General features: G+C 36.2%; 92 protein-coding genes (2 of these 92 cut by a window edge). 38 read left to right on the top strand and 54 right to left on the bottom strand.

What is annotated here, in order from left to right; genetic code table 11:
* The 9 genes from ACJRPK_RS13115 to ACJRPK_RS13075 all read left to right on the top strand — a co-directional run.
* Positions 1-520: the 3' portion of a DUF6597 domain-containing transcriptional factor gene (locus ACJRPK_RS13115; RefSeq protein WP_407140545.1), read on the top strand. 296 nt of this gene lie to the left of the window's left edge; the window shows 520 of its 816 coding nt (coding positions 297-816); its start codon lies off the left edge, out of view; its stop codon occupies positions 518-520.
* A gap of 73 nt (positions 521-593) precedes the next feature.
* The gene (locus ACJRPK_RS13110; protein ID WP_407140544.1) at positions 594-962 is read left to right on the top strand and encodes a VOC family protein; all 369 of its coding nucleotides are present in this window, start codon (positions 594-596) and stop codon (positions 960-962) included.
* A 4-nt stretch (positions 963-966) separates the two neighbouring features.
* On the top strand, positions 967-1,446 hold the full coding sequence (locus ACJRPK_RS13105; protein ID WP_407140542.1) for a DUF6265 family protein: 480 nt from the start codon (positions 967-969) through the stop codon (positions 1,444-1,446).
* 390 nt (positions 1,447-1,836) lie between these two features.
* Positions 1,837-1,995: a VOC family protein gene (locus ACJRPK_RS13100; protein ID WP_407140540.1), complete on the top strand. Its 159-nt coding sequence runs from the start codon at positions 1,837-1,839 to the stop codon at positions 1,993-1,995.
* A 200-nt stretch (positions 1,996-2,195) separates the two neighbouring features.
* Complete coding sequence (locus ACJRPK_RS13095; RefSeq protein WP_407140538.1) at positions 2,196-2,804, top strand: Crp/Fnr family transcriptional regulator; 609 nt, start codon at positions 2,196-2,198, stop codon at positions 2,802-2,804.
* A 72-nt stretch (positions 2,805-2,876) separates the two neighbouring features.
* Complete coding sequence (locus tag ACJRPK_RS13090) at positions 2,877-3,671, top strand: alpha/beta hydrolase (RefSeq protein ID WP_407140537.1); 795 nt, start codon at positions 2,877-2,879, stop codon at positions 3,669-3,671.
* Positions 3,655-4,230, top strand: a complete 576-nt coding sequence (locus tag ACJRPK_RS13085; RefSeq protein WP_407140535.1) for a hypothetical protein — start codon at positions 3,655-3,657, stop codon at positions 4,228-4,230. Before ACJRPK_RS13090 ends, ACJRPK_RS13085 begins: the two co-directional genes overlap by 17 nt.
* Positions 4,231-4,600: 370 nt before the next feature.
* Positions 4,601-5,494, top strand: a complete 894-nt coding sequence (locus tag ACJRPK_RS13080; protein ID WP_407140533.1) for an alpha/beta hydrolase fold domain-containing protein — start codon at positions 4,601-4,603, stop codon at positions 5,492-5,494.
* Positions 5,495-6,299: 805 nt separating this feature from the next.
* On the top strand, positions 6,300-7,949 hold the full coding sequence (locus tag ACJRPK_RS13075) for an amidase family protein (protein ID WP_407140531.1): 1,650 nt from the start codon (positions 6,300-6,302) through the stop codon (positions 7,947-7,949).
* A gap of 210 nt (positions 7,950-8,159) precedes the next feature.
* Here ACJRPK_RS13075 and ACJRPK_RS13070 read toward each other — a convergent pair whose 3' ends face one another.
* The 3 genes from ACJRPK_RS13070 to ACJRPK_RS13060 all read right to left on the bottom strand — a co-directional run bounded on the left by ACJRPK_RS13070 (position 8,160) and on the right by ACJRPK_RS13060 (position 12,731).
* Positions 8,160-10,529: a M20/M25/M40 family metallo-hydrolase gene (locus ACJRPK_RS13070; RefSeq protein ID WP_407140529.1), complete on the bottom strand. Its 2,370-nt coding sequence runs from the start codon at positions 10,527-10,529 to the stop codon at positions 8,160-8,162.
* 255 nt (positions 10,530-10,784) lie between these two features.
* A complete protein-coding gene (locus ACJRPK_RS13065; RefSeq protein ID WP_407140528.1) occupies positions 10,785-11,729 on the bottom strand; it encodes a phosphoribosylaminoimidazolesuccinocarboxamide synthase in 945 nt (314 codons plus the stop codon).
* A 45-nt stretch (positions 11,730-11,774) separates the two neighbouring features.
* Complete coding sequence (locus ACJRPK_RS13060; protein WP_148783023.1) at positions 11,775-12,731, bottom strand: PhoH family protein; 957 nt, start codon at positions 12,729-12,731, stop codon at positions 11,775-11,777.
* A gap of 192 nt (positions 12,732-12,923) precedes the next feature.
* Between ACJRPK_RS13060 and ACJRPK_RS13055 the strand changes: the two genes are divergently transcribed.
* The 7 genes from ACJRPK_RS13055 (at position 12,924) to ACJRPK_RS13025 (ending at position 20,627) form a co-directional block, all read left to right on the top strand.
* The gene (locus tag ACJRPK_RS13055) at positions 12,924-13,766 is read left to right on the top strand and encodes an S-adenosyl-l-methionine hydroxide adenosyltransferase family protein (protein ID WP_148783024.1); all 843 of its coding nucleotides are present in this window, start codon (positions 12,924-12,926) and stop codon (positions 13,764-13,766) included.
* Positions 13,767-13,782: 16 nt separating this feature from the next.
* Positions 13,783-14,067 carry a putative quinol monooxygenase gene (locus ACJRPK_RS13050; RefSeq protein WP_407140527.1) on the top strand — a complete coding sequence of 95 codons (285 nt, stop codon included), beginning with the start codon at positions 13,783-13,785 and terminating at the stop codon, positions 14,065-14,067.
* A 37-nt stretch (positions 14,068-14,104) separates the two neighbouring features.
* Positions 14,105-16,495 carry a gliding motility-associated ABC transporter substrate-binding protein GldG gene (gene gldG / locus ACJRPK_RS13045; RefSeq protein ID WP_407140525.1) on the top strand — a complete coding sequence of 797 codons (2,391 nt, stop codon included), beginning with the start codon at positions 14,105-14,107 and terminating at the stop codon, positions 16,493-16,495.
* Between the two features lie 73 nt (positions 16,496-16,568).
* On the top strand, positions 16,569-17,132 hold the full coding sequence (locus ACJRPK_RS13040) for a DUF1572 family protein (protein WP_407140524.1): 564 nt from the start codon (positions 16,569-16,571) through the stop codon (positions 17,130-17,132).
* Between the two features lie 142 nt (positions 17,133-17,274).
* Positions 17,275-18,393 (top strand): DNA polymerase III subunit beta, encoded by a 1,119-nt coding sequence (gene dnaN, locus ACJRPK_RS13035; protein ID WP_148783027.1) that lies wholly within the window; start codon positions 17,275-17,277, stop codon positions 18,391-18,393.
* A gap of 166 nt (positions 18,394-18,559) precedes the next feature.
* Complete coding sequence (locus ACJRPK_RS13030; RefSeq protein ID WP_407140522.1) at positions 18,560-19,555, top strand: DUF1028 domain-containing protein; 996 nt, start codon at positions 18,560-18,562, stop codon at positions 19,553-19,555.
* Positions 19,556-19,685: 130 nt separating this feature from the next.
* Positions 19,686-20,627, top strand: a complete 942-nt coding sequence (locus tag ACJRPK_RS13025; protein ID WP_407140520.1) for a pyridoxal-phosphate dependent enzyme — start codon at positions 19,686-19,688, stop codon at positions 20,625-20,627.
* A gap of 17 nt (positions 20,628-20,644) precedes the next feature.
* Here the strand turns inward: ACJRPK_RS13025 and ACJRPK_RS13020 are convergent, their stop codons facing one another.
* Positions 20,645-21,097: a tRNA (cytidine(34)-2'-O)-methyltransferase gene (locus ACJRPK_RS13020; RefSeq protein ID WP_407140518.1), complete on the bottom strand. Its 453-nt coding sequence runs from the start codon at positions 21,095-21,097 to the stop codon at positions 20,645-20,647.
* A 165-nt stretch (positions 21,098-21,262) separates the two neighbouring features.
* Between ACJRPK_RS13020 and ACJRPK_RS13015 the strand changes: the two genes are divergently transcribed.
* Positions 21,263-21,802, top strand: coding sequence for a peroxiredoxin-like family protein (locus ACJRPK_RS13015; protein WP_407140517.1), 540 nt, complete (start codon positions 21,263-21,265; stop codon positions 21,800-21,802).
* 64 nt (positions 21,803-21,866) lie between these two features.
* Here the strand turns inward: ACJRPK_RS13015 and ACJRPK_RS13010 are convergent, their stop codons facing one another.
* Together ACJRPK_RS13010 and gltB are read right to left on the bottom strand one after the other, a co-directional pair.
* Complete coding sequence (locus tag ACJRPK_RS13010) at positions 21,867-23,330, bottom strand: glutamate synthase subunit beta (RefSeq protein ID WP_407140515.1); 1,464 nt, start codon at positions 23,328-23,330, stop codon at positions 21,867-21,869.
* Positions 23,331-23,339: 9 nt separating this feature from the next.
* Positions 23,340-27,842 (bottom strand): glutamate synthase large subunit, encoded by a 4,503-nt coding sequence (gltB, locus tag ACJRPK_RS13005; protein ID WP_407140513.1) that lies wholly within the window; start codon positions 27,840-27,842, stop codon positions 23,340-23,342.
* Between the two features lie 376 nt (positions 27,843-28,218).
* Here gltB and ACJRPK_RS13000 point away from each other — a divergent pair, with 376 nt between their 5' ends.
* The 3 genes from ACJRPK_RS13000 to mnmE all read left to right on the top strand — a co-directional run bounded on the left by ACJRPK_RS13000 (position 28,219) and on the right by mnmE (position 31,318).
* Positions 28,219-28,557 carry a P-II family nitrogen regulator gene (locus ACJRPK_RS13000; RefSeq protein WP_407140511.1) on the top strand — a complete coding sequence of 113 codons (339 nt, stop codon included), beginning with the start codon at positions 28,219-28,221 and terminating at the stop codon, positions 28,555-28,557.
* Positions 28,558-28,595: 38 nt separating this feature from the next.
* Positions 28,596-29,852 carry an ammonium transporter gene (locus ACJRPK_RS12995; protein ID WP_407140509.1) on the top strand — a complete coding sequence of 419 codons (1,257 nt, stop codon included), beginning with the start codon at positions 28,596-28,598 and terminating at the stop codon, positions 29,850-29,852.
* 74 nt (positions 29,853-29,926) lie between these two features.
* Positions 29,927-31,318 (top strand): tRNA uridine-5-carboxymethylaminomethyl(34) synthesis GTPase MnmE, encoded by a 1,392-nt coding sequence (mnmE, locus tag ACJRPK_RS12990; protein WP_407140508.1) that lies wholly within the window; start codon positions 29,927-29,929, stop codon positions 31,316-31,318.
* 131 nt (positions 31,319-31,449) lie between these two features.
* Here the strand turns inward: mnmE and ACJRPK_RS12985 are convergent, their stop codons facing one another.
* Complete coding sequence (locus ACJRPK_RS12985; protein WP_407140507.1) at positions 31,450-32,478, bottom strand: aldose epimerase family protein; 1,029 nt, start codon at positions 32,476-32,478, stop codon at positions 31,450-31,452.
* A gap of 186 nt (positions 32,479-32,664) precedes the next feature.
* On the opposite strand from ACJRPK_RS12985, the gene ACJRPK_RS12980 reads away from it, so the two are divergent.
* Complete coding sequence (locus ACJRPK_RS12980; protein ID WP_407140505.1) at positions 32,665-33,096, top strand: hypothetical protein; 432 nt, start codon at positions 32,665-32,667, stop codon at positions 33,094-33,096.
* Between the two features lie 17 nt (positions 33,097-33,113).
* Here ACJRPK_RS12980 and ACJRPK_RS12975 read toward each other — a convergent pair whose 3' ends face one another.
* On the bottom strand, positions 33,114-34,052 hold the full coding sequence (locus ACJRPK_RS12975; protein ID WP_407140504.1) for an EamA family transporter: 939 nt from the start codon (positions 34,050-34,052) through the stop codon (positions 33,114-33,116).
* 37 nt (positions 34,053-34,089) lie between these two features.
* On the bottom strand, positions 34,090-34,806 hold the full coding sequence (locus tag ACJRPK_RS12970) for a 3-ketoacyl-ACP reductase (protein WP_407140502.1): 717 nt from the start codon (positions 34,804-34,806) through the stop codon (positions 34,090-34,092).
* A 187-nt stretch (positions 34,807-34,993) separates the two neighbouring features.
* Here ACJRPK_RS12970 and rlmF point away from each other — a divergent pair, with 187 nt between their 5' ends.
* On the top strand, positions 34,994-35,848 hold the full coding sequence (gene rlmF, locus ACJRPK_RS12965; RefSeq protein ID WP_407140501.1) for a 23S rRNA (adenine(1618)-N(6))-methyltransferase RlmF: 855 nt from the start codon (positions 34,994-34,996) through the stop codon (positions 35,846-35,848).
* A gap of 83 nt (positions 35,849-35,931) precedes the next feature.
* On the opposite strand, the gene ACJRPK_RS12960 is transcribed toward rlmF, so the two are convergent.
* Both ACJRPK_RS12960 and ACJRPK_RS12955 read right to left on the bottom strand, forming a co-directional pair.
* Positions 35,932-39,129: a TonB-dependent receptor domain-containing protein gene (locus ACJRPK_RS12960; RefSeq protein ID WP_407140500.1), complete on the bottom strand. Its 3,198-nt coding sequence runs from the start codon at positions 39,127-39,129 to the stop codon at positions 35,932-35,934.
* A gap of 84 nt (positions 39,130-39,213) precedes the next feature.
* Entirely contained in the window at positions 39,214-40,383 is a 1,170-nt protein-coding gene (locus ACJRPK_RS12955; protein WP_407140499.1) for a FecR family protein, read from the bottom strand.
* An 89-nt stretch (positions 40,384-40,472) separates the two neighbouring features.
* Between ACJRPK_RS12955 and ACJRPK_RS12950 the strand changes: the two genes are divergently transcribed.
* Positions 40,473-41,033 (top strand): RNA polymerase sigma factor, encoded by a 561-nt coding sequence (locus ACJRPK_RS12950; RefSeq protein WP_407140497.1) that lies wholly within the window; start codon positions 40,473-40,475, stop codon positions 41,031-41,033.
* A gap of 63 nt (positions 41,034-41,096) precedes the next feature.
* Here the strand turns inward: ACJRPK_RS12950 and ACJRPK_RS12945 are convergent, their stop codons facing one another.
* The gene (locus ACJRPK_RS12945; protein WP_407140495.1) at positions 41,097-42,935 is read right to left on the bottom strand and encodes a serine hydrolase; all 1,839 of its coding nucleotides are present in this window, start codon (positions 42,933-42,935) and stop codon (positions 41,097-41,099) included.
* A gap of 164 nt (positions 42,936-43,099) precedes the next feature.
* Between ACJRPK_RS12945 and ACJRPK_RS12940 the strand changes: the two genes are divergently transcribed.
* Positions 43,100-44,785, top strand: coding sequence for a histidine kinase (locus tag ACJRPK_RS12940; RefSeq protein ID WP_407140494.1), 1,686 nt, complete (start codon positions 43,100-43,102; stop codon positions 44,783-44,785).
* Positions 44,786-44,788: 3 nt separating this feature from the next.
* On the top strand, positions 44,789-45,490 hold the full coding sequence (locus ACJRPK_RS12935; RefSeq protein ID WP_407140493.1) for a LytR/AlgR family response regulator transcription factor: 702 nt from the start codon (positions 44,789-44,791) through the stop codon (positions 45,488-45,490).
* Positions 45,491-45,543: 53 nt separating this feature from the next.
* On the opposite strand, the gene ACJRPK_RS12930 is transcribed toward ACJRPK_RS12935, so the two are convergent.
* From ACJRPK_RS12930 to proC (ACJRPK_RS12895), 8 genes are all read right to left on the bottom strand, one after another.
* A complete protein-coding gene (locus ACJRPK_RS12930; protein ID WP_407140491.1) occupies positions 45,544-46,452 on the bottom strand; it encodes a GIY-YIG nuclease family protein in 909 nt (302 codons plus the stop codon).
* Positions 46,453-46,632: 180 nt separating this feature from the next.
* Positions 46,633-47,307: a hypothetical protein gene (locus ACJRPK_RS12925; protein WP_407140490.1), complete on the bottom strand. Its 675-nt coding sequence runs from the start codon at positions 47,305-47,307 to the stop codon at positions 46,633-46,635.
* A gap of 973 nt (positions 47,308-48,280) precedes the next feature.
* On the bottom strand, positions 48,281-50,263 hold the full coding sequence (locus tag ACJRPK_RS12920; RefSeq protein WP_407140488.1) for a heavy metal translocating P-type ATPase: 1,983 nt from the start codon (positions 50,261-50,263) through the stop codon (positions 48,281-48,283).
* 46 nt (positions 50,264-50,309) lie between these two features.
* Positions 50,310-50,729, bottom strand: a complete 420-nt coding sequence (locus tag ACJRPK_RS12915; protein ID WP_407140486.1) for a Fur family transcriptional regulator — start codon at positions 50,727-50,729, stop codon at positions 50,310-50,312.
* Positions 50,730-50,733: 4 nt separating this feature from the next.
* Entirely contained in the window at positions 50,734-51,939 is a 1,206-nt protein-coding gene (locus ACJRPK_RS12910; RefSeq protein ID WP_407140484.1) for an efflux RND transporter periplasmic adaptor subunit, read from the bottom strand.
* 4 nt (positions 51,940-51,943) lie between these two features.
* Positions 51,944-56,284, bottom strand: coding sequence for a CusA/CzcA family heavy metal efflux RND transporter (locus tag ACJRPK_RS12905; RefSeq protein WP_407140482.1), 4,341 nt, complete (start codon positions 56,282-56,284; stop codon positions 51,944-51,946).
* 96 nt (positions 56,285-56,380) lie between these two features.
* The gene (locus tag ACJRPK_RS12900) at positions 56,381-56,692 is read right to left on the bottom strand and encodes a DUF6660 family protein (protein WP_407140481.1); all 312 of its coding nucleotides are present in this window, start codon (positions 56,690-56,692) and stop codon (positions 56,381-56,383) included.
* Positions 56,693-56,923: 231 nt separating this feature from the next.
* Positions 56,924-57,727: a pyrroline-5-carboxylate reductase gene (gene proC, locus ACJRPK_RS12895; RefSeq protein WP_407140480.1), complete on the bottom strand. Its 804-nt coding sequence runs from the start codon at positions 57,725-57,727 to the stop codon at positions 56,924-56,926.
* Positions 57,728-58,013: 286 nt separating this feature from the next.
* Here proC (ACJRPK_RS12895) and ACJRPK_RS12890 point away from each other — a divergent pair, with 286 nt between their 5' ends.
* From ACJRPK_RS12890 to ACJRPK_RS12870, 5 genes are all read left to right on the top strand, one after another.
* Positions 58,014-58,502, top strand: coding sequence for an acetyl-CoA carboxylase biotin carboxyl carrier protein subunit (locus ACJRPK_RS12890; protein ID WP_407140478.1), 489 nt, complete (start codon positions 58,014-58,016; stop codon positions 58,500-58,502).
* Between the two features lie 72 nt (positions 58,503-58,574).
* Positions 58,575-60,017: an acetyl-CoA carboxylase biotin carboxylase subunit gene (accC, locus tag ACJRPK_RS12885; RefSeq protein ID WP_407140634.1), complete on the top strand. Its 1,443-nt coding sequence runs from the start codon at positions 58,575-58,577 to the stop codon at positions 60,015-60,017.
* Between the two features lie 3 nt (positions 60,018-60,020).
* Positions 60,021-61,562 carry an acyl-CoA carboxylase subunit beta gene (locus ACJRPK_RS12880; RefSeq protein WP_407140477.1) on the top strand — a complete coding sequence of 514 codons (1,542 nt, stop codon included), beginning with the start codon at positions 60,021-60,023 and terminating at the stop codon, positions 61,560-61,562.
* A gap of 163 nt (positions 61,563-61,725) precedes the next feature.
* Positions 61,726-62,730 carry a metal-dependent hydrolase gene (locus ACJRPK_RS12875; RefSeq protein ID WP_407140476.1) on the top strand — a complete coding sequence of 335 codons (1,005 nt, stop codon included), beginning with the start codon at positions 61,726-61,728 and terminating at the stop codon, positions 62,728-62,730.
* 485 nt (positions 62,731-63,215) lie between these two features.
* The gene (locus ACJRPK_RS12870; protein ID WP_407140474.1) at positions 63,216-63,716 is read left to right on the top strand and encodes a hypothetical protein; all 501 of its coding nucleotides are present in this window, start codon (positions 63,216-63,218) and stop codon (positions 63,714-63,716) included.
* A gap of 114 nt (positions 63,717-63,830) precedes the next feature.
* Here ACJRPK_RS12870 and argH read toward each other — a convergent pair whose 3' ends face one another.
* From argH to ACJRPK_RS12820, 10 genes are all read right to left on the bottom strand, one after another.
* Positions 63,831-65,108, bottom strand: coding sequence for an argininosuccinate lyase (gene argH, locus ACJRPK_RS12865; RefSeq protein ID WP_407140472.1), 1,278 nt, complete (start codon positions 65,106-65,108; stop codon positions 63,831-63,833).
* Positions 65,109-65,123: 15 nt separating this feature from the next.
* Complete coding sequence (locus tag ACJRPK_RS12860; protein ID WP_407140471.1) at positions 65,124-66,221, bottom strand: M20 family metallo-hydrolase; 1,098 nt, start codon at positions 66,219-66,221, stop codon at positions 65,124-65,126.
* 9 nt (positions 66,222-66,230) lie between these two features.
* Positions 66,231-67,013: an acetylglutamate kinase gene (gene argB, locus ACJRPK_RS12855; protein ID WP_407140470.1), complete on the bottom strand. Its 783-nt coding sequence runs from the start codon at positions 67,011-67,013 to the stop codon at positions 66,231-66,233.
* Between the two features lie 7 nt (positions 67,014-67,020).
* The gene (locus ACJRPK_RS12850) at positions 67,021-67,974 is read right to left on the bottom strand and encodes an N-acetylornithine carbamoyltransferase (protein ID WP_407140469.1); all 954 of its coding nucleotides are present in this window, start codon (positions 67,972-67,974) and stop codon (positions 67,021-67,023) included.
* A 23-nt stretch (positions 67,975-67,997) separates the two neighbouring features.
* Positions 67,998-69,170 carry an aspartate aminotransferase family protein gene (locus tag ACJRPK_RS12845; protein ID WP_407140468.1) on the bottom strand — a complete coding sequence of 391 codons (1,173 nt, stop codon included), beginning with the start codon at positions 69,168-69,170 and terminating at the stop codon, positions 67,998-68,000.
* Between the two features lie 40 nt (positions 69,171-69,210).
* On the bottom strand, positions 69,211-70,005 hold the full coding sequence (gene proC / locus ACJRPK_RS12840; RefSeq protein ID WP_407140466.1) for a pyrroline-5-carboxylate reductase: 795 nt from the start codon (positions 70,003-70,005) through the stop codon (positions 69,211-69,213).
* Positions 70,006-70,023: 18 nt separating this feature from the next.
* A complete protein-coding gene (gene argC / locus ACJRPK_RS12835; RefSeq protein WP_407140465.1) occupies positions 70,024-71,001 on the bottom strand; it encodes an N-acetyl-gamma-glutamyl-phosphate reductase in 978 nt (325 codons plus the stop codon).
* Positions 70,998-72,191 carry an argininosuccinate synthase gene (locus tag ACJRPK_RS12830; protein ID WP_407140463.1) on the bottom strand — a complete coding sequence of 398 codons (1,194 nt, stop codon included), beginning with the start codon at positions 72,189-72,191 and terminating at the stop codon, positions 70,998-71,000. The genes argC and ACJRPK_RS12830 overlap by 4 nt, the downstream gene beginning before the upstream one ends.
* On the bottom strand, positions 72,179-72,811 hold the full coding sequence (locus ACJRPK_RS12825) for a GNAT family N-acetyltransferase (RefSeq protein WP_407140632.1): 633 nt from the start codon (positions 72,809-72,811) through the stop codon (positions 72,179-72,181). Before ACJRPK_RS12825 ends, ACJRPK_RS12830 begins: the two co-directional genes overlap by 13 nt.
* 494 nt (positions 72,812-73,305) lie before the next feature.
* On the bottom strand, positions 73,306-73,863 hold the full coding sequence (locus ACJRPK_RS12820) for an outer membrane beta-barrel protein (RefSeq protein WP_407140462.1): 558 nt from the start codon (positions 73,861-73,863) through the stop codon (positions 73,306-73,308).
* 451 nt (positions 73,864-74,314) lie between these two features.
* On the opposite strand from ACJRPK_RS12820, the gene ACJRPK_RS12815 reads away from it, so the two are divergent.
* Complete coding sequence (locus ACJRPK_RS12815) at positions 74,315-74,647, top strand: hypothetical protein (protein WP_407140460.1); 333 nt, start codon at positions 74,315-74,317, stop codon at positions 74,645-74,647.
* A 4-nt stretch (positions 74,648-74,651) separates the two neighbouring features.
* On the opposite strand, the gene ilvA is transcribed toward ACJRPK_RS12815, so the two are convergent.
* From ilvA to ACJRPK_RS12770, 9 genes are all read right to left on the bottom strand, one after another.
* A complete protein-coding gene (gene ilvA, locus ACJRPK_RS12810) occupies positions 74,652-75,917 on the bottom strand; it encodes a threonine ammonia-lyase IlvA (protein ID WP_407140458.1) in 1,266 nt (421 codons plus the stop codon).
* An 89-nt stretch (positions 75,918-76,006) separates the two neighbouring features.
* A complete protein-coding gene (gene ilvC, locus ACJRPK_RS12805; protein WP_407140456.1) occupies positions 76,007-77,482 on the bottom strand; it encodes a ketol-acid reductoisomerase in 1,476 nt (491 codons plus the stop codon).
* A gap of 72 nt (positions 77,483-77,554) precedes the next feature.
* Positions 77,555-78,088, bottom strand: a complete 534-nt coding sequence (gene ilvN, locus ACJRPK_RS12800) for an acetolactate synthase small subunit (protein ID WP_407140454.1) — start codon at positions 78,086-78,088, stop codon at positions 77,555-77,557.
* Positions 78,089-78,104: 16 nt separating this feature from the next.
* Positions 78,105-79,832, bottom strand: coding sequence for a biosynthetic-type acetolactate synthase large subunit (gene ilvB / locus ACJRPK_RS12795; protein ID WP_407140452.1), 1,728 nt, complete (start codon positions 79,830-79,832; stop codon positions 78,105-78,107).
* 53 nt (positions 79,833-79,885) lie between these two features.
* Positions 79,886-81,562 carry a dihydroxy-acid dehydratase gene (gene ilvD, locus ACJRPK_RS12790; protein ID WP_407140450.1) on the bottom strand — a complete coding sequence of 559 codons (1,677 nt, stop codon included), beginning with the start codon at positions 81,560-81,562 and terminating at the stop codon, positions 79,886-79,888.
* A 508-nt stretch (positions 81,563-82,070) separates the two neighbouring features.
* On the bottom strand, positions 82,071-82,724 hold the full coding sequence (locus tag ACJRPK_RS12785) for a response regulator (RefSeq protein WP_407140448.1): 654 nt from the start codon (positions 82,722-82,724) through the stop codon (positions 82,071-82,073).
* A gap of 12 nt (positions 82,725-82,736) precedes the next feature.
* Complete coding sequence (locus tag ACJRPK_RS12780; RefSeq protein WP_407140446.1) at positions 82,737-83,528, bottom strand: sensor histidine kinase; 792 nt, start codon at positions 83,526-83,528, stop codon at positions 82,737-82,739.
* Between the two features lie 161 nt (positions 83,529-83,689).
* Positions 83,690-84,406: a hypothetical protein gene (locus ACJRPK_RS12775; RefSeq protein WP_407140444.1), complete on the bottom strand. Its 717-nt coding sequence runs from the start codon at positions 84,404-84,406 to the stop codon at positions 83,690-83,692.
* Between the two features lie 3 nt (positions 84,407-84,409).
* The gene (locus tag ACJRPK_RS12770; protein WP_407140443.1) at positions 84,410-84,805 is read right to left on the bottom strand and encodes a hypothetical protein; all 396 of its coding nucleotides are present in this window, start codon (positions 84,803-84,805) and stop codon (positions 84,410-84,412) included.
* A 288-nt stretch (positions 84,806-85,093) separates the two neighbouring features.
* Between ACJRPK_RS12770 and ACJRPK_RS12765 the strand changes: the two genes are divergently transcribed.
* The gene (locus ACJRPK_RS12765) at positions 85,094-85,924 is read left to right on the top strand and encodes an N-acetylmuramidase domain-containing protein (RefSeq protein ID WP_407140442.1); all 831 of its coding nucleotides are present in this window, start codon (positions 85,094-85,096) and stop codon (positions 85,922-85,924) included.
* Between the two features lie 1,467 nt (positions 85,925-87,391).
* Here ACJRPK_RS12765 and ACJRPK_RS12760 read toward each other — a convergent pair.
* From ACJRPK_RS12760 to ACJRPK_RS12735, 6 genes are all read right to left on the bottom strand, one after another.
* Positions 87,392-88,930 (bottom strand): YifB family Mg chelatase-like AAA ATPase, encoded by a 1,539-nt coding sequence (locus ACJRPK_RS12760; protein WP_407140440.1) that lies wholly within the window; start codon positions 88,928-88,930, stop codon positions 87,392-87,394.
* 70 nt (positions 88,931-89,000) lie between these two features.
* Positions 89,001-90,782, bottom strand: a complete 1,782-nt coding sequence (locus tag ACJRPK_RS12755) for a hypothetical protein (protein WP_407140439.1) — start codon at positions 90,780-90,782, stop codon at positions 89,001-89,003.
* 10 nt (positions 90,783-90,792) lie between these two features.
* On the bottom strand, positions 90,793-91,992 hold the full coding sequence (locus ACJRPK_RS12750) for a DUF4249 domain-containing protein (RefSeq protein WP_407140438.1): 1,200 nt from the start codon (positions 91,990-91,992) through the stop codon (positions 90,793-90,795).
* Positions 91,993-91,995: 3 nt separating this feature from the next.
* The gene (locus ACJRPK_RS12745; protein WP_407140437.1) at positions 91,996-94,749 is read right to left on the bottom strand and encodes a carboxypeptidase-like regulatory domain-containing protein; all 2,754 of its coding nucleotides are present in this window, start codon (positions 94,747-94,749) and stop codon (positions 91,996-91,998) included.
* Positions 94,746-95,483 (bottom strand): hypothetical protein, encoded by a 738-nt coding sequence (locus ACJRPK_RS12740; RefSeq protein ID WP_407140435.1) that lies wholly within the window; start codon positions 95,481-95,483, stop codon positions 94,746-94,748. The genes ACJRPK_RS12745 and ACJRPK_RS12740 overlap by 4 nt, the downstream gene beginning before the upstream one ends.
* Positions 95,484-95,803: 320 nt before the next feature.
* Entirely contained in the window at positions 95,804-97,141 is a 1,338-nt protein-coding gene (locus tag ACJRPK_RS12735) for an aspartate kinase (RefSeq protein WP_407140433.1), read from the bottom strand.
* Positions 97,142-97,241: 100 nt separating this feature from the next.
* Between ACJRPK_RS12735 and ACJRPK_RS12730 the strand changes: the two genes are divergently transcribed.
* Positions 97,242-97,886: a hypothetical protein gene (locus ACJRPK_RS12730; protein ID WP_407140432.1), complete on the top strand. Its 645-nt coding sequence runs from the start codon at positions 97,242-97,244 to the stop codon at positions 97,884-97,886.
* Positions 97,887-97,959: 73 nt separating this feature from the next.
* On the opposite strand, the gene ACJRPK_RS12725 is transcribed toward ACJRPK_RS12730, so the two are convergent.
* The 4 genes from ACJRPK_RS12725 to ACJRPK_RS12710 form a co-directional block, all read right to left on the bottom strand.
* Positions 97,960-100,035, bottom strand: coding sequence for a M13 family metallopeptidase (locus ACJRPK_RS12725; protein WP_407140430.1), 2,076 nt, complete (start codon positions 100,033-100,035; stop codon positions 97,960-97,962).
* A 137-nt stretch (positions 100,036-100,172) separates the two neighbouring features.
* Positions 100,173-100,631, bottom strand: coding sequence for an RES family NAD+ phosphorylase (locus ACJRPK_RS12720; RefSeq protein WP_407140428.1), 459 nt, complete (start codon positions 100,629-100,631; stop codon positions 100,173-100,175).
* The gene (locus tag ACJRPK_RS12715) at positions 100,631-101,083 is read right to left on the bottom strand and encodes an antitoxin Xre/MbcA/ParS toxin-binding domain-containing protein (RefSeq protein ID WP_148783078.1); all 453 of its coding nucleotides are present in this window, start codon (positions 101,081-101,083) and stop codon (positions 100,631-100,633) included. Before ACJRPK_RS12715 ends, ACJRPK_RS12720 begins: the two co-directional genes overlap by 1 nt.
* A 37-nt stretch (positions 101,084-101,120) precedes the next feature.
* Complete coding sequence (locus tag ACJRPK_RS12710) at positions 101,121-103,451, bottom strand: hypothetical protein (RefSeq protein WP_407140426.1); 2,331 nt, start codon at positions 103,449-103,451, stop codon at positions 101,121-101,123.
* A 317-nt stretch (positions 103,452-103,768) separates the two neighbouring features.
* On the opposite strand from ACJRPK_RS12710, the gene ACJRPK_RS12705 reads away from it, so the two are divergent.
* The 5 genes from ACJRPK_RS12705 (at position 103,769) to ACJRPK_RS12685 (ending at position 109,728) form a co-directional block, all read left to right on the top strand.
* On the top strand, positions 103,769-104,302 hold the full coding sequence (locus ACJRPK_RS12705) for a hypothetical protein (RefSeq protein WP_407140425.1): 534 nt from the start codon (positions 103,769-103,771) through the stop codon (positions 104,300-104,302).
* 270 nt (positions 104,303-104,572) lie between these two features.
* On the top strand, positions 104,573-105,970 hold the full coding sequence (locus ACJRPK_RS12700) for a response regulator (RefSeq protein ID WP_407140423.1): 1,398 nt from the start codon (positions 104,573-104,575) through the stop codon (positions 105,968-105,970).
* Positions 105,971-106,139: 169 nt separating this feature from the next.
* Entirely contained in the window at positions 106,140-107,456 is a 1,317-nt protein-coding gene (locus tag ACJRPK_RS12695; protein WP_407140421.1) for a carboxypeptidase-like regulatory domain-containing protein, read from the top strand.
* A 152-nt stretch (positions 107,457-107,608) separates the two neighbouring features.
* Positions 107,609-109,063, top strand: coding sequence for a S41 family peptidase (locus tag ACJRPK_RS12690; protein WP_407140420.1), 1,455 nt, complete (start codon positions 107,609-107,611; stop codon positions 109,061-109,063).
* A gap of 74 nt (positions 109,064-109,137) precedes the next feature.
* On the top strand, positions 109,138-109,728 hold the full coding sequence (locus ACJRPK_RS12685; protein WP_407140418.1) for a DUF4202 domain-containing protein: 591 nt from the start codon (positions 109,138-109,140) through the stop codon (positions 109,726-109,728).
* A gap of 19 nt (positions 109,729-109,747) precedes the next feature.
* On the opposite strand, the gene ACJRPK_RS12680 is transcribed toward ACJRPK_RS12685, so the two are convergent.
* The 5 genes from ACJRPK_RS12680 to ACJRPK_RS12660 all read right to left on the bottom strand — a co-directional run.
* Positions 109,748-110,614 carry a BadF/BadG/BcrA/BcrD ATPase family protein gene (locus ACJRPK_RS12680; RefSeq protein WP_407140416.1) on the bottom strand — a complete coding sequence of 289 codons (867 nt, stop codon included), beginning with the start codon at positions 110,612-110,614 and terminating at the stop codon, positions 109,748-109,750.
* A 73-nt stretch (positions 110,615-110,687) separates the two neighbouring features.
* On the bottom strand, positions 110,688-111,689 hold the full coding sequence (gene gap / locus ACJRPK_RS12675) for a type I glyceraldehyde-3-phosphate dehydrogenase (protein ID WP_407140414.1): 1,002 nt from the start codon (positions 111,687-111,689) through the stop codon (positions 110,688-110,690).
* A gap of 50 nt (positions 111,690-111,739) precedes the next feature.
* Positions 111,740-112,726, bottom strand: a complete 987-nt coding sequence (gene pfkA / locus ACJRPK_RS12670) for a 6-phosphofructokinase (protein ID WP_407140412.1) — start codon at positions 112,724-112,726, stop codon at positions 111,740-111,742.
* Positions 112,727-112,965: 239 nt separating this feature from the next.
* Positions 112,966-114,348, bottom strand: a complete 1,383-nt coding sequence (locus ACJRPK_RS12665; RefSeq protein WP_407140411.1) for an alpha-amylase family glycosyl hydrolase — start codon at positions 114,346-114,348, stop codon at positions 112,966-112,968.
* 5 nt (positions 114,349-114,353) lie between these two features.
* Positions 114,354-115,343, bottom strand: partial view of a glycoside hydrolase family 13 protein gene (locus ACJRPK_RS12660; RefSeq protein WP_407140409.1) — the 3' portion only. It continues 867 nt past the right edge of the window; 990 of the gene's 1,857 nt are visible here — the last part of the coding sequence; its start codon lies beyond the right edge, outside the window — the gene reads right to left on this strand; it ends in the stop codon at positions 114,354-114,356.

Below are 115,343 nucleotides of genomic sequence, written 5' to 3'. Positions count from 1 at the left end.
CACAACCCTTCCCATAAAAGATTTAGAAAACACAGCAGTTTCATTGGAAAAACTGTTTGGCAAAATTGGACAAGAAATTGAACTTAAAATTTTAAATGCCGATTCAACTTCCGAAAGAATAAATCATATCGAAACATTTTTATTAAGTCGTTTGACTGATATACAAACTGTTGACCGCATCGTTAAATCAACAGTCGATACGATTTTGACGGCAAACGGACAATTTTCTGTAGATGAACTTTCCAAACAAATTAACATAAACCGAAGGCAATTAGAACGAAAATTTTCTACGATCATAGGTTTAAGCCCAAAACAACTTTCAAAAACCGTAAGACTTCAGGCCACACTTAAAATGTTGCTAAATAACAAGTATACAAGTCTTACAAGTCTTGCATATGAAGGCGACTACTACGACCAGGCTCATTTTATAAAAGATTTTAAAGAATTCACAAGTCTTACCCCAAAAGAATTCTATAGTAACAATTTAAAAATGTCTTCTCTTTTTTACGGAACAGATTAGGCTTGTCGCATTTTTACAATTTTACGTTCTCAAGACTTTGCACCTTTAACAGATAACTAAAAATATAGTAAAAATGGAAAACCTAATCAATTGGTTTGAGATACCAGCAACAGACTTTGAAAGAGCAGTATTCTTTTATAAATCTATTCTTGGTGTGAAAATCAAAGAAACTGAAATGTTTGGAACAAAAACAGGATTATTCCCAACAGACGGAAAAAATGTTTCGGGAGCAATCGTTAAAGGAGAAGATTACAAACCTTCATCTAATGGAATAATCGCTTATTTAAATGGCGGAAACAACTTGCAAACAGTATTAGAAAAAGTAGAAAACTACAACGGGAAAGTAATTGTTCCGAAAACCCGTATCAGCCCTGAAATGGGATATTTCGGAATCTTCATTGACACAGAAGGGAATAAAATGGCAGTACACTCAATCAACTAATATTATGAAAACAAGAACAAAAACTTTAATTATACTTGTCAGTTCGACTATTCTTTGCGCTTGGACAACAAAGCAGACAACAAACATAAAAAAAGCAGAATGGCTTAAAGGAACTTGGGAAAACAAAACCTCAAAAGGAAGTGTTTATGAAACGTGGAGTAAATCAAGGGAAAACGAATTTAATGGTAAAAGTTATATTGTAAAAGATAAAGACACCATCATTTTTGAAACCATAAAGTTAGTACAAGAACAAAACGGATTGTTTTATATTCCTCGTGTAAAAAACCAAAATGAAAACTTACCTGTTCGTTTTTTGGCTAAAACTATTTCAGAAACACAATTGGTTTTTGAAAACTTACAACACGACTTTCCTCAGACTATTTCTTATACAAAAATCACGTCAGATTCTTTAGTTGCCGAAATTTCGGGAACCAAGAACGGACAACAACGCAAACAAACGTTTCCAATGAAACTTGTGCAGTAAAGTCCCGACTGCTGAACGTGTTATTTCAAACTAACAATTTAACATGAATAGATTATTACTTAAAGTTTTAAGCTTAACACTTCCTACGAACTGTAATATGAAAACTAACAAAATGACTACTCTGCAAGACCAATCAGAAACATCGAAGAAACCTACTTCTCAATTTAATACTACCCCAAAAGTGACGGGCACTGGCTGAATTTTCTTTTATTTTGATAATCTAGTAGAAACAAAAGAGTGGTATGCCAAAAATTTAGGGATTGAAATCAATGAATGGGGCTCTTCGAGTTTTGATAGTAGAGATATTAACAATACTGAACAAATTAACGCTCTTCAATGGAGACCCTTTAAAAAGTGGAAGACTATTTTCCACCATCCAAAAAGGAGTTTATGATAACTTATCAAGTCCAGTGTATTGAAAGACTTGTTAAAAAATTAAAAGAAAATGGAGTTACCATACTCCATAGTCTTGAAACTTATGATTATGGAAAATTTATACATATCTTGGACGAAGAAGGTAATAAAATAGAACTGTGGGAGCCAATGTAAAATGAAAGATTGAAATTAGCACAGGGCTACTGATAAAAAGGCCGAACCCACAACGCCTTTAAAATTAATTGCTAGGACAAAGCCGCTACCTACATACGAAAATTCTCGCGGATTTTCTATTCGGTTTTTATTTGCTAAATTAGGTGCTTAAAACACGTAACAAACCATATACAAACCTATTAGCAAAAATTAAAACTCCTGTGAAAGAAAACTTTTCCGTTGAAGAAAACGTATTATTTGATTTTTTAAATCAAGTATACCCGATTACCGAAACAGACTTTACACCGCTATCAAAAGTTATAAAAAAGAAAAAGTTACGCAAGGGTGAAATCTTACTTAATATCGGACAAACAGAAACTAAAACAAGCTTAGTTTTAAAAGGATTTATACACCAGTATGTAATAATTGAAGAAAATTTGTTTACAATAGATTTTTCGCTTGCAGGCATGAGTTTTAATAATTTTACAAGTTATATGGAAAATTCACCTTCAAATCAAGTGCAAGAGGCGATAACCGATACTGAAATTCTTTATTTTGAAAAAAACGATATTGAGAAACTTTTATTAGAAAATCATCCATTTTCGTATATCTATACCAAACTATTTGAACAAGTGCATTTAGAACGGGAAAAAAGGTCTTTATTATTACAACATAAAAATGCTTGCAAAAAATATGAGCTCTTTTTAGATACAATTTCAAAATCCAAAGCTTTTTTAGAGCAAGTACCTCAAAAGTTAATTGCAAATTACTTAGGTATTACCCCAGAAACCTACAGCCGTGTAAAAAAAGAATTTTTAAAAAGAAAATGAGAAAATCATTTCTTGATTTAGAATAAGTTTTAAACTTAAAAGATTCAAGATTTTTGATACAAAATCTGAATCATGAAATTTATACAGCTATTATTTCTCTGTAACATACTATGTTGTTGTTCTAAAGATGATAATCTTGATGTCTTAGGAGCTACAGAAGAGTTTACAATAGAATCTACAATAATAAATGACCGATACCCTATTTACATTTTTATTCCTGAAAATTACGATAGCAATTCCCTTAACCAGCTGATAATAGCTTTAGACGGCAATACCAGGTTCAATACTATAGCCAATATGATTTCAGTTAAGGCTGAAAATGATGATATGCCTTCATCCATTTTTATAGCTATTGGCAATAATGAACAAAGAAATAGGGACTACACACCAACTGCTTACTCACATGGCGAAGGCGGTGCTGAGAACTTCTATCGATTTATAAAAGAGGAATTAATACCTGAACTTGAATCTAGATATAGCATAGACCCAATAAATAACAAAACATTAATCGGTCATTCTTTTGGAGGTTTATTTACTCAATATGTTATGGCTCAAAATAGAAGTTCGAACCCATTTAACAAGTTTATAGCAAGTGGAACATCCTATTGGTTTGACTCGGGGGTTATATTTGAGTATGAACAGAACTATGCAGACACGCATACTGACTTAGATGTGACGTTTTACAATGGAATGGGAACTTTAGAAGGTGGAGTAATGCTTGCTTCTTTTGAAGAAATGAACGAACGCTTAGACACTAGAGATTATCTGAATTTTAAACATAAAAACGAACTTATAGAAGGGAGTGGACATGGCGGTTCTGCTAATAAAATATTTAAAAAAGGATTAGATTATGTATTTAACAATTAGAAAAATCATCACCTTCAGTTTTTTCATGGCTGCCTTTACACTTCACTCTCAAAACAGAAACAATAGTTCCCTTGAATTGGGAATACTTGCTGCTGGTTATGAAGCGTTTTATTATGGAGGTTATGGTAAATATAATATCCCGATTTCTCAAAATAAACATCATTTCACGTTAGGATTTTCTGTGATCGCATATTTCGACTTCAAAGGAGAATCAGAACCAGAGGCTTATTTAAAAAATGATATTGACATGCGACTACTACCTTCTATAAATATTGGATATTCTCTTAATTTTAATAAGATACAGTTAAATTTTGAAGTTCCTGTAGGTTTAAACTTTGCTATTACTAAAGGAACTTTAGTAAATGAAAAAATAGGCTTTGAGAGAGATTTTTCAAATAATGAAACATTTTTTAATTACGGTTTGTCATTTTCTCCTAAGTATAAGCTTAATAGTTCTAATAGCATAGGTCTTTACAGCTTTTTACCACTAGTTATGGACAAGGCTCAATCCGGATATCAGATTGGAATAGGATGGACAAAAACTTTTGCAGATAATTAAATATTTATAAGGTTGGTATGATTCTGTATGAATACAGTGCTCATTAGATCAAGTCTATTCCTGTGAGTCTGGATATAGTAACATGTTTTTATAGAACCAAGGTGAAATTAAATACGTCCAAACTGAGTGGTTACCCACTCCTCAAAAGTATCCCGCCTTCGTGGTAAAGAATCAATGTGTTAAAACTACAGACTCAAAAAAAATTATAGTTGAGGAAGCAGAACACCCTTGTTTGATTGTAATAAAAACGCTGTCACTAAAAGGGTAAAAGAAATGAACTATGGCACTGCATATACTTTTCAAAAGGTTGAATAAATAATCTGTACCTTTAAGTCGTATTATGTTTGGCACCAAAAATGCTCAAAAGTAAATGAAACAAAGTCTATCGTATTATATTACGCTGTTGGTTATTAAGCTAAAAGGAATAAAGCATAATTTTAGCAAAGACCCTATAGATGTAAAAAAGATCAGAAAAGACGATGTTTATTCCCAAAAAAGCAAGTTTTTTAGAGAGAATACACTCTCCGTTTTCCAAATTTCTGACACTTTAATTACCGAAGTTGGTTTAAATAAAAATTCTCCAAACTTACTTATATTCATTCACGGAGGCGCCTTTATCTCCGGTCCGGCAAAACATCACTGGGATGCGGTAAAAGAAATTGCTAAACAAACCAATCACAAGATTTGGCTCTGCCAATATCCGAAAGCACCAGAAAATAAGATCACAGAAATATCAGCTAATATAAATCATGTGTATACCCAAGCTTTAGAAAACTATGCGCCCGATAAAATTTCGCTTCTTGGAGATTCTGTCGGCGGAACCTTAGTAACGAGTTTAGTGCAACGTTTGATCATAAAAAACATCTCGTTACCCAGTAAAATAATGCTTATCTCACCCGTCATGGATGCAACTATGTCCAATCCTGAGATAGAAAATATAGATGCTATCGACCCTATGTTATCCAAAAAAGGCGTGCTGAGTGCAAAAAAAATGTGCGCAGGGAAAATGGATTTGAAGAACGAAATGATTTCACCGCTTTATGGTAGTTTTGATAACTTACCCAAAACGATGCTGTTTCTGGCTGAGAATGACATTACCTATCCCGATCAAAAAATAGCAGCTCAAAAATTAATCGAAGCCAATACGAAGGTGGAGATAATTTTAGGAACAAATATGCCTCATATCTGGCCATTGCTACCAGTAATGAAAGAAGCAAAAAAATCTTTACAGCAACTAGTAAGGATTCTTAGGGACGATGCTTGATAAAAAATAGATTTTAAACATATGAGTGTTAAAAGTCTCCCTTTCAAAAATATCTTGCTGATTGATTATTTGTCACACGCCTTTAAGTTTTTAAATCAATCTTTGAACATTCGTACCAACTAGAAAAATTCCATAAAAATTATGTACTTTGGTCATTGTTAAAAACCAAAATCGCAACATTATTGATTAGCAATAATTCTTTAATGATGTTGATAGTAACTAACTAACAATTCACCTGATGGAAAAATTTGGATCCCACTAGTAACTCTTTTTATAAGTATCGCTTTTCTTTTCTGGAAATTTACCCACGGGCATTTCAAAAAAGAATATGGTAAAAAGCTTTGGAATCAATGGACTACCCGACTTTTTTATTGGCAAGGCGTGATATACACCAGTACCGGAATATCGATTTTACTATTATTTATTCTTAAATGGTCTAACATTTTGACTTTTTAGCTCTTTTTAGAAATAAAAGTAATGATGCACAACTACTGGCTGTTCTATAAAATATCAACTCAACGTTATATTCCCATTGTACAAGGTCTGCTCACTTCAGGCCATAGTATCTGTAGATTCTCCGCAATTCAAAGAAATTATGTAGTTTAGTAGTCATCAACTATATAATTTTAATCGAATTGATTTCCATTGCAAGTATTAAAGAATATATGTGGGATATGAAGAAAACATTTTCTTTGTTTAGCCCCCATGTACAATTAGATCTTCAGTAATTATACTTCACTACGAACTACAATTGAAAAACACCATCATCTATACAGTTATTTCAAATCCATAAACAATCCTATTTATGAAAAAACATTTCCTTTTCGTATCATTAGTAATACTTGCTTTTGCTTGCAAGGAAGAATCAAAACCAAGCGCTTTTGTATGGACACCATACGATGAATCAAAAGAATTGACTGAAAATGCGGACCATGAATCTGAGAGAATGCAATTTAAACGAATACAGTCACAATTACTCGACAAAAATAAACTATTCAAAACCATTTCCAGTCAGCTTGATACATTTGCTGAAGAAGACTACCAACAATTGAAACCGCTAATTTTTGAACAGGATATCCTTACTATACAGTCACACATTAAGTCCGGTAAACTTACGTATGAACTCCTGACAAAATGGTATTTGTACCGAATTGCTAAGCATGAGAGCGATAAAAATAAAATGCTTAATGCTGTCGTAGCGATCAATCCAAATGCGGTTAGCGAAGCACGCGAAAAAGATAGTAACAAAGCTGTCAATAATCATCCTATCTACGGAATGCCAATTTTATTGAAGGACAATATTAATACAGACCATATGCCCACCACGGCGGGAACGCATTTACTAAAAAACAATCGTCCAGCTGATGCCTTTATTGTTGAAAAAATTAAAGAAAATGGCGGAATCATTTTAGGTAAAACAAACCTAAGCGAATGGGCAAATTTTTTATTTATTGGTGGACCTAACGGATACAGTGCCGTAGGAGGCCAAACCTTGAATGCTTATGGTCGTCGAGTTTTTGATACGGGTGGTTCCAGTTCTGGTAGCGGAGCTGCGATGGCAGCCAATTATGCGGTTGCTGCTGTTGGTACCGAAACGTCAGGTTCCATCTTGTCACCGTCTAGCAGCAGTTCTCTTGTAGGGCTCAAGCCCACTGTAGGGTTGTTGAGTCGTAGCGGAATTGTACCTTTATCGAGTACCTTGGATACCCCGGGCCCAATGACCAGAAATGTCATTGATAATGCTATTTTGCTCTCAGCCATGAGTGGTGAAGATCCTAAAGATGTGGTGACTAAAAATAATCCAAAGAACAAACACTATTTGGACAATCTTAAGTCGGGAACATTAAAAGGATTGCGATTTGGTGTGCCTACCGCCTTACTTAACGATACAGTTTACAAACAAGCGATATCAAAACTGGAAGCACAGGGCGCTATTGCTGTCCAATTTGAGCCGATTGAAGTGAATTTTGATGGGTTTGGAGATTTACTAAGTGCTGATATGCGAAGAGATCTTCCGGCTTATTTAAACACCTACGCCTCTGATAGTATCACCTTGCGATCTATGAAAGAAATAGTTGCATACAACAAAACGGATTCTGTAAATAGAATTCCGTATGGTCAAGCCCGCTTTTTGCGTGCGACCACTGTAGATCTTACTGATGAGGAACTAGACCAGTTACGCACACGATTACACGAAGAAGGTAAACGTTTTTTTGACACGCCCATGAATGAGCATTCCCTGGATGCCATTTTATCAATTGATAACCAAAATGCGGGATATGCCGCTGCGGCCAAATATCCATGCCTTACTGTTCCTATGGGATATAGAGAAACCGGTAAACCAACAGGCCTTACTTTCATTGGAAAAAGATATGAAGAAGAGCAACTTTTAAAAATGGGTTATGCTTTTGAGCAAGCTACTAAAATGAGGAAAACCGCTGAAGCATATAAATAATATATGCCCAAAATACATTTTTTGCGTGCCATGCTTGACAAATCATATGAATTGCATGGTATTCGCTTAGCTTATATTCAGCACCTATAGAAATATATTTTACTTGTGTCTTTCACGCTGAATTAAACGGCAAAAACAAACCGAAAATTGAGTAACACTATTAAAAAACCCAAGCCTTCTCTTTGAATGGCTTGGGTAAATTGTTCACATTTAAGTTCTTAAATTTTCCAAGCTTATCGTATCCTTTTTCTTTTCACTATACTCCAATTTGATTGTTTTCTTAACTATTACAGCATCATTTAGTACAAAAGGCTTTGGGATCATTGCTGCATCGCGTTCGGGAATAGACAAATCTTCATTAGCAAGAAGGTCATATGAGGATTCATACATAACAAATGTGGGTGACCTGTCTTTTTGAAATTTCATGTTCAATTCAAGGGGTTCATTATCTCTCATATAATACGTAAGTAATCGATTACTCTGCCGACTGGTAAATGCATTATAAACCCGACTGTCTTTTCCATCTGTATAATCTAGTGGACGTACACCGTTAGCTTGTAAGTTATCGAATTTGAAAGAACTAGCAACAAACAGGTCAATACGATTGATCTTTCTTTGAGGCTTTATAAGAACCCTAAGATATCGTGTAGTTCCCTCAATACTATCAAAAACCGTTTCAACCTGAGAAGATTTCAATACTGTCAACGGAGCTTGATTGATATAGGTAAAAACATTATTATACATACTTGTCAGTGTATCTTGATGCCATCTTTTGATCTGGTTCGCATCGCTATCTATATAATTTTGGGTCCAAGGATCTAAAACATAATCATACGAAGCCCAATACCCTTTATTTTGATCCTCATTGAGAATATATACTAAACTATTCGGTTTTGGATTGTCAGTATCAAAATCAGCGTAAAAATGCGCGAAACCAATACAGCCTAAGGCTCCTAAAAACGCAATTGAACCTACCAATCCTTTTTTTATATAGTAACCTACCACCGGGAGGAGGAGCATACACAATAGAACCGTCAAAACTGAGGATATAAATAAAAATTTAAGCCCCAGCGCAACCGGGAAAGTTGCTATAAATGGCGTTAAGATGAAAATGGCCGGCAAGCAGAATATTAAGATTAAAATTGGAAACGGTTTTTTGACATGGATCATGACAAATAAAGAGAGTAAACCAAAATATACCAAAATAATAAAATAGCTGGCTCCTTCAAGAAAAAATGCTGCTGCGCCACAGATCAACATCCAAAAAAACAAAGGAACAATCATAATACTTGGAAGCTCTTGTGAGTCTTCAAAAATACTATATACCTTAAAAAAAGCTGCTATACCTATAAGTACTACAGCAACAATATAGTAGTAACCATTGAATGTAAATCCTTGAAGAATTTCGTTGTATCCTGGATATAAAATAGTCAAAACTTTAAACAAACCTACGCCTAATCCCCCCGCCAATCCGATGGAAATTACAGCTGCCAAAAACGCAGTTGGTAACTCTTGTAAGTTAATCCTGGATTTAGTTTTTCCGTAGATGATGAGTGCTACAAAAATTAAGATGGCTGCTCCCAACATTGGATAAATCCAAAAACTTGGATACTTTATGATGTTAAGTTCCGGAACATTAAAAAATACTACATCATCCTCTGATTTTAGCTTTGATAAATCAGCTGTAGCAAAATACGCTATTAATGGCATTAAATAACTTCCTTGATGTTCTAGTGTATTCAAATCAAGGTGCTCCCAGGTATCTCCGGCAGTATGGTAATTAAAATGATCCCCTATAAAAGCAAAGTTGAAACCATCAATATCCTTTTGCTTTCTCAAAATAGTGAGATCCGTGTCATTAGGTAAAAGTTTATAGACACTATAGACCAATGAATTGGTTACCGGGAATTCGGGATTTGCTTTCTCGAATTCCGCAATTAGTGAACCGGTGCCTCCGTTCGTTTCAACAAGCATAAACGAATCTCCGCAGCTCCCTCTGGCTTCAAAATTTAATGCAAGGCTAACATCCTTAGCCCATGGATGCTTAGACACGAACAGATTGGCTCCATTGAGTCCTAGTTCTTCGCCATCGGTAAAACAAATAATGATATCGTTTTTTAAGGTAATGCCTTGTGCCTGAAAAGCTCTCAAGCCTTCCAAAATAGTTGCGACCCCACTACCAGCATCACTTGCTCCATTGGCAGAATGCGGACTGCTGTCGTAATGAGAAAGTAAGAGCAATGCTTTATCTCCCGACGCGCCTTTGATTCGTGCAAGGATATTTTGAGGCTTACTCAGTTTTCCATCTTCATTAACAGCGAATCCCTCTTGTATCTCGGGTGACAATCCGAGCTTTTTTAGTTCCGTTAGTATGTAGCTTTTTACATCTTCATGGGCTAAACTACCTAAATAATGTGGCTCTTTAGAAATTTTTTTAACGTGTTCAAGGGCTCTATAAGTAGAGAACGCTTCTTCAGGACTATCAAAGTCTGAAATGTTTTGTGGTTTGCTAGAGTATAACGTATACCCCGCAAAAAGGAGAATTAATATGAACGAAAGTATATATAGAATTTTTTTCATCAATGTAAGATTTAGGGTTTCTTATTGTTGATGTTTTAAAATAAAACGATCCAAAAAACAGACCTTTCGACCAAGGTATGTATACTGTTAAACGTTTTATTTATAAAATTCTTGTGTTATACCTACTTTTACCTTCTATTTAATTCACTAAATTACAGATGTTTGCGTATGAATTAATTGAAATTGAAAGCGACTATTCAAAACTGATGAATAGTCGCATGTCTATATAGTTACTGTTAGTTTCAAACGAATTATTTAATTCAGATAGCTCAGCACATTGGTTTCTATCCGTTTTTCAATCGCATTCACATCTGCTTTCTTAAAAGTTTCTCCGGTAATTTTTTCATACAATTCAATGTACCGATCTGATACAGATTTAATATATTCCTCTGTCATTTCAGGAATCTGCTGACCTTCTTTTCCTTGAAAATCATTTGCGATTAACCATTGCCTTACAAATTCTTTGGATAACTGCTTCTGTGCTTCTCCTCTTTCCTGTCGCTCCTTGTAACCATCTGCATAAAAGTAGCGAGAAGAATCCGGTGTATGGATTTCGTCTATTAAAACTATTTCGCCGTCCTTTGTTTTTCCGAACTCATACTTTGTGTCTACCAGAATAAGTCCTCTTTCTTTTGCAATAGCAGTACCTCGCTCAAACAACTTACGTGTATAGTCTTCCAATACTAGATAATCAGCTTCACTTACAATCCCCTTGGCTAAAATAACTTCACGCGAAATATCCTCATCATGCGCTCCATTATCGGCTTTCGTAGAAGGAGTAATTATAGGTGAAGGAAAACGATCGTTTTCTTTCATCCCTTCGGGCATGGCCACACCACAAAGCTCACGCTTACCGGCTGAATATTCGCGCGCAGCATGACCTGAAAGATAGCCACGTATAACCATTTCTACTTTGAAAGGGGTACATGCTTTCCCAACGGCGACATTAGGATCCGGAGAGGCAAGCAACCAATTAGGAACGATGTCTTCGGTGGCTTTCATCATCTTAGTAGCAATCTGATTTAAAATCTGACCCTTAAACGGAATCCCTTTTGGCATCACTACATCAAAGGCTGACAAGCGATCAGTGGCAATCATCACCAGAAGGTCATTGTTCAAAGTGTATACTTCTCTAACCTTTCCTTTATACACGGATTGCTGTCCGGGAAACGTATAGTTTGTATCTGTAATTGTGTTCATGAATAGTAAAAATCTACGGTGTTGTGTTGTTGTTTGGTTATATCTTTATTCGTTACGGTGTTCAATTTCTTTATAGGCGGCAATTACCTTTTTCACCAATCGGTGACGTATCACATCTTTATCATCTAAATGAATGATACCAATGCCTTCTACATTTTTAAGTACTAATAACGCTTCTTTAAGTCCCGAAATGACACGACGTGGCAAATCAATCTGTCCCGGATCCCCCGTGATGATAAATTTTGCGTTTTTACCCATTCGCGTAAGGAACATTTTCATTTGAGCATGTGTGGTATTCTGCGCTTCATCTAAGATCACATATGCATTATCAAGTGTACGACCTCGCATAAAAGCCATCGGTGCTATTTGAATCACTCCTTTCTCAATAAAACTCTCTAACTTCTCGTGCGGAATCATATCCCGTAGCGCATCATACAAAGGTTGCATATACGGATCTAATTTTTCCTTAAGATCTCCCGGTAAAAAACCAAGATTTTCACCTGCTTCTACAGCGGGTCGAGTTAAGATAATACGCTTTACCTGTTTTTCTTTCAGTGCTTTTACCGCCAATGCGACACCCGTATAAGTTTTCCCGGTTCCTGCAGGACCAATGGCAAATACCATATCGTTCTTAAAAGTCGATTCAACTAGCTTGCGTTGATTAGCCGTCTGTGGTTTTATTAATTTTCCTCCGGTACCATGCACTAAAATCTCACCGCTGATGTCCGAAGTTTCATAATCCGCTTTGCTCTGACTGGTTAAAACCCGTTCGATTACGTTTTCGTCAATCTTGTTGTACTTAGCAAAATGCTCAGTTAGCATGGTAAAACGTGCGTCAAATTCTTCCAGTAAATCTTCGTCGCCGTAAACTTTGATCTTACTCCCGCGGGCTACAATTTTTAGCTTCGGATAATATTTTTTGAGAAGTTGTATGTTACTATTCTGATCTCCGAAAAGCTCTCTCGGATTTATCTCTGTCAGTTCTATAATAAGTTCATTCAAAAGCTATAGAAATTTTAGTATGAATTGTTTGTTGGATTAACTAAGTTTGCTGAAGTTATTTGATGTTTTTTTAACCGAAAAATGTACAGTAAACCTGTCGTTTATAACGATTTTGAAAGCATTTCATAACTTCATAACAAATTTACATTTTTTTAAGCGCTTATAACTAAAAGATATTAACAATTCTCGCACATGCCGATCATAACTTTAACTACAGATTTTGGACTCAAAGATCACTTTGTCTCTGCTGTTAAAGGGGCTATCCATTCAGAATTGGATCAAATCACTATTGTTGATATATCACATGACATTTCGCCGTTCCATATAACAGAAGCAGCATACATTCTTAAAAACGCCTACAAATCATTTCCCAAAGGTACCATTCATATCATCGGAATTGATAGTGAATTGAGTCCGGAAAATAAACATATTGCGGTATTACTAGACGATCACTATTTTATTTGCGCTAATAATGGCTTAATTAGTTTAATTGCGTCAGAATATCGACCTGAAAAGACTGTAGAAATTAATATTCATGATGCTATTGGCACTAATTTTCCGGTTCTTGACGTTTTTGTTACCGTAGCCTGTCATATTGCTCGCGGTGGTACGCTTGAGGTAATTGGTAAAACCATCACGGATTTAAAAATGATTAAAGGGATCACACCTATTGTTAATGTGGGGGATAAGCAAATTGTCGCGAGTATTTTATATATCGATAATTATGGCAACCTGATTACGAATGTAACTCGCAAGTTTTTTGAAGATGTGGGCAAAGGACGTAACTTTAAAATAATGGCACGTACAGCAGTATTTGAACATATCTATGAGCAATATAGTGATGCGATAAATTTTGATATCGAAAAAAGCAAACGTGAAGAAGATGGTAAAAAGTTAGCGATATTTAATTCATCGGGCTATCTTGAGTTAGCGATATACAAGAGTAATCCAAGAACCGTGGGAGGCGCTTCAAGCCTGTTTGGCCTGCATTATCAGGATACCGTAAGTATCATTTTTGAAGAAGAGGACGTTTAAATAAAAGAAAGAAAATATGATTATCCGAATTGTAAAAATGGGATTCAAAACCGAAGGTATTGAAGAGTTTTTGGCAATGTTTGACACTAAAAAGGACAAAATAAACAGTTTTGAGGGATGTACTCACCTTAAATTAATACGGGATATTCACAATACAGATCAATTTTTCACCTATAGTCATTGGGAATCAGAGGCTCATCTTAATGCGTATCGTGACTCCAAATTATTTAAGGATATTTGGGCGAACACCAAAAAACATTTTAATCAAAAACCTGAAGCCTGGAGTGTACAGGAATATTAATATACTTGCTCCATAACATTACAACGTTTCAAATCGTATGATCGCTATACTACAAAAAGAGTTTAATTCATTTTTTACCTCCACCATCGGTTATCTGATTATTGCAGTGTTCTTGACTATATCCGGACTTTTTCTCTGGGTATTTAAAGGACCCTACAATGTTTTTGATAGTGGATTTGCAGATTTGACTCCTTATTTTGAATTGGCACCCTGGGTACTATTGGTGTTGGTTCCTGCAATTACCATGCGTAGCTTTGCTGAAGAAAAAAAACAAGGTACGTTTGAATTGTTACTGACCAAACCGCTGACATTATTACAGATTGTGCTTGGTAAAGTACTTGGTAATTTCTTATTAATCTTGGTCGCCCTACTCCCCACCCTGTTGTATCTGTTTACCATTTTTCAATTAAAGAACAGCACAGACATCATAGATATCGGCAGTTTTACAGGATCTTTTATAGGATTGCTATTATTAAGTGCGCTGTATACCGGTATTGGTATTTTCTGTTCTGCACTTACAGATAATCAAATTACTGCATTTATATCTACCTTGTTAGGGTGTTTTATCATGTTTTTTGGTTTTGATGCTTTAGCCTCTTTGATAAGAACAGATGACTTTACGTCTATCTTTAATCTTATCGGGATTCAATTGCATTATGATCGTATTAGCAGAGGGGTATTAGACACTAGAGATATCCTCTATTTTTTGAGTGTGATTGTTGCTTTTGTATGGGCGACCATAGTAACCATTTCAAAAAGAGGTCCCAGTAAAAAAATCAAATTGATTGCAGGAATTGCCATTGGACTCGTAGTAATAAATACCATAACCACTTCTTTCTATAAACGTTTTGATTTGACCTATGACCAACGTTTTACCTTATCGGAAGCAACTACTAATTTGTTGGAAGATACTGCGGGAATTGTAACTATTGATGTTCTTTTAAAAGGTGATTTTCCTTCGGAATTTAAGCGACTGCAAGCTGAGACTCAGCAACTCCTTGAAGAATTTAGTGCACATACTAACAACCTGCAATATGCCTTCACCAATCCGTTGGAAGAAGTAGATTTTCAAACTGAAACACTACAGCAATTACAGGAATTTGGATTAACTCCCATGGAGGTGAGCGTACAGGAAAATGGTAAAACCAATATTGAAACACTCGTACCCTGGGCTATATTGAGTTATCAAAATAAAAGTGTAAAAGTTCAGTTGATCAAAAACACGATCGGAGCCACCTCCGAAGAGCGCGTAAATGCATCCATACAACAATTAGAATATACCTTTGCCGATGCATTAACCAAACTATTACACCCTAAAAAGTATAAAATTGCCGTGTTGAAAGGAAATGGGCAATTGCCTGACGTGCATGTTGCAGATTTTATTAAAACGCTTCAAGAGTATTATTTTGTTGGCGCTTTTACACTGGATTCTGTAAGCAGTAATCCTCAAAAAACGCTTACCGAATTAAAAGAATTTGATCTTATTATTAACGCCAAACCCACCGAAGCTTTTACAGAAAAAGAAAAGCTGGTGATGGATCAGTTTGTAATGAACGGGGGTAAATCTATTTGGCTGACAGAGACGGTGTCGATGGAACTAGATAGTCTTTTTAATCCATCGGGCAGTGCGCTCGCAATGATTCAAGATCTGCGCTTAGGCGATATGTTTTTCTCTTACGGAGCACGTATCAATCCGGTCTTAGTAAATGATTTGTATTCAGCTCCGATAGTACTCGCTGCAGGAGAAGCTAATGAAACACAGTTTACTCCCTATCCCTGGTTTTTTAGCTCGTTGACCAAACCCACCTCAGAGCATCCTATTGTAAAAAATATAGAAGCTGTCAAATTTGAGTTTTCAAATCAAATTGACACACTGGCCAATGCAATAGATAAAACTATTTTACTTAGCAGTTCTGCTAAATCAAAATTAGAGGGAATTCCACAAGTAATCTCTTTAGATATAATTCGTCAAAAACCTAATCTGAGCACCTATACTGAAGGGCCACAAAACCTTGCAGTATTGTTAGAAGGATCCTTTAAATCCACTTATAATAACCGCATTAAACCATTTGCCTTAGATTCAATCAGAGAGCAAAGCGAACCGACTGCTATGATTATCGTTGCCGATGGTGATGTCATTAAAAACAGTACACGCAAAAATCAACCCGTCCCGTTGGGATATGATCCCTACATGAATTTGCAATATGGGAATAAGGAATTTTTACTCAATGCTGTTAATTATCTATTGGATGATTCCGGTTTAATGACGGTGAGAGGTCGTAAAGTAAATGTCGCATTTCTTGATATCGAGAAAGTAGTAGCAGATAAAACTACCTATCAGCTGCTTAATCTTGGTTTACCTTTGTTGTTATTAGCTAGTTTCGGCTTCCTGTTCTCCTATCTTCGTAAACGAAAATATCAACGATAAGGCTGTAACTACCCATATCATTTTCCAAGAAAATATAGTATATTGATACTCATTTCTTTATAAGTAATTTGCAATGGAAGATTTAGAATGGATTATAAGTATTAAGAAGCAATTTGAATACTACAAAGCATTAGGTGACAAAGCTATTGATCAGGTTTCTAACACTGCCTTGTTCATACGACCGGATCTTTTTTCTAATAGTATCGCTATTATAGTGCATCATTTAAGCGGAAATATGAAATCTCGTTGGACTGATTTTTTAACCAGTGATGGGGAAAAACCTTGGAGAAATCGGGATATGGAGTTTAAGGATGTTTTGAAAACTAAAGAGGAAGTACTACATCATTGGAATACCGGCTGGCTTTGTTTGTTTGAAGCCATCGCTTCAATTACCCAAACGACAATTCACACCCCTGTTTATATCAGGAATGCAGCACATACCATTCCCGAAGCCTTAAACCGACAACTCACCCACTATGCTTATCATATTGGTCAAATTGTATATCTGAGTAAACGCTCCCAAGGTAACGCATGGCAATCTCTTTCCATTCCAAAAAATGCGTCTGCGTCGTATAACAAAACCAAATTTGCCGAACCTCGCCATACCGGTCATTATATAGATGATTTACTCGGGTAACAGTTCGAATCAAAAATTAAATACTTTTTATTCAAAAAAGTAAATAACTCCCCAATGTTTGTTAATAACTATGCTTTTATCCATGCCAAAATCCTTACAGATTACAATTATATTTGCGTAAATCGTACATAACACGTCACACATGAAATTTATAGTATCGAGTTCATACTTATTAAAGCAACTTCAGGTATTAGGTGGAGTCATAAACAACAGCAATACGCTCCCAATTTTAGATAATTTTCTATTTGAATTAGATCAGAACAATTTAACGGTTTCCGCATCAGATTTAGAGACTACCATGTCTGCGAAATTGGATGTAGAATCTTCAGATACCGGTACTATTGCAGTACCCGCAAAGCTACTTTTGGAAACCTTAAAAACTTTTCCAGAACAACCCCTAACGTTCGTATCAGGAGAGAATAATACGATTGAGATCAGCTCTAATCACGGTAAATATGCTTTGGCATTTGCTGATGGCGAAGAGTTTCCCAAAGCAGTTGAGTTAGAAGATCCTAGTTCGACAGAGATGTTGGGTGATGTACTGGCTACAGCAATTAGCAAAACAATTTTTGCTACCGGTAATGACGATTTAAGACCGGTAATGAGTGGCGTATTCTTTCAGTTTTCTACCGAAGGCTTAACTTTTGTTGCTACAGATGCGCACAAGTTGGTAAAATATACCCGCGAAGATATTAAGGCATCGCAAGTAGCCGAATTTATCATGCCTAAAAAACCTTTGAATCTTTTGAAAGGGATTCTAGCAGGCAGTGATAGCAATGTAGTGATTGAATATAACGAATCTAATGCAAAATTCACGTTTGATGAAACGCAGCTGATTTGTAGACTCATTGACGGAAAATATCCGAATTATGAAGCCGTAATTCCTAAAGAAAATCCAAATAAATTAACTATTGCCAGAAATCAATTCCTGAATTCTGTACGCAGGGTTTCTATATTCTCGAATAAAACAACTCATCAAATCCGTTTAAAAATCGCGGGTGCTGAGCTTAACATTTCAGCAGAGGACATCGATTATTCAAATAAGGCCGAGGAGCGATTAACCTGTGATTATCAAGGAGATGATATGCAGATTGGTTTTAATTCCCGTTTCTTAAGCGAAATGCTTAACAATCTTAATGCCGATGACGTACAGTTAGAAATGTCACTTCCCAACCGCGCAGGTATCCTTACTCCTGTTGATGGTCTGGATGAAGGTGAAACGGTAACGATGCTTGTTATGCCTGTGATGCTTAATAGCTAAACGTTTTATAACATATAAAAATTAACAAAAGGTTCAATCATCATTAGTGTGATTGAACCTTTTTGATAAGTGATTTATTGTAAGTAACAAAATGACTTGCCCGGTATATTATTTATGATCCTGCCTTAAAACTTTATATCTTTAATGTTTAAAAAAATAATTTGATATGAAACCTTCCATTTTTAAGTACTTTATAGGTGTTTGTTTACTTATTACAAGTTTTTCTATGCAGTCACAAAACGTATATAAAGATCAGTTTGCTCATACCTATTCTATAGTTGCCAGAGATACGGTGACAGGTGAGATGGCGGTGGGTGTTCAAAGTCATTGGTTCTCTGTTGGCAATCTGGTATCATGGGGACAGTCGGGAGTGGGTGTGGTCGCTACACAATCTTTTGTGAATCCAGCCTTTGGTCCGGAAGGACTAGCCCTAATGAAAAAAGGCACCTCAGCTACCGATGCTCTCAAACAACTCATTGCTAAGGATAGCGGCAAAGCCTATCGCCAGGTTGCGTTTCTCGATGCTTCAGGAAATGTTTCTGCTCACACGGGAGATAATTGTGTGGAATCAGCGCATCATATTGTTGGAGATAATTTTTCGGTTCAGGCCAACATGATGCTCAACGATAAAGTTGTTCCTGCAATGGCTGAAGCCTATAAAAAGCATAATGATTTACCGCTGGGGGAACGTGTTTTAAAAACTTTACAAGCAGCTCAAAATACCGGCGGAGATATCCGTGGAAAGCAGTCAGCAGCTTTAATTGTCGTTAATGCCAAACCCGCAAAAAATTCGTGGCAGGATAAAAAAATTAATTTACGTGTAGACGATCATCAAAATCCATTACAAGAACTAGAACGCTTGTTAAAAGTACATACTGCTTATGAGTATATGAATCAAGGAGATTTGGATATTGAACATGGTGATATGGATAAAGCTATGCAATCCTACGGCGCTGCAGAAAAGTTATTCCCTGAGAATCTTGAGATGAAATATTGGAAAGCTATCGCCATGGCAAATAATAAACAGTTGGAGGCAGCATTGCCAATTTTCAAAAACATCTTTAAGCAGGATGACAATTGGAGAACTTTAACCAAACGCTTGCCAAAAGCAGGACTATTGACTATTAGCGATGAAGAACTTAAGAAGATTTTAGCGTTGTAAACTATTATATTTTAACTCTCTTATTCTATGACAAAGTACTAACATCGTACATGCCCTTGAACCATAAAAATTAAATTGGAACACGACAAAATTGGAGGATCACTTGGATACATAGTATAAAATTCACAATATGAAATCGAATCCACAAGAAATTTTGGATGCTCATAAACGCATACAATTATATATACATAATACGCCCGTGCTTACCTCGCAAACGGTAAATAACCAATCCGGTGTCCAGGTCTTTTTCAAATGTGAGAACTTTCAGAAAATGGGAGCCTTTAAAATGCGAGGTGCGGTAAATGCAATCCTGCAACTATCTAAAAAACAACAAACCAAAGGCGTTGTAACCCACTCCTCTGGAAATTTTGCACAAGCATTATCTCTAGCTGCGAAAAGCTTAAACGTCCCTGCATTTGTCGTGATGCCCAATACTGCGCCAGAGGTTAAAAAAGATGCTGTCAAAGGCTATGGAGGAGAGATTATTGAGTGTCCGCCTACCTTAGTAGACAGAGAACATGCGGCAAATCAAATTGTTCTCGATAAAGGTGCTACTTTCTTGCATCCATCTGATAACTGGGATGTGATTCTTGGTCAGGGAACTGCAGCGCTGGAACTTCTTTCTGAAATTTCTGATCTTGATTACATTATTACTCCGGTAGGTGGCGGCGGACTTGTCGCTGGGACAATTCTGGCAACCCTTGCTAAAAATCCGGGCTGTAGAGTAATTGGAGCCGAACCCAGTGAAGCAGATGATGCCTATCGCTCACTGATCAGTGGAGAGATTGAAACTAATACTACGACCAACACCATAGCAGATGGTCTTAAAACACAACTGGGCTCCTTAAATTTTCCCGTTATACGCGATCATATTGAGGCCATAATTCGTGTGGAAGAAACTGAAATCATTGCAGCTATGCAACTTATCTGGGAACGTATGAAAATTATTGTAGAACCCTCCTCTGCCACTGCTCTTGCTGCAGTATTCAAAAGCAAAGAACGTTTTGCAAATAAAAAGATCGGTATCATACTATCCGGAGGCAACGTAGATTTAAAGAAGTTACCTTTTTAGGTCCGACGTAAGCGATTTTATCTAATACTACGTAAGCCTTCATATACTACAATGCTCACGGCGTTTGCTAGGTTTAGACTACGAATATGTTCGCTATACATAGGAATCGTAAACAACCGGTCCTCGTTGTTTTCGGTAATCTGTTGGGACAAACCTGATGATTCCTTCCCAAAAATCAAAAACATATCATCCTCAAAATCAATGTCGTAATGTGTTTTAGTGCCGTGACTGGAGAGAAATGCCATTTTTTCGTTCTGATGTGTAGTAAAAAACTCTTCGGTACTTTCGTAGATATGTAAGGAGATATGTTGCCAATAATCCAAACCGGCCCGTTTCACTCTTGAATCACTCAACTCAAAACCAAAGGGTTTGACTAAGTGTAAACTTGAGCCTGACGCTAAACTTAGGCGACCGATGTTACCGGTATTTGTCGGAATTTCTGGTTCGATAAGAACAATATTATAACTCATTATACTATATGATTTTTGAGAAGTGCATAAAAGAGATCAAAGGTATTAAGATAAAAGAAGTTTTTACGTTTCCTGAAGAAAAACATGCGTTACTAAAATTTGAAAAATCAGTAACACTTCACATAGTTTAACAATAGCTTCTAAGAACCTTAAGACAGAATCCTTATGACAACGTGTATCTTCGAAAAAAAAGATATGATTAAACCAAGAACAAAAGTACCTGAACTCGAGTTAGACTTAATAAACGATACCAAATGGTCATTAGCTGACCAAAATCCCGATAATTATTCTTTACTTGTTTTCTATAGAGGGCTTCATTGTCCTGTTTGTAAGAAATACTTGGAAGATCTTACTACACGTCTTGATGATTTTGTCGAACGCGGAGTAAATGTAATTGCAATTAGTGGAGATAGCGAAGAACGCGCAAAAAAAACAGGCGACCAATGGAAAATTCCGTCGCTCCCTGTAGGTTATGAGTTATCAATGGATGAGGCCAGAAACTGGGGATTATTTGTATCAGAAGGTATCAGCGATAAAGAACCTGAAAAATTTTCTGAACCTGGTGTATTTCTGGTAAAACCGGATAGAACCTTATACTTTTCTGCCGTACAGACTATGCCGTTTGCCAGACCTTCCTTTAAAGATATTTTGAATGCTATTGATTACATTCAAAAAGAAGAGTATCCGGCTCGCGGAGAAGCGTAAAGCAAAAGCCTTCAGCTCCTATTAAATAGAGCTGAAGGTTTCTTTTTTCCCTGTATCTAAGTTTTTATATGCGTGGCAAATCTCCTTCTCCCTTCCGTGGTAAATTAGACGACCCCATAAGATGTTTATCTATATGATAGGCTGCTTCACGCCCTTCAGAAATTGCCCAAACGATTAAGGATTGTCCCCGACGGGCATCTCCCGCTGTAAAAATGTTTGACGCAGTCGTTTTATAATTTTTCGGGGATGCTTTATAATTAGAACGCTGATCGGTAGCTAAACCTGCATCTAGTGCCAATTTAGGATCGGGACCTGTAAAACCAAGTGCCAACAAAGCCAGCTCACAGGGCCACTCTTTCTGTGTATCCGGAATTTCCATCATCTCAAACCGTCCTCCGTTCTTTTTCCATTTAACCTGTACCGTGATCAATCCTTTCAAATTTCCTTCTTCATCAATTAAAAATTCTTTAGTAGCCACAGCCCAATTACGATCCACTCCTTCCTCATGGGAACTACTGGTGCGCAACCTCATTGGCCAGTAGGGCCATGGTTGATCCTTGGGACGAGTGGCAGGCGCTTTATCCATAATTTCAAAATTAGTTACCGAGGCAGCACCTTGTCGTATCGAGGTTCCGATACAATCTGATCCGGTATCTCCGCCTCCGATCACAATAACATGCTTACCGCTTGCCAGGATCTCCTTTTCATCAAACGGTTGTCCGGCTACACGTTTATTATTTTGTGATAAAAAATGCATTGCAGGTACGACCGCTTCATTTTCAGCTCCGGGAATATTCAACAATCGTGACTGATTAGCTCCCGTACATAGCAACACAGCATCAAAATTCTCCTGTAATTGAGTGATGGTAATATCCGCACCAATAGTACAATTGGTTTTAAAAAGTACACCTTCATCTTTAAGAATACGTATTCGTCGCTCTATAATATGTTTTTCGAGTTTAAAATCGGGAATACCATATCGTAAAAGCCCTCCCACATGAGCGTCTCTCTCAAAAACCGTTACTTCATGCCCCGCATTGTTAAGTTGTTGTGCAGCAGCCAAACCTGAGGGTCCTGAACCAACGATTGCTATATTTTTTCCAGTCTTTAAAGATGGTATTTTAGGTGTTATCCATCCTTCATCGAATGCACGTTCTACAATATTTTTTTCAATCATCTCAATAGCCACCGGATCCTCATTGATTCCTAAAACACATGCTTCTTCACACGGTGCAGGACAAAGTCTCCCCGTAAACTCGGGAAAATTATTTGTTGAATGTAGAATTTGCGAAGCCTCTTTCCAATTTCCTTTATACACTGCATCGTTAAAATCAGGAATTAAATTCCCTAAAGGACAACCGCTATGACAAAATGGGATACCGCAATCCATACAGCGTGCTCCTTGGTTTTTCAAACTTTTTTCGGGGAGCGGCTGTGTAAATTCCTTGTACGTTTTAGTACGTTCTGCAACATCTACGTATACTTCAGTTTCTCGCTCATATTCTAAAAATCCTGTTATTTTTCCCATGGTTTATTTTTATGCGTTGGCTAATTGTTTTTCCTTTTCCAAGCGTAACAATGCTTGTCTATACTCTTCGGGTATCACTTTTTTGAAATATAAAATTTCTTTCTCCCACGATTGTAATATGCTTTGTGCTCTGGGACTTAGTGTTGCCTCAAAATGCTTTTCTATCAGATCTTTTAAAACCATGCGATCTTCCGCTAATGTTACTGGCTCAATAATCAATTCACCAGCTCCACATTGGTTTAAAAAAGTATTATCCACATCATACACATACGCAACGCCTCCGGACATTCCGGCTCCGAAGTTTCTTCCGACCTCTCCAAGAATAACTGCCGTACCTCCTGTCATATATTCACAGCCATGATCTCCTACGCCTTCCACAACTGCCAGGGCACCAGAGTTACGGACGCAAAAACGCTCTCCGGCTTTACCGTTTATGTAAGCTTCTCCAGAAGTTGCGCCATACAGAGAGACATTCCCTGTAATAACATTTTCTTCAGGTACAAAAGTGGTACCCTCCGGTACGCGAATCACCAGCTTGGCACCCGATAAACCTTTACCCAAATAATCATTAGTCGTTCCATTAACTACTAACGTGAGGCCTCGTGTGGCAAAAGCACCAAAACTTTGACCTGCAGCTCCTGTAAATTTAATTTTCAACGTATTTTCAGGTAATCCACCGGCGCCATATATTTTAGAGATTTCATTACTTAAAATTGCACCAACGGCCCTGTCTGTATTTTTTATTTTATGTGATAGCGTTAACTTTTCCTTCCGGAAAATTGCCGGATGTGCTTCCTCTATAATTTTGAAATCCAACGCTTTTTGCAACTCGTGATCCTGCGAGGTAGTATGGTATAGTTTTACGTCAGAAGGTACTGCTACTTTATGTAAAATCGGAGAAATGTCAATTCCTGAAGCTTTGTAGTGATCTACGACTGACAAGCTGTTTATTTTTTGTACCTGACCCACCATTTCATCAATCGTTTTAAACCCTAATTGTGCCATGATTTCGCGTAACTCCTGCGCTACGAAATACATATAATTAATGACATGCTCGGGCTTCCCTTTAAATTTCTTACGTAATTCAGGATTTTGAGTAGCTATCCCAACAGGACAAGTATTCAAATGACACACGCGCATCATGATACATCCTGATGCGACTAAGGGTGCTGTTGCAAACCCAAATTCTTCGGCTCCCAATAGACAGGCAATGGCCACATCCCTTCCTGTTTTAAGCTGTCCGTCACATTCTACTACCACTCGATTACGCAAGTCATTGCCAACTAATGTTTGCTGTGCCTCTGCAAGCCCAAGCTCCCATGGTAATCCTGCATGCCGTAATGAAGTAAGCGGTGCAGCTCCTGTACCACCATCGAATCCTGAAATCAGAATAACATCGGCTTTTGCTTTTGCAACGCCGGCAGCAACTGTACCCACACCCATTTCTGATACCAATTTCACATTGATTCGCGCAGCTCTGTTGGCAGATTTGAGATCATAGATCAATTGGGATAAATCTTCTATAGAATAAATATCATGATGTGGTGGTGGAGAAATCAATCCTACATAAGGTGTAGAATTACGGGTTTTAGCAATTTCTGCATTGACTTTTGGTCCCGGTAAGTGTCCGCCTTCACCCGGCTTTGCCCCCTGAGCCATCTTAATCTGAATTTCGCTGGCGTTAGTAAGATAGTTAGAAGTAACTCCAAAACGTCCGGAGGCTACCTGCTTAATGGCACTATTTTTCCAATCCCCGTCAACATTTTTATAAAAACGCTCGGGATCCTCTCCTCCTTCTCCAGAATTACTTTTACCACCTATACGATTCATCGCAACCGCAAGGGTCTCATGAGCCTCTTTGCTTATAGAACCATAAGACATGGCTCCGGTTTTAAAACGTTTAACAATCTCAGTCCAAGGTTCTACCTCCTCTATTGAGATGGGGTCATAATTGGAAAACTCCATCAGACCGCGAATAGTCATCAACTGTTTGGATTGTTCATTGATTAATTCAGAATATTCTTTGTACGTTTTAGGATTATTATCTCTTACGGCTTGCTGTAGTTTTGCAACAGTAAGCGGATTAAATTGATGTTTTTCACCTGTGCGTCTCCATCGGTATTGCCCACCAATCTCTAAGGTGCTGTCAATAGCACTATTTGATGTAGAAAAAGCTTTGTTATGGCGTTTCGCTATTTCTTTTTCAATTTCTTTGATACCTATTCCCTCAATCCGGGATACTGTATTCTTAAAATAGGTAGCCGTAGTTTTGGCGTTAATTCCTATACATTCGAATAGTTGAGAACCTCGATAGGAGTTCAAAGTTGAAATTCCTATCTTATTCATAATTTTAAGGACTCCTTTACCGACAGCAAGGTTAAAATTAGCTATCGCTTGTGCTGCTGTGTGCTCAGGGTTGGGATGATTCTCTACTTCTTCGGTAATAATCTCATTTACCAAATATGGATTGATTGCACTGGCTCCATAACCAAAAAGCAAGGCAAAATGATGCACCTCCCGGGGTTCTGCTGATTCAATTATTAAACTTACTTTGGACCTTTTTCTTAGCGATTGTAATCTACTGTTTACATAAGAACATGCTAGCAGCGCTGGAATTGGCGCTCTATGTTTACTTACTTTACGATCTGATAAAATAATGATATTAGTTCCGTTATCAATGGCATCAGATACCGTTTTCATAAGGACTGCTAAAGCATGCTCCATCCCATTGAGACCTTTATGTATGTTATAAAGTATCGAAACTTCGGTCACCTTAAACCCCTTTTGGGTATACGTTTTAATTTTATCTAAATCTTCTTTTGAGATTACAGGATTCTGAATTTTTAATTTATTGCAATGCGCTGCTGTTCTATCAAAAATATTAGTATCTGCTCCTAAGGTAAGGCTAATGTCGGTGATCAGGGCTTCACGAATCCCGTCTAAGGGTGGATTCGTTACTTGTGCAAACAGTTGTTTAAAATAATTATATAGTAGTTGTGGTTTTTCTGATAAAGCAGCAATCGGTGTATCTGTTCCCATGGATCCGATGGGCTCTTTTGCCTGTTCACTCATTGGAAGGATGATACGATCAATATCCTCAACGGTATAGCCATAGATTTGCTTTCTTTTTGCCACAGATTCTTCTCCTATAAATAAAGGACAGGTATTATAAGGGATATCCCTAAGATGTACCATATTTTCATGTAGCCATTCTCGATACGGATACGCCTTTACAATTTTTTCTTTAATCTCTTCGTCATCGACGATACGGCCTTGTGCCATATCGACCAGAAACATTTTACCCGGTTCTAACCTGCCATGTTTTAAAATATTCTCTGGTGCTAATTCCAGCACGCCGGTCTCTGATGACATCACTACAAAGCCATCTTTGGTAACCGAATACCGTGATGGTCGTAATCCGTTACGATCCAGAATGGCTCCGATATAATTACCGTCTGTAAACGGAATCGATGCCGGTCCATCCCACGGCTCCATCATACAGGCATGGTATTCGTAAAAAGCACGTTTAGCATCAGACATTTGAGTATTCTTTTCCCAAGCTTCGGGAACTAATAACATCATCACCTCAGGAAGAGATCTACCGGACATTACTAACAATTCTACGACCATGTCCATGGATGCAGAATCCGATTTACCAGGCAGTACTACAGGCAGAATTGCTTTGATCTCTTCTCCAAACCACGAGCTTTCTAAAAGTTCTTCTCTTGAGCGCATACGCGAAACATTCCCACGTAAAGTATTAATCTCTCCATTATGACACATATACCTAAAAGGTTGTGCTAAATCCCATGTTGGAAACGTATTGGTTGAAAAACGTTGATGTACCAACGCTAAGCGTGTAACTACTCTGGTATCTAATAAATCCTTATAGTATAACTTAATATCCTCGGGCATTAATAACCCTTTGAAGATTAAAGTTTTAGTAGAAAGACTTGGTACATAAAAAAATGATTGTTCCGATAGTTTAGAACTGTAAATTAATTGTTCTGCTTTTTTGCGAAGTACAAATAATTTTAAATTAAATTCGAAGGCATTCAAGTCTGTCTTACCCTTTCCTATAAAAATTTGTTTGATATTAGGTTGTGTCTTCGCAGCTATTTTTCCTAAGCAAGTAGGATCCACCGGCAGGTCTCTCCAACCAAGCACTTCTAAACCCTGCTCCTCAATACAATCTTGAAGAATCTGAATACAGAAGTTTAATTGATTTTCTTTTCTCGGTAAAAAAACATTGCTCACTGCATACTCTCCTGTTTCAGGAAGTTCAAAGGGGCAAACTTCTTTGAAGAAGTCATGCGGAATATCGATTAAAATACCAGCACCATCTCCTGTCCTTCCATCAGAACTTACCGCACCTCGATGTTCGAGTTTATCTAAAATTTCTAAGGCTTTATGAATTATAGTATTAGAGGTTTCTCCTTTTAGACTGCAAATAAATCCTGCTCCACAGGCATCGTGTTCAAATTCTGAACGATATAATCCTTGTTGTTCCATACAAATGAGTTCGTTTTTTATCCTATCCTGATGCTTAAATTAGTCAAACTGCTTGAAAAACAATGTAAAATTGATCTATTCACCTTCATTTTTCTGAAGTCTTTAAAAAAATATGTGACAGAATATTGAAATCACAAAATGTACTGATCAAAATGCGATATTGATAATGCCATTTTTCAAAAAAGACACCTATACTCAGTGTGTACCTCTACTCCGTTAAGAAATTCTCTTTATTTCTATTAAAAATTAACATACCCTAAATATTTATAGGCTAATAATTAATATTACATAAAAATACAATCAATACCCCTATTTTTCATGGGGTATATATTAAAATTATATAGTTTTATCGAGAAATAACCATAAAATAAACTTTATGAAGAAGATTGAGGCTATTATAAGAAGGTCTAAGTATCGCACGGTAAAAGAAGCATTGCATGATGTAGGCATAACTTTTTTCTCCTATTGGGATGTCACCGGGGTCGGTAACGAAAAGAAAGGCAGTGTTTACCGCGGCGTATCATATAGCACTACCGATATACAACGCCGTTTTATATCACTTGTCATTCCAGATGACAAAGAAACTGTGGCCGTTGATGCAATTCTTACTGCCGCAAAAACAGGCGAAGTCGGAGACGGTAAAGTCTTTGTCTCAGACATTACTGAAGCATATCGTATACGTACTGCAACTAAAGGCGTAGAAACACTATCCTAAACCAAAAAATATTAACCACGCAAAACTTATAATTTATAATGGAAATACTTACTATAAACAATGTTTGGATGATGATTTGCACTGCTTTAGTCTTCTTTATGCATCTGGGCTTTTCTTTTTTGGAAATTGGTTTAACCCGCCAAAAAAATACGATTAATATTTTATTCAAAAATCTTTTTATAATATGCATAGGCTTGTTATTATATTGCTTAATCGGTTTCAATTTAATGTATCCGGGATTTGAAGCTGACGGCTTAGGAATTTTAAAATTTGCCGGTTTCGGATTAGATTCACCTATGACAGCTGAAGGCTTACTTGATTTATCCTATAACTCAGGATATACCTTTTGGACAGATTTTCTTTTTCAAGGCATGTTCGCTGCAACAGCAGCAACGATCGTATCCGGTGCTGTAGCGGAGCGTATAAAACTGGGAAGCTTTATGCTTTTTACGATTCTCTATATCGGAATCGTGTATCCCATCGTAGGATCCTGGCAATGGGGAGGCGGCTTTTTGTCTTCACTCGAAATTGGGAAAGCTACGGGTTTTCACGATTTTGCAGGTTCTACTCTGGTACATTCTGTTGGTGGTTGGGCAGCATTGATCGCTGTTTATTTTTTAGGTCCCCGGTTAGGTAAATTCAGTGAAAATGGCCATCCACAAGTAATACCCGGTCATAATATTCCCATGGCATCTGCGGGTGTCCTGATTTTATGGTTGGGATGGTTCGGTTTTAACGGAGGGTCTGTATTATCTGCCGATCCGGCAGCTACTTCGTTGACTTTAGTTACAACTTCGTTAGCCGCTGCCGCCGGAGGAGTTACAGCCTTTATTTTTTCAACTCTACTTTACAAAAACTATGATATCACTATGTTTCTTAATGGTATTCTGGGAGGGCTGGTTGCGATAACCGCCGGAGCTGATCAAATGAGTCCGACAGATGCTATTTTGATTGGATTGCTAGCGGGTATTGTTATTGTTCTGGGGATTAAACTTGTCGACAAGTTACAACTTGATGACCCTGTGGGAGCAATTGCTGTGCATCTGATTTGCGGAATCTGGGGAACCCTAGCTGTGGGTATCTTTGGTAACAAAGCAGGTATTGATCAACTTGCAATCCAGGGAATTGGTGTATTACTTATCGGAGTGTTCTGTATGCTGTTTTCTTTATTATTTCTGGGAGCAATCAAATTTACATTAGGGCTAAGAGTCTCTGAAAAAGAAGAAATTGATGGTTTGGATAGTCATGAGCACGGTATGGAAGCGTATTCAGATTTTAGGACCAACCAACATTAGAATTAATTCTGATCTGCTATGTAATACTATCGTATTTTTATCATTGCCTGTAAAATTTATGTAATTTTGCCTTCATGATTTCAAAAGATACGATAGTAGCATTAGCTACAGCTTCCGGCGCGGGAGCAATTGCCGTTATTAGAGTTTCGGGTGTAGATGCTATCTCAATTGGAGCCTCTATATTTAGGTCCATACATGCTAAGGATTTGCGAAAACAAAAATCTCACACAATACATTTAGGTCATATTGTGGATGGTGATCGCGTATTGGATGAAGTCTTGATTTCTATTTTCAAAGGTACCAATTCATATTCCGGGGAACCGACTATCGAAATTTCGTGTCACGGATCAAGTTACATTCAGCAAGAAATCATACAATTACTATTGCGTAAAGGCTGCCGAATAGCGCAAGCGGGAGAGTTCACACTAAGAGCTTTTATCAATGGTAAATTAGATCTATCTCAGGCAGAAGCTGTGGCAGATTTAATCGCATCTGATTCTGAAGCTTCACATCAAATTGCCATGCAACAAATGCGGGGTGGTTTTAGCAGTGAGATCAAACAGCTTCGCGATGAACTACTTAATTTTGCTTCTCTGATAGAATTAGAACTTGATTTTGCCGAGGAAGATGTTGAATTTGCAGATCGTACACAGTTTGAAACTTTGATTTCTAAAATCACCACCGTTTTGAAAAGACTGATTGACTCCTTTGCTGTTGGTAACGTCATCAAAAATGGAATTCCGGTCGCTATCGTCGGAGAACCCAATGTTGGAAAATCTACACTACTCAACGCCTTACTCAATGAAGAACGTGCTATTGTTTCTGAAATTGCAGGTACTACCCGGGATACTATTGAGGATGAGATCGTTATAGGTGGTATAGGTTTTAGATTTATAGACACCGCCGGTATTCGCGATACCAAAGATGTTGTTGAAAGTATTGGTATTAAAAAAACATTTGAAAAAATTGAGCAAGCACAAGTTGTCATATATCTGTTTGATAGCTCATCACTAACCGAGGATCGTTTAAGACTGCTAACCACTGAAATTGGTAAAATCAAAAACAAATATCCTCTCAAACCTTTACTAGTTGTTGCTAACAAAATTGATGCACTTGCCAAAAATGAACAGGATAAACTCGTTGGCGAAATCCCTGATCTTCACTTACTTTCTGCGAAACAAAATATTGGTGTCGAAGCGCTTAAAACACACCTATTGGACTTTGTAAATACAGGAGCCCTACATAGTAATGAAACTATTGTTACCAATTCAAGACATTACGATGCTTTGCTTAAGGCCTTAGAAGAAATACAAAAAGTTCAATACGGTCTAGACTCCGGCTTATCAGGTGATCTTATGGCTATCGATATACGCCAAGCCCTCTATCATTTTGGCGAAATTACCGGTGAGATTACTTCTGATGATCTGTTGGGTAATATTTTTGCTAATTTTTGTATTGGGAAGTAAGGTACAATAATACTTTATTCTGCCTGTTCCTCTTCCACCACTTCCCATTCATAGGATTGATTAAGGTCGTACTTAGCGAACCAGTTTGACTAGAACTTGATGTTAACTATTTTGATCACAATCTTCAGGACTTAAACTACTCCAAACTTAAAAACACTTGTATTTTCATAAACCTCTCCCGGTCTTAGAAGTGTTGAAGGAAAATGCGGGTGATTCGGTGCATCTGGATGTTTTTGATTTTCGAAACAAATAGCGGGAAAATCATCATAAATCGTGTTGTTGGCATACTTCCATTGTGGAAGCTCCTTAGGTGTATAAATAACAACAGTTGGCTGGTTTGTATACACTTCCATCTTGATCCCGGAATGCAAAGATCTTAGTACAGCTTTAGGAAGTATTGTATCCTCGTATATGAAAGTATCGTCTAACCCTTCGATTGTATGTAATTCATTCAACGTTGAAGGTTTTCTAAAATCATAAGCTGTGTTTGCTACAGGTTTTATTATTCCTGTCGGAATCAACTTTGAATCCACTTCAAGCATTTCTTTGCTATTAAGCTGAAGTTCGTGATTTTTAATCGAACCTGCTCCATCCAAATTGAAATACGCATGATTCGTTAAGTTTATTACAGTATCCTTATCAGAAGTTGCCGAATAACTTATCTTTAACTCATTAATCTCTGTTAATTGATAGCTGGCTGTAATTAATACGTTACCGGGATAACCCTCTTCCAAATGTTCACTCTTATATTCGAAAACTACCCTCAAAGTATCGTTATCAATAGTTTTAACTTTCCAGAATTTCCCATCTAAACCATGTTTGCCTCCATGCAAATGAATTCCGTTTTCATGATAAATGGGAAACTCTTGCTCATTGATTCTCAGCACATCGGTTGAGATACGGCCTGCATACCGACCCACCGTTGCTCCAAGTAAAATGGATTCTCCATTAATATATTTGTCGATATAGGCTCGTGATGATGCTAGTCCTACAATAACATTGGTCAGCTTCCCATCTTTATCAGGGGTTTCAAAACTTTGTATAGAAGCTCCAAAATTAGACACCTTCAAACGGGTTCCATTTTGATTTTCCAGCACAAGTGTTTCGATCTCATTGCCTTTATATTTATTCTTTAAGTGCTCGATAGTATGTTGTTTCATTAAGAGATGTTAAACAATGTAGTACAAGTACAAAGCTACTTTATTAGAAATAACTAAAAGATTTTTAATCCTTGTATTTGAAATAACACCTTGTCAATAATCGATAAAATTTGTTAATAATCGTATAATCCATTAGAAATAAACGTGATAAACAATTGCCAAATGTAATTGTTATATTTTTGTGCCATGCAGTATTTGAAAGACACCATCTTCTACCAAGAAGCTATTCAGGAAATTAACTACGATTTTGGAAATTATTACTTATTCGAAACCTTTGTGATAGGTGAGATCAACGAGGATGTTGTATATACGTGGAAACATCATGGAAAAAAGGTAGTAGAGGAATTGAGCCATATATATGACAACAATGGCAAAAACTTAGTTTACATCACAAATAGAGTAAACGCCTACTCGGTTGTACCCAGCGATTGGATCAACTTTTTTAGGCTCAGTTATTCTTTAAGAGCATATGCAGTAGTTAGTAGCAACCCGACCACGCTATTTAATAGCGCTTTAGAAAAGCTTTTTATGCGAAGTAGAATGAAAAAATTCAAATCTCTCGAACAAGCTATTGTTTGGGCCAAAAATTTAGCTTTGGAAGATAAAAAAACCGCATAGACTCAAAACATAAACCGTTATTTCAATTTTTTACTTAGGCGTCCGGAAAATCGCGAAAATATCATAAGTTTTTTCTTTGTATTAATAAAATATACTCCGGTAAGTAATACAACTGCTGCAATCATAGACTGTACGGTAATATTCTCATTTAAAAAGTACCACCCTAAAGTGAGTGCGATGATCGGATTCACATAGGTAGAAGTTGCCACTTTCTCTGGAGATACAACCTTTAGCAAATAGTTAAAAGAAGTAAAGGCCACAATACTTCCAAACACTATTAGTAAGATCATCGTATACTGTACAGGTGTACTCCACACCATTGGTGAAGTCCATGTCTCTCCGAATATAAAGCTTGTAAGCAATAATAGAATACCTCCGGTAACCATCTGGTATCCTGTATTCACAAAGTAATTCGAAGGTAGATCTGCTTTTGATACAAAGAGGCTTCCATACGCCCATGATAACATACACATAAAAATCATAATCATTCCTGCAATAGAATTTTCCTGATTAATAATCGCTTTCTGACTTACCAGTAAATAAACTCCGATGATTCCTAGAATCACCCCAATCATTGACATCAACTTTATCTTCTTGCCCTGTAATATCCGCATTAAGAGCAGTACGATTAGAGGTTGTGCAGAAATTTCGAGCGCCGCAAATCCACTATCCACATAGCGAAGTGCCCAAACTACCACACCGTTTCCAAAAGTCAAAAACAGAAAACCCGCAATTACAGTGTTCAAAAATTGCTTGCGAGATATAGCTACGTTAATTCCTAAAAATTTTGCCAATATAAAAATCAGCACTCCTGCCGTTGTAAACCGAATAGAAGCTAACATAAATGGAGGTAATTCGGTTACCGCGATTTTATTAAGTAAATAGGTGGACCCCCATATTACATAAATTGAAAAAAATGAAGCTATGATTAAAGTGGGATTACCAGATTTACTCATAGTCCAATAGTGTTATACCGATTTTTGCAAATAATCGTTACGGATTTGTTGACCATATACTTGAATTTGTTATCATCACTCTACGGTTCAGTTTCAATTGAGCAAGAACCAGCTCTGCTATATCCTCGGGTTGCATAACGGTCTCAGGGTTCCCATCTGTCAGATTTAAGTCCAACGCCATATCTGTTGCCACCGTACTGGGCAATAATGCACTTACACGGATGTTATGTTTACGTACTTCTTGCATCAATGATTCTGTAAGTCCAAGAACTCCGAATTTAGAGGCGCTGTACGCACTCGTCATAGCATTCCCTTTGACTCCGGCTGTTGAGGATACATTGAGAACATCGCCTGTCTTCTTTTCTATCATAGTAGGTAAAAAAGCGCGGGTGACATAATAAGTTCCCATCAAATTGATTTTTATAATATCCTCCCATTCGGTAGGGGTTAGATCCATAAAGTTTCCGAATTTCCCTATGCCTGCATTATTTATCAAGATATCTATTGAATCAAAGGCTTGTAAAACTTTTTCTGCTGCCATATTTACCGAATCAATAGAGGCAACATCTGCCGTTACCAGTACCGTATCAACGCCATAACTTTTTGCTTCTTCTGCTACGTTTTCTAGATCTGTAGCTGTTCTTGACAATAAAGCAACATGGACACCTTCTTTTGCCAGGGCCAAGGCTATAGCTTTACCAATTCCCTTACCTGCGCCTGTAATTAATGCTTTTTTACCTTTTAAAATTTCCATAATTTATTTTTAGAAAATAGACGAAACTTTATCTTATTTTTCCAAAAGTACACTAAACTTTTAGAGTGCATATTTGTTCGTTGTTTTTTTAGCATATTCTTATACTTTATGGCCGCAAATGACTTGTTAAAAAAATTGCATAGAAGTTTTATCAACTTAACTGTACCTTTGTATAAAACTCGCAAATTTGCATCCAGATAATATTCATCAGAAACCGTACGATTTTAAAGAACTCATAAAAAGTTATGAAGTCTTAAGCTCATTTGTTATCACCAATCCAGTAGGAACTCAAACGATAGATTTTGCAAATCCAGATGCTGTATATGCGTTGAATAAAGCACTTTTGATTAGCTATTACGGAATCAAAGCATGGGATATTCCGTCAGGATACTTATGTCCTCCTATTCCCGGTCGCGCGGATTATATCCATCATTTGGCTACTTTTTTAAAATTAGATAAAAAGCTAATCAAAGGTTTAGATATTGGCGTGGGCGCTAATTGTGTGTACCCTATTTTAGGCAATCATTTATATCAATGGCAGATGGTAGGCTGTGACAGTGATGCTACGGCAGCAGAAGCGGCTCAAAATATCGTTCGGCTAAACCCGCACCTACAAGATGCTATTCAAATTCGTCATCAAGATAATAAATCAAATATTTTTGAAGGAATTATTCATACAGATGAGTATTTTGATTTTACCATGTGCAATCCACCGTTTCATAGCTCAAAAGAAGAAGCGCAAAAAGCCACACAGAGAAAAACACATAACCTAAAAATTAAATCCAACGATACGTTAAACTTTGGCGGACAAGCAAACGAGCTTTGGTGTAACGGCGGAGAAGCGCTATTTCTAAAACGTATGGTCAAACAAAGTAAATCATACGCAAAACAAGTAGGAGTTTTTACGAGTTTGGTTTCTAAAAAAGAGACCTTACCTAAACTAGAGAAACAACTTAAGAAATTAGGAGCTTCTTATCAGATTATTGCTATGGAACAAGGCAATAAGAAAAGTCGATTTATCGCTTGGAAGTTCTCAGCTTAATAATTAAAATTTATTTTTTGCTAAAAAAAAACGGACAAAGCTTCACAACCTTGTCCGTCACTGGATAATACAAAAACTCAAACTTACTTTAAGTTAAAACTAAGCCTGGCAAAGAGAAATCTTCCCGAATAGCCAAATTGCTTAGAACGTCTTGAGAACCTAAATCTTCCTCCTGACTGAAATTCTTCGTCAGATTCGTCAGGATATATATCAAAAATATTATTAGCACCAACGGTAATTTTAGTACTGGCAGCTAGTCTAAAACCAACTGCTAAATCCGTAATTACTCTACCAGAATATAGTACATCGACATTTGGATCTACTATATTGGTTGCTTCTTCTACCTCTCCAAAATAGGAGTTACGAAGAAAGAAATTCCATTTGTCCCCAGTTACAAGGTTATGAGATAGATTACCATTCGTATTTGGCACAGCAGATTCTGCAAAGACACGACTCGTATTACTAAAATAGTTTTCAGAAAGACCGGCCTCAGCAATTTTATCAGGAATATTAACGGTAGTAACCTCCGTTTCTGAAAAAGTAACAGCTAGAATATTACTCAATTTTGTAGAAGTCCCGATAGAAACCGAGTGATCAACAATAATATCTACCCCTTGCGTTCTTGTATTTATAGTATTTGCAAAAAACTGTGCTCTGGTAGCATTCGCTTCCTCAAACCTTTGTATAAGCTCATCTCCACTAGCTGAAAATTCATCGGTAAGTACTACCCTATCATCAATATCAACACGATATCCATCCAGTGTGAATTTCATACCTAAAGCAGGAATTTTAGCAGTAATACCAGCAGTAAACCCTAAAGAGGTTTCTTCTTTTAACGACCCGATACCAATTAATCTGGCGATTCTCGACGTATTAGAGAAAGTTGCCACCTGCTGTGGTACACCATTCGTAGTAATTGTGGAAGTAGAATTAAAATAAATCTGATGCAAGGACGGAGCTCTAAAACCGGTTTGTACCGAACCACGCAAACTAATAGCTTTCGTAGCTTTTAAAAGAGAAGCAATTTTAAAATTAAGTGTACTTCCAAAATCAGAAAAATCTTCAAAACGCACTGCTCCAGAGACTCTAAACTTCTCAGTGAAATCCGCTTCGATATCTGCATAACCGGCAATCGAGTTTCTGTAGACATTAACTTCATTTTGAGGCCTAAAACCTGGAAAAACTTGAATTCCTGCATTGCGATCTCTCCCATAGAAATCTACAGGAACTGTAGAAGTCGGATCTGTAGAGTTATGTGGTTTTCCATTTGTATTGTATAGCTCATACGAAACCTCATCCCCTGCATTAATCTGATAATTCTCAATTCGATATTCGGCTCCTAAAGCTACATTCAGCCCTGCAAAAACGTCTTCATAAAATCTGCTCAAATCCAAGTTACTCGTATTCTCAGCATAGCGAAATCCTCCCGCATCGGCTTCAAAAGGGGTTGCAGTTTGCAGCGATGCGTTAGAGGAATTCGTAATTCTGTATGCAAAATCATTAATTCCTGTAGTATTACTGATATCAATGTGCCATTGATTAAGCTTTCCGGAAATACCAAATGATAACGATTTATCAACAATATTCGAGTTAATTTCAGGTAAAAACCCATTAAGATATACAGGTGTGTATGTTCTCGATTGATTAGGCAGACGATAGAATCCGGCAGAATTTCCATTTTTAAAACCTAAACCACCAAAAGCGTATACTTTTAGGTTTTCGTCAAATTCATACTCCATATTTCCAAAGAATTCACCTCCCTTTAATTGAGATTGTCCAAAACGAATATTGTAATCACTACGCTCTTGATCTCTTTGTTGTAACTCCACGTCAGTATTATCAAAATCCAACGCAATTCTCATTTCCTCTATTGTATTCGCAGCATTAACATCTGCCAATCTTGCTCCGAGGTTAGCATCTGGAGCAAAGGTTTTTATAGCGTCCAGATCGGTTGGTAATAGGCTCAGGTCAAAATTATTTTGGGCCGCAACACGTTCTATCGAATTATAACCATTAAAAATGTTTCCGGTAAATTCCTGCATTCTATTGGTTGCGCCTCTAAAATTGAAATTACCTGTCAGGTTAATAAATCCTTTATCGTTTAACGGAATCCCGTAATTGACACCTAAATTATATTTTTCTCCATCTACATTGTTGTCCGGACTTATCTCATCGGTAAAATTTGCACCGGCAGTGAGTTCCAAACTAAGCTCATTGGTCACGTCTTTTAAAACTATATTGATTACTCCTGCTATAGCATCTGAACCATATTGAGCTGCTGCACCATCTTTCAAAATCTCAATACGCTGTATGGCATTGGTAGGAATAGAAGACAAATCGGTCCCTACATTACCTCTACCAAAACTACCATTTACATTAACAAGGGCAGATTTATGACGTCTTTTCCCATTAATCAATACTAACAACTGATCCGGACCTAAACCTCTTAATGCTGCCGGTTGCACATGATCAGTACCATCAGCTATAGCTTGTGCATTTGATGTGAACGAAGGAGCTGCATAATTCAAGATTTCGTTTACAGTAATTTGTGGAGACGACTGTTTAATCGTGCTTATATCAATTACATCAACAGGTACGGCCGTAGCAACTGCCGCCCTGCTTGGATTTCTAGAACCTACCAATATAACGTCATCAAGCTGTGCAGCTGCGTGTTTCAATTGTATGGTCACTTCATCCTGCCCTGTAACATCCACCTTGGCTGTTTCAAAACCAAGATATGAAACCAATAATATAGCATCTTTCTCGGGTACCTCTATGGCAAATCGCCCATCAAAGTCAGTTATCACTCCTTTGGTTGTACCCTGTATTTGAACATTCGCTCCAGGTAAAGGATTGTTGTAAGGATCCAGCACCAAACCCTTTATTTCCCGATACACCTCGTCATCTTCTTTATTCTGTACATACTTCTTTAACACTACTTGTTTGCCAAGAATAGCATAGGTAATATTGGTGTTTTTAAAGAGTAGCGGTAATACATTTTCTAACGCTTCCTGCTCAACCTGGATACTTATCCGTTGTTGTAAATCAATCTCCTCATTGATATAAAAGAATTTATATTGAGTTTGCTCCTTTATTTCGGCGATAATCGAAGTAATGGGGGTATTATCAAAACGTAAATTAATGCTGCCTTGTGAAAATCCAGTAGCAGCAATCATTTGAAAAATTGAAAAACTAAACAGAATAAAGGTAATTCGCATTTTTAAAGAGGTGTCGTGACACACTACAGTAAAGTTATGCAGTGCATTAGAGTTTTTTTTCATAATTTTGAAAATATTTGATTGTTAGTTCCTTTTTTAAATAATGATCAATTTTTACTAAGAGAAGTGTTGCCGCACTTCTCTTTTTTATGGATGTATAGTAATTTTCTTTTCTTTTATCGTATACGTAAAATTTAAGGTTTCAGAGAACGTTTTTAGAATTTCATCGATGCTTTCTACATCAAATTCTCCCGTAAATTTAGTTGCCGCCAATACACTATTGTGATTGATTATTTTTACATCGTATGCGCGCTCTATTCTTCTAAAAGCTTCTTCAAACGATTCGTTCTGTAACATTATTTTTTTCTTCATCCAAGAAGTATAAATGTCCGTGTCAACCTCTTTTTTGTGTATTACGCTATTATTTTTATTATATACTGCCTGATCATTAGGTTTTAGATGTACTTTCTTATCCGGCATATCAGAGCTTGCCAATGCTACAGAACCTTCGACCAAGGTAGTTTTAATCAAAACATCCTCTGTATAAGAAGAAACATTGAACTGAGTTCCCAACACATTAACATCAATACCCTTTGCTTTTACTATAAAAGGTTTCTCCTTATTTGTTTTAACATCAAAAAATGCTTCACCCTCAAGATACACCACACGATTTTTCTCTGATGAAATGAATTTTTGAGGAAATTTTAAGGTACTCCCTGCATTCAACCATACCTGAGTTCCATCAGATAGCACCATCTGAAATTGTTTGCCCTTTGGAATATAAACTTCCATAAACTTTAAGGATTCAAGACCAGCATTTGCAGTTATCCTAAGTTGGTTTTCTTCCTTATTCCCTATTGGATTTCCGTTTTTATCAGTAAGTATTCCATTTTCTGAAGGGTCAATGGTAGTAATGCTACCGTCCGCTTGTTTAATTAATATCTTATCTTCTGCTATAGCAGCTGTTGAAAAATTTACAGACTTTTTATCCTCAGTTAATGGACTTTCTTGATTTTTATAGAGGTAGATGCTTCCTAAAAGTAAAACTAAGATCGCAGCATATTTTGAAAAACGTTGAATTGTTTGCAGACGAATCACAGATTTTGACGTAGCACTAATTCTTTTAATAAACTTAGAATGTGCTTCGCTTGTATCCACGTGAAGTGGTATTGTCTTACTATATCTTTTTTTGACTGCTTCTTTGAAAAGCATTCTATTATGAGTATTTAATTCCAGCCACTCGTTCAAACGCTTTCGCTCTCCTGAAGAAATTGTACCGTTTAGGTATTTTTGAATTATGGTTAAAATACTGTTCATATATGTATGCTTTCTATATATATGATGCAGAAATCACAAAAATCCCCTACTTTCTTTTTATTTTTTTTATTTTAGTCGTCGAGTTACGTATGAAAAATAACAACATTCGCATACAAGAATCATTGATTAAAGGGCTTAAAGATGGAAATAAACAGAGTTATCAACTTCTGTTTGAAAACCATTATGCAGACCTGTGTGATTATCTATATAAATTTTCGAATAATGCCGCATTAGCAGAAGATCTCGTTCAAAATATCTTCTTAAGACTCTGGGAGCAACGAACATCCATTCACATAAAAACTTCGTTACAAGCATATCTCTTTAAAAGCTGTTATAATGAGTATATGACGTATTTGCGTACTCAGAAAAAGCAAACCGATTTAGTAACTTCTTTGAAGCACGAAGCGTTATTTGAATTGTTTTCAGATTCTCAAACCGAAATAAAAGAAGAAAAAATTGTACAGCTAGAGACGGCTATAGAAGCACTGCCTTCAACTTGTAAAAAAGTTTTTAAGCTCAGTAAACTTGAACAGAAAAAGCACAAAGAGATTGCCGAACTTTTAGGTATTTCTACCAAAACGGTAGAAAATCATATTACCAAAGCTTTCCGATATTTGAAAACAAGTTTTGGCTCGTTTTTATCTTTCTAAAAAAACGAACAGTACACTAACATACTATTCGTTCTTATAAGTATTATGTAAATTAAATTTTTCCTATTCTTTATATCCTGCTATTTTTTGTTTTACTCTTTTTTTATAATCGCTAGAAGGATTAAGACTCATGGCTTTCGTATAATGCTTGCCTGCCAATTTTAGATTCCCACGCGCTTCGTAGATTTCAGCTAAACTATCATATGTATTCCAGGAGTCGGGATGTTCTTCACAATTGAACTTTAGCACTTCTGTCGCTTTTTCTAACTTGTTTTCCATATAAAATAGATACCCAAACCCATTAAGTAAACCTTCAATATTCAAAGTAGGATCTTCTTTTTTTATCTGATGATATGTTTTCTTTGCTTCTTCCATTTCCTGATACAAGAACGCTTCGGTAATCTTAGATGTATTATTTCTGATCTGATCTAAAGAAAAACGTACAGCTTTACTATCCAAAGTATCTCTATAAATAAGAAGGCCGGTCAATTGAGACTCCGTATTTAATAAGAACTTAATTTTGTTCGGATATTCATCAATTTTGAAAGTATAATCTCCCATATAAATCATCTTACTTTTTTCTCGCTCCAGCATAAATTCGAATACCGGAGATGCCATATATAACTGTCCGTCTTCTTCTATAATTCTATTGAGTCCTTCAGATTCATATAAAAAATCAGCATAACTCCCTATAATTGCTTCACTCAGTTCTTTTGGTACGTTTACTTTGGGATCTTGTAGGATATGATTCCATTCTAACAGATTCATTATTTCTAACCGAAGTGCATTCATTACCGGTATTCTGTTTGGTTTTTCTCCGTTTGCCAGAATTGCCAATCCATTACCTCCTTTCATTGTAGCCATAAATTCACCACCCACTCCCGTATTGGATCCACCATGAGAAAACCAACTATTGTTTCCAAAACCAAACGATCGGTTCCATCCGGCACTCCAACCTCCAACTGTATGAAGCGAAACAATTTCGGTTATTCGCTGAGCCACACTATTCGAAATCAATTTGTTATTATTGTCACGCAAAGCATTTTGCATTTCGATGGCTATTTTGGCTAAATCTGAAGGTGTTGACCACATTCCAGATGGAGCTACTTGCGGAGTAATAGGCAATCCGGTTTTGATAACGTTCCCTTTATTATCATGTACTTTGGCTACGTTGGTTAAAAATCCAAGTTCATTAGGTTGCTTTAAAGTTGTGTGTTGCAACCCCAAAGGCGTAAAGATGTATTGTTGAACCAAGTCTGCAATTGGTTGATCGAGATGATCTTCTAAAGCAACTTGTAGTAATACATAGCCACCACCACTATAAGCCCAATCGGTGCCGGGTGTAAACATAAAATCAATTTCTTTGTCATATCTAGGCAGCAATTCACCCTTTAGACTTTGAAGAGGTGTTGGTATTTGATCGCCTTCATAAAAATCAGCAAAACCACTATGCGTCGTTCCACCGGTGTGTGATAATAAGTGTTTCCAGGTAACAGCTACATCAACAGTGTATTTACTTTTTTGAAGTGTATATCGTTTCAAATAGTTCTCAATAGGATCATCAAGATTAATTATTCCCTTTTCTTCTAATATTCCGCAGAGCATTGCAACAACAGCTTTAGTTGTAGAAGCTGTTGAGAAAGCTGTATTTGTGTCTATTTTGTCAGGAGCATCTGTCGCTTTTATACCCCACTGATGGGTCCAAATGACTTCATAGTTTTCAAAAACTGCAACACTGAGTCCGGGCAAGTTACGTTCCGCCATCTTTTTGCTCATCTGCATTTTAATATCCTCAAGATTAGCAGCTCTACCCGAGGTTGTTTGTTGTCCATATAATGAATAACTAATAGCGTACACTGTTATCATTAGTACCGTTACACTATCCTTAATACACTGTCTCATAGTATCTCTATTTAAAATTATCGATTTAATGAAGTGCAAATTGAGATTTAATCTCCATAATTCCCCATAGTACTATTTAAGCTGCTCTATAACCATGTGAACTGCATTTTAAGTTGCTCTTTTTATCCTAAATTTACAGCAACTAATTCCAGAGCCCACTCTTTATGATTATAAAATATCTGTATCGTGTAATCTCTCTACCGCTACTTATCGTACTAATCTCTTGTCAAGAACAGGCCAAGATTTATGAACTTTCACAGAATCTTTTTAAAACCGGAGATTCAATTCAGTGGAAAAATCCCGACTTGGACGATCAGGAATGGACCTTACAACGCGATGTTCTTAATAATAACATCTTTTGGGTACGACAGCATATTACTTTACTTGAGAATTCGAGTTCAGAAGAACCACTGGGTCTTTTAATCCATGCTTTTGGATCGTATGAAGTTTACTGGGACGGAGTTCTAATTGGTAAAAATGGAGAGCCCGGTAATGAGGAAAGGGAAACAGAGAAATCTGAAGTAAGTTGCAATTTTATCATTCCGACGCAACTAAGTAATCCAGGAGTACATGTAATTGCTTTGCGAGCTTCTCAGAGATACCTCAACCAGGAAAAACGTCCTATTATCTTTCATATTCAGAATTATGATGAACTATTAACCAGTCCACTTATCATCACACTTTTTATGCATATCCTAGCAGGCGCGTTTTTAATTACTGCTATTTATTTTTTAATACTTTTTCTCAATACTAAAAAGGGCCTTCCCATCCTGTTATTTAGTATTTCGTGTTTCTTGTTCTTTCTACTTATACTGCTGGAATATATAAAACTTTATATTCCAATTCATTATACAAAATTTTATCTACGACTGGAAATCATCGGATTCTTAACGCTGTTGATTGCTATCCTGATCCCCTTATACTTTCTGATCCAATTCCGAATAAAGATGTTTCGATTACTCTTTTTAGTATATGTTAGCGTCTTACTTGGTGTGTATTTCTTATATTTTGAATGGTATTCGTATGACGCTACCGCTATCAAGCTAGCGCAGTTACTTTGGATCGCTTCTTTTCTTACGGTAACGTTTGCACTATATCATAAAAGAAAAGGTGCTCCTGTGGTGGTTATTGGATTGTTATGTAGCTTGTGCTCCTATTATTTGATCGAATACGATATTAGTTTGTTTTTAAGTTTTACTATCATTCTAGTGTGCATGTTTTATGTGCTCACCTTACAGTTAAAGGATGACAGGTTAGCGCATGATCAATCCATCGCTCAATCGGCACGGCTGAAGCATGAGCTGCTTAAGAAAAAGATTCAGCCGCATTTTTTAATGAATACGCTGACCTCTTTGATCGACTGGGTAGAAGAATCTCCAAAAGAAAGTGTTTTTTTTATTGAAGCGCTGGCCGAAGAATTTGAATTGATTAATCAGATTGAAGATAAAATTCTGATCCCAATAACACAAGAAATAGCACTCTGTAAAAGTCATCTTAAGATTATGAGCTATCGAAAAGAGATCGATTATATTTGGGAAGAGGATGCTATTGATAGAACCTTAGAAATACCGCCAGCCATTATCCATACCTTAGTTGAAAACGGAATTACTCACGGAGTTCCTATAGCGAATACAATTAGATTTAAACTGCTAACTCGTAAGTTTACCAAGGAAATTACAATAACGCTTAAAACGTACGCAAAACATCGTCGGAGGGGTAAAAATATTAAAGATGGAACGGGCAACACGTATATAAAAGCCAGACTGACAGAAAGCTATGGCAATCGCTGGGATTTTGTCTCTACTCCCACCGAATATGGTTGGAAAACTATACTAACACTTTATATTTAAAGAATGCATATTTTAATAGTTGAAGATGAAGCAAGAATAGCGAGACGCATCATACGAATGACCAAAGAGTTTTTCTTAAACACAGTAGTCAAGCTCACACATAAAGAATCGCTATCTGAAGGTATCGACTTTCTGGAGAATAACCCTCTGGATTTAGTACTGCTGGATCTAAATCTCAATGGTGAGGACGGCTTTGGATTATTAAAACAAACCGTCTCGGGATCGTTTCATACTATTATTATTTCTGCCCACCGAGACAAAGCTCTACAAGCTTTTGAATACGGTGTATTAGACTTTGTTGCCAAACCTTTTAATCAAGAACGTCTGAATCTGGCATTTAATAGAGTCTTACGCAAAGAAGATATCGCTGACAGGACGATTAATGTATTAGCTGTCAAGAAACGTGGCGAAATCAAATTGATCTCCATTGATGACATTCGTTATATCCAAGGGGCAGGTGTATACTCAGAGTTGGTGCTTCTTAATGATACCAAGATGCTACACGATAAATCCTTAGAAAAACTGGAACAGTTACTCCCTAAAACTTTTTTTAGAACTCACAAATCGTATCTGGTCAAGGTAAGCGAAATACAAAAGATCCTGGTAAGCTCTGGTAGTAAATATGATCTTATCCTAAAAAACAACGAAGTACTGCCTATCGGAAGGACGCGGTATAAAGAATTGAAAAGTGTATTGGCAATATAGGCTGGGCTGTCGTTTGAGAAAGGACTTTAAAAAGGAGCTATTATTGCTAGTACCTAATCTATTTCTGTTTTTTCAATTTCCTTAATGGATTTTCCATTTTCATTTTTCCAAACATTCCTTCCATTTACAGAATATCCAAGTATCACTGCTGCTGCGGATGCACTTGAAAATAGATGTTTTTTTGAGAAACAATATTTACTATTTGCATTTTTGATGATAATTCCTTCTTCTATCAATGATTCTCTTAATGCTCCATATCCATAATTTTTAGTCGGATTATCTGCAACTTCTGAATTTTCTAATACGACCAAACCTTCATTTGTTTGAATTGCCTTGGCTCTAATACCTCTTACATTTAGATTTAGTTCTAATTCATCTTTCTTTTCAAATATGGTTCTGTCACCTGAATTTACATTTTGATCAGTAAAATCTGGAATGTTCTTAATAGCAATTGGATTCTCTAAAAATTTGTGACCTAGCGTTCCGGTGAGTAATTTTATATTGGATAAGAATTCTTCCATTGCATCTCTGTCAGGAAGTGGTAATCGATTTAAATTCGGACTGTTAGTATTCTTAAGCCTGTATCTTTCTGTGTTTTTTGAGATTTCTACCAATCTGCTTTCTAAATATTTAATATGAGATTTAGTCAGGTTATCGTCTTTGCTAGTAAAAACTATAACTTCATTCCAAAAATCTTTTTTCAAATCATGATTCTTTAATCTATCCCACACATTTTCCGCTTCGCCTATATAAACCATTGGTCTGAGTGTGTCTTGCTCATAGCCTATTAAAAAGTATACTCCTTGAGTATTTACTTCAATAGAAAAATGCTTATTTAAATCAGAGATTTTTGTACGCGGACAAGAAAGAGATTGAATCGTATGATTCACAAGTTCTGCAAATTTAATTCCCGTAACACTTCCTTCTTTTAAGTAAATCCTGATGCTTTTTCCTAATATCATTGTTAGACCTAATTTTATGGCAATTTTCAGTATATGATTTGTCGTATGTTAAAGTAACAAATTTAGCTAATACAAATCGAACCAAAACTCTACGAGACGCGAGAGAATCTAACTTTTGAAAAAAAATGCATCTGTAGTCTTGGACCAGCAATTAATTCAATACGATTTTAGCCATAATTACTATTCATTTTTTTTAATAAATTCAGATACTATTATATCGTTATTCTCTTTTGCTTTTTCAATGGATTCAATTCCTATAAAATCCAAATAATATCCTCCATAGACGAGATGATTTTTTATGTTAATTAAATTATAAACGTAAACTACGATATAGTCGTGGTCATCTGGGTGAGGTTTTATTAACTTGATTGCGGAGTATGATTTTTCGTGATTACTGTAATTATTTAATAAATATGGTTTTTCAGTTGTGATGAATGTTGTGTCAGAATAAGCTTTATTTAATGCTTCTGTAGCATTAATTGTTTCTACAGACGCCTGATTTACTTGAATATCAAAGATTCTTTTTAAGTCAGTATTTTGGACTTTCCATTTCTGCTCATCGTTTCTTATAAAAAATAACAAATAATTATTAAAGTCAATATCATCTATACTTTCTTTTTGTTTTGCTATTTCATTAGTTAGGTAAACTCCCAAGATTGTAGTTCCATCATTTGAGTTTTCATTAAACCTCCTTTTAACTAATTTGTGAGAGTATAATTCTTTCCAATCATTTAATTCTGGTAATTCAATTGGTATTTTTTTTAATTTGTTTTTCTCAGTCGAATAATACAGATTTGTCTTATTCTCTTTACAACTTAATATTATCAAAAATAGAAGTATAGCTATTTTTGTCACGGTTTGTATAATTATAGCTTACAATTGCATAAACGAAATTAATCCTTTATACGTTTCATCTATTAAAAAAAGCAACACAACGTTACCAAGTGGGGTGGGTACTAGATTTTAAGTGTGACTAAACTACATATTTTTTTGAGATATACTAAAATGAGTTTAGGCACTAACCAAGAAACAAGTAGTAGGATAGCAGGAATCAGGACGCAGGACACTTTTAAATTTAGCATTTTATTGTTGTAAATTTCAACTTCTACATTCAAAATCCATAATTCTACATTCATAATTGAAAGTCTACCCTTTCCGACCGCGCGTTGCTTGGCCACCTTTCCCTGACAAGGGAAAGGAGTAGTTTATAGGATAATTTAGTTCGAAGTCAAATTCTTATTTAATTTACTTTTTGTCAGGTCAAGCCCTTCGTCTGCGCTCAGGATAAACTAAAGTCGAGACCTGAGCTTTTTAATTACAATCAACCTCTCTGCTCCACTCGAGGTGACAATCTAGTTTTTTTAGTCAGAATATATCGGGTATATGAACCGAAACACTTCTACATTCGTCATTAAAAATTCATAATTCTACATTCAAAATTGAAAAACTACCCTTTCCGACCGCGCGTTGCTTGGCCACCTTTCCCTAACAAGGGAAAGGAGTAGTTCGTAGGTGTTTTGATTTAGATTTAAATAAAAATAAACAAACTCAGTGATAGCGTGATCCGCAAATGATGCAAAGCCATTTCGCAAAAGAACGAAACCATCCGCAAGTGATGCAAAGCGTTCTGCAAGAAAATAAAACCATCAGCAACCGATGCATCGCCATTTCGCAAGAGAACAAAACCGTCCGCAACTTATGTAAGGTCATTTCGCAATAGAACGACACCCTCCGCAACCGATGCAATATCTTTTGAAAGAGAACGAAACCTTCAGCAACTGAGGCAGAGACCTTCGAAATAAAACAAAACCGTCCGCAACTGATGTGCTTATTTTTTCATTTTGTATCCTAATAAGCGTAACGCATTCAAAACCACAACCAAAGTAGAACCTTCGTGAATCGCAACTGCCACCCCAATATTTGCCCAATTCAGGATTGTTGCAGGAATCAACAAAGCGACCACACCCAAACTAATCCATATGTTTTGTTTGATAATGACATGTGCTCTGCGGCTCAGGGCTATGGCAAATGGCAAAATCTCTAATTTATCTGCCATAAGTGCAATATCCGCAGTTTCTAGGGCGACCGCACTTCCGGCTGCTCCCATAGCAATCCCTACTGTACTATGTGCCATTGCCGGAGCATCATTGACACCATCACCTACCATAGCAATTTTGTTTTCTTTTTGTTTTAGTTTTTTAATCGCTGCCACCTTTTCTTCAGGCAACAAACTACCAAACGCTTCGGTAAGATGAATCTCTTTAGCTATCGCATCGGCCACATTTTGATTGTCACCGGTGAGCATAATCATCTTGCGTATCCCTAATGACTTCAACCTTAGCAGTGTTTCCTTTGCTGATTCCCGAGCGGTATCCATCAAGCCAAGAATTCCGATAAAATGATCGTCTCTTTTGACCAGCATGGTGGTTTTACCTTGTTTTTCCAAAGATTTTACGGTTTCAGAAATATCTTCCGGAATTGCTACCCCAAGTGCTTGATACAAATCCAGATTACCGATAAAAATATCGCTTCCGCGAAAGCGAGCTTTAATCCCTCTTCCTTGTAAGGCCTCAAGATCTTCTGCTATCAAATTTGAATTTTTACGCTGAAGTAGTTGTAATCCATCGCGAACTACAGCTTTTGCCAACGGATGATCACTAAGCTTCTCGACTGCAATTGCAACTTCCAGTAATGTAATTTTGTCTATCTCTGCTAACGGAAATAGATCAACGAGTTTTGGTTTTCCCTCGGTTAGCGTCCCGGTTTTGTCAAAAGCAATAGCTGTCAATGATCCTAAATCTTCTAATGGCTTCCCTCCTTTTATCAAAACACCACCCTTGGCTGCTCGTGCTATGCCGCTTAAGACTGCAGACGGAGTGGATATTGCCAGTGCACAAGGACTAGCCGCTACCAAAACCGCCATCGCTCTGTAAAAACTATCTCGCCAAGGTTCATCTACCGCCAAAAAAGCAAAGTTCAGTACAATCACTAAAACAATAACTACTGGTACGTATATTCGCTCGAACTTATCTGTCAAGAGTTGAGTGGGTGACTTATGAGCTTGCGCCTCTTGTACCATCGTTACCAAACGGCTTAGCGTTGAGTCTTGTGTCTCTTTTATAACACGTACCTCGAGTGTATTATTACCATTAATAGTCCCGGAAAAGACCCGACTCTCTTCGGGAATATCTTTTTCTAATTCAAAAATAGCAGTGCTATCTGCTATTGCTCTTTTATCCACCGGAATACTCTCTCCTGTAATAGGTGCTTGATTGACACTACTCCTTCCTTTAATAACAACGCCATCTGCGGCTATTTTACTGTTGGGTCGAACCACCACTACATCGCCGGCTTTGAGTTCACTAATCGCTACTTCTTTAGTTTCTCCATTGGTTTTAAGTAGTGCTGTTTTAGGAGCTAAATCTGTAAGCGCAGCTATCGATTTTCTGGCTTTGCTCATTGCATAATGCTCTAAAGCATGTCCCAAACTAAAAAGAAATAATAGCAAAGCTCCTTCTGCCCATTTATCCAGAAATGCTGCACCTATCGCGGCTACAATCATTAAAAAGTCAATCTCGAATTCACCATATCTGATTTTATCAAAAGCTCCTTTAACCGCATAAAAGCCTCCAAACATATAGGCTAACAGGTAGAGTATAAGAATTAAAATATCAGAGAAGCTAGCGAAAAGTTCTATCAAAAACCCAGTACCTAAAAATAGTCCGCTTGCTAAAGAAAAATAGAGTTCTGTATTTTTTCCTAAAACTCCCTTTTGTTCATGTTCATGATTACAGCCCTTCGCTTCTTTCATATAACCTTATTACCATTTTAATATTCAGCTAAAACAACTTACTAAGTTATGTCCTGCCAGTACATTCATTACAGGTTCCTTTAATCACTAAATTTACATTATTTGCTGTAAAACCTTCAGGCAAATGTATTTTTGGAATTTTGTGATCGATCAAACACATGGTCTCTCTGCAGGCTGAACAATAAAAATGCATATGCAGGTCCTCTCCCACCTCACAGTTACAATGTTCTTCACACATCGCATATTTTACTACGCCACTACCATCATCAACAGGATGTACAATTCCTTTATTTTCAAAGGTTTTTAAAGTTCTATAGAGGGTGGTGCGATCTGATCTGTCAAATGCTTGTTCGATATCCGAGAGCGAAACTGCAACGTTTTTACTATTTAAAAAACGATAGACCAACAACCGCATGGCAGTAGGCCGTATTTTTTTGTCCTGTAATTTTTTATCAATTGAACGCATTGTATTAGTGACTATGGGCTGCATCTCCTTTTTTCATTTCTGCCATCAGATAATAGGCATTGTTCTGCACAAACAGTGTTTCTTGAGCTATCGGTTCTAAAAACTGAACACCAACCCATTCTCCATCTCGCTGTCCGAGCAGCACTTCTTTAGGTTTAAAGCTCCAATCAATGCCTTCTCGCTCTGCAGTAAATACGTAATAGCGATCGCCATCTTTACTTACCGCGCTTTCCGGTAGTGCAAGTGTTTTTGAAGCACCTACTTCTATTCTCCCCTGAATATACATCCCCGGAATCAATTTGTCTTCTTTGTTTTCGATCTCGGCATGCACGTGTACCGCTTTGGGACCTTCTTCAAATGTTTTACCAATAGAATAAATCTTTGCACTTAGCTCAACCCCGGGTAAGGATTGTACTTTAAAACGAACTTCCTGACCTTTACTTACCTTATGTATGTCTTGTTCAAATACCATTAGATCGGCATGTACATGATGCGTATTTACGATTTCGATTAAATTAGTTTGCGGTTCTACATATTGTCCTGTTTTGATATGAACCTTCTCAATAAAGCCCTCGATAGGACTGCGTAACGCAATTCGTTGATAGATCGTACCATTACGCACTCCCGATGCACTAATATTATACTGCTGTAATTGTGCCTCGAGACCTTTTACCAATCCATTAGCGGCGGTATATTCTGACTTTGCATTTTGATAATTCATCCCTGATCCAACTCCGGCATCATACAACTTTTTTTGACGTGCAAATTCAGATTTTAGAAATTCACTTTTAGTATACGCATTGAGATATGCCGTTTGTTTTTCGATCAAATTAGGATGGGATACATATGCCAATACTTGATTTTTTTTAACCTGATCGCCCTCTATCACAGCTATGGATACGATATTGGCACCAATCATGGCCGTTACATTTGCCTCATTTTGTGGCGGCACTTCCAGCTGTCCGTTGGCGGCTACATATCCCGTAAGGCTTCGCTCCTGCAAGGTGTCCAATTTGAGCTGTAAGGCATCAAATTGTTGCGCGGTAAGAATTGCTTCTTTAACCTCAGCGTGCGGTGTTGCCTGTTCTCCTTCTGTCAAAACAGTCACCTCCTCTTTTGCCGAATCTTTTGAAGTGTCCTCTCCGCAAGAACTCAAAAGTACCATGATTGTCATTAGCGGAATCTGTATGTATATAAAATGTTTTTTCATGTTGTTATTTTTTGTAATAGTGTAGTTCGAATAGCGCCTTTAAGTAGTAACTAAGCACTTGTAATGCTTCTTCTTCTGTTTGAATGGCTTCCCGAATCATCAATGTAAATGCCGAATAATCCAGTGCACCTTCTTTATAACCTAACAATGCTCCTCGGCGCTGTTCTTGGGCTAAAGGAACGGCTTCTGTTGTATAAAAATCTTGGGTGGTCTTCCATTTTTCAAAATTTTGAAGCGCTTGTCGTTGTCGTAATTTAAATTGTCGTTGACCAAATGCTGAAGATTCCTGAGCGATACGCGTATCCAGTTTTGCAGCTTTAGAAATTGCTCGAGTTTTACCATCGAAGAATGGAATAGAAAGTCCTACCTGATAACTATAAAAATTGGAAACTCCATTCACTTCTTGCAGCCCACCTTGTAAATTTAATTTGGGAAGCCTGTCAGAGCGTGCTGTACGATATCCTGCTTGTGAAACTTCGAGACGTTCTCGTACAATCTTAAGCTCCGGATGCAAAGTTTTCTCGATACTTCCCAAAAACATCAGTGCATCGGGTGCGATGGTATCTGCTACGGTATAAAACATCGTATCGCCCAACCACAAATTGAATTGTTCTAAGGCAATCGTATAATCATGCGCGAGTTGCTTCATTTTATTTTGAATCTGCGCAGCTTGATTTTGTGCTGCTTTAAACTCTAATTTCGAAATCGCTTCTACCTCATAATTCAAGAACACAGCTTTAGAAAAATTCCTGTAGATCGAATCCAATTCCTTATATAACGCATATTTTCGTTTTGCTAAATAAACGGCAGTCCACAACGTTTTTACTTCCTTTTCTACCTCAAGCATTGATTGCTCATAAAACGCCTCTGCTAACAACACCCGTTTCTTCTGAAGTCTCTTTTTTGCTGCGATTCCAAACAGATCAATATTCGATTGTCCTATACCAACAAGCGTATAAACTCCGCGTTCGTCATTTATTTCTTCTCCTCCCGTAAAAATTTTGGTAGTTCCAAAATCGTATGCTGCCACTTGTTGCGCTACTTGTTTATCTATTTCTAACTGTCTTATTTTCAGCAATGGATAATTTTCCTTTGCCAAAGCAATTGATTGTTCTAAGGAAATCTCCGGATATTGATTTTGAATACTTTGCGCTTTCGCGGAAGGGGAATAAAAGAACACAATACCTATGAGCAACGCACCCATCATCGGCTTCTGAAGGAGGGGGCGTTTTTTAGAACGTTTTTCAATCCATTGGTAACATATGGGTAGTACAAAGAGTGTTAACAAGGTGGAAGTGACCAAGCCACCTATCACTACGGTTGCCAAAGGACGTTGTACTTCTGCCCCTGCCGATGCTGAGATTGCCATAGGAAGAAAGCCCAGAACATCGGTCAACGCTGTAAGCATAATAGGTCGTATTCTTCGTTTTGTCCCTTGCACAATTCGATCTCTCAAGTTTGTCACACCTTCCTCCTTTAACTCGTTGAGTCCGCTTATCATAACCAATCCATTAAGCACTGCAACACCAAATAAAACTATAAAACCAACGCCTGCCGAAATGCTGAAGGGCATATCCCGTAACCATAAGGCAAAAATACCACCGATAGTCGCCATAGGAATCGCCAAATAAATCATGAGCGTTTGTGAAAAGGATTTTAAGGCAAAATAAATCAGTATAAAGATAAGCAACAACGCAATAGGAACGACGGTTTGTAAGCGTTTGCTAGCTCTTTCTAAATTTTCAAAAGCTCCCCCATATCGAATAAAATATCCGGGAGGCAAGCTAAAGTTTTGATCGAGACGTTCTTTTATCTCTTCGACTACAGATTGTACGTCACGTCCCCGAATATTGATCCCAACATAGGTTCTACGATTCGTATTATCACGACTAATTTGCATCGGACCCGGTTCATACCGTACACTAGCTATCTCGCGTAAAGGAATCTGAGATCCACCCGGTAAGGTTACAAATAGCTCCTGAATATCGTTAATACTCGTACGATCCTCTTTTTGAAAGCGTACCATCAGATCAAACCGTTTTTCTCCTTCAAAAATAACCCCTGCTTTACTGCCTGCAAAGGCTGCCTGAATGGTTGCATTGATCGTTTTAATATTGAGACCGTATTGCGACAGCTTATCTCTGTTATAACGCACCGTAATTTGAGGGAGTCCATCAGTAGCTTCTACTTTGTAATCGGCAACCCCCGGCACCTTACTTATGATGTTCCCCATTTCTTCAGCTTTGCTGGAAAGTACGTCCAGGTCTTCACCAAACAATTTAATAGCAACATCCTCCCGTACCCCGGTAAGCAATTCATTAAAACGCATCTCGATAGGTTGCGTAAATTCAAAATTTACGCCGGGAAGTATGCTGATCTCATCCTTTATTTTTTGAACCAGTTCTTCTTTTGTTTCCGCCGAAGTCCATGCATCCATGGGTTTAAGGATCGCAAATACATCGGCTATATCCATTGGCATAGGGTCGGTAGGTACATCTGCGACACCGATACGACTCACTACAGTCTTAACTTCGGGAAATTTGGCCTTAATTATCTGTTCTATTTTAGTAGTAGTCGCTATGGTTTCCTCTAGGGCGCTTCCCGGTTTCAAAATTGCGTGAAATGCAATATCTCCTTCATCAAGATCCGGTATAAATTCGCCTCCCATTCTACTAAATGTGAACAGCGCTATTCCAAATAATAGGATGGAAACTCCTATAATCAGTTTACCTTTTTTGAGGGATTTAATTAGTCCGTTTTCATATTTTGATGCTATCCAATTCACAAATCGGTCACCATATGATTTTTTTGAATGTGATACTTTTCTAATAACCAATGAAGTCACCATAGGGACATAGGTCAGACATAAAACCATCGCTCCCAACATGGCAAATATAAATGTAAGTGCCATGGGTCGAAACATTTTACCTTCCACCCCTTCCAGCGCTAAAATTGGTAAGAAAACAATGAGAATTATTAACTGGCCAAAAAATGCGGTGTTCATCATTTTTTTGGAAGCTTTTGCGGTGATCGTATTGCTTTCTGTTGAAGTAAGCTTGCGGACCTTATTCTTTACGCTGTATCGATAGATTATAAAAACGGTACTCTCAACAATTATCACGGCTCCATCCACTATAATTCCAAAATCAATCGCTCCTAAACTCATGAGATTGGCCCACACATCAAAAATATTCATAAAGATAAAGGCGAATAGCAATGATAACGGAATTGTCGAAGCAACAATGAGTCCTGCACGCCAGTTACCTAACAAGAGAACCAATACAAAAATGACAATAAGTCCGCCCTCTAGTAAATTACTAAACACGGTAGTTGTCGTTTTTTGAATAAGCTCACTACGATCCAAAAAGGGTTCGATGACAACACCGTCCGGCAGAGATTTTTGGATTTGACGCATCCGTTCTTTCACTTCTGCAATTACAGCATCAGAGTTAGCACCTTTAAGCATTAAGATCATACCTCCAACTGCTTCGCCTTTCCCATCTTTGGTCAAGGCTCCATATCGAACGGCACTTCCTAAGGTCACCGTACCAATATCTTTAATCCGAATAGGGATGTTATTCACTGTTTTAATGACCATGCGCTCTATATCACTTGCGGTTCTGGCAAGTCCCTCTCCTCTTATAAAGTTTGCTTGATGATTTCTTTCAATATAGGCGCCTCCTGTATTTTGATTATTGTTTTTTAGTGCTGTAAACACTTCTGATATGGTGATACCAATCGCCCGCAATTCATTGGGATTGATAGCAACCTCGTATTGTTTTTTATTCCCTCCAAAAGCATTTACCTCGATGACGCCAGGTACCATAGCCATTTGACGTTTGATAATCCAATCCTGCATAGTGCGTAGCTCTGTTGTAGTATATCTATCTGTATACGCATCTTCTACTGTCAAGGTATATTGGTAGATTTCGCCTAATCCCGACGAAATGGGACCCATAATAGGTTCGCCAAAACCTTCAGGAATTTGGTCTTGCACTTTGAATAACTTTTCGGCAACTAACTGCCTAGGTAAGTAGGTGCCAACGTCATCATCAAAAACAATAGTAACTACCGATAATCCAAATCGTGAAATCGAACGAATCTCTTGGACATTGGGTAAATTACTCATTGCAACCTCTACGGGGTAGGTTACAAATTGTTCAATATCCTCGGTTCCTAAATTTGGAGATTGTGTGATGACCTGCACCTGATTATTTGTAATATCGGGAACGGCATCAATTGGTACTTGGGTAATACTCCATATTCCTGTACCAATAAGTACACAGGTGAATAACCCAATTATAAATTTATTTTGGATTGAAAAATCAATGATTTTATTAATCATGAACTATGTATTAATTCAGTTAAAACTAAAAGAGTAGCTTCCGTGAAAGCGAAAACCAGTATAGTAAGGACATAGGTGTCCTACAAAAAAACTGAATTATACCCTGGGAGGTTGCAAAATGGTATGAGGTATATCTTTGCCCAAACTATCAAAATGCACAAAGATATCTGAAGTAATTTCCGGAACTATAGCCGCAAATGCTACCACATTAAAATTAATCGTATGTACATGGCAACAATGGCATTGACAGAAGGGAGAACACAACTCTGCGGAATCATGCGTGTGATCTTCGGATGATTCATCAGCAATCTCTATGAGTGTATCCTCCGAATGTTCTTCGGCATCACTACACGCCAGAAAATTGAGTGACAAAAAGTAAATGGATAGTATGATCGTCAAGAATTTCACAATACAAAAATACAAATAAAATGATGCACTGGGTGTGCAAAAGTATTTTGAATGATTGTGAATTTTAGTTAGTTTGAGGTGACTCGTCCTAAAAAAAGTTCACATATTATCGACTAAATCCTAAATATAGGATTGCAGTTAGGACACCCATCCCTAACCCTTCCCTCGAGGGAAGGGAATATAAAAGTTTGACTCACCTTAAAAAAGTTTACTTTCATTGAGCCTTAAACTCTACTCCTCCCCTAACTCAACCGCTCTATGAAATGCTGCAAAGGCAGCTTCTTTTATCAATTCGTTTACATTATTATCCTCCATAGAGTCCAGAGCAGCACGTGTTGTACCACCTTTGGATGCTACACGCTCCATCCATGAATTGGGAGAGAGATCTGATTGGTTAAAAAGTTCCACCGCTCCTGTAAACGTCTGACTAACTAAGTCCTTAGAATCATCGGCTGAGAATCCCATTTGTAACGCGGCCTCCATCATACTCTGCATAAAATAAAAAACATATGCGGGACCACTTCCTGAGATCCCCGTCGAAGCATCGATATATTTTTCATTTCTTACCTTTATTGTTTTCCCCGTAGTACAGAGCAAATCTTCTATGGTCAACAACTCAATTCGGGAGACTTCTTGAGATGCTGTGTACGATGTTAGCCCTTTACCAATTTGGGCTGGTAAGTTTGGCATCGCACGCACAACCTTAGGCAACCCTATTTCATCTTGCATGGTTTGTATTGTAACCCCCGCCATAATAGAAATCACAATCTGTCCTTCAAATACCAACGGTTTTAATCGGGTAAATAAATCTGTACTATGATAAGGTTTTACTGCTAAAAAAATTAAATCGGCTTTTGGCACGCAATCTTCCGGTCTGTGAAAAACATCAATATGAGAAAGTTTATCTAAGCGTGTTCGTGTTTCTTCTGAATTGTCCAGAATCATAATATTACGCTTCTTTAAAATTTTTGATTTGGACATGGCTTCAGCATATGTCAAACCCATGTTTCCTGCACCTATTACTAATACTTTCATTCGATTGTTTATCATTTTTATTAGAACCCATAGTATAACGCTTTTTTTTGGTTTCTTAAAATTTGAATTGATCTGCACCACTCCAACAACACAATCGTATTAACAATACTAGCATACAACTCGTAGTAAACTCAAAATTTCTCAAAGAAATCTTCCATTTCAATCATTTATCGCAAAAAAAATGACTAAAAAACTATTTTACTATCAAAAATGCAATCAAAATCCCGAAAGCATTATGGTATGCTCTACCGAATACATTATATTTACTCTCTAAAATATTTCTCGTATGACGACTAATAACTTCAAAGTTAAGGTGGATGACACTTTCGAATTTGATTTTAATGATACAACTTTATCTGAGATAGACGTAGTTGCTACCGGTAAAAATTCCTATCACGCATTGGATAAATCCAAATCATTTCACAGCGAAATCATTGATCAAAATTTTACTGACAAAGAATATACAGTTCGTGTAAATAACACTGATTTCAAAGTTCATATTGACAATGCCCTGGATATAGCAATCAAGGCAATGGGTTTTACCATAGGTGCAACCAAAAACGTAAATTCAATCAAAGCTCCTATGCCGGGGTTAATTTTGGATGTTCAGGTACAAGTTGGAGATACCGTAACACAGGATACTCCCTTATTAATTCTTGAGGCTATGAAAATGGAAAATCTTTTATCTTCTCCTCGGGATGGTGTTATTAAATCTATCACAGCAGCTGTTGGTGACGCTGTAGATAAAGGACAGCTCTTAATTGAATTTGAATAATCAATGCATTGTAACTGAAAGCTTAGTAGTATAAGAATCAACATTTTATAGTCTATGAAATCAAAAAAAACTATACATAAAATACTGATTGCCAACCGTGGCGAAATTGCCATTCGCGTTATGCGAACTGCCAAAAAAATGGGAATCCGAACCGTGGCGGTGTACTCGACCATTGATCGCAACGCTCCACATGTCCGTTTTGCAGATGAAGCGGTACATATTGGGGAGGCACCATCAAATAAATCCTATTTATTGGGAGACAAGATTATCGAAGTCGCAAAAAGTCTCAACGTTGATGCTATACATCCGGGTTACGGATTTTTGAGCGAAAATGCGGAATTTGCTGAAGCTGTGACTGCAAGCGGACTTATTTTTATTGGTCCGGAATCCAAAGCCATTAAAGTGATGGGTAGCAAACTTGCTGCTAAAGATGCGGTAAAAGCGTATGATATTCCTATGGTTCCGGGTATCGACGAAGCTATTACAGATGTGGTAAAAGCAACTAAAATTGCTAACGAAATTGGGTTTCCAATCCTAATCAAAGCATCAGCCGGTGGTGGTGGTAAAGGGATGCGTGTGGTAGAGAAAGAAAGTGATCTCGAATCACAAATGCAACGAGCCATTAGCGAAGCTGTATCTGCATTTGGTGACGGATCCGTGTTTATTGAAAAATATGTTGGATCTCCGAGGCATATCGAGATACAGGTTATGGCAGATGAACATGGTAATGTGATTCACTTGTTTGAGCGTGAGTGTAGCGTACAACGACGCCATCAAAAAGTAGTTGAAGAAGCACCTTCGGCTGTCTTAACACCTGCGTTACGTCAGAAAATGGGAGAAGCTGCTGTAAAAGTCGCTAAAGCCTGTGATTATGTAGGAGCGGGTACGGTTGAGTTTCTTCTGGATGAACAACATAACTTCTACTTTCTTGAAATGAACACCCGTTTACAGGTAGAGCATCCGGTGACCGAGCTTATCACCAACTTGGATTTAGTCGAACTTCAAATTCGGGTGGCACGTGGCGAAAAACTACCGCTTCAACAAGAGGAAGTACAACTTAAAGGGCATGCCTTAGAATTGAGAATTTATGCCGAAGATCCGTTGCATGACTTTTTACCGAGTGTAGGAAATCTGGAGGTCTATCAATTACCCCAAGGTGAAGGTATCCGTGTGGATAATGGATTTGAAGAAGGTATGGATATTCCAATTTATTATGATCCAATGCTGGCCAAATTAATCACTTATGCCGATACGCGAGAAGAAGCTATTCAACGTATGATTGATGCTATCACACAATATCAGGTAAAAGGAGTGGAAACTACTTTACCGTTTGGGAAGTTTGTTTGTGAACATGAAGCGTTCAGAAGTGGAAATTTTGACACACATTTTGTTAAGAACTACTACTCTGCCGATTTTTTACATCAGGAAATTGAAGAAGAAGCCAAAGTTGCTGCCATGATAGCCTTGCAACACTATTTAAAGGATCAAAAAAAATTACGCTTACCGATACACTAAACTATGGAATCCAAAATAAAAACTTTAGAAGAAAAAATTGACAAAGCCCATTTGGGGGGTGGTGAACATCGTATTGCAAAACAGCATGAAAAGAAAAAGCTCACAGCTCGTGAGCGTGTTAATTACTTGCTGGACGAAGGTTCGTTTGAGGAAATCGGAATTCTGGTAACCCATCGTACTACCGACTTTAATATGGACAAAGAACTATATTATGGTGATGGTGTAATTACAGGTTACGGAACGATTGCAGGTCGATTAGTGTATGTGTTTGCACAGGATTTCACCGTGTTTGGCGGTGCCTTATCAGAAACGCATGCCGAAAAAATTTGTAAAATCATGGATTTGGCAGTTAAAGTGGGGGCACCATTAATTGGTCTTAACGATTCTGGTGGCGCACGTATACAAGAAGGCGTACGTTCCCTTGGTGGATATGCCGATATATTCTATCGTAATGTACAAGCATCGGGTGTGATCCCACAGCTATCTGCTATTATGGGGCCTTGCGCCGGGGGCGCCGTATATTCTCCTGCGATGACAGATTTCACCCTGATGGTAGAGGGTACAAGTTATATGTTTGTTACCGGACCAAATGTTGTAAAAACGGTTACGAATGAGGAAGTAACCTCTGAAGAACTTGGAGGTGCCAGTACACACTCAACCAAGTCGGGAGTCGCTCATATCACTTCTGCCAATGATGTACAGTGTCTGGAGGATTTGAAAAGCTTACTGAGTTATATGCCTCAAAGTAACGCCGAAAAAGTACCGGCACTACCTTATACCCTTAGTGACGAAATACGTGAGGAATTGATGGATATTATCCCGGATAATCCTAACAAACCCTATGATATGCATGAGGTAATTAGCGGAATTATCGATACGGATTCTTTCTTTGAAGTACATAAAGATTATGCTGAAAATATAATTGTAGGTTTTGCGCGTATAGGCGGAAAAAGTGTTGGAATAATAGCTAATCAACCTCTATTTCTTGCCGGTGTACTGGATGTAAGCAGTTCGAAGAAAGCAGCACGATTCACACGTTTTTGTGACTGTTTCAATATCCCTTTGTTAGTTCTGGTAGATGTTCCGGGCTTTTTACCGGGTACGGATCAAGAATGGAACGGGATTATCGTACACGGTGCCAAATTATTGTACGCATTAAGCGAAGCGACTGTTCCCAGAGTAACGGTGATCACTCGTAAAGCATATGGTGGTGCGTATGATGTGATGAACTCAAAACATATTGGTGCAGATCTTAACTTTGCGTGGCCATCTGCCGAAATCGCAGTTATGGGAGCCAAAGGTGCCAGCGAGATTATTTTTAGAAAAGAAATAAGCAAAGCTGACGATCCGGCTGCAAAACTAGCCGAAAAAGAAGCCGAATATGCCGAAAAATTTGCCAACCCGTATAAAGCAGCACAACGAGGTTTTATTGACGAAGTTATTCTGCCAAAAGATACACGGCGTAAATTGATTAAAGCGTTTAGTATGTTGGAACATAAAGAAGTATTACTACCGAAGAAAAAGCACGGCAATATCCCTCTGTAAGCAACTAGATAAAAGAAGGACACATAAAAAGTAAATTCTATTTTCAATTCGAGCGGAGTCAAGAGATCATACTTCTTGGTTCTGATAACATTTTGACTCCGTTCGATAGGGCATTTAGTTTAAAAAACACTTTTTAAACACCCTTTTTAAAAAACACACGACTATGGATTCCTTGACTCAAATTGTACTTGGAGCTGCGGTGGGCGAACTTGCTCTCGGTAAAAAAATGGGTAACAAAGCCATTTTGTGGGGTGCCATCGCCGGCACCATTCCCGATTTGGATGTTATGACCAAATGGTTTTTTGATCCTGTGCGTGCCAACGAATTACATCGTGGTTTTTCACATTCTATTTTCTTTAGCCTCCTTGCAGCCCCCCTCTTCGGGTGGCTATTGTCCAAAATATATAAAAAATCAGAGGCAGGTTGGCGCGATTGGACGCTACTTATGTTTCTGGGTTTGTTTACGCATCCCCTGCTCGACGCTTTTACCACTTGGGGCACACAGTTATTCTGGCCCTCGCCATACAAAGTTTCCTTCAAATCTATTTTTGTTATTGATCCTTTGTATACGCTACCTTTTTTATTGTGTGTAGTATTAGCTATGCGGCTCAAACGTGAGAATCCAAAACGAAGAAGTTATGCAAAAATTGGACTTATCATAAGCAGTAGTTATCTGTTGCTAACTTTAATCTTAAAGGGATACACCTATACTAAATTTGAAGCAAGTCTGATTGCACAAAATATTGAGTATATAGACATTCAAACCAAACCTACCCCGTTTAACAGTGTCTTGTGGACTGCTAATGTCGAAACCGCAGATGCGTATCGTATTGGGTATTATTCTATTTTTGATAAGTCTCCTACCATCCAGTTTAGTACGATTCCAAAAAACCATGAACTTTTGGGCGCGATCGCAGAAGATCCTTTGATTGAAAGACTCATAAGACTTACCGAGGGCTGGTACACTATTGATCAACAAGAAGACACCCTGCTTTTTAATGATTTACGCTTTGGTCAATTAGACTTTGAAGATCCTAAAAGTCCCTTTGTGTTTAGTTATGAGCTGTACTATAATGCTAATGAATTGCATGCACGGGAGCCAGAAAAGAAATTTCGGGATGGGTATTCCTTGTTAAAAAAGCTCTTTGTTCGTATGGGTGGTATTTAAATATAAAGTAGCTATCTCCAGTTTGCTTTGTTGACTTTCGCGGAAGCAAAGAGAAAAAAATTTCCCTTACAGACTTACTAGTAACTTTGTTTATCCTCCTACAAATTGCAGGAAGAACTATAACACAATATGCGATTGTAAGTATCAAATCTAATACTTTAAACTGTAGGTCTCTATCAGTCCTTCAACGCTGACCAGCTACAAAGTTTAAAAGTGAGAATGATTTTCAGATTACATATTTCCATCCTCTTTTATCCACCGTCTACTGACATATTGAACTTAGGATAAAATCAATAATCAAGTTCGACTATTTAATTTTAAGAGTTATTTAACTATATTAACCACCTTAAGTATTGCTGTTAGCTTCTTTTTAACCATTTGATTGAGTGAAAATAACATAACCCTTTAAATATTATAGTATGATTATATGGTCTGGTAGAGGTTTTATCTCCGTAGTAGTTTTGTTTGCAACATTAGTTCTTAGTTTGAAAACTTTTCCTGATGACTATACTGATTACGCATTTGTATTTGCCGCGTTTATGACGGGAATATTTAGCTGGTTTTTTGGCAAAAAATGGAATACTAAAAATTCTAGAGTTGTCATTGACGAGAAAACAAACGAGAGAATTTTACTGACAAATAATCATACCCTTTTCTGGATAAAAATGGAGTATTGGGGAATTATTTTCGTTGTATTAGGTATTGTTGTTCTTTTCCAGAATTCTGTTAAAAGCGCTATTATCGCCATCTTACTTTTTGCAATTTTCATGGGTGTCCAACTATTAACAAATCGCAAAAAGCCAACAGAAAAAATTGAAATGAATCCATCTCAACATAAAAAAAATAAACCGCTCCAAAACAATTCTAAATCACAAACTACACCCAGTAGTTTAAAAAAAGAGATGTTCTCTAACATCACATTAGATGAAGAAAAAATCGAGCGTAGAAAAGAGAAAGAAGATCCTAGTCGCTTTATGCCTAAATAGGGCTATTATATATTGCCCTAGTTTGTGCCCTTTTAAATGTAAAGCAAAAAGGTACGTGCATTACACACGTACCTCTGGTTGGTTTACACTATGTGCCCAAAATGAACCATAAAATTAAACCGAACTCAACTTTGCTTTAATATAGGATAAACCCAAATTATTGATACTTCCAATATGCGTGTGTTGCGTATCTTTGATTGGAACATACGTACCCGCTTCAATATCTTTTCCAATTTTTACATAGGCATCCCTAAACGTCATGCCATCCACTACTAATTGATTGAGGGTATCCACACTAAATAGATATTCGTATTTTGGATCCTCAAGAATATTTTTATTGACGGTAATATGCTTCAATGCATACGCTGCCATTTCTAAAGAAGCCTTCATATCCTGAATCGCAGGAATAAGGTTCTTTTTGAGTAGTTGTAGATCTCGATGATAGCCACTAGGTAAATTAGTGGTAAGCAACGTCAACTCATACGGAAGCGCTTGTATTACATTACATTTTGCTCTGATCAGTTCAAATACATCCGGATTCTTTTTATGCGGCATTATGCTCGATCCTGTGGTATACTCAGAAGGTATACTTACAAAATTAAAATTCTGACTCATGTATAAACACACATCCGTCGCCAATTTTGATAAGGTACCGGCAACACTACTCAATGCAAATGCCGTTGATTTTTCTGACTTACCTCTACTCATTTGAGCCGCTACTACATTATATTTTAAGGTTTCAAAACCCAATTCCTGAGTTGTGAACTCCCTGTCGATAGGAAAGGAACTTCCATAGCCTGCGGCACTCCCCAGCGGGTTTTGATCTACAATTTGCAGCGCAGCATTTACCATATATAGATCATCCACAAAACTTTCGGCATAGGCCGAAAACCAAAGACCAAAGGAGGAAGGCATGGCAACTTGTAAATGTGTATACCCGGGCAGTAAAACATCTTGATGGGTATCCGCCAGATTCAGCAAGGTGCTACTGAGATCTTTTACCAACGTTTTTATTTGCTGTAGTTCGTCTTTTAGGTACAAATGCATCGCTACTAAAACTTGATCATTACGTGATCTTGCGGTGTGAATTTTTTTTCCTGCTTCTCCGATAGTTTTAGTGAGTTCGAATTCGATTTTAGAATGTACATCTTCAAAATCCTCTTCGATAACAAAGTTCCCTTCAGCAATCTGTTTTGATAGCTCACTTAATTCCTTTGTGATAGCAACAAGTTCCTGATCAGACAATAATTTAACCTTACACAACATTTTGGCGTGTGCCAACGTGGCTTGTACATCATACTTAGCCAAAACCAAATCCAATTCCCGATCATTGCCTACCGTAAATTGATTTATTTTTTCGTTGGTTGGTAATCCTTTATCCCAAAGTTTCATTTTTCTTTTTTTATACTAGAGTATTCCTTTTAAAATTTTAATGTAGAGTGCTATACCTTCTTCTATCTCATTTACATAGATAAATTCATCTGCCGAATGGGAGCGTGTTGAATCTCCGGGCCCTAACTTAAGCGACGGACAAGTAAGTACAGCTTGATCAGATAAAGTGGGTGAACCATAGGTACCACGTCCCAATGCGATACCAGATTGAACAACCGGATGCTCCATAGCAATAGATGAGGATCCTAAATTCATTGATCTTGGTGTTATTGTTACTGTTTCCGGAAGTTCATCCTTGATCCTATTCAAAATCTCTTGATTTGTATATAAATCATTCACACGTATATCGACTACAAAATCACAGCTTGCCGGCACCACATTGTGCTGTTTACCGGCATGAATCTGAGTAACCGTCATTTTTACTGTTCCCAGCGTTGGAGAAATCTTATCAAATTGATAGGTTTTGAACCATTGGATCACCGATAAAGCATTGTAAATAGCATTGTCATCATTAGGATGTGCTGCATGACCAGCCGTTCCATTAACTGATACATCTACTACCATCAAACCTTTTTCTGCAATCGCGAGTTGCATTAATGTGGGTTCTCCCACAATAGCAAAATCAATCGGCTCAAGTTCGGGTAACACACTGTTTAATCCTTTTTTACCACTACTCTCCTCTTCTGCAGAAGCGACCATAACGATATTATAGCACAACTGCTCCTCTGCATAGAAATACGTAAATGTTGCTAATAAACTTACCAAGCACCCACCTGCATCATTACTTCCTAACCCAAACAATTTTTCATCTTTTATAAATGCCTTAAAGGGATCATTGGTATAATTACCATTGGGTCGAACCGTATCGTGGTGCGAATTGAGTAAGATTGTAGGCTTATTTTTATCAAAATGTTGATTATATGCCCAAACATTATTATTTTCTCGTTGGTACGGAATGTTGTGATCACGAAACCATTGTTCTAATAGCGCTGCGGTTTTATCCTCTTCGGAAGAAAAGGAAGGCGTTTCAATTAACTGCTGAAGCAATTGGATCCCTTGCTTTGTCAGGCTTTCTATGAGTAGGTTTTCCGTATCGATCATTTGTTCTTTCATAAGATTGTATTATAAAGTGAGGGTCGTATGCAGGATGTTTGGATTGGTCAAAAAATCAGCATTTGCAATATGTATCGTTTTAACCTCCTGTTCTAAAGCCTTAAAACAATTATGAAGCTTCGGAAGCATCCCATGACTTATTGCATTGGTATCCAGAAGTTCAGTATATTTTTTTTGATTAATATGTGGTATCACGGAATCCTTATCCTGAATGTTTGTTAGCACGCCTTTAAGCTCAAAACAATAAAATAAAGACACTTCATAAAGTGCTGTCAGAGCCGAGGCTACTTGCGAGGCAATCGTATCAGCATTGGTATTTAGTAATTGCCCTTCTAAATCATGAGTTACTCCGCATACTACTGGGGTCATACCCATGGACACAATTTCTTTTAGGAATGATGTATTTATCTCAGTAATATCGCCTGCATACCCATAATCTATAAATAATGGTTCGCGTTTTACAGCCGTAATTACATTGCCATCTGCTCCCGAAAGTCCTAACGCATTACATCCATTCTTTTGCAAACCGGCAACTATCTTAGTATTGATTAAACCTGCATAGGTCATGACCACCACATCAAGCATTTTGGCTGTTGTAATTCTACGTCCGTCGATCATCTCGGTAGGTATCGCCAACTTTTCTGCTAATTGTGTTGCTGACTTTCCTCCTCCGTGCACCAAAATTTTTGGTCCTTTGATCTTTGAGAAATCTAACAGGAACTGAGATAATACTTCAGGGTTCTCGATAATATTTCCACCAATTTTAGCTATAAAAAGTGTTTCCTTTTTCATAATATTCCTATTGGTAATTAGCTTTTAATAATTTTTGCAGTACAAGCTGCGCGGCAAAGGTTCTATTATTTGCTTGTTCAATAACGATTGAACTTTCACTATCCAATACAGCATCATCAATAACGACGTTACGACGTACCGGTAAACAATGCATTACTTTTGCTTTGTTGGTAACCGCTATCTTCTCCTGAGAAATTCTCCAGGACATATCTGTTTCTAGTATCTTACCATATTGTTGATAGGAACTCCAATTTTTTACATATACAAAATCAGCATCCTCTAAGGCTTTGTCTTGGTCATATTCAATATTAGAAGCTCCAACAATCTCGTCCTGCAATTCATAACCTTTGGGATGCGTCACTACAAAATCCACCTCCATTCGTTGAGCAATTGCGGCAAAAGAATTGGCTACTGCTTGCGGCAGTGCTTTGGGATGTGGCGCCCAGGAAAGAACAACTTTTGGACGTTTTTTAGCTTGAAATTGGTTTATAGTAATGGCATCGGTCAACGCCTGAAGCGGGTGACCTGTGGCACTTTCCATATTTAATATGGGAATGGATGCATATTTTATGAAACCTTTGAGCACTTTCTCACTATAGTCATCGTCCTTGTTTTCTAATGTTGCAAATGCTCTAATTGCAAGTATATCACAGTACTGAGAAATCACCTGAGCAGCTTCCTTAATGTGCTCTGAAGCTCCTTGATCCATCACCGTGCCATCGTCAAATTCTAATGCCCAACCTTCTCCTGTAAAATTCATTACCATTACATTCATTCCTAAATTAAGCGCTGCTTTTTGGGTGCTTAATCGGGTACGAAGACTTGGGTTAAAAAATAGCAAGCCCAAGGTTTTATTTTTACCCAACTCGCTATGGGCTCCAGGATTGTTTTTTAAATTATTTGCTTCTGCTATCCAATCGGATATCGAATCTATATCATCTACTGAAAAGTAATTTTTCATTTTGTCTCTAATTACTAATTAATTTATTTCAAGGACACTTTAGTTTCAAAAGGCTCAGAGATTTCTTTTTCAACTAATTCTGAACGTAATGCTTTTATAAACTGATCGATTTCAATCTTCGTAATGGTCAGCGGTGGTAATATTCGTAAGACATGTTTATCTTTTGCAGCGCCGGTAAAGATGTGATGCTTATAAAGCAACGCATTACGCAAAGGACCAACCTCAAAATCAAATTGTAACCCGAGCATTAAACCGCGTCCTTTTACCGCTTGTACTTGTTGAATAGTGTTCACTTGTTCGTAAAAGTACTGCCCAATTGCTTTAGCGTTTTTGAGGAGACTTTCTTCCTCAATCACTTCCAAAACTGCAATTCCGGCTGCACAAGCCAGATGATTGCCACCAAAGGTTGTCCCGAGTAGACCATGACTCGCTTTTATGTGAGGCGCAATTAAAATTCCGCCCATAGGAAAACCATTGCCCATACCTTTTGCTACCGAAATAATATCAGGTTTTATCTCGTGATGTTGATGTGCAAAAAATTTACCGGTCCTTCCGTATCCTGCTTGCACCTCATCAAGAATCAATAAAACGTCATTAGCTTTACAAACTTTTGCTAATGCTTGAAAAAATTGTGAGGACCCTTCGTCCAATCCTCCTACCCCCTGTATGGGTTCAATAATCACGGCACATACATCTCCTTTTGCCAATTCTTTCGTTACCATCTCTATTTTATTCAGAGGCAATAAGGTGACATCATGCTGATTATTTAAGGGTGCGATAATATTTGCATTATCTGTCACTGATACTGCTGCAGATGTTCTGCCGTGAAAACCATTGGTAAAGCCTACGATTCTAGCTTTATTGGTGTGAAATGATGCTAATTTCAATGCATTTTCATTAGCTTCTGCTCCAGAATTACATAAAAACAATTGATAGTCAGAGTAGCCTGAGAGCTCCCCTAATTTCTTAGCTAATTTTAGCTGTAAATTGTTTTGTACTGCGTTTGAATAAAAACCTATTGAATCCAATTGATTTTTTATACTTTCGACATAATGCGGGTGCGCATGACCTATCGATATCACGGCATGTCCACCATACAGATCCAGATACTGTGTATTATTTACATCCTCAACGGTGCAATTAAACGCTCGTACAGGTTCTATATTGTATAAAGGGTATACATCAAATAATTTCATATGATTACATTTTAAAAGCTAAGATTCTTCAACCTCAGCCCTATTTTATTGAATTAATTTTTTCATAAGAAGCCATAACCCCCTTTATTACGGATGAACTTAACCCCTGATGCTCCATCTCGTTTAAACCCTGAATAGTACATCCCTGAGGAGTGGTTACTTTATCAATCTCACATTCAGGATGTGTTCCATTTTCTGAAACCAAGGTCGCTGCTCCCATAGCCGTTTGCACTGCGATTATTTGAGCTTCATGAGGATGAAATCCCATTTGAATACCCCCTTGAATCATAGCACGCAGGAAACGTAGAAAAAAAGCAATTCCGCTTGCTCCTAACACCGTTGCCGCTTGCATCAATGGTTCTTCAATTACTAATGTTTTACCAATAGTTGAAAACATTTTTTCTACTGTTTTCAACTCTTCAGCACACTCATTGTTGGCAGCTATACATGTCATAGACATCTTTTTTGAGGCTCCCGTATTAGGCATCACGCGAATTACTTTATTATAAGGGAGCACCTTATTAATTTCTTGAATTCCTACTCCGGTAACCGTAGAAATCAGCATCTGGTCAGGATGTATCGTTTCTTTTATCTCATCCAAAACTGAAGCCAGTTGTTTGGGTTGTACACAAAGTAAAATCCATTTTGCATTTTGAATTGCCTCTGTATTGGATTGTGAAACTACTACGTTGAAAGTTTGCTTGATTGCTGTTAGATTATTCTTGGATTTACCTGAAACAGTTATCTGCGTGGTACCAAATAATCCACTTGTTAAGAGTCCCGAAATAATTGATTTCCCTAAATTACCTCCGCCTATTATTGCTAGATTCTCCATAATTCTCACGTTTTGTTATTAGAAAGCACTTGCCTTCAAATCGAGTCCGGTAGTCTCACCTAACCCGAATATTAAATTCATATTTTGTACCGCTTGTCCGGATGCTCCCTTTATCAAATTATCTAACACCGTCGTGATCACGAGCATTTCACCAATCTTCTGCAGATGGATCACGCACTTATTCGTATTCAGTACTTGTTTTAAGCTAATTGGATCTTCAGAAACCAGCGTAAATGGTGTGTCTTTATAGTACTGCTTATATAAAGTTATAGCTTCCTCTATGTTTCCATCAAACTGAGTATATAAAGTAGCGTAAATACCTTTGCTAAAGTTTCCTCTGTTAGGGACAAAAAAGATTGGAGCTTTAAAACCGGACTGTTTTTGGTGTAAGGACTGTTTAATTTCATCTAAATGCTGATGCTCGAAAACTTTATAGCTTGAGAAATTATTATCTCTCCAACTAAAATGTGTTGTCGATCCAGGTAGCACACCCGCTCCAGTACTTCCCGTAGTAGCATTGATGTGTATGCTATGTGTTAGCAAACCATGAGAGGCAAGTGGTAAAACACCTAGCTGAATGGCGGTAGCGAAACAACCGGGATTTGCAATATTATCAGCTGCTGCTATCTTATCCTTTTGCAACTCTGGTAATCCATAAATAAAATCTCTTCCTTCAAAATATTGATCCTTTTGCAGTCTAAAATCATTACTGAGATCTATTATTTTCGTTTTGCTTGAGAACTTATTGTCAAAAAGAAAATGCTTTGATTTTCCGTGTCCAAGGCATAAAAACACCACATCAACATCCGGATTAATTTTATTGGTAAAATTCAACCCGATCGAACCTAATAGATCCGGATGTTGTTTTGCGATTGAAACTCCGGCGTTGGTCGTACTGTATACAAAATTAATTGTAACGCCATTGTGGTGAACTAAAATTCTTAAAAGTTCGCCAGCTGTATAACCTGACCCTCCTATAATTCCTACCTGTATCATACTATTTCAGAATTTAAGTGGTGATGAATTTTATTAGCATTTCCATAGATTTTAATAAATCCCTTGGCTTCATCAGCAGTCCATGCTTCATTTTCTTCTCCGTAGGTAGCAATATCTGAAGCCATCATGTCAAATTTGGAATCAATCCCATCAATAGTAAAGTGATATGGTTTTAAGGTTATAAAAACCTCACCAGTGACCGATTTTTGTGAATCTTCCAAAAACGTTTCGATATTACGCATCACAGGGTCCAGATAGTTCCCTTCATGCAGCAACATCCCGTACCAATTGGCAAGTTGTTCCTTCCAATACTGTTGCCATTTGGATAGCACATGTTTCTCTAATGTATGGTGCGCCTTAATGGTGATCATTGCAGCGGCTGCCTCAAATCCAACTCTACCTTTGATCCCGATAATCGTATCACCCACATGGATATCTCTACCTATTGCATACGAACTAGCAATTTTTTCTAAATGTTTGATAGTTTCAATAGGAGAGTTAACAACTCCATCTAATCCAACGAGTTCACCGTTCTCAAAATTTAAAGTCAGCTTTCCTTCCTTAATTCCGTCCTTTAATTGACTTGGATACGCAGATTCTGGTAATGGTTGAGAAGAAGTTAAGGTTTCTTTACCGCCAACACTGGTTCCCCATAATCCTTTATTAACTGAATACTGAGCCTTCTCCCAGCTGTAATGAACGCCGTGTTTTTCTAAGTAATCAACTTCCGCTTGACGCGAAAGTTTAAGATCTCGTATCGGAGTGATAATTTCAATTTCTGGAGCTAGTGTTTGAAAAATAACATCAAATCGAATTTGATCATTCCCAGCTCCGGTACTTCCATGCGCGATATACTTAGCGCCAATAGCTTTTGCATAGGTAATTACTTCTATTGCCTGAAAAATTCGCTCTGCACTTACGGAAAGTGGATATGTATTATTCTTTAAAACATTCCCGAAAATCAAGTACTTAACCGCCTTATTGTAAAATTCGTTTAGAATAGTTCTATTAACATGTTTCGTACTTCCCAATTCATACGCTCTTTCTTCAACATTCTTTAATTCATCTTCTTCAAAACCACCGGTATTAACCAAGATGCTATGTACCGCTAGTTTTTTTTCATTTATTAAATATTTTACGCAAAAGGAGGTGTCTAATCCTCCGCTATATGCCAAAACTACTTTTTCCATGATGTTACTTTTTTATTGTTCTCAAGCAATGTCTGCTTTTTGTCTTTTATTAATTTTACAATGGTTTTATTGAACCAGCTTTGTTTTTTCTGTACCTGCTTTGCGGGATCAAACAACATTCCTGTACATAAGCACATTTTGTAATCCTTAGAAGTAAGTATAGAGAAGTTTGTACATGTCTGACACCCCTGCCAGAATTTAGGGTCATCGGTGAGTTCTGAAAAAGTAACAGGTTTATATCCTAACTCTGAGTTTATTTTCATCACCGCAAGTCCGGTTGTTATTCCAAAAATCTTGGCATCGGGAAACTTTTTAAGTGAATGATTAAAGGTGAATTCTTTCACTTTTTTGGCTAATCCCAGATTACGATATTCGGGATGTACGATGAGCCCAGAATGTGCTACATACTTGTTGTGACCCCAAACCTCGATATAACAAAATCCGGCAAAATTCTTACCGGCGAGTGCGATAATCGCATTTCCATTTTCTATCTTGGTTCGAATATAATCGGGAGTCCGCTTAGCAATCCCCGTGCCTCGTATTGCAGCAGAAGCTGCAATAACCTCACATATCTCTTCTGCAAAATGGATATGCTCATGATTTGCTATGGTAATAATTATCTGTTCCATATTATAGTATAGAAAAGTATACCTTCTAATAACAAGAAGGGATGTACAGTACAATAAATTAGGTATCAAAAGATCACTCTAAGGATAACTACTATTAAAAATTTTGAATTTTGAATCCAGACCAGAACCGGTCATATCGAATAACATAATAACTTTCTAAGAGAAAGAAACCTGAATCTGATAGTATATGGATTTAACCTCACGGGAAAGCAGGACACACCCACTTTGAAAATTAATTACAGCCCGATGGGACGTCGAAAGCGTCGCACGCAAATTAAGAGGTCTTCTAAAAAAATTGATTGATTAAAATCGGAAGTAAAAAAATGTAGTGTTTTCATAATAGTAACTCTAAATCGTCGGCCTTGGCCCCTTTCGTTAACTAACACTGCAATAGTACAATTTTTTTTGAAGTAAGAAAAGAATTAATTAAAAAAAAGAGTCGCCAGTTGGCGACTCTTCTATTATATTGTTTGTTTAATTACTTTTTAGTTTCCTCCAAAAGTAAAAAGTAAACCAACATTTACTGTTAAATCACCAACTGATTCGTCAGTTTCAGTTTTACCAGCACTCAAATACGCTACATTAAAGTTTAATACTTTGTATTTAAAACCAAGTGCAGGACGAATACCAAAGTTAGATTTACTGTCTGTTTTCAGCTCCAATTCTGAATTATTATTACTTGATTCAAGTTCTACACCTCCAACATTAGCCATACCTAAACCAAGACTCGCATATGGACGAAAACCTTCTTTCTTAAAGAAATAACGTGTATTAACTAAATAAGATCCAATAGTTAGGTTTCCAACAGAAGTTCCGTCTAAATCAGCTCCTACTAAGAAATCACCTTGATAAAGGAACGATACGTCAATATCTTCAGTCACTCCGTATCCTACTTCTAAATGTGCAGAAATACCACCATCTAAGAAATCAGAAGCGTCACCCATCGGAGAAGCGTATCCTAATCCAAATCCAAACTTAACCTGAGCGTTTGCTGAAGCGAAGCTCAACATAGCGATACCTACAAATAGTAAAATTTTTTTCATAATTGTTTTTAAATAAATATTATTAAATCGGTTTAACGGAGCGAATATATCGATTAAAAACACATATTAACAAATAATTTAGACTATTTAGTAATTTTAACACTTGTTGAGCTTTTAAAATTTTTAAAAGAAATTTTGCTAGTAACTTTGTAGAAACTGGAGCCTTAGATAATTAGAAAGATCTTTTTTTAAGATTTTTTTTGTAATCTAAATCGTTCGACTTCGTGTAGCATGTAGCTTAAAGTGTTCTCGCAACATTTTATTATATACTTATGTCTAATTACTGACTACTTCTAAGTTACCATGTATCGTTTTAGCATTTTGAATCACTTAACAATTATAACATATCTCTCACAGTATTTTAACTGAGTATTGCAGGAAGCAGAGTTTATTTAAGGATATTTTTGTCGAACACAATCATCTATACAAATCATCTTAATTGGCTTTTTCAATGAAAAAAACACTTCTTTTTACCTTATTTTTCGGTACAACTTTAACTACATTCTCTCAGTCTTTTTCTGAGGAATTTGGAGATGATAACTTAATATCATATAAAGTTTTTGAATATATATCCGAGTCTGATACTAATACAAATATAGGCACCAAAGAAGCTGCTAGAATCGACAACTTGGTTGAAGCACCTGCTATTGTTTCAGAAACAATTACTATAATTAAGGGACTTAAAAATGAAGAAGTTCATCACTATGAACATTTTAAAAAATTAGAAAAGAGCTACAAAACTGTTACTTTAATCGAAGAATCAGAGGCTTATACTTCGTTCTAATTGCTTATATTAAATATTGAAATAGATCTGGTTTGTTATTAAGATAATCTCCAAAAAAGTTATACTGCTTCATACGTTGAATTAGAGGTCCTAAATCTTCTTTGTGTTTTAACTCAATTCCAACCACTGCTGGACCATTCTCCCTGCTTGACTTTTTTGAATATTCAAAATGAGTAATATCATCATCTGGTCCTAATACCTCTACAACAAACTGTTTTAAAGCTCCTGCACGCTGAGGAAAACGAACGATAAAATAATGTTTTAGACTAGCATATAACAAAGCACGTTCTTTTATCTCTGCTGTACGGGTAATATCATTATTACTACCACTTACAATACAAACAATATTTTTTCCTTCAATTTTGTCTTTATATTCTTCTAAAGCAGCTAATGTTAAAGCTCCTGCGGGCTCAACTACTATTGCATCTCGATTATAAAGATCTAAAATGGTTTGACATACCCAGCCTTCAGGCACCGTAAGCATATCATCCAAGTGATTCTTACAAATTTCAAAATTAAGATCACCAACACGCTGTACTGCTGCTCCATCAACAAATTTATCGATGTTTGTAATTTCTGTGTTTCTACCCTCCTTTGTAGAAGTTGACATCGATGGTGCGCCCAAGGGTTCAACACCTATAATTTTCGTTTTTGGAGATAATACTTTAAGTGCTCCGCATAAACCGGATGCTAATCCCCCACCTCCTACCGCAACAAAGACGTAATCTATCGGTTGATCAGACTGTTGCAAAATTTCAAGACCAATAGTCCCCTGCCCTTCTATTGTTTTGGGATCATCAAAAGGATGTACAAAAACTTTGTTCTTTTGTTTACATAATTTTACTGCCGCCTTTGAGGCATCATCAAAAGTATCGCCTTCTAATACCACATTGACAAATTCTCCTCCAAACATCTCAGTTTGTTCAACTTTTTGCTTAGGTGTCACCGAAGGCATATAAATAGTACCTTGTATTTTTAAATGTTGACAGGCAAAGGCTACGCCCTGTGCATGATTGCCTGCACTTGCACAAACAACTCCTCGCTCTCGTTCTTTCCCTGTTAATGAACTTATTTTATTAAAGGCTCCTCTTATTTTATAGGACCTTACGCGTTGTAGGTCTTCGCGTTTCAAGAAAACATTACAGCCATATGCTTTTGAATAGCGAACACTATTCATCAAAGGAGTTACCATGGCGACGTCTTGAATAGTAATTGCAGCTTCTTTGATATCTTTTATAGCTGGAAAATATGCTGTTTCGGTCGTATTCATATTATAATTTATCTTTCTGAGCCCATCACAGGATTCACAATACACATCAAAAGAACCTAGACAGGCCCAGTCAGATAAGCTTTATATTATTAAACTATAGGTTTCATGGCTGTCATAGATGCTCTAAGCTGCGCGCCTATCATTTCTATTGGATGATTTCTTATGATGCTGTTAACTTCGATCAGTTTTGCATTATCGACATGATTATCCTTTTCTTTATCATAGGCTTCTCCAATAACATCGGTATCAACTGAAGCCATAAAATCTTCTAACAAGGGCTTACATGCATGATCGAATAAATAACAACCATACTCTGCTGTATCTGAAATCACACGATTCATTTCGAATAATTTTTTCCGAGCGATCGTATTTGCAATCAACGGAGTTTCATGTAATGATTCATAGTAGGCTGAAGCATCGATAATACCAGAAGCTGTCATTGCTTCATATGCTAATTCTACTCCGGCTCTAACAAATGCTACCATAAGTACACCATGATCATAAAACTCCTGTTCAGAAATTTCCATATTGCCAGCAGGAGTTTTTTCGAATGCTGTTTCTCCGGTTGCCGCTCTCCAGGTTAGTAAATTTTTATCATCGTTTTGCCAATCCTCCATCATGGTTTTAGAAAAACGTCCGGATATGATATCATCCATGTGTTTATGAAATAAAGGACGCATAATGTCTTTTAGTTCTTCAGAAAGTTCAAATGCTTTTAGTTTAGAAGGATTTGACAAACGATCCATCATGTTGGTTATTCCACCGTACTTGAGGCCTTCTGTAATTGTTTCCCAACCATATTGAATTAATCTGGAAGCGTATCCCGAATCCAAACCTTTTTCAATCATTTTATCAAAACAAAGTATGGAGCCTGTTTGTAATAAACCACAGAGGATAGTTTGCTCCCCCATCAAATCCGATTTTACTTCGGCCACAAAGGATGACTCCAACACTCCTGCTCTATGCCCTCCCGTTGCCACTGCATACGCTTTTGCTTGTGCTAAACCGTGTCCTTGAGGATCATTTTCCGGATGCACTGCAATCAATGTGGGAACCCCAAAACCTCTTTTATATTCTTCTCTCACTTCAGATCCCGGACATTTTGGTGCTACCATAATAACTGTTACATCCTCCCGAATTTTCATACCTTCCTCGACAATATTAAACCCGTGAGAATAAGACAGTGTAGCCCCTTTTTTCATTAACGGCATAACCGCATTAATTACCTGAGTATGTTGTTTATCAGGGGTAAGATTGATTACTACATCAGCCTCGGGTATGAGTTGTTCATACGTGCCCACGGTAAATTCGTTATCTGAAGCATTTTTAAAGGAAGTTCGCTTTTCATCTATTGCTTTTTGCCTAAGAGCGTATGAAATATCCAATCCGGAGTCTCTCATATTGAGTCCTTGGTTGAGGCCCTGTGCTCCACATCCGATAATTACAATTTTCTTCCCTTTTAAAGCTGTCACCCCTTCATCAAATTCATTTGCAGCCATAAATCGACATTTGCCTAATTGTGTAAGCTGTTCTCGCAGTGATAATGTGTTGAAGTAATTGGTCATTTTATTATTTTATTTTTAAGTTTTTCCGCAGTAGCGGATGGTAAATTGGTTACATGTTTTTTTCTTTTACTATTATGAGGATGCTATAGAAAAATTTTCCAGAATTTTAGAAATGTGCATTTTATCTTTGGTGATGGCAATACGACCTGATCGTACAAACTGCATTAACCCATATGGCTCTAAACGATCATACAACAGTTCAACTTCCTGTCGGCTTCCGGTTTTCTCTAACACAAAATATTCTGGAGTAACAGTCACTATATGAGCGCTATGCTCTTTTATAACCAACTGAATTTCTCTATCCTCAAAAAGTAGTTTTGATGCCATTTTAAATAAGGCTGTCTCTTGAAAAATAGTTTCCTCATCTTTATGATAAAATGCTTTAATCACCTCTATTTGCTTTTCAATTTGACCAACTAATTTTCTGGCCTGATCCTCTGTGACCTGAACCACAATCGTAAAACGATATACATCTTTAATTTCGGACACCGATGTTGTCAGACTATCTAAATTAATATGCCGTTTTGAAAAAATTGATGAAATACGATTGAGTAGTCCAATGTTATTTTCTGTATACACCGATATGGTATAATTTTCTTTTTCCATAGTTTCTTTCTTTGTGTTAGCTCAGTCTTATATCGGACACTGAAGCCCCGGTGGGTATCATAGGAAATACGTTACTTTCTTTTTCTACACATATTTCTAAAAAATGTGCTTCATCCGAGGAAAGCATTTTAGCAATGGCGCTTTTTAAGTTTTTTCTTTCCGAAACGCTGTTAGCTTCAATCCGATAGCCTTTAGCGATAGTTACAAAATCGGGATTGATCATTTCTGTTGACGCATAGCGTTTATCAAAGAAGAGTTGTTGCCATTGTCTCACCATCCCTAAAAAATCATTATTAAGAACAACTATCTTAACCGGCACTCTTGTTTGAAAAATAGTTCCTAATTCTTGAATAGTCATTTGATATCCGCCATCACCAATTATAGCAATAACCTGACGCTCTGGAGCACCCATTTTTGCTCCTATTGCTGCTGGCAAAGCGAAGCCCATAGTCCCTAAACCACCCGAAGTTATATTACTTTTAGTTTTATTGAATTTGGCGTAACGACAGGTTACCATCTGGTGCTGGCCCACATCAGAAACAAGAATTGCGTCACCGTTTGTAAACTCATTAATATGGCGAAGTACCTCTCCCATTGTTATGTTGCCCGAGGATGGATTCAATTCGCTGTCTATGACCGTTTCATGTTCTATCGTTTGAAACTCTTTAAATTTTTTGAGCCAATTAGAATAATCATTCTTAATCAGGTGCGGAAGTATTTGTTTTAATGTTGTTTTGACATTTCCCATGACTGCTACATCAACAGAAACATTCTTATTTACCTCGGCAGGATCAATTTCAAAATGAATGATTTTTGCTTGTTTGGCATAAGTTTCTAGATTTCCTGTCACACGATCATCAAATCGCATACCGATAGCAATTAAAACGTCGCATTGATTCGTCAATACGTTAGGTCCATAATTACCGTGCATACCCACCATCCCTACATTGAGCGGATGTATCGTTGGTAAAGCGGAAAGTCCAAGGATTGTCCAAGCCGCCGGGATACCCGTTTTTTCGATAAGGGTTTTAAACTCATCTTCAGCCTCACCAAGTATAACTCCTTGCCCGAATACAATCATAGGTCGCTTGGCTTGATTAATTAGCTCCGCCGCTTCAAGAATACTTTCAGGAGTAGTTGTGGGTACCGGAATATAACTTCGCACTCCTTTGCATGGTTTATATTCAAAATCCAAACTACCAAATTGTGCATCCTTTGTGATATCGATTAAAACCGGACCAGGTCTTCCAGAACGCGCGATATAAAATGCTTTTGCCAGAACTGCAGGGATGTCTTCGGCTTTAGTTATTTGACAATTCCATTTGGTCACCGGAGTAGATATTCCGATAATGTCAGTTTCCTGAAATGCATCAGTTCCTAATAAGTGCGACCCAACCTGACCTGTTATACATACCATCGGTGTAGAATCGATCTGAGCATCTGCAATTCCTGTTACAAAATTAGTTGCTCCCGGTCCAGATGTGGCAATAGCTACTCCTACTTTGCCACTGGCTCTTGCGAATCCCTGAGCTGCATGAGTAGCTCCTTGTTCATGACGTGTCAATACATGATGTAGTTGATCTCTATATTTATAAAGTTCATCATACACTGGCATGATGGCACCTCCCGGATATCCATAAATCAAATCAACTCCTTCTTCTAATAAACATAGAATGACAGCTTCTGCGCCTGTTACCGTTTTTTTCTTCAGATTTATTTTTGCCGGTGCTGTTTGTGTTTGCATAGCTGTTGATTTTTATTGATTAAGCTCCCTGAAGGATAGCATTTTTAATTTTGTTAAAATTCGTCGGTAACACAACCTTTTGAGGCCGAAGCAACCGTTTTTGCATACTTATACAGTACTCCATTTTTAAATTTTAAGGGAGGCTGTTTCCAGTGATTTTTTCTTTCCGCAATTTCTTGCTCTGTCAATTGTACAGCGATGGTGTTTGTAACCGCATCAATGGTGATAATGTCACCATCTTGCAGTAAAGCAATTGTTCCACCATCCTGAGCTTCAGGTGTAATGTGTCCTACCACAAACCCATGAGTACCACCTGAGAATCGACCATCAGTGATTAAGGCAACATCTTTACCTAAACCTGCTCCCATAATAGCAGCTGTAGGCTTTAGCATTTCGGGCATACCGGGACCACCTTTAGGTCCTTCGTAGCGTATAACAACCACATCTCCTTTTGTCACCCTTCCGTTACTAATACCATCGTTTGCGGCATATTCTCCATCAAATACGATGGCTCTGCCTTGAAACGTCAAGCCTTCTTTTCCTGTTATTTTTGCAACGCATCCTTCTTCAGCCAAATTGCCAAACATAATTCTCAAATGCCCACTTTTTTTGATAGGATGCTCAATAGATTTAATCACATCTTGATCCTGAGTAAGATCCGGAACATCCAGTAAGTTTTGAGCTAATGTTTTTCCGGTAACGGTAAGACAATCTCCATGCAACAATCCTTTTTTGAGCAAATACTTCAAAACTGCGGGCACACCGCCCACACGATGTACATCTTCCATCAGGTACTTTCCGCTTGGCTTAAGATCAGCGAGAAATGGCGTAGTATCACTAATTCTTTGAAAATCTGCTAAGGTAAATTGGATATTTGCAGCGCGAGCAATTGCTAAAAAATGTAAGACAGCATTGGTGGATCCTCCTAAAACTGTTACTAAGGTGATTGCATTTTCTAAGGCTTTTTTAGTTACAATATCAGACGGTTTAATGTCTTTTTCAAGTAAGAGACGAATTGCCGCTCCTGCTGCGATGCTTTCCTCTTTTTTCTGATCACTTATTGCCGGATTGGATGAGTTATACGGTAGCGCTATTCCTAGTGCCTCTATAGCCGCCGCCATCGTATTAGCGGTATACATTCCACCGCACGCTCCCGCTCCCGGACACGCCTTTTCTATTACTGCTTTATAATCGGCCTTGGTAATAGTACCGGAAACTTTTTCTCCCCAAGCTTCAAATGCTGAGACCACATCAAGTTTCTTCCCTTCATGACAACCTGATGCTATGGTTCCGCCGTATACAAGAATCGACGGTCTGTTAAGTCGAAGCATAGCCATTAAGGCTCCTGGCATATTCTTATCACAACCAACCACAGTAATTAAGGCATCATAAGACATGGCTTGTACCACCGTTTCCATCGAGTCTGCAATAACATCGCGGGACGGTAATGAGAACCGCATGCCTGGTGTTCCCATAGATATACCATCACTTACACCAATTGTATTGAAAATCAAACCAACCACATCTTCCTGTTTAGTACCTTGTTTCACCAGTTTTGCTAAATCGTTAAGATGCATATTACAAGGGTTACCTTCATATCCTGTACTGGCAATACCCACAAACGGTTTGGTCAAATCCTGCTCGGTTAAACCAATGGCATGTAACATAGCTTGTGCTGCAGGTTGAGAATCATCTTGAGTGACTTGTTTACTATACTTGTTTAAGCCCATGTATGCTATTTATTTTAATTACTTTTTAAAAGTTTTGATAAAATTATCTCACTTCTTGGATTACACCTTATTGTTTTACAGGAACTTACAGTTTTCAATGCATTGTAAATTCCAATAAAAAACTGAAAATCAATTAGCTATACAATTTTATTTTACACTGTTAAACTCCGCTTATTACTGTTAAACAAAAAATCCCTTCAGACAGCTGAAGGGATTTTTAAAAGCATTATAAATCATTCCCCTCATGGTGATCCAATAATAATAATGACAATTATTACTGCAGTAAAAACTGTGCTTAGAGGTTGAAGAATGGTTGTAATTGATTTCATAAGATGTTAAAATAAAAAAATCCCTTTACGTTTTAGGTAAAGGGATTTTCAAATATCATCACAGTACCTTATCAAGATGAACTAATCACCACGATACTAATACTAATGATATTTAATTGTAAATTTTTCATTATTGATACAAAGATAGTTAGTTTACCGAATATTTGTTACAAATTTTCTTAAATTTTAAAAAAATTATTTTTTAAACAGTAAATTACCATACCTACCCTCGTTTTGACCTCTAGTTTTCTAAATACTGTTTCTCTATAGTTTTCAACAGTTTTGGGACTTAAACTCATCTCAAGTGCAATGGCCTTATAGGTAAGTTCTGAACAGGCCAGCTTTAGAAATTCCCATTCTCGGTCGGTCAGTTTTTCAGCTGGACTGTGTTCCTTTTTAAGGATCGTATCCTCTGAATTTTTCATGAGGTTTTCAACTTTCCCCGAATAGTAATACCCTTGCTCGATGACCACATTCATAGCATATTCAAAATTGTCAGGATGAATATCCTTTAACAAATATCCTCTGGCACCTGCTCGTAACATTCTAATGATAGTTTCTTCATCATCCTCCATGGTGAGCGCAAGTACTTTTTGATTTGGCTGATTTTCTTTTAACCAGTGCATGGTTTGTACCCCGTCCATCACAGGCATTTTTATATCCAGCAGGATCAGGTCGGGTTTTTTACGCTTATGTAGATAATATCGGGTAAGCTCTTTTCCGTTTTTCAAAATTTCTAGAACATGATATCCCTCTATTTTTAAAATCAGACTTTCTAAAGATTGAGCAAATAATAAATGGTCATCAACAATAACGACAGTTTTTTTTTTCATATTCCCTAACGATTAATCGTTTTTAATTTCTTTGGTAAGGGGGTAAATAATTTTTAACGTGGTACCTTTTTCAAGACGTGATTGGATTTCAAACGAGGCATTGACTAATGCTGCACGGCTCTTCATATTTAACAAGCCCGAGTTGGCCACTACTGACTCGGTATCAAAGCCAATCCCGTCATCTTTAATGATTATAGTGAGTTCATTATTTTGAAAATCAATACCCACAAACAAGTTCTCAGCTTCTGCGTGCTTTATGGTATTCGAAAAAAATTCTTGAACAATTCTATATAAAATAATTTCGTCTTTAGGATTTAGGACATATTCTTCACCGGTAATCTCTAATTTAGTTTTTAAGAAGTTTAATTTTTCAAAGCGACGCAACTCGACTTTAATGGAAGATTCGATCCCCACATTTTGAATCACTTCATGATTAAGTGTTTTGGACAGGCTTCTTATTTCCTGTAGACTACTACTCACAAGATTTCTCACATCCTTCATTGAATCATCGTACTGTTCTTCTTCTCGAGATCCCAGCATATTCATTTGCATCACAGCTGTAGACAAGAGTTGTCCAATATTGTCATGAAGCTCCCAACTTACATTTTTTAAAGTTTGCTCCTGTATCTCCAACTTAGATTTAACCAATTCATCATCAAATCGACGTTGTGCATTTATATTCTCCAGGATAAGTTTGTTTTTTCTTTTTTGGAACGCCATAAAAAAGATAATTCCAAATACGATGAAAAATAAAATTACTACCACGAAGTAAATAATAAGTAAAATTTGTTCCCGTAAAAGCATTTCAATCCTGTTTTGTTTTGACAAGTATACATAAAAAGTCCGCTCTCGTCAAACCTATACGGTAAATGCTAAGCAAGTTCGGAAGAAGAAGTATCTTTTACCCTCTGTTAATGGTGAATTAGATCAAACTGAGGCTGATATAACCCCAGTTTGATTATTCTTTAGCTTTCTACTTTATTTAGCTCCTGATTACGTGCATGCACAAGAAACGCTTTAATAAAGCATGAATACATAAATAAGTTAGTAACAACTAAGACTATTTCATATGTTAAAACAAAGAAAGGATTATCTAGTTCAATATAATATTTACTGAAAATAAACAAAGGCGCCATTAAGAGATGGTGTACTAATACTCCAATAGCTACGTAAAACGGAAATGATTGTTTAAAATTAAGAATTGTATCGTCATTCAAAATCTCATAAAAATAATATATGATTAATAGAAATAAGAGACACGAACCAACTGCATAGCTAAAAACCGAAAGACTAAAGAAAAATACATCTGTTACTAATAAGTTTACAAGAGCTAAAATTCCATACACATACACGATAATATTGGCAATTGACTTAACTTTCTTTGATTTTATAAAATAAATAAAAAATTGAATATAAAAGACAAAACTTATAGGTGTTGAAATGTTATAGAGCCAATAATTTCTAACAAATCTGGTATTGACTAGAAAATCCATATATCCTTTATCAACGAGATAAACATAATGTCCTATAGATTCAACGATTACAATAAATAATAGAAACAAAGCAAAAAGCTTTATCATTTTGTTATTGGATCTTGCATACATTTTGAGTCCAACAAATGCAGCTAAAATCTCTATAATAAAAATAGTTTGTCTAAATAATACTGAAAATAATTCTTCCACTTTTTAGTAATTTATAGGAGGCTTACCCATCGTCCCGCTATTTAGTGGGTCAATGTCGTAATTATTTGCAGCACTATCCCCTCCTTTGCCAATACTTTTTGCGGGAGAACCTGTTGGCGCTAAGAAAACAGTAGCATAGCCATGATTATGTTTACATTTTTTTTGCGGGTAGGCTCCAAAATAAATACGTATTCCAGGATCTTTAATATTTTGTTTTAAAGACTCACTTTTAACGTAATCTAAATACTCTTCCAATTCTTCAACGGTATAGTAAAACTCTCGAGTATCCTGAAACTTCATGCATTTATCAATGTCTTTGGCTCTTGTATCGCACCAAACTTGTTGCATTTCCTTCGCTTCGTCAACTGTAACACACTTTTTTGGTCTATTTTTTCCCATAACTCAAAAAATTTAAGATTTATTTGGCTAATAAATTAAAAAAGAATTGAGTAAACAAACACAGTAAAGATTAAAAGCAACATTTTTATCAAACAAAAATAATTTAAAACCCTAAAATACAGAAGAATAACTACACTTTAAATGATTATCTTGTAATCCCAATATTTTTTGAATACGATCTCAAGCAGGGGGAAAATCCCCCCATACTTTATTAGCTAAAGTTTTCTGCATACAATTATGTATACCCATGCTGGTTCGTATTTATACATAAATAAGTATTTTAATAATATGAAAACACTTAGATATAAATCCAGAGGCCAAGATGTATATTTCTTAGAAGAAATTCTCTCAAGTCTCAACTATCAGATTGTAGTTTCTAACTATTTTGGTAAAGACACACATAATGCTGTGCTTGATTTTCAACAAACACATGAACTGGTAGTAGACGGCATTGTTGGACCAAAAACCTGGAGCAAATTGATTGCAGCTCAAAATAACTTACTATTACATCTTGATAAGTTGTTATCTGAAAAGGACATTATCAACTTTGCTGACCATTACCAATTGGAAGTTGCTGCAGTAAAGGCTGTGAATGAAGTTGAGAGTAACGGCAAAGGATTTTTACTCGATGGCCGACCACGAATTTTGTTCGAAGGACATATCTTTTGGCAGCAATTAATTAATCGTAACATCGATCCTGCGGATTTTTTAAACTCTTTTACGCAAAATGTGCTCTATCCCACTTGGACCCGTAAGCATTATCTTGGTGGTTCAAAGGAGTATTCTCGCCTAGAAAAAGCAGCCGGAATGAGTGATTTATCTCAGGTACATGAAGCTGCCTACGCCTCAGCATCATGGGGCTCTTTTCAAATTATGGGTTTTCACTATGAAAGTTTAAACTACGTATCCATCGATGAATTTGTCTCTACGATGTATATTTCTGAAGCGAAGCATTTGGATGCTTTCGGTAGATTCTTAGAATTTAATAATTTAATCCACCCTTTACGAGACAAAAATTGGAAGGTTTTTGCAAGAGGATATAACGGGTCCTCCTACGCCAAAAATAACTATGACACTAAATTGCGAAAGGCCTATTTAAAATTTTCAAGAATGATTTAGCGTACTGCTCAAATTCCAGATTTCAGGTTAACAATTATACTAGATATTAGTAAACTAATCTTTGAAGAAATTACTTATATTTTTTTTGAAAAAACTTACGATAATGAATAGAAAATATCACAAATCTCTTATAAAAACCAGTAATTATCTAAAGTACAATTCTGCAAAAATCGACAGATAAAAAATTAATTATTTTGACTTTCACATTTTAATTCGAATAAATATAAATTAAAATTTATTGAAAAGAGATTAATTTTCGATTCAAATTACAACAAGAATAACATTGCAAAAATCGACATGGATTTCATAAGTCGTAGCGAAGCCTATTTCGTAAAAATTACCGAAAACACTTTTAAGGTGACAATATTAGAATATCCAGTTAATTGATTTTAATCGAAACAAGTGAAAAAATTCACAGGGCAGGAAACAAAAAAAATAGAACTTCAAACGATATTTATCTTTACAACTATTTCATTCAAACAATTTACCTACATCCCAAAAAAAAGTTCGTTCGGGTTAATGAATTGCACATCAGAACACTCTCAACTCAATATTCAGTTTACCGATAAACATTCTCGAAAAACAAAAAAAATCAATGTGCTATTAAAACTTTTTTCTGATGAGAAAGTAGCGTAATTTTTTTCTCTAGAATCCGTGGCAAAATCAAAATATAGATAGAATAACTAACCACATTTCATAAAATAAAGCTGGACTAACAATGATAATTTAACAGTATAGACAATCTCTATAATCAAAAACAAACTATTTAATTATCAGAATAAAAAATCAGATTATCTAAAGTATAAGATTAAGTGAAATATATTTAAGATCACTATACAAGGTAATAGTTATTTACACGAAAATCCACTGCTACTTATTGTTTTTTATACCAATAATTATGGAATAGTGAATCATTCCTTAATCAATAGATAGTAAAATCACTATAAATTCCTCAACAATTCTAGCGCTCCATTGTGATAACAATCTAAGAACCCTTGGAGAACTCACAAATTATAATTCCACTCTTCTATCTCATGTGTTTAGCAAAACTTAATACAATTAAAAAAGTCACAAATTATAAAAAGAAACTAAACAACTATCCAAACAAATATAGGAACGTTTATCGACACTTTAGCATTTAAAGTAATAAATAAAAATAGGTCCCGGCAAATGAAATATGGAAATTTATTGAAAATTATTTCTCTCAACTTTGCTAAATTTAATTACTAAAATAAATTTGAAGAAGTAAGGAGATATACTATCCTTGTAAATTCAATTAAATAAAAGGGCTAATCTCCCCAATTTTATACAAACTAATTTTGAAAAATCTTAAATTACTAAATACAATTTCATATTGAGCAAAAATTCAAATTTACAATAAATAAATTTGTAGCATCTCAAAATAAAGGGGAATATTCCCTTTTAATTAATCAGCACAAAATAAATATATTGATCCATAAGACTTTATCACCCTAACCAGCCATCACGATCCAAACTACGATATTGGATAGCTTCTGATATATGGGTGCCATTCACTAACTCTGACCCTTCTAAATCAGCAATCGTTCTTGACACTTTTAAAATCCTATCATAAGCTCTTGCAGATAAATTCAATCGTTCCATAGCAGTTTTTAGAAGTTGTTTTGAATCTTCCTCTAAAGCACAGTATTTACGAATTTGTTTCACTCCCATTTGCGCATTGTAATGAATATTTGCGAGTTCGTCAAAGCGCTTTGTCTGTATATCACGCGCTGCTGTAACACGTTCTCTTATCGATACACTTGACTCCCCTTTTTGTTCGTCACTTAGTTTATCAAAGGGTACAGGTGTCACCTCTATATGTATATCAATTCGATCTAATAAAGGTCCTGAGATTTTACTTAAATAGCGCTGCATCTCTGCCGGTGAAGATGTCACCGGGGCATCAGGATCATTAAAATAGCCACTCGGACTCGGATTCATGCTTGCTACCAACATAAAACTTGATGGGTAGGTGACCGTAAATTTTGCCCGTGAAATAGTAACCTCCCGATCTTCCAAAGGTTGTCTCATGACCTCTAAAACACTCCGTTTAAATTCTGGTAATTCATCTAAAAATAATACTCCATTATGACTCAAGGAAATCTCTCCCGGCTGTGGATACGCTCCGCCACCCACCAACGCTACATCAGATATGGTATGGTGCGGACTCCTAAACGGTCGTTGTGCCATCAACCCAACATTCTCCTTGACCCTGCCTACTACGCTATGTATTTTGGTAGTTTCTAAGGCTTCTTGCAAAGACATTGGAGGCAAAATACTCGGTAATCGCTTACTCAGCATCGTTTTACCACTGCCGGGTGGTCCAACGAGAATAATATTATGTCCGCCCGCTGCCGCTATTTCCATACATCTTTTAATGCTTTCCTGCCCTTTGACATCAGCAAAATCAAATTCAGGATTATTTAATGCTGCATAAAATTCTTCTCGCGTATCTACCACGGTTTGTTCTAATTCACATTTCTCGTCAAAAAAATCAATAACTTCCCGAATATTCTCAACGCCATATACCTTTAGATTATCGACAATTGCTGCTTCTTTAGCATTTTGTTTAGGAAGGATGAACCCCTCAAAACCCTCTTCTCGCGCTTTTATCGCTATCGGCAAGGCGCCTTTAATCGGTTGGAGACTACCGTCTAAGGAAAGCTCCCCCATGATAACATAATTAGCGATAGTTTCTGCTTTAATTTGAGAACTTGCAGATAGAATACCCAAAGCCAACGTAAGGTCATAAGCTGAGCCCTCTTTTCTTAAGTCAGCAGGTGCCATATTGATAGTTATTTTCTTCCCGGGTAGTTTATATCCGTTGTTTTGAAGTGCCGCAGCGATACGAAAACTACTTTCTTTAATCGCGTTATCGGGCAATCCCACAAGATGATATCCAATTCCTTTATTGATATTTACCTCCACAGTAATCGTGGTGGCTTCAACGCCAAAAACAGCGCTGCCGTAGACTTTAATAAGCATGGTTTTAAAAGTTTACACTAAAATAACCAAATATGTTAAATAAGCATTAAAAAAAAACAATCATAGCTATTTATTTGACTTCAAAACTCTTTCTAAGAGATATTACTTCGCCTTTTTTTGTCAAACCCTCGAGAGAGATGATAAACTTACCTTTTCTGTCTGAAGTAAAAAAGCGTATTTCATTAACTCCTGCTTTCAAATTGAGTTCTGGCATCCATAATAACTGGCTTCTAAAATCAGGAATACGCGCCAATTGTTGCCTGGTCTTTTCTGTATATGTTTGATTATAGTACCTTTTAGGGATCGTAGTTGTTATGAAAGGTTTTTTAATATCATATTCTGTTGCAAAATCTTTATAATAATTCCCATCAAAAGTTTTTATATCAACAATTCCTTGAAAAATTTGAGATCCAAAATAATATTTTTTTCTTACAACATTAATCGTTTCTATTATTGCAGCTTTTAAGTTTAATAATTTGGTGTGATCACTTACTGGCATCCCATCAATTATAACCATTGGTAATAAATTTACAGATCTATATGTGTCATTTTTAATATCAACTTGTAGAATTATTTTATCTTCTTCGATAACTTTGAACCATACATGTTCTATAATTTCAACTATGGTTTCTTTGAGAGTTTCAAATCTCGAATAATTTTCCAAATTATAATTTTCAAAATCTTCTCCATAGAAATTTGAAATTTCATTAATTACCATCGTAGAATCAGGCCTAATGCTGTTATAAGCGTTATCAATTTGATTATAAACGCTCCTTTGTAATAACGCAGCCTTAGCTGTTGATGTGATACGTAAAGTGTCAAAAACTATTTTACCAATGTTAATTTTATTAGTAAAGTCCATTAAAATATTTTGATTATTTTTATACCCTAATTCTCGCACATACAGTTCTTCATTGTGTTGCAGTTCATGGATGTTAATATAGAATTCTCCTTTGGTGTTTGTAGTGGCCAACCCGATATTATATTGGTGGCCGGGAAAAGTTAAAAGAATCTTTTTTCCAGCTAGATTCTCTTTCGGTTTGTCATTGTTTATAACGACGCGTCCAGATAAAATCTCTCCTCTCAATTCTGGCAAACTGATTGAATCTTTGATATTCTTCTTTAAGACTTTATTCTCACTCATTTCTTTTGAATTAGTAAAATCTCTAAAAGATTGAGGAAAGTAATTTAAAATATCATCTTGGTTAATCACCGAAATAGAATAGTCCCCTTCTGGATTAGATAACCCATCAGAAAGTATATTAAGATAAACTTCTTCTCTAGACTCGTATTTATCTTTATCTAAATTCAAAACTATCTCTTTACCTGATTGTTCTGAATCCAAAAAATACTCCACTGATTGATTGGAAACTAAGGTGTCCTTAATTTCTTCAAAGTTTTTATTTGCCTCTCCTACCTGATAAGGGTTTAATATATTTAATGTGCCTTCAAAAAAATTTATTTCAAAATTTTGCATCCAATTTGTATAGCAAATAATCTTATACTGACCAGAAGGTATCGACACAGGTATGAAAATATCTCCTTGCCCCGACCCATTAGTCAGTACTATTTTTTGTTTTAATACGGTAGAATAATCGGAATCAATAATTTCTAGGTATGCAATTTTACTAACATCACTCAATCTAGTTTTTGCAGAACTTAGACAATAAACTTTATAATACAAGTATTCTCCCGAAAATAGTAAAGAAGAATTATAATGTACATAGATGTTTTCACTTGATAAATTATTAAAAATTGCTACATTCGAGTCACTCTTTACAACTTTTTGTCCAAAAAGACATGTAATACATAACAACCATATTAAAGACAACAAACGAAAACTTCTATACATATCACTTTATTTAATCTTTCCAAAATTCCGGAACTATATTACTTCCTAATTCTGTACAGTCTCCACATGGCTTAGGCACTAAGGTATATGGACCTTCATATTCTCCTGCCCACTTATACAAACCAGTATCCAATGCGTCTACTAAAGGAGATTGACCCTTAAACTCAGGCAAAGGTGAATTAAAATCACAAGGTGTTTGAAAACTTGGCAGTGGTTCTCCATCAAAATAATCATTGAAATTTATGAAAATTCTTTTTTTCGACACTGTAGCTACTTCAAAATAACCTAGAACCTTCTCTTCTGCATCACTCTCTGAACGAATATTACCATCAATAAAACCTGTTTGAACTTGAGAAAACAAATTTTCACTACTAGAAAAAGTATTTAATGTTTCAAAAAACGAATAGGCCTCCTGAGTTTGTATGAATTGATTTACTTCAATACTATAACGATTTAGGATTCTTGAGTCATCTTTGGCTATAAAACGAACTAAAAAATCACTAAGTTTACCGTCTATAACATCTGTAGTTTTGGCTTGGATTATATCATTTGAGTATTCTGTTCGGTAACATATTCTTTGCTCCGTAGTTTTAGGAATAAAATCAAAAACAGGAGGCCATCTTGAAACAATTATAATATCCAAAGGTGTCCAATATGGAGCTACAATTTTATACGTCTCTGTATATTCATATTTGATGAATTTTACATTTTCATCTTTACTAGCACCATCAACAAATATTCCAATACCATCTTCTCCTAAATCATTTACAAATCTATTAACCTTCATTTGACTTGTAATTCCTTCCGGCGGTGGCATGACTGATTCTGAAGAATATTTCTTTCCGTTTGCTAAGGTAATTTTAAGTGTATATTCTATATCCGGTAGGACTCTAAAAATACTTTCGGATAGGTACTCTCCTTCATCATTCTCCTCAAAATAATAGCTATTCCCTTGACTATCTTTAATTTCTACTTCTGCATTAGATTCAATACTTCTTGATTTTTGATTTAATTGGAAAGTACGAGATAACTTAATACTGTGCTGCTTTAGTTCATTAGAAATTTTTGCGTCTACTACTAATATACTCTCAAAATTTTCAGTTTCAATATCAAAAGGTTCTACGCAACCATAGAATAATAAAGTAACAACAACTATAAAAGGGACAATTTTCTTTCTTTTATCCATAAAAATTTTATCAGCCAACGTCATTATTTAAAATTTTAAATTATATGTAATTGTAGGAACAGGAATAGAAAAAATCGAACTTTGCAATGCCTCTACTTTACCATCTTTTGTAACAAAAAAAACAGAGTATGGATTATTCCTTCCTAAGACATTATAAATCGAAAACGTCCAAAAACTATGCGCTAGTTTTTTAAGTTTATGGTTACCCTCTAAGTTTAAACCCACATCCAGTCTGTAAAAGTCTGGAATTCTAAATGCATTTCTATCACTATAAGTTACATATTCTGCTCCATCATAGTTAAAATTTCCAACAGGAAAAGTTATTGGTCGGCCTGTTTGATAAACAAAATTGGTGGATACACTTAAGCGCTTAGTAAACTTATAATTCAGAACAGCACTTATATCATGAGGTTTATCAAAATTAGAGGGGAAATAATTTCCTCTATTGACTCTTTCCTCACTAAACTCACTATCCAATTTAATAAATGATCGGGAGAATGTATATCCCAACCAGCCATTTAACTTTCCTATATTTTTTCTAAGTAAAACTTCAATACCATATGCCTTACCTTCCCCTTGCAAGATTTCTGTTTCAATCTCATCATTCAATAAAACCTCTGCTCCTACTTTAAAGTCCACAATGTTTTTGGATCTTTTATAGAAACCGTCAATACTAAATTCATATAAATTTTCTTTAAAATTTTTAAAAATTCCTAAAGAAATCTGATGAGCTCTTTGTGGTTTAATGTTGAAATTAGAAAGTTTCCATGTGTCCGTTGGAGATACGGTTGTATTATTAGACAATGTATGAACAAATTGTGTTGTATTGCCATAACTAGCTTTTATAGATAAGTTATTAGCAAGTAGATATCTGGTAGAAATTCTTAATTCCGGAGCCGTGTAGGTCTTTACAATCTCATTATTGCCAAAGCTCATTGTGTCTTTAATTGAACCTATACTTTTTGGCTGATTTGATTCGAAAACAAATTGATCTGATTTACCTATTGCGTTATATACTGAAAAACGAAAACCACCATTGACCGTTAGTCTATCGCTGAGATCAATCTTTGCAGATAAGAAAGCTGCAGACTCCAGACCTTTTTCTCTAGGTAAGATAAGCTTTTCTATTTCAGAATCATTCAATGGTTGCAAACTACCAGGCTCTACATTGTACAATTTGCTTGACAACCCATAACCAAATTCCAGTTTGTCATTATATGATAAATTATTTTTAAATTTTAATCCGGTTTCTTGAATTATGTATTCGAAATTAAAATTTGCGTTACTATCGGCATCGTAACCTATAGTAAAGTTGTACTTACTGTTAGTAATACTTATATCCGTTTTATTCTTGTCACTAAATCGATGACTCCACTGTATTGATGTCAAACGATTACTATACCCAAAAAGAGAATCAGAGGTTATACTAAACTTATCATTGCTGTAATAAAAAGTGCCTTTTAACATATTTTTATCATCAATTTTGTGATGATATGATGCTATTCCGTCATAGAATGAAGCTTGACTTCGTTTTAAAGATTCTTCATTTAAGGATTTCAAAATATAATTGGCATAAGCACCTCTACCTCCTAAGACTACTGAAGATTTTTCTTTAACTACCGGGACCTCAATTGCTAAATTAGCAGTTACAGGACCAACAGAAGCTTCAGCTGTCAATTTTGACACATTTCCTTTTTTCGTTTCGATATCAAAAACTGACGATAACCTTCCTCCATATTCTGCCGGAATGCTTCCTTTATAAATATCTACCTCACCTAATACAAATGGATTCAATGCCGAAAACAAACCAAAAAAATGCTGAGAGTTATACATTACTGCCTCATCAAGTAAAATCAAATTCTGATCTGTTTTACCACCTCGTACATTAAATCCCGATGCACCTTCTCCAGCTGTTGATATTCCAGGAAGAGCCGTAGCTACTTTAAGGACATCGCGTTCCCCTAAAACTAATGGAATATTCTTTGATTGTTCTATATCTATTTCTGTTTTACCTGTTATTGATTCCCGTACATTCTTTTCGATTTTTGAATTAAGAACAACTTCATCCAGCATTTCAAGTCTATCACTAAGCTCAAGATCTAATGTACCATCAGCATATAATAAAATGTTTCTTTCAATCATTTCTTTACCTAAAGAATTTATACGTAATACATTCTTGCCGAAAGGAAGATTAATCTGATAAAAACCATTTATATCAGTAATAACATACTTGCTGTTTTGATTAAATGTTATCGGTAAATTAGGTATAGCTCTACCGTCTTCTGTGTTCCTAACATATCCACTTAAATTATAAGAATTCTTCTTTACGCCAATTTGAGACTTGCCGATTTTTACGAATTTGACATTACTAGTTTTGTTGTTGACAAAAAAAACCTCTGAACCTAGGTTTTCTTTTTTGTACTCATTATCATCAGCTTTTTTTTGGAAAAAATTATCCGGTAACGAATCGTAGATAATATTATTTTGAGTCAAATATATCTTATCCCCGTCCATTTTATAAAAATTCAGATTTGTCGAGCTCAATAGCTTTGTCAGACTAGAGTTTATATCATTTCCCGACAATTCTCCTGTTATTGTATAATCTCTCAACCACTCCGCGTTATAATAAAAATACACCCCTGTAAGATCCTCTATCCTATTTAAAATTGTAATTAAAGGCTCATCTATATATTTCATCGAAATTTTTGAAGACTCAGTTTCTTGTGCCAAAACGAAAGCAGATAATAAAAACAAAGTAAGTGTACATAAAACTCTTGTCATATCTTTTGATCTTCTAGTTCAAGTTTTTCTATCTGTTCTATTAAGAATAAACGGTACCTATCTTTGTCTATTGACTTGAAATCGGACTTATCTCGAAGAATTTCTTGGATTTCATCTTTTAATTGTGGAAAAATTCTTAAAAGATATCTATCTTTCTTAAAATCAAAAAATTTATTCTTGTATATAATAAAATAGTTACTATTTGGTTTGAAGCTTTCAAAAAGCGTTCTCTGTTTAATTTTATTGACTTTAGTCTTTGAATGTTTTTTTACGAGTGTAAGCCGCTCAGAAGTGTTTAAGATTTCTACAAAACTGATACCCTTTGACTCATTATCCACGTTATATAACTTGAATGAATGACCTAACAACTCAAACTTGCTTACTTTATTTTTTACCAGTTTTATTATTGCTTCTCCATAACCTCTCTCCAATTTCACCAATATTTCATCTTTATATACATCGTATTTAAGATTTTGATTATAATATTTCTGTCCATCATACTCGATAAAACCTTTAGTAAACTTGTCAGTCTTAAAGTACGCATGTTCCCCTTTTAGTGGATAATATTCGGGTTGATAAACTTCACCATTAAAAATATTAGTATTTTCAATGCCAATCATTTCATCAAACCAAGTATAATTTATCGATTCAACAGGTCTCACTTGAGCTTGAATAGAGAGCCATTGAAAAAATAAGATGAGTGGAAACAAAAACCTAATGACATTCAAAGACATATAATTTAAAATACTACAATAATAAATCAGGTAACAACAAGAATACGGTGGGGTGGAAAACAATGAATCAAAATTAACGTCAATTTATTCGTTAAAATTTTAATAGAGTACTAATCTAAAGAATAAAATTTAAACAACAACATTCTTAATTAATAAATTAATTAAGAGTTTCGTAAAACAACCATATAAGTTGATGATTTTTTTAAGGGGGATATAATTAAAAATACTCTTGAGACCAGACCGGTAGATAAATTCACTTTGGCAAAGCATAATTCAATCCCTACAACCGGTCTTAGTACTCAAGTACAAAACAAACAAAATTAGTTAGCGCTTATAAGTGGTGCTGCGTCAAAAAGCTTAGCATTTAAGAAGCGTAAGGTTTCAATTTTTCTTTCTTTCTCTACTAAAAGAGAAATGTTATTATTGCTTCCTCCATAGGAAATCATTCGAACAGGTATATGATTTAAAATATCAAACAGTTTTGACGTGTTTTTATCATCAATTACAGCTTCTCCCACAATACAGATGATACTATAATCTTCCTGAACAGTTATATGTGCATATTGCTTGATCTCCTTGATAATCTCTTCCAAATTTTTAGTATCATCAATCGTTAGTGATATCGCGATTTCTGAGGTAGTGATCATATCTATTGCGGTTTCAAACTTATCAAACACCTCAAAGATTCTGCGCAAAAACCCATGAGCCATCAACATGCGATTTGATTTGATTTTAATAGCGGTAATACCATCCTTCGCGCTTATTGCTTTCAGCCCCTTTGTTCCTATTGCATTAGAAATTACCGTTCCTTGTGCATCTGGATTAAATGTGTTTTTGAGCAATACCGGAATTTCTCTATCTACCACAGGAGATACCGTTTGCGGATGTAAGATCTTAGCTCCAAAATACGCTAATTCTGCAGCTTCATTATAAGTTAAATGTGCGATTGGGTGTGTGTTTTCAACATAGCGCGGGTCATTATTATGCAAACCATCAATATCTGTCCATATTTGAACCTCAGAAGCATTTGTTGCAGCGCCTATAATCGTTGCTGTATAATCACTACCCCCTCTTTTGAGGTGACTAATCTTCTCTTCCCTGTTACGGCATACAAAGCCTTGTGTCAGATACACTGTCGCTGTTGGAAGATCCTCAATCTGTTCATGAAGTTTTCGTGCAACATTATTAATATTAGGTTGATCTGCACTCTCCACATACATAAAGTCCTTGGCATATAATAACTGTACGGAACAACCGGATTCTTTTAAGAATATTGCAAAAATTTCAGTTAACAAAGTTTCTCCACTCGTAATAATTAAAGAATTTACCTCATTAGAATAGGGTTGGCAAGAGATATCGAATAGCTGTGTAATAATTCTTGAAACTTTATCATATAACAAGTTTCTCGAAGTCTCTACCTGAATCAGCTGCGCTATTAAATCAAAATGTTTTTTTTCTAATGCATCCAAATTCTTGGCTATTGCAACAGTATCCGCAAATTTGATATTCTCGGTCAGTCGCACCAGTTGATCGGTTACTCCAGACATTGCTGAGCAAACTACTATCTTAGTTTCGTTATCTCTGCTAATGATATCAGTTACTCGCTTGAGATTTTCAACAGATCCTACGGAGGTTCCTCCAAATTTTAAAACTTTCATAGCCTACGATTTATGCTGCATAATTAATCATAATTACACTTGAAATAAAGAATTTACAATAAAATAGATATATTTGCACAATATGTTAAATATATAACAAATGAAAACCATTACTGATTGTGTACATGATATTTTAAGACACGAACCTTTTCTTGAGGATGCACTTTCCCGAGATATTATTAACTACAGTTCTCTTGCTATCGATTTGACTCCGCAAGTTGAAAAAGTTTTACGTAAGAAGGTGAAACCGGGTTCAATTATCATGGCACTGCGACGATACTCTCCAAAGAGAATTAAACAATCCCACTCGTTGCGTAATCTGGGTGATATTGTAGTTCGATCGGGAATTACTGAATATACTTTTCTTAATTCTAATAGTATCTTGACTAGTCAGTCAAATTTACTAAATGCTGTCAAGGATAATAGCAAGACTTATTTCACATACTCAAGTAATTTTCAAGAAAGTAATATTTTGGTATCCTCTTCTTTAAAAGAGGTTGTGGAGAATCATTTTAAAAATGAGACCTGTATATCGATATCAGACAATTTATCATCAATGTCTATTGAGTTACCCGAGGACAACTCCAAAACCGTAGGGTTATATTTCTATATTTTTAAACTGCTAGCATATGAAGGAATTCCGGTGTTTGAAATTATTTCAACTTCGAATTATTTTACCCTATTCCTCGAAAAAGACTTTGTAAATAAAGCTTTTTTACTTCTTAACGAAATTAAAAACAAATAGTTTGGTTAAGTTACTAAACAAAAAACCCCACGTATGTGGGGTTTAGCTATAAGTTTTTTTTTAAAAAATCTACTTACCAGATTTGTACTCTCTTCTCTGGTGCCAAGTACATTTTATCACCTTCTTTAATGTCGAAAGCTTCATAAAAAGCAGGCACATTAAGTAACGGCTGTATAGCACGATTTATTCCCGGAGAATGCGGGTCAGTTTTGATCTGCGTACGCAATGCATCTTCTCTGATTTTTGTTCTCCAAACAGTAGCCCATGACATAAAGAAACGTTGCTCCGGAGTAAAGCCATCGATATTCTCTGGACGACCATTTTCTGCATAATACATCTGCAATCCATCATAAGCTCCAAGAACTCCACCAAGATCACCGATATTCTCACCCAATGTGAATTTACCATTGATATATACACTATCCATTACTTCGATAGCACTATATTGTTCTGCCAGTGCATCACCGCGTTCTGTAAAATTCTTCAAATCCTGCTCTGTCCACCAATTTACAAGGTTTCCATTTGCATCAAATCTAGCACCGGAATCATCAAATGCGTGCGAAATTTCGTGACCAATTACAGCACCAATTCCACCATAATTTACAGCTTCATCTGCGGTATAGTTATAAAAAGGTGGCTGAAGTATTGCTGCAGGAAAAACGATCTCATTGAATAATGGATTGAAATATGCGTTTACTGTTTGCGGAGACATTCCCCATTCAGTTTTATCAACTGGCTCGCCAATTTCTTCCATATTCTTTTTGAATGCCCATTCTGAAACAGCAGTTCTGTTTTCAAAATAAGAATTTCCTGTCTTTACTCCTAATTTTGAATAGTCTTCCCATTCATCAGGATACCCTATTTTTACCGTAAATTTATCAAGTTTCTCTACTGCTTTAGCTTTTGTACTATCGCTCATCCACTCTAACGCTTCGATACGCTTTTGATAAGCTTTGATAATATTAGCAATCATTTTTTCTGCTTTAGCCTTTGCCTCTGGCGGAAATTTTGCATCTACATACAGTTGACCAATTGCCTCTCCTATTGAACCATTTACTCTTGCTAATGCTCTTTCTTCTAAAGGTCGTTGCTTAATAGCACCGTTAAGTGTTTTATCATAAAACTCCCAATTTGCTTGATCAATCTCTGTAGACAATGCACCCGCAGCACTATTAACAGTTGACCAACGCATCACACGTTTAAGATCTTCAATACTTGTATCTTTTAATACCGTTTGAAGTGCTTTCATATACTTTGGTTGCATTACAATAACGGTGTCCAAAGTTTTAGTTATCCCCAAGTCCTTTACAAATTTTGTCCAATTTACCGCCGGAGTCATTGCCGAAAGTTCCTTGATTGTTCTTGGGTTGTTGAACTTTCTCGTATCACGACTCTCCACTTTATCCAAGCGAGGTTCTGCTAATTTTGTCTCAATAGTCAAAACAGTTTCTGCAGTCTTACGTGCTTCTTCTTCTGTATCACCAACAAACTGAAGCATACGTGTGATATGATCAACATATTGTCCTCTGATTTCCTTTGATTTAGCATCTTGATCCAAATAGTAATCACGATCCGGTAGTCCAAGACCTCCTGTCGATACGTAAGCTGCATTGATCTCACTATTGCTCAAATTAGGAAAAGATACAAATCCCATAAACGGTGCAGATGCCGCAGTTTCTGTCGCCAAAACAGTTTGAATATCTTCAATAGTCTTGATGTTTTGTATTTTTTCTAAAGTCGGCATTAATGGAGCAACACCTGCTTCATTACGTGCGACCGTATCCATTATAGACTCAAAAATCAATAACGCCTTGTGCTGATCTGTTCCTTCTGCATATGCGTTTTTCTCTTTAGCCTCCTTAATGATTTCTAACACATCATTATCTGTTTGCTTTCTCAAAACTCCAAAGCCGCCCCAACGTGTTCTGTCTTCCGGAATTTCAGTGTTTTTCATCCAACTACCATTTACATAATTGTAAAAGTCTTCTTTTGGATTTACCAAAGTGTCCATATTTTCAAGAACTATTCCAGGTATTTTTTCTACCTGAGCAATGTCTTTGTTACCTTCATTTTTGGCGTCATCTTTACAACTTACAAAAGCTACCAAAAGTACAGGCAAAAAATACAAACTTTTAAATTTTGTACTCATTTAATTATTAATTTAAGATTAGTTACTTATATAAGACGTGAAAATACTCAATTTGTTACCAAAAAAATAAACAACATGCTATTTTTAGGATTTAAGTGGATAATCAAATGATTTGCAGCTTTTTGAGTACTGTAAAACTACATAGTTAGCAGTCTAGGGTCAAAACTAAAAGGCTCGACATCAATTATTTTTACACTTTTAAAGTTAGGGTGGCTTGGATTTAGGAGTAAATTCTGTTCTTTGGGTATGATACTACTCGGAATTTTAAAACCTACATACTTTTGTTGATTAATCCAATTCATTGTAAAATCATGATTTTCGATAGGTGGTGGTATCTTATCCCATCCCATAGGAAGCGATTGTTCAACAAAGGAGCCTACAAATTTATCAGGTATGTCAATCGTAGCAATCGACATGTTATCCGGAAAAAATGATGCTGGTAAATGAGCTAATACTTCTAGAATAGATAAAGCTGCTGATGTACTTGTATATAAAACTGCAACACCCTTGGCATTCCATCGCCCACCAACAGTCTTTGCACCTATACCGGTCAAATCTCTTATATATTGATCTTTTGCAATTCTAAAGACGCGCATTAAGCAAAAATTCCATGTTCAATACGTACCAATTCTTCATTAAGTAATTGAAATCCAAAAGTAGTGTCCAAAAGATCTTTAGGTTTTTTGGAAGCCAAAGCAATATTAGGATGCTCCATCCATCGCTTAAATCGAGTTAGATCTCCAAAAACATGCTCTCCTTTGGCATACAATTTTGCCAGTTGTAAAACTTTTGAACTTGCTTCAGTAGTTAACTTTCGACTCAAAGGATATCGCTGTATGGTGCGTTCTGATATATGAATAACGTGTGATAAAGCTTTGAGATCAAAATCAATAGTTTTGCCCAGATACAATAAAGCTTTTTTATCTATTCCATTTCTGGAAAGCTCTATAAAATCATACATATTGCGCAAAGGCATATCGATGTTAAGATACCGCAACAGTCCTTTGTGCTCTAATCCGTCGAAATCTAATGGTGTTACCGCGCTCATATCAAACTTATTTACGACAAAAATACAAAAAAATATGTCATTTGTCGTTGTTTAGCTCAACAATTTTATCCAATTGTGGAGCGACTTCTTTTAAACGTGCTTCCATCGATCGTATTGCTATCGTGGATAAGTATCTCCCTAGCGGCAGCACAGGTTTTATTCTTAAGTTGTCATTATTCTTTTTCTTAGGGGCTATATTTTTTAACGGAAGAATAGTGGTTTGCTTCAGTTTAACAGCATATCGTTCTCCTAGTTTTTGAACGATTTCTTGCGTATGACCATATCTTACGTTCCTTAAGGTTGTTAACGGTGCTGCCAACTGAGATTCGGTCTTAGCAATTTTCCGCTCTTCATCGTTCACAAAAAGAACATGCTTAATCTGAACCTTACCCATTAGTTCTGGAAAAGAATCTCGGAGCACTTTTTTAAATATCTCTTCTACTCCAATACTTACGGTACCACCAATATTGTCATAATAACCGGCATCAGCATACTGATCTGACCATTCCTGATTTGATATATCAGAATTCTCAATCTCTCCAACAGGTGTTATAAAAGGGAAGCTTGCATTGATTCGCAGCGCGGTAGACAAATCAATTGACGCATTAGTGTGTCCTGACTGCAACTTTGTAATAAAATCATTCATTCCGTTTAACGGCCGTAAATGATCATATTTTACGGGACTGATAATGTTATAATTTCCAGTCTGTGTATGCGTAGTATTTACTAGAAGTAATGGTGGAACCTTACGATCTTTATTCTGAGTAGTGGATGTTGTTTGCTCATAAAATGACAGAAATTCCTTTGACAATAACCCTTCTTCCTCGCGAGCGTCAAAAAATCTTTTATGGCTTCTTTTCCATTGGTCTTCTAATAGTTGTCCGCGATTACGAAAATTAAATAAGTTCGTCACACTCTTGAACAGATCCCTACCCAAAAGGGACAATATAGCTTCTGACAAAAAATTCTCTCTATAAATGACGCTTGCCTTATACTGCAATTGCGGAAACTTTGAATCCTTCTGTTGTAAAAATCTCGCATCTCTATTGTTTAGCTGAGCATCCCGTGCTTCGGCAAAAAACATTCCGTTACCAACGCCTCCTCCAGACGCGCCACTTAGGGATAATAAATTATCCTCAAAATATTTACCGTTTGTTCGTTCGTACAAATAGCTATGAATTAAGAATGACCATAATCCTGCTCTAGACCCACCTCCTTCTGCACTTACAATTAACACCGGAAAAACCTCTTTTGACTCAATTAAATTTTTTCGAGTCTTGAGCCAATAAAACATATAGTTGTCCATCGCCATTCTTTCAGTCGATGCAGTTCTTAATTCAAGATGGTAATGGTCAGAATCTTTGGTGAGATATTCTGCTGACAAAAAACTAAGTATTAAAACAATTGAGAGTAAAGGAAGTTTAAGTTTTTTTCCTAAAAGGATCAAAATAAAACTAAACATGAACAGGCTAAGTAGAGAAAGAACTAAAATTGACAATGGATTTATCAGGCTTGCCCATTTTGGCACAAAGTTTAGTACAATGAAAGATATAAGTACTATAAATCCAGCGCTAAGAATACTACCATAAAATATATTTTTAGACACCTTTTGTAATACTTTATAACTATTGAATGACAATGACAAGAAAAATAAAGCCAGTGCACAATTAGATAAAAATAAATTACCCAAGTCTTTCTCTGTTTGTGTGTTTAGCGTACCTAATGATATAATTAGTGCTAGTAACGCAATGGAAACCAGAAAAACGATCAAATTGGTTTTAGGAATTTTATAAAACACAATCTGTAACAGTTTGTAGATCCTTGGCTCAGAAAACAGCAATAACACAAGAATACATAACAAAAGTGTATTATCCGGATTTAGAACATCCGTATAGGTGTTTCTCAAATCAAACAATTCCATCGCATTTAAGATACTCAAGGCTGAAATGCATAATAACAAGACCGCCAATATTCTTGGAACAATTTTACGCATATGAATTTTAACTACATAGGAATAACGTCCGTTTGCATTGCGATACTGGTGTCGATAATGTTGATTAGGGACAAATCTTAAAAAATTACTCCATGTTATATCTTTATAATTGTGATAATAAAAGTATTTCGGAATATTCCAAATAAGAAAAGCCGACGTCATAAGTAAAGTAAAGTATAACGGAACTTCAAACATAAAAGCATCTGCCTGATTCAAAATCAACAATAAATCAATAGTTTGAGGAAAATGCCATAATGCTAAATATATTGCCAGAATAAAAACGACACTGATTACATTATTTAACAATTCTTCCAGGAGCGTTTTAAACCAGATGGTAAAACGTTGAAAAACACGGATTACAAAAGAGACGAACATGATTTTAAGGTTAGCAGGTTATGAGACAATTCTTTTTGTCATAAAAGATATTACTCTGATGACAAATGTAAAACAAACAAAAAAAAATAATCCACAACCATGAATTAAAAAAACACATTCCACGAAAAACTTTGAGACATTCTCAATAATATTCCCATTTAAAAAAAAATTCGTAAAAATTCGTAAAGACTGATAATAATATACGGTTTTAACGTAATAATTTGTATATTGACCATAACAAACAGGTTTTTATGAATTAATTCAATTTAGTATGTAAGTTAAAACCTACCATTTTATAAACCCAAAAAAATCTACATATGAAAAAATTACTACTCTTTACATTCCTAATTGCTACTCAATTGGGATTCGCCAATTTAAAGGTTGACATTTCCTATAAACTAATGTCAGTAACCGAAAATACGGTAATAGATGGACTTGATGAAACATCCAATGAAGCTGTCATCTTTATTACCGAGAGTTTACACTTGGAGCAGGGTGTACGAATAAAAATCAGAAACGCATGCTTAATTATATTGGGCAATCTTACCGGTGAAGGTATTTTAGATATAGACAATACTGCCACAGTTACATTAGAAGGTGATAAGCAAGGACGTATTACTTTTATAAATCGCTTACTTGCAGATGCCACCTGTCAACAAAGTACAAATCAAAAAACTTTTAAAAATATAAAAGATGTACCCCAAGGTCTCAACTATAGCCTTTATAATTTGACGGGAAGGCTCATGGATAAAGGTGTGATAGATGATTACATCCATAATTACAGAGACCCTAAAACATATTTAATTAAAATTGATGGTTATAAATTGAGAAAAATAATTTTTAAAGGATAACAATTTTTAATGCTAGGTTTCATATCCTAAAATCCATGGTGCACTAACTGCCATGGGTTTTTTATGTTTTCAAGTTGTAGTTTTTAAATTAATAGTTAAAAATGAAACTAGTCTAAATTTTTAAAAATCCGATTAGTTTCAGTTTAACGTTTCAAAAACATCATGAATTTCAGGAATTTAATATTCAAAATGGTATATTTAAAACAATATTGCTTTTGATTACACCCCATACCTATTTCGAAGAGTTTTTAGATCGCAATTTTTAAAATTATGAAGCAACTTTTTTCATTTCGAAATGAAATGACCAAGTACACGCTATATGGCATTTTATTTGGGTTATGTTTTCCTACAATTGCTACCTGTTTTGATATTTCAAGGCAAGCACTACCATTAAATTGGAATTCCGTAATAATGGTTCAACAAAACAATCCAATTCATTTTATGGTGAATACAGCACCTATATTTTTAGGATTATTCTCTATGTTTATTGGTATTAATTTGGATAAATTAAAAGCTAAGAATGAACAAGTTATTGCTGCTTCAAAAATACGCCAGGATTTTTTGGCTAATATGAGTCACGAGATACGAACTCCGATGGTTGGTGTCATTGGAATGATTGATTTATTATTCAAGAACACAGAGCTCAACCCCTTGCAAAAAGAATATGTTACCATTATACATCAATCATCGCTCAATCTTTTGGATATTTTAAATCAAATATTAGATCTCTCAAAAATTGAAGCTGGCAAATTTACTTTATCTCCAAAACCAGTGCATTTTAAAACCTTAATTTCACAAAATATCAATTTATTCTTAGCTACTAGCAAGTCTAAAGATCTTTATCTCAAAACTGAAGTATCCAGTGAAATTCCTGAAACGCTTCTGATTGACGCCAACAGATTTACACAGATTATGTCCAATCTAATTGGAAACGCTATTAAATTTACCAAAAAAGGAGGCATTACGATTAAAGCATTCTTGGTAAACACTAAAAAAGGATCCCTTACGATTAGAGTCGAAGTAATTGATTCGGGAATCGGTATTTCACAAAAGGATCAAAAAGAATTGTTTCAACAGTTTAGTCAATTTCATAACGAAGCAATTCTCGCTGGAGAAGGAAGTGGATTAGGCCTTACGATTTGTAAAAAATTAGTTGATCTAATGCATGGTACATTAGGTGTGCAAAGCACCCCTAGTATTGGAAGTAATTTTTGGTTCACATTTAAAACCAAAGTGGTAGATGCTTTACCCGAAAAAAGTTTGGACAAACCCCTACCCGTTACTTCATTTAATATTCATGTGCTATTAGTGGAAGATTCAGAGACAAGTATCATCGTTTCTAAACAGATTTTAAAATATTTAGGATGTACTGTAGATATAGCCAAAAATGGTCATCAAGCCCTTGAAATGTTTGAAGAAAATAAATATCAATTAATATTAATGGACATCAACCTTCCAGAAATTAATGGAATACAAACTTGTCAACTCATAAAAGAGAAGAGTAAGCAAACCCCTCCCATTATTGCACTCACATCAAATGCATTGCCGGGAGATTCAGACAGATTTATCGCTCAAGGATTAGATGATTATATTACCAAACCTTTTACCACAGAAATTATGAATATAAAATTGCAAAATTGGTTTGGAGATCATAATGGCTATCATTAGATTCCTTGTTTGTATGTAGTAACATTGCAACTGATATGGATCATGAAGTGATAAGTTTTTATTTATTATCTTGTATAGATATTTCGCATTCTTAAAATGTAGATCGCTATGTTTAAGAGCGTATCTTTATTAACCAAAAAGTACATTTTAGAACTTTAATACGCCAGGTATGAAAACTGAATTAACCAAAAAATATAAAAAAATGATACACCTACCTATGAAGAAACTTTCTTTCATTTTTTTAGTTATATGTTTCTCATTTAAGCTAAGTGCTTTTCAAGTTGAAACACAAGAATCTTCTCAATACCAATTGTATACAGGAACTATTGAAGATAAATCAAACAATGATGCGCTACCTTCGGCAACAGTGGTTTTATCAGGAACAAATATATCTACTGTTTCCAATGCTTCTGGTGAATTTTCTATTAAAGTACCGTATCAAAATAGAAATGCAAATTTAATCATTAGTTATCTGGGCTATAAAAATAAAACTGTTTCACTTGTGCAACTTCAAAACATGGAAGATGCAATCCAACTGGAAAGAACCGTTACAGAGCTGGATGAAGTGAGCATCGGCGAGCGGGATGCAAAGGAAATAATGAAACAGGTTATTAAGAAAATTCCTGATAACTATCTTGCTTCTCCAATCATCCAAACTGCCTTTTATAGAGAAACCATTCGAAAGCGAAGAACCTATGTCTCGCTCTCTGAAGCTGTGATTGATATTTACAAGAATCCTTCACCACTTAACAAGGTCGATGATGTCAAATTATTTAAGGCTCGCAAAAACACGGACTATAAACGTTTAGACACTCTTACTCTGAAACTTCAGGGAGGGCCGGCTAGTGCTTTATATTTGGATCTTGTAAAGCATCCAGAAGCTCTTTTATCAAATGACATTTTGGACAGTTACATCTTTACGATGGACAAAAGTGTTGGTATGAACAACAGAAACATGTATGTTATTAATTTTAAACAACATCCTAATATACCTGATCCAATGTATTATGGAAAATTATATATTGATGTTACTACCTATGCCCTAACTAAAGCCTCCTTTAGTCTTAACTTAGAGAACAGAAAAGAAGCAAGTAAAATTTTTGTTAGAAAAAAACCTGCAAGAGCAAAAGTGTATGCTACACAGGCCGATTATACTGTGAACTACCGTGAGGATAATAATAAATGGTATTATGGGTATAGTAAAATGGAATTAGCCTTCAAAATTAACTGGAAGAAACGATTATTCAACTCTGTATACAAATTAGATGTAGAACTTGCTGTCACCGATTGGAAAGAAAACGCTGAAAAGAAATCTCTAAAAGCTAAAGAACGTCTTAAACCAAGTACTATTTTGAGCGACAAAGCAAGTGGATTCTCTGAACCTGACTTTTGGGGGGAATACAATATTATAGAACCGGAAAAGTCAATTGAATCCGCTATTAAAAAAATCCAAAAACAGCTAAAAAAGCGAGAAGAATCAAAATAGAAAAATTTTTGAATACTAATTTATGGTATGTCGTAAGTGTTATTCTCCAAACACTGTAGAATTCCCTTATATTTAATGTATCTTGCATCCAGTAAAAGCGCAACATTTTATAGAATTTAACGTCTTTATTTAGAATTCTATCATTGGTAAAAATGAACCTGAAACATATTCTCTTTGTGTGTCTTTTTCTCTCTGAGATGCTTATTTACGCGCAAGCTAATGCACGCCTTGAAGCTACTCAAAATGATTTATCCATTTTTAAAGCAATTCTCGAGCAAGGACATCCTACTTTATATAAATACAGTAATAAAAATACATTGGATTCGTTAGTCAACGCCCTTAACAAAGAGACTAATACCTACCAACCGCTCAACCTACTCAAAAATCTTTATAACATTACTAATGTGATTCGAGATGGTCATATCAATATTTATCCACCCGCAAATCTAATATCTAATAGCACTAACTTTCCCTTGACTCTTAAGATCATAAAAAATGAGGTTTATAGTGCTATAGAAAATGATGGTGTCCCGATAGGCTCAACATTAAAATCCATCAACGGCGTTCCCATTAAAAGGATTATTTCCAGCATGAAAAAATATGTTCCTGTCGATGGCTACTTAGAGCAAAAAAGGCATCGTTTAATAGAGCAGAATTTCAATATCTATTATCATTTAGAATATGGAAAAAGTAAGAAGTACACTATTCATTTTGTCGATTCTTTAGGAATTGAAAAAAATGCAGAGCTTACTGCAATAACACAAACAGAATTGAATATTTCACGAGATCAAGGTAACAACTTACCTTCTCAATTCATTAAAAAGAGTCAAAATCCATACGTTGGCGCAAATTCAGATAAAGTTTCAGTTTTGTATGATACTAAGAATCATATCGCCCTTTTAAAAATAAAAAGCTTTTCAATAGGCTCCTCTAATTTTAATAAATTGATGGATCAACTCTTTACGGAGTTTAAAAAACATAAAATTTCTAATCTCATACTTGATATTAGAAACAATCATGGAGGACTTCGTGCCAATACCTTACGATTAATGTCTTATATCACCAATGAATTTTATAAACAAAGAACAACCGAGCATATCGGTGTGTTAGAAATTCCGTTTAAGGAGTTTACCTTAGGTTCATATTATGAAGAGGAACTTGGTTTAAAAGAAAAGTTTAAAAATCATCCGGTATATAACGGATGGACTTCAAGTTTTGATAATTTAGAATCACTAATGGTTCCAACTAAAACATGGTTCACCGGTTCGGTATATGTTTTGATAAATGGAGCAACCTTAAATGAAGCTTCAGATTTTGCATTATTAGCGAAAAATAATTCTCGAATCACGCTCGTGGGAGAGGAAACAGGCTGTTCCTACGACTCTCACAACATAGGACTCACCGTTCATTACAAACTACCTCACTCAGGAATTCAATTTAGCATCAACTTGAAAAATGTACAAAACTATATTAGTAATCCCTCGGTCAATAAGAGCAGTGGTGTGACACCCGATCGCTTTATACCGTATACATTCAATGATCTTGTTACTTGTAACGATCCTCAACTCACCTATGTCTTACAACTACTTAGTAATAAGAAATCATAAGGTTTCACTAAATTCGATTGATTTATAAGACTTCTTTTAGAAAAGAAATACCTTTGTGATTAATTACTTGGATTATGAAACAAACTTCAAAAATTGAACTTGCTTATCAGCATATCGACAGAGAAAATGCTGAAGATCCTAATAAGGAGACGATAAATGACGTGCCTGTAGCAAAAGAACTTGTTTATGGACAACGTATGACAGAAGCATTGATGCAATATTTCCCGGAAGCCTCCGAAGCCCTAAAACTTGCTGCCAGAGCACAACATATCTGCAGATGGCAAATACCCAGAGACCGTTTCCCTATGGATCGGACAGGCTATTTGCAATGGCGTACGGATCTCAAAAAATTTCATGCAGATAAAGCGTCCTCAATTCTTTATCAACTAGGATACGATAAAGAAGTCATTGAACGTGTTTCTTTTTTAATTCAGAAGAAAAAATTGAAAAGAGACGAAGAAACGCAATGTCTTGAAGATACTATTTGTCTGGTATTTCTTCAGTATTATTTTGAAGACTTTCTGACTAAGCATACAGATGATAAAATCATTAGTATACTGCAAAAAACGTGGGCTAAAATGTCCCCAAAAGGTCAACGCGAAGCCTTAGCACTTGATCTTTCTAATAAAGCCCAAGCTTTAATAAAGCAAGCATTGAACGCATAAAAACAGCAATTAAAAGCAGTTAATCTACTTTCACCTTTAAAACCTCTTTTCTGTAATATTCAATAATGCCATCGATAGGTCGCCGCACAATATTACCGATTTTTAAATGATAAGGCCAAACAGCTGCACGTATTATATCTTCGCTAAAATGTGCTATGGATCCTATAAAGTGGATGGGGACATTCTGCGCTTCAGGAAAACAAAGCACACGCGTTTCTACAAATTCTTGAATACCCTCTGTTATTATCTTATAAAAATATCCATTACGTTCACTGGTAAAGATAAACTCTGCAAATGATGCCAAATACGTGTTAGGATTCTCTTTTTTGTACAGGTTTTCTTTAATTACATCTGAAGATAAATCGTATTGCTCATTAAAAGCTTCTGCCACCTCTGGCGGCATTCTTTTGTAATAAAAATCTCGAATTAAGCGTTTCCCAAAGTAATTACCACTTGCTTCATCCATCAAAATATACCCTAACGAATCTACTGCCATATGAATATGCTCTCCATCATAATAACAACTATTAGACCCGGTCCCTAAAATACATACGATGCCTGGTTCTGTAGTTGCAGCATACACAGCTGCCACCATATCTTCTCTCACAATCACTTCGGTAGCATTTTCGAAAAAATCTTCAAAAATTTGCTTTAGCAATGCTGCCGGCTTTTTAGTTCCACAACCTGCACCATAAAAATGCACAGTTATAATACTATCCTTATGCTTTGTAAGTTCCTCATTCTTTCGAATTCGTTCTTCTAAAACATTAGGTTTGAATACAGCAGGATTTAATCCTTCAGTTCGTGTTTTAAAGATGATCTCTCCGTCATCTCCTAAAAGTATCCAATCGCATTTTGTAGAACCACCATCAGCCAATAAAATCATGTTGTAAGAGTTTTATCGTAAACAATTTATCTCAAAATAGTATATTTTGAGATAAATCAATTACAAAATATTGTTATAAATTTCCAACGTGTTCTGATAAATCTACTAATTTGGAAGAATATCCAAACTCATTATCATACCATGAGATAAGTTTAAAGAAATTATCATTTAAAGCAATTCCCGCTTTTGCGTCAAAAGTTGACGTACAGGTTTCCCCCACAAAATCTTGTGAAACGACATCATCTTCTGTATATCCTAGAATTCCTTTAAGTTCGTTTTCTGAAGCATGCTTCATCACTCGTTTAATTTCTTCATAAGAAACAGCTTTCTTAGTCTTCACGGTAAGATCGACAACTGATACATCTGCTGTTGGTACTCTAAAAGCCATTCCGGTAAGTTTTCCATTTAGTTCTGGTATAACTTTACCTACTGCTTTTGCAGCTCCTGTTGACGACGGAATGATATTAGTTAAGGCCGATCGACCTCCTCTGTAATCCTTTTTTGATGGTGCATCCACAACGGCTTGCGTTGCTGTAGCCGCATGAACAGTAGTCATCAGACCCTCTACAATCTCGAAGTTATCGTGTATTACTTTTGCTAAAGGTGCCAAACAGTTTGTTGTACAGGAAGCATTCGAAACTATCGTATCTGATGCTTTCACCTCTTTATGATTCACTCCCATTACAAACATAGGCGCATCTGCAGATGGTGCAGAAATCACTACCTTCTTTGCTCCTGCCTTAAGGTGACCATTTGCTGTTCCAAGGGTGGTGAAAATCCCTGTACAATCCATAACAACATCTACACCGGCTGCATCCCATTTAAGATCTTCGGGATTACGCTCTGCAGTCACTCTTATTTTTTTATTATTGACATAAAGATTTCCATCTTTCACCTCTACTGTTCCCTTAAACTTTCCATGAACAGAATCAAATTTCAATAGATATGCTAAATGCTCGATATCCAGAAGATCATTGATAGCTACAACCTCAACGTTAGATCGCTCAGCAGCGATTCTAAACGCTATTCTTCCGATTCGACCAAATCCATTAATTCCTATTTTAATTGTACTCATACTATATTATGGTTATTTGTTGATTAAAAAAATGTGGTTACCTTTTATTACTAAACCGATGTGATATCGGCTACTTTTATTAAACGATCGTGTTGATGATCTCTTTTTTCTAACGCTTGCTTTAGTGGAATGGAAGTAACGTCTTTGTGCACTATACCAATCATAATGTCTCGTTTACCCTCTAGCAATGCTTCCACAGCTCCGACTCCGAGTTTGCTGGCTAAGACTCTATCATAACAACTTGGGGCTCCACCTCGCTGAATATGACCTAACACCGAAACACGTACTTCATATCCGTCAAGATGTTGTTCTACATGCTCGCCGAGTTCAAAGATATTTTTACCGGATTTATCACCTTCTGCAACTACTATAATACTGGAGGTTTTCCCAGTTTTCTTACTTTTTTTGAGAGAATCAATTAATCTGTCAATGCCCATATCCTCTTCTGGGATCAGAATTTCCTCTGCTCCGGCACCAATGCCAGCATTGAGCGCTATATCTCCTGCATCTCGCCCCATTACTTCGATAAGAAATAAACGATTATGTGAGCTCGCGGTGTCTCTAATTTTATCAATTGCTTCGACTACAGTGTTGAGCGCTGTATCATACCCTATAGTATAATCAGTCCCATTAATATCGTTATCAATAGTGCCAGGTATGCCTATCACAGGAAAATCAAATTCTTCAGATAATTTTAAGGCTCCAGTAAAACTGCCATCACCCCCAATAACTATTAAGGCATCGATATGATTTGTTATCAAATTCTCATGTGCCTTTTTTCTACCTTCTTTGGTCATGAAAGCTTTGGAACGCGCAGATTTGAGAAATGTCCCGCCTTTATTGATGATATTACGTACAGACCTTGCGTTAAGGGGTTCCATTTCGTTATTGATCAGACCCTCATAGCCTTTATATACACCAAAACAATTCAAATCATAGAAGCTACATGCTCTTACTACGGCACGTATTGCTGCATTCATTCCCGGTGCATCTCCACCAGAAGTAAGCACTGCTATATTTTTTACTTTTTCTGTCATCTCACTCAAAACTATTCCTATTGTAGGTAATAACCTAATACTGCTAAAAACTAAAACGTTTTCGGTTAATAAGTTCTTTATTTTGTCTTTATAAAATAAGAATTACACATTTTATGAGTGGTTTTTTAGGTATATCGTATTGAATTTATCCTAAAAATCTATTATTTCACTTCTACAAACTAAAAACGACCCATTTCAAATGAGCCGTTTTATCCAGGGTTGCGTTTTAATAAATTGGTTTATTCTGCAATCAAAATTTTATATTCCCAGGGTTTGATAACTGTTTTCTTATCACTATCAAAAGTCTCCGTAGTAGCTGTCATATAATTTTTAAAGGCACCTTGTACATCAACAGACACTTCCTTAGTTGTTTTACTCAAATTAGCTATAAAAACAATTTTTTGATTCGCTTTTGTACGTGAGAATGCTAAGACATTTTTATCATCAGACGTGCTGATTCTTTCATAATCTGCCGCATCACTACCTCCGTTAAGCGCAGGATACTCATTTTTCAATGTACCCAGTTTTTCATATAAAGGATAGAACACTCCTTTTTGCTTAGCAATAGAATCTTTTTCAAAAAATAAAAGTCTTTTATTTAGATCATATTCTTGTCCTGAGTAAATTAGCGGCATACCCGGTGCAACATAGGATAGCGCAGCAAACACTTCCTTTGCATCTCCCATACGCTCCTCAACGGTACCGTTCCATGAATTTTCATCATGATTCGAAGTGAAGTTCATTAAAATGTCATCGGCATCATACATGGTATCGATTTGAGTCATTCGCTTATCCCATGCAGATACGTCTGCTTCGCCATTGGCAATTTTGTTCATGACATGATGAGTGTCCCAACCGTATCCCATATCGAAAGCATCGTCTAACAATTCAGGTTCCCACGCTTCTGCCAGCATGAAAACAGGCTTTATTTCTTCTAAGGTTGCAGCTGTCTTATTCCAAAATTCGACAGGTACCATTCCGGCTACATCACATCTAAAGCCATCTACATTTTGTTCTGCTACCCAATACTTCATTGCGTCTCTCATTTTCTGACGCATTTCCTTATTATCATAGTTCAAGTCAGCAACATCTGTCCAGTCAGTTCCTTCGGTATGGGTTATGTTACCTTCCTTATCTTTTGTATAAAACTCAGGATTAGATTTTATCCATGAATGATCCCATCCTGTGTGATTAGCAACCCAATCAAGAATTACTAACATCTCATTTTCATGCGCCACTTTTACTAAGTTTTGAAAATCTTCTAAACTACCAAACTCTGGGTTTACCTTAGTGTAATCTGAAACCGCGTAATAACTACCTAAAGAGCCTTTACTCTTAGTTGTCGAAATAGGATATACCGGCATTAACCAAATTACTTTAACGCCCAGATTTTTGAGTGTTGGAATATCCTTGGTAAAAGCGTTGAAGGATCCCTCTGGTGAATATTGACGAATATTTGCTTCATAGATGACTGCACGCTCTGCAATACTATCTATATCAAAGCGTGTCAATTGTTTTTCTGATTGCTTTTTAGCTGGTTCAATCTCTTTTTCTTTTGCTACTTTTCCGCACGACGAGAGTGCAATCATTCCTAAAATTAATGTGGTGGTAAGAATTCTCATAATTTTTATTTTAAATCTAAAATTAAAGCGGTTTTTGGCTGAATTGTTATTTTTGATGTTAGGTCAAAATTCTCATCTGATATTACATCTGTGCCCTCGGTAAACGATTGTATACCTTCTTTAAAACGAGATGTATCAAGTTTTCTAATTTTTGAGCTATTGTTTATAATGACCATAACGGTTTGTGTTTCATTGGATCTAAAGTACACATACACATTATCAAATGGAATATATTGTAACAAACTACCGCTGTGAACTGCTGTTGCTTCTTTGCGCCAGTTTAATAGTTTTTTTGTGAATTTGTGATATGCTTCCTGATCACTGGTACGGCCATGATTGGTAGACGCTGATTTGAACGCACTGCGACCATCTACAAACCATCCTCCGGGAAAATCTCTTCGTATATCGCCATCCCCTTTTTCGTCGCGATTACCTAACATACCAATTTCATCACCATAATATAACTGCGGAATTCCGCGTGTAGTCAATAGCAACGAAAGCACTAATTTGTATTTTTTTATATCACTTTGGAAAATTCCATTTATACGATTGGTATCATGATTTCCGGCAAACACCATGATATTATTGACATCAGGGTATAAAAAATCATTTACAAAATTGTCATACGCCCGAATCATTCCTTTATCCCATCCCGTTTCATCTTCAGAAAACATTGTGGTAACGGCGTCATGTAAGGTAAAATCCATCACGGAAGGAAGATTGGAGTTGTAATTATCCAATGCTCCTATTTTACTATCCTTCTGCCAATATGAAATCTGCGCTTGGTCATGCATCCATACTTCACCAACAATATTAAAGTTGGGGTACTCATCCATGATAGCTTTGGTCCATTGAGCTATGCCTTCTTTATCGTTGTAAGAATAGGTATCTACACGCAATCCATCCAGACCGGCATATTCTATCCACCATATAGCATTTTGAATCATATACCTTAAAACAAAAGGATTGCTCTGATTCATGTCAGGCATCGTAGT

This window comes from Aquimarina sp. 2-A2, assembly GCF_045505135.1.
Lineage (GTDB): Bacteria > Bacteroidota > Bacteroidia > Flavobacteriales > Flavobacteriaceae > Aquimarina > Aquimarina intermedia.
The sequence above is the reverse complement of the archived record's forward strand: the minus strand, read 5'-3'. Positions and strand labels throughout refer to the sequence as shown.

Bases quoted from the DNA above. Each gene is read 5' to 3' on its own strand.
- ACJRPK_RS12730 (WP_407140432.1), top strand. From the start codon at position 97,242: ATGAAAACCATTACTGATTGTGTACATGATATTTTAAGACACGAACCT.
- argB (WP_407140470.1), bottom strand. From the start codon at position 67,013: ATGAAAAAGGAAACACTTTTTATAGCTAAAATTGGTGGAAATATTATC.
- ilvC (WP_407140456.1), bottom strand. From the start codon at position 77,482: ATGACCAATTACTTCAACACATTATCACTGCGAGAACAGCTTACACAA.
- ACJRPK_RS12950 (WP_407140497.1), top strand. From the start codon at position 40,473: ATGAAAAATAACAACATTCGCATACAAGAATCATTGATTAAAGGGCTT.
- dnaN (WP_148783027.1), top strand. From the start codon at position 17,275: ATGAAATTTATAGTATCGAGTTCATACTTATTAAAGCAACTTCAGGTA.
- ACJRPK_RS12720 (WP_407140428.1), bottom strand. From the start codon at position 100,631: ATGCGCGTCTTTAGAATTGCAAAAGATCAATATATAAGAGATTTGACC.
- ACJRPK_RS12780 (WP_407140446.1), bottom strand. From the start codon at position 83,528: ATGCTTTTACGGGAACAAATTTTACTTATTATTTACTTCGTGGTAGTA.
- argH (WP_407140472.1), bottom strand. From the start codon at position 65,108: ATGAAACTTTGGGATAAAGGATTACCAACCAACGAAAAAATAAATCAA.
- ACJRPK_RS12945 (WP_407140495.1), bottom strand. From the start codon at position 42,935: ATGAGACAGTGTATTAAGGATAGTGTAACGGTACTAATGATAACAGTG.
- ACJRPK_RS13000 (WP_407140511.1), top strand. From the start codon at position 28,219: ATGAAGAAGATTGAGGCTATTATAAGAAGGTCTAAGTATCGCACGGTA.
- argC (WP_407140465.1), bottom strand. From the start codon at position 71,001: ATGATACAGGTAGGAATTATAGGAGGGTCAGGTTATACAGCTGGCGAA.
- ACJRPK_RS12995 (WP_407140509.1), top strand. From the start codon at position 28,596: ATGGAAATACTTACTATAAACAATGTTTGGATGATGATTTGCACTGCT.
- ACJRPK_RS12765 (WP_407140442.1), top strand. From the start codon at position 85,094: ATGAAAACACTTAGATATAAATCCAGAGGCCAAGATGTATATTTCTTA.
- ACJRPK_RS12725 (WP_407140430.1), bottom strand. From the start codon at position 100,035: ATGAGTACAAAATTTAAAAGTTTGTATTTTTTGCCTGTACTTTTGGTA.
- ACJRPK_RS12920 (WP_407140488.1), bottom strand. From the start codon at position 50,263: ATGAAAGAAGCGAAGGGCTGTAATCATGAACATGAACAAAAGGGAGTT.
- ACJRPK_RS13020 (WP_407140518.1), bottom strand. From the start codon at position 21,097: ATGAGTTATAATATTGTTCTTATCGAACCAGAAATTCCGACAAATACC.
- ACJRPK_RS12935 (WP_407140493.1), top strand. From the start codon at position 44,789: ATGCATATTTTAATAGTTGAAGATGAAGCAAGAATAGCGAGACGCATC.
- ACJRPK_RS12750 (WP_407140438.1), bottom strand. From the start codon at position 91,992: ATGACGTTGGCTGATAAAATTTTTATGGATAAAAGAAAGAAAATTGTC.
- ACJRPK_RS13040 (WP_407140524.1), top strand. From the start codon at position 16,569: ATGGAAGATTTAGAATGGATTATAAGTATTAAGAAGCAATTTGAATAC.
- ACJRPK_RS12975 (WP_407140504.1), bottom strand. From the start codon at position 34,052: ATGAGTAAATCTGGTAATCCCACTTTAATCATAGCTTCATTTTTTTCA.
- ACJRPK_RS13030 (WP_407140522.1), top strand. From the start codon at position 18,560: ATGAAACCTTCCATTTTTAAGTACTTTATAGGTGTTTGTTTACTTATT.
- ACJRPK_RS12875 (WP_407140476.1), top strand. From the start codon at position 61,726: ATGGATTCCTTGACTCAAATTGTACTTGGAGCTGCGGTGGGCGAACTT.
- ACJRPK_RS12850 (WP_407140469.1), bottom strand. From the start codon at position 67,974: ATGAAAAATTACTTTTCAGTAGATGATATAGATTCGATATCCGATTGG.
- ACJRPK_RS12890 (WP_407140478.1), top strand. From the start codon at position 58,014: ATGACGACTAATAACTTCAAAGTTAAGGTGGATGACACTTTCGAATTT.
- ACJRPK_RS13110 (WP_407140544.1), top strand. From the start codon at position 594: ATGGAAAACCTAATCAATTGGTTTGAGATACCAGCAACAGACTTTGAA.
- gap (WP_407140414.1), bottom strand. From the start codon at position 111,689: ATGAGTACAATTAAAATAGGAATTAATGGATTTGGTCGAATCGGAAGA.
- proC (WP_407140466.1), bottom strand. From the start codon at position 70,005: ATGGAGAATCTAGCAATAATAGGCGGAGGTAATTTAGGGAAATCAATT.
- ACJRPK_RS12830 (WP_407140463.1), bottom strand. From the start codon at position 72,191: ATGGAAAAAGTAGTTTTGGCATATAGCGGAGGATTAGACACCTCCTTT.
- ilvN (WP_407140454.1), bottom strand. From the start codon at position 78,088: ATGGAAAAAGAAAATTATACCATATCGGTGTATACAGAAAATAACATT.
- ACJRPK_RS13070 (WP_407140529.1), bottom strand. From the start codon at position 10,529: ATGAAAAAAATTCTATATATACTTTCGTTCATATTAATTCTCCTTTTT.
- gldG (WP_407140525.1), top strand. From the start codon at position 14,105: ATGATCGCTATACTACAAAAAGAGTTTAATTCATTTTTTACCTCCACC.
- ACJRPK_RS13055 (WP_148783024.1), top strand. From the start codon at position 12,924: ATGCCGATCATAACTTTAACTACAGATTTTGGACTCAAAGATCACTTT.
- ACJRPK_RS12755 (WP_407140439.1), bottom strand. From the start codon at position 90,782: ATGTATAGAAGTTTTCGTTTGTTGTCTTTAATATGGTTGTTATGTATT.
- ilvA (WP_407140458.1), bottom strand. From the start codon at position 75,917: ATGAATACGACCGAAACAGCATATTTTCCAGCTATAAAAGATATCAAA.
- ACJRPK_RS12820 (WP_407140462.1), bottom strand. From the start codon at position 73,863: ATGAAAAAAATTTTACTATTTGTAGGTATCGCTATGTTGAGCTTCGCT.
- ACJRPK_RS12760 (WP_407140440.1), bottom strand. From the start codon at position 88,930: ATGCTTATTAAAGTCTACGGCAGCGCTGTTTTTGGCGTTGAAGCCACC.
- proC (WP_407140480.1), bottom strand. From the start codon at position 57,727: ATGAAAGTATTAGTAATAGGTGCAGGAAACATGGGTTTGACATATGCT.
- ilvD (WP_407140450.1), bottom strand. From the start codon at position 81,562: ATGGGCTTAAACAAGTATAGTAAACAAGTCACTCAAGATGATTCTCAA.
- ACJRPK_RS12710 (WP_407140426.1), bottom strand. From the start codon at position 103,451: ATGTTCGTCTCTTTTGTAATCCGTGTTTTTCAACGTTTTACCATCTGG.
- ACJRPK_RS13100 (WP_407140540.1), top strand. From the start codon at position 1,837: ATGATAACTTATCAAGTCCAGTGTATTGAAAGACTTGTTAAAAAATTA.
- ACJRPK_RS12745 (WP_407140437.1), bottom strand. From the start codon at position 94,749: ATGACAAGAGTTTTATGTACACTTACTTTGTTTTTATTATCTGCTTTC.
- ACJRPK_RS12685 (WP_407140418.1), top strand. From the start codon at position 109,138: ATGAAACAAACTTCAAAAATTGAACTTGCTTATCAGCATATCGACAGA.
- ACJRPK_RS12770 (WP_407140443.1), bottom strand. From the start codon at position 84,805: ATGGGAAAAAATAGACCAAAAAAGTGTGTTACAGTTGACGAAGCGAAG.
- ACJRPK_RS13010 (WP_407140515.1), bottom strand. From the start codon at position 23,330: ATGGGAAAAATAACAGGATTTTTAGAATATGAGCGAGAAACTGAAGTA.
- gltB (WP_407140513.1), bottom strand. From the start codon at position 27,842: ATGGAACAACAAGGATTATATCGTTCAGAATTTGAACACGATGCCTGT.
- ACJRPK_RS12740 (WP_407140435.1), bottom strand. From the start codon at position 95,483: ATGTCTTTGAATGTCATTAGGTTTTTGTTTCCACTCATCTTATTTTTT.
- ACJRPK_RS13105 (WP_407140542.1), top strand. From the start codon at position 967: ATGAAAACAAGAACAAAAACTTTAATTATACTTGTCAGTTCGACTATT.
- ACJRPK_RS12860 (WP_407140471.1), bottom strand. From the start codon at position 66,221: ATGAAAGAACAAATGATCGATACGGAAAACCTACTCATAGAAAGCCTG.
- ACJRPK_RS13025 (WP_407140520.1), top strand. From the start codon at position 19,686: ATGAAATCGAATCCACAAGAAATTTTGGATGCTCATAAACGCATACAA.
- ACJRPK_RS12695 (WP_407140421.1), top strand. From the start codon at position 106,140: ATGAAAACTGAATTAACCAAAAAATATAAAAAAATGATACACCTACCT.
- ACJRPK_RS13050 (WP_407140527.1), top strand. From the start codon at position 13,783: ATGATTATCCGAATTGTAAAAATGGGATTCAAAACCGAAGGTATTGAA.
- ACJRPK_RS12960 (WP_407140500.1), bottom strand. From the start codon at position 39,129: ATGAAAAAAAACTCTAATGCACTGCATAACTTTACTGTAGTGTGTCAC.
- ACJRPK_RS12880 (WP_407140477.1), top strand. From the start codon at position 60,021: ATGGAATCCAAAATAAAAACTTTAGAAGAAAAAATTGACAAAGCCCAT.
- ACJRPK_RS12905 (WP_407140482.1), bottom strand. From the start codon at position 56,284: ATGATTAATAAAATCATTGATTTTTCAATCCAAAATAAATTTATAATT.
- ACJRPK_RS12735 (WP_407140433.1), bottom strand. From the start codon at position 97,141: ATGAAAGTTTTAAAATTTGGAGGAACCTCCGTAGGATCTGTTGAAAAT.
- ACJRPK_RS12970 (WP_407140502.1), bottom strand. From the start codon at position 34,806: ATGGAAATTTTAAAAGGTAAAAAAGCATTAATTACAGGCGCAGGTAAG.
- ACJRPK_RS12845 (WP_407140468.1), bottom strand. From the start codon at position 69,170: ATGAAATTATTTGATGTATACCCTTTATACAATATAGAACCTGTACGA.
- ACJRPK_RS12915 (WP_407140486.1), bottom strand. From the start codon at position 50,729: ATGCGTTCAATTGATAAAAAATTACAGGACAAAAAAATACGGCCTACT.
- mnmE (WP_407140508.1), top strand. From the start codon at position 29,927: ATGATTTCAAAAGATACGATAGTAGCATTAGCTACAGCTTCCGGCGCG.
- ACJRPK_RS13075 (WP_407140531.1), top strand. From the start codon at position 6,300: ATGAAAAAACATTTCCTTTTCGTATCATTAGTAATACTTGCTTTTGCT.
- ACJRPK_RS12705 (WP_407140425.1), top strand. From the start codon at position 103,769: ATGAAAAAATTACTACTCTTTACATTCCTAATTGCTACTCAATTGGGA.
- ACJRPK_RS12930 (WP_407140491.1), bottom strand. From the start codon at position 46,452: ATGATATTAGGAAAAAGCATCAGGATTTACTTAAAAGAAGGAAGTGTT.
- ACJRPK_RS12980 (WP_407140505.1), top strand. From the start codon at position 32,665: ATGCAGTATTTGAAAGACACCATCTTCTACCAAGAAGCTATTCAGGAA.
- ACJRPK_RS12985 (WP_407140507.1), bottom strand. From the start codon at position 32,478: ATGAAACAACATACTATCGAGCACTTAAAGAATAAATATAAAGGCAAT.
- ACJRPK_RS12700 (WP_407140423.1), top strand. From the start codon at position 104,573: ATGAAGCAACTTTTTTCATTTCGAAATGAAATGACCAAGTACACGCTA.
- ACJRPK_RS13090 (WP_407140537.1), top strand. From the start codon at position 2,877: ATGAAATTTATACAGCTATTATTTCTCTGTAACATACTATGTTGTTGT.
- ilvB (WP_407140452.1), bottom strand. From the start codon at position 79,832: ATGCAAACACAAACAGCACCGGCAAAAATAAATCTGAAGAAAAAAACG.
- ACJRPK_RS13080 (WP_407140533.1), top strand. From the start codon at position 4,601: ATGAAACAAAGTCTATCGTATTATATTACGCTGTTGGTTATTAAGCTA.
- ACJRPK_RS12955 (WP_407140499.1), bottom strand. From the start codon at position 40,383: ATGAACAGTATTTTAACCATAATTCAAAAATACCTAAACGGTACAATT.
- ACJRPK_RS12815 (WP_407140460.1), top strand. From the start codon at position 74,315: ATGAAAAAAACACTTCTTTTTACCTTATTTTTCGGTACAACTTTAACT.
- ACJRPK_RS13015 (WP_407140517.1), top strand. From the start codon at position 21,263: ATGACAACGTGTATCTTCGAAAAAAAAGATATGATTAAACCAAGAACA.
- ACJRPK_RS12665 (WP_407140411.1), bottom strand. From the start codon at position 114,348: ATGAGAATTCTTACCACCACATTAATTTTAGGAATGATTGCACTCTCG.
- ACJRPK_RS12910 (WP_407140484.1), bottom strand. From the start codon at position 51,939: ATGAAAAAACATTTTATATACATACAGATTCCGCTAATGACAATCATG.
- ACJRPK_RS13065 (WP_407140528.1), bottom strand. From the start codon at position 11,729: ATGAACACAATTACAGATACAAACTATACGTTTCCCGGACAGCAATCC.
- ACJRPK_RS12940 (WP_407140494.1), top strand. From the start codon at position 43,100: ATGATTATAAAATATCTGTATCGTGTAATCTCTCTACCGCTACTTATC.
- pfkA (WP_407140412.1), bottom strand. From the start codon at position 112,726: ATGACAGAAAAAGTAAAAAATATAGCAGTGCTTACTTCTGGTGGAGAT.
- ACJRPK_RS12785 (WP_407140448.1), bottom strand. From the start codon at position 82,724: ATGAAAAAAAAAACTGTCGTTATTGTTGATGACCATTTATTATTTGCT.
- ACJRPK_RS12680 (WP_407140416.1), bottom strand. From the start codon at position 110,614: ATGATTTTATTGGCTGATGGTGGTTCTACAAAATGCGATTGGATACTT.
- ACJRPK_RS13085 (WP_407140535.1), top strand. From the start codon at position 3,655: ATGTATTTAACAATTAGAAAAATCATCACCTTCAGTTTTTTCATGGCT.
- ACJRPK_RS12715 (WP_148783078.1), bottom strand. From the start codon at position 101,083: ATGAGCGCGGTAACACCATTAGATTTCGACGGATTAGAGCACAAAGGA.
- ACJRPK_RS12690 (WP_407140420.1), top strand. From the start codon at position 107,609: ATGAACCTGAAACATATTCTCTTTGTGTGTCTTTTTCTCTCTGAGATG.